Source organism: Variovorax sp. Soil_C_33 (assembly GCF_057656935.1).
Genome location: NZ_JBDGJK010000014.1, coordinates 1 through 110,618, shown reverse-complemented (window position 1 = coordinate 110,618; position 110,618 = coordinate 1). Strand labels below are relative to the sequence as shown.

Sequence of the window (110,618 nt, the reverse complement as noted above, 5' to 3'; positions counted from 1 at the left end):
CGCAGATGGCCGACAACGCCGAAGTGATGCACGGCATCCGGCGCAAGCCCGGCGTGCGCTACTCGGTACTGACGCCGAACATGAAGGGCTTCGAGGCCGCGATGGCGGCGCCTCGCGAGGAATGGCCCGACGAGATCGTGGTCTTCGGCGCCGCCAGCGAGGCCTTCAGCCAGAAGAACATCAACTGCTCGATCGCCGAGAGCATCGAGCGCTTCCGCCCTGTGGTCGAGGCGGCGCGCGAAAAAGGAATCTACGTGCGCGGCGCGATGTCGTGCACGGTGGGCTGCCCCTACGAGGGCGAGATCGCGCCCTCGCGCGTCGACATGCTGGCCGGGCTCATGAAGGGCATCGGCGTGCAGCATGTGGGCGTGGCCGACACCATCGGCGTCGGCACGCCGGTCAAGGTGCAGCGCGCGCTCGAGGCGACGCTCAAGCACTACGGCATCGACGATGTCTCCGGCCACTACCACGACACCTACGGCCAGGCCCTCTCCAACACGCTCGCGAGCCTGGAGATGGGCGTGTGGCAGTTCGACACCTCCTCGGCCGGGCTCGGCGGCTGCCCATATGCCAAGGGCGCGACCGGCAACGTCGCGACCGAGGACGTGGTCTACATGCTGCACGGCATGGGCATCGAGACCGGCATCGATCTGGACTTGCTGATCGACGCCGGCGTCTACATCAGCGAGGCCCTGGGACGCGAGCCGAACTCGCGCGCGTCGAAGGCGCTCCGTATCAAGAGGGCGGCATGAGCGTCGCCGGGCCGCCCCAAGACGCGAAGGCCCCCTCGGGGGCAGCGCAGCACACGAAGTGGCAAGCGTGGGAGCACCATGATGTGCGGTGCTGAACTCAACGGCTTGCCCGATGGCGTCCAGCGCGTCGCGCGCCTGCTGCAGGACAAGGGCCATCCCCATGCGCCGCAGATGCTCGACGATGCCTGCCGCACCGCGCAGCAGGCGGCGGATGCGCTGGGCATCGCGCTGGGGCAGATCGCCAAGAGCATCGTGTTCCGCCGCAAGAGCGACGACACGGCGGTGCTGATCGTGACCTCGGGCGACAAGCGCGTGGACGAGAAGAAGGTGGAGGCGCTGGTCGGCAAGCTGGGCCGTGCCGACGCCGATTTCGTCAAGAGCACGACCGGCTTCTCGATCGGCGGCGTCTCGCCCTTCGCGCATGCGACGCCGCCGGTGATGCTGATCGACCGCGAGCTGTTCCGCTTCGAGGACGTCTGGGCCGCGGCAGGCCATCCGCACGCGGTGGTGCGGCTGCGCCCGCACGATCTCGAAGGACTGACCGGCGCGCCGGTGGCGGACGTGGTGTGAGCACCGTTGCCTCGCCTTGCACCTCGGTGTGCCGCATGAACGCAAGGAGCGGCCTGTGCGAGGGCTGCCTGCGCACGCTCGACGAAATCGCAGGCTGGAGCCGCATGGACGACGCGGCCAAGGAGGCCGTCTGGCTGCGCATCGAGGAACGAAAGGCGGCCCACCCCGACAAGGCGGAATGCCCATGAAGCACATCACCTTCTACCTCGACTTCATCTCGCCCTACGCCTGCCTGGCTTTCGAGCATCTGCCGCGGGCGCTCGAAGGCCTGAGCTACAGCGTGGCCTACCGGCCGGTGCTGCTCGGCGCGCTGCTCAAGCACCATGGCCAGCTCGGGCCGGCCGAGATTCCGGCCAAGCGGGCCTGGACCTACCGCCACGTGCTGTGGCTGGGCCAGGCGAACGGCATCGCGATCGAGATGCCGGCTTCGCATCCCTACAACGCGCTGCCGCATCTGCGCCTCGCGCTGGCCACCACGCCGGACGGCGACATCAACCGCCATGTGGCCGAAACCATCTTCCGCGACATCTGGCAGGGCGGCGGCGAAGCGGGCGATGCCACGCGCCTGGCCGCGCTCGCCGCGCGGCTGAAGCTGGTGCGCGACGGCGGCGGCGACGAGGTCAAGGCCCAGCTCAAGACCAACACCGACGAGGCCGTGGCGAGCGGCGTGTTCGGCGTGCCGGCCTATGCGGTCGACGGGCGCCTGTTCTGGGGCTTCGACGGCCTCGCCATGCTGCGCGCCTACCTCGCCGGCGATGCCTGGTTCTCCGGCTCGCAATGGGACGGCGCCGGCCAGCAACCTTCGCTGCTGCGCAGCAATCGCTGAATTTCTTACAAGCTGAAACGCGCGCCTCGGGTTTCACCTTAAACCGTCAGCATCGATTCAGTTTGGCGAAAGCCCTGGGTCAGTCGCCGCTCCAACAATCGCCGCACGTCCCACGCCGTGGGCCGAACATTCCACAGGAGACGACGAAATGGCAGCCACACTTGATTCGCGGGGAAGGCCGATGCCTGTACCCCGGCCCATGTCCTCGGAGGAGAAGAAAGTCATCTTCGCCTCCTCCCTCGGCACCGTATTCGAGTGGTACGACTTCTATCTCTACGGCTCGCTCGCTGCGATCATCGCCAAGCAGTTCTTCAGCGGCCTGGATGCCGGCGCGGCCTTCATCTTCGCGCTGCTGGCCTTCGCGGCAGGCTTCCTGGTTCGGCCCTTCGGCGCCATCGTGTTCGGCCGCCTCGGCGACATGATCGGGCGCAAGTACACCTTCCTGGTGACCATCCTGATCATGGGCTTGTCGACCTTCATCGTCGGCCTCCTGCCCAGCTACGCGACCATCGGAGTCGCGGCGCCGGTGATCCTGATCGCGCTGCGCATGCTGCAGGGCCTCGCGCTCGGCGGCGAGTACGGCGGTGCCGCCACCTATGTGGCCGAGCACTCGCCGCACGGCAAGCGCGGTGCCTACACCTCGTGGATCCAGACCACGGCCACGCTCGGCCTGTTCCTGAGCCTCTTGGTCATCCTCGGCGTGCGCACCTGGATCGGCGAACAGGCCTTCATGGACTGGGGCTGGCGCATTCCGTTCCTGGTCTCGATCGCGCTGCTCGCCATCTCGGTGTGGATCCGGCTCTCGCTCTCCGAATCGCCGGCCTTCCAGAAGATGAAGGCCGAGGGCAAGACCTCGAAGGCGCCGCTGTCCGAATCCTTCGGCCAGTGGAAGAACCTCAAGATCGTGATCCTGGCGCTTGTCGGCCTCACCGCCGGCCAGGCCGTGGTCTGGTACACGGGCCAGTTCTATGCGCTCTTCTTCCTGACGCAGCAGCTCAAGGTGGACATCACCACCGCCAACCTGATGATTGCCGCATCGCTCCTGATCGGCACGCCCTTCTTCGTGCTGTTCGGCACGCTGTCGGACAAGATCGGCCGCAAGCCGATCATCATGGCCGGCTGCCTGCTGGCCGTGGTCACCTACTTCCCGGTCTTCAAGATGCTGGCCGAAGCGGCCAATCCTGATCTGGCCCGCGCACAGGCGACTGCCGCCGTGACGGTGACGGCCGATCCCGCGACCTGCTCCTTCCAGGGCAATCCGGTGGCGCGCGAAATCGACTTCAGGAGTTCCTGCGACATTGCCAAGCGCTACCTGGCGCAGAACTCGGTGAGCTACGAGAACCTTGCCGGCGCGCCGGGCTCGAAGGCGATCGTGAAGATCGGCGACAAGACCATCGAAGCGCCGACCGGCACGGTGGTGAGCTCGAAGTTCGACGAGGCCTCTTCCAAGTCTATCGCGGCGTTCAAGAAGAGCATCGGCGACGACCTGAAGGCCGCGGGCTATCCCGCCAAGGCCGACCCGGCCAAGATGAACAAGCTGCTGATCGTCGCGATCCTGAGCTACCTCGTGATCCTGGTCACGATGGTGTACGGGCCGATCGCCGCGATGCTGGTGGAACTGTTCCCCACGCGCATCCGCTACACCTCGATGAGCCTGCCGTATCACATCGGCAACGGCTGGTTCGGCGGTCTGCTGCCGCCCATCTCCTTCGCCATCGTGGCCAGCACCGGCAACATGTTCAACGGCTTGTGGTATCCGATCGTGATCGCCGCGATGACGCTGGTCATCGGCACGCTGTTCATCCGCGAGACCAAGGACGTCGACATCTACGCCAACGACTGAACCGGAGGGCTTCGGCCCTCTGTTCAACAAAGGGGCTTCGTGCCGGCACGGCACGAGGCCTTTTTCTTGAACATCTTCTGGAGACTCAACCCATGTGGAAACTTGCCGTCGGCTTCGTCATCTTCGCCGCCATCGCCCTGTTCGTGATCATGCAAGCGGGGGACAAAGTCGACATGTCGGGCGAGACGCACAGCGGCGACGTCACGCACGCCCCCGAACCCGCCAAACAAAAGTAGCCGGCCCAGAAATAGCCAGCCTTCAGGCTGGCTTACCTTTTGAATTTTCCGTCGCTGATGATCGACAGATCGGCGAAATCGATCCCCGAGTGGTCCTGCGGCGAATAGCTCACCTCCAGGCCGCCGCCCAGGTCGAGACTGCGGATGCTTTCGAGCGCGGCCAGCACCTTGGCGCGGGTCGGCTTCGGCCCGGCGCGGCGCAGGGCCTCGACCAGCACCTTGGCCGAGGCGAAGCCTTCCAGCGCGGCCGGCGAGAGCTCGTTCTGCCCCTTGGCGCGCGCCAGTGCCAGCGCTTCCTTGACCATCGGATGGCCGATCGAGCGCTCGTTGGGGAACACCTGCGTCACGATCACGCCGCGGCTCGCGTCGCCCAGCTGCTTGATGAAGCCCGATGAGGCGTTGTTGGACAGCGTGACCACCTGGGCTGCCGAGCCCGCCGCGCGCAGCGCCTTGACGCCTTCGACCACCACGGTGCCCGAGCCGATCCACACCACGGCCTGGGCGTTGGCGGCCGTGATCTTCGGCACGATGGCCGCGTAGTCGGGCTTGTCGCGGTCGGCCGGCACCGTCACTGCGGGCGTCGCCTTGGCCTTGTTGAAGCCGTTCATCGCGCCTTCGAGCGCGTCCTGGCCGAAGGAGTCGGTCACGTGCACCACCGCGATCCGGCTCACGCCGATGGTGAGCAGGTGCGCCACCGCCTTCTCGGCCTCGCGCTGGTAGCTCGAACGCACGTTGAACACGTGCCTCTGCACCGGCTTGTGCAGCACCATGGCGCCGGTAGAGGGGCCGATCAGCGCCACATCGTTCTTGTCGAGCCACGGAATGATGGCCTGCGAATGCGGCGTGCCGCGGCTCATGAACAGGGCCACCACCTTCTTGTCCTCGATCAGCACGCGGGCGTTCTCGCCCGCCCGCTTGACGTCGAAGCCGTCGTCCATGCGCAGCACCTCGATCTTTTCGCCGCCGATGCCGCCCTGGGCATTGGCCGCATCGATCACCAGCTGCGCGCCGGCGATCGTCTCGTTGACGCTGGCGGCCACCGAGCCGGTCATGCCGGCCGTCTGGCCAATCAGGATCTGGGCGCCGGCGCTCATGGTGCCGAGCGCCAGCACGACGGCCGTGCAAAGCACGCGCATCTTGTTCATGGAAGACCTTAGTGAGGAGTGGAAACGGGAAAAGCGTCTATTTGTTACCGACTGACGCTTTGGTCTTATTCGGGAAAACCCCTGGCTTCCGACCGGCCATGTGCAGCTTTGCACGAAGCCCGCGCCGGCTTCCTAGAATGTCTGCCCCACCCCCAAGGCACTCATGACACAGGGCTCCATCCGGATTCGCGGTGCACGTCAGCACAATCTCCAGAACCTCGACCTCGATATCCGCACCGGCGAGATGACGGTGGTCACCGGCCCGAGCGGCTCGGGCAAGTCGAGCCTGGTGTTCGACACGCTCTATGCCGAGGGCCAGCGCCGCTATGTCGAAACCTTCTCGGCCTATGCGCGGCAATTCCTCGACCGCATGGACAAGCCGGCGGTCGACAAGGTGGAGGGCGTGCCGCCCGCCATCGCGATCGACCAGACGAACCCGGTGCGCTCCTCGCGCTCGACCGTCGGCACGATGACCGAGCTCAACGATCACCTGAAGCTGCTGTTCGCACGCGCGGCCCAGCTGTTCGACCGCGAGACCGCGCTGCCGGTGCGCCATGACTCGCCCGACACCATCTACGCCGAACTCGTGTCGCGCGCGGCCGCAGCCGGCGATCCCCGCGTGGTTCTCACCTTTCCGGTCGAACTGCCGGCCAGCGCCACGGCCGAAGAGGTGACGCAATGGCTGTCGGCCAGCGGCTTCACGCGCGTGCAGGCCGAGCGCGAGATCGCCACGCCGACCGGGCCGCGCAAGGTGCTGGACGTGGTGGCCGACCGTTTCCGCATCGCCGGTGCGGAAAGAGCGCGCGTGATCGAGGCGATCGAGGTCGCGCTCAAGCGCGGCAGCGGGCGGCTCACGGTCTACGCGCTGGCGGCGGAGGAGGGGGCGGCGTCGGAGATCTGGAGGTTCTCGACCGGCCTGCATTGCCCCGAAAGCGACATCCGCTACGGCGACCCGATTCCGTCGATGTTCTCCTTCAACTCGGCCGTGGGCGCCTGCGAGACGTGCCGCGGCTTCGGCCGCGTGATCGGCGTCGACCTCGGCCTCGTGATCCCGAACGACAAGCTCACGCTGCGCGCCGGCGCCATCAAGACGATCCAGACGCCGGCCTGGAAGGAAGCGCAGGACGACCTGATGCGCCATGCCGAGGCCGCCGGCATTCCGCGCGACACGCCGTGGAACAAGCTCACGCCCGAGCAGCAGGCCTGGGTGATCGAGGGCTCGCCCAACTGGAAGGGCAAGTGGAACCAGCAGTGGTACGGCGTGCGCCGCTTCTTCGGCTACCTGGAAAGCAAGGCCTACAAGATGCACATCCGCGTGCTCTTGTCCAAGTACCGCAGCTACACGCCGTGCCCCACCTGTGCCGGCGCGCGCCTCAAGCTCGAGAGCCTCTTGTGGCGCATCGGCACGAAGGAAGATGCCGATGCGGTGCTCGAGCCATCCAAGCGCTTCATGCCGGTCGGCGTGAAGTGGTCGCGCGAGCAGCTGGAGGCGCTGCCGGGCTTGTGCCTGCACGACCTGATGCTGCTGCCGATCGAGCGGCTGCGCCGCCTGTTCGATCGCATCGAAAGCCATGGCAACAGCAGCACCGTCAGCGACGGCGACGTGCAGGCGCTCAAGCTGCTCTTCGAAGAAATCACCACGCGCCTGCGCTACCTGCACGACGTCGGCATCGGCTACCTCACGCTCGACCGCCAGAGCCGCACGCTCAGCGGCGGCGAGGTGCAGCGCATCAACCTCACGACTGCGCTCGGCACCTCGCTGGTCAACACGCTGTTCGTGCTCGACGAGCCCAGCATCGGGCTGCATCCGCGCGACATGAACCGCATCACCGAGGCCATGCTGCGCCTGCGCGACGCCGGCAACACGCTGGTGGTGGTGGAGCATGACCCGGCCGTGATGCTGGCCGCCGACCGCGTGATCGACATGGGCCCGGGCCCCGGCGTGCGCGGCGGGCAGATCGTGTTCGACGGCAGCACCGATGCGCTGCGCGACGCCGAGACGCTCACCGGCCAGTACCTCGGCGGGCGCAAGCAGATCGGCATGGGCTTCCGCCGGATGGTGAGCGAGAACACGCCGCGCCTCATCCTCGAAGGCGTGCGCGAGCACAACCTGCGCAACATTACGGTCGAGCTGCCGCTCGCGCGGCTGGTGTGCATCACCGGCGTCAGCGGCTCGGGCAAGTCGACCCTGATCCAGGACGTGCTGGCCCCCGCGCTGATGCGCCATTTCGGCCGCGCGACCGAATCGCCCGGCGCGCACGACCGCATGCTCGGCGCCGATCACCTGAGCGAGGTGGTCTTTGTCGACCAGTCGCCGATCGGCAAGACGGCGCGCTCCAACCCCGCGAGCTACGTCGGCGCCTGGGACGCGATCCGCGAGATCTTCGCGACCGCGGCGCTCTCGCGCCAGCGCGGCTACACCGCATCGAAGTTCAGCTTCAACAGCGGCGACGGGCGTTGCCCGACCTGCGGCGGCTCGGGCTTCGAGCACGTGGAGATGCAGTTCCTCTCGGACGTCTACCTGCGCTGCCCCGACTGCGACGGCAAGCGCTACCGGCCGGAGATCCTCGAGGTGACGATCGAGCGCGCCGAGCGCAGCTTCAACGTCGCCGACGTGCTCGATCTCACCGTGGCCGAGGCCGCCGCAATCTTCGCGAACGACCGCGAGGTGTTGCGCGTGCTGCAGCCGATCGCCGACGTCGGCCTGGACTACGTCAAGCTCGGCCAGCCGGTGCCCACGCTCAGCGGCGGCGAAGCCCAGCGCCTCAAGCTGGCGGGCTTCCTCGCCGAGGCGGCCAAGAACGGCAGCGCGAGCAAGCAGCCGCTGGCACGCAAGGGCACGCTGTTCCTGTTCGACGAGCCGACCACCGGCCTGCACTTCGACGACATCGCGCGCCTGATGCGCGCGCTGCGCAAGCTGCTCGATGCGGGGCATTCGCTGGTCGTCATCGAGCACAACCTCGACGTCATCCGCGCCAGCGACTGGCTGATCGACCTCGGCCCCGAAGGCGGCGAGGGCGGCGGACAGGTGGTGGCGGTCGGCACGCCGGAGCAGGTGCGCGAGAACCGCGCCTCGCTCACCGGCGCCGCGCTGCTCGACTACGACCTCGCCGTCGGCCCCGGCGCCTACAAGGTGGCGGAACGCGCGGCGCGCTCGTATGCGGCGCGCGTGCAGCCGGTCGTGGGACGCGATGCGATCCAGATCGTCAACGCGCGCGAGCACAACCTCAAGAACCTCTCGGTCGATATCCCGCGCGGCAAGTTCAGCGTGGTCACGGGCGTGAGCGGCTCGGGCAAGTCCACGCTGGCCTTCGACATCCTGTTCAACGAAGGGCAGCGGCGCTATCTCGAATCGCTCAACGCCTATGCGCGCAGCATCGTGCAGCCGGCCGGGCGACCGGAGGTCGATGCGGTCTACGGCATTCCGCCGACGGTCGCGATCGAGCAGCGGCTCTCGCGCGGCGGCCGCAAGAGCACCGTCGGCACCACCACCGAGGTCTGGCACTTCCTGCGCCTGCTCTACGTCAAGCTCGGCATCCAGCATTGCGTCCATGACGGCGCCGCGGTGCAGCCGCAGACGCCCGACAGCATCGCGGCGCAGCTGCTCAAGAACTTCAAGGGCCAGCACGTCGGCCTGCTGGCGCCGCTGGTGAGCAACCGCAAGGGCGTCTATACCGAGCTGGCCGACTGGGCGCGCCCGCGCGGCTACACCCACCTGCGGGTGGACGGCGAATTCCTGCCCACCACCGGCTTTCCGCGCATCGACCGCTTCAAGGAGCACAGCATCGAGCTGCCGGTGGCCAGCCTCGACGTGCTGCCTTCGGAAGAGACCGCGCTGCGCCAGGCCCTGGCCAAGGCGCTCGAGCACGGCAAGGGCGTGGTGCACGTGCTGAGCGAACTGACCGGGCTGCGCGGCGCCATGATGGCCAACGCGCCGACCGGCGGCATCGGCCGCACGCATGTGTTCTCCACGCTGCGCGCCTGCCCGGTCTGCAGCACCAGCTACGCGGAGCTCGATCCGCGCCTCTTCTCCTACAACAGCAAGCACGGCTGGTGCCCCGACTGCGTGGGCACCGGCGTCAAGCTCACCAGGGAACAGCGCAAGGTGTTCGACGACTCGGTGATGGCCGACGACCAGAAGGGGCGCGAGCAGACCTTCGCCGAGCCCGAGGCGGAGGACGTGGGCGATGTCGTTTGCCCGACCTGCGAGGGGTCGCGGCTCAATGCGACGGCGCGGGCGGTCTTGTTTGGGGGCGGGCTTGCCCCTCACCCCAACCCTCTCGCCGGCGGGGAGAGGGAGCCGAAGCCCGCATGGCTCCCTCTCCCGCTGGCGGGAGAGGGTTGGGGTGAGGGCGGCATCGGCATCACGCAGCTGGCGCGCATGAGCGTGACCGACATCCGCATCTGGTTCGAGCATCTGGCGCTCAGCGGCCGCGAAGCCGAGATCGCGCGCGATCTGGTGCCGGAGATCAAGAGCCGCCTCGAGTTCCTCGAAGAGGTGGGCCTCGGCTACCTCACGCTCGACCGCGGCGCGCCGACGCTTTCGGGCGGCGAGGCGCAGCGCATCCGCCTCGCGGCGCAGCTCGGCAGCAACCTGCAGGGCGTGTGCTATGTGCTCGACGAGCCCACCATCGGGCTGCACGCGCGCGACAACCAGATCCTGCTCGACGCGCTGCACAAGCTGGGCGACAAGGGCAACACCCTGGTGGTGGTCGAGCACGACGAGGACACCATCCGCCGCGCCGACCACATCATCGACATCGGCCCCAGCGCCGGCAAGCGCGGCGGCCGGCTGGTCGCCGAGGGCTCGGTGGCCGACCTCGAGCGCGCGGGCGATTCGCAGACCGGCCGCTATCTGCGCGACGCGATCAGGCATCCCCTGCAGCCGCGCCGTCCGGTGCCGGCGCCCGAGCCCGGCGCGCCCGACTGGCTCACGGTGCGCGGCGCCGACCTGCACAACCTGCAGGAGGTCACGGTCTCGCTGCCGCTGCACCGGCTGGTCGCGGTGACGGGCGTCAGCGGCTCGGGCAAGTCGACGCTGGCGCGCGACGTGCTGCTGGCCAACGTGTATGCGGTCGTGGTCCAGCGCATGACCAAGGCCGGCCGCGACGCCGACGCCGCGGGCAAGCGCCCCGCCTGGGCGGGCTGCAAGGGTGTCGAGGGCTACGAGACCATCGACCGCGTGCTGGAGGTCGACCAGACCCCGATCGGCAAGACGCCGCGCAGCTGCCCGGCCACCTACATCGGCTTCTGGGACACCATCCGCAAGCTGTTCGCCGACACGCTCGAAGCCAAGGCGCGCGGCTACGGGCCGGCGCGCTTCAGCTTCAACACCGGCGAGGGCCGCTGCCCCGGCTGCGAGGGCGCCGGCGTGCGCACCATCGAGATGAGCTTCCTGCCCGACGTCAAGGTGGCTTGCGAGGTCTGCCACGGCGCGCGCTTCAATCCCGAGACGCTGGCCGTCAGCTGGCGCGGCAAGAGCATCGGCGACGTGCTGCAGATGGAGGTCGATGAGGCGGTCGAATTCTTTGCCACCATGCCCAACATCAGCCATCCGCTGCAACTGCTCAAGGACGTGGGGCTGGGCTATCTCACGCTGGGCCAGCCTTCGCCGACGCTTTCCGGCGGCGAAGCCCAGCGCATCAAGCTCGTGACCGAGCTCAGCAAGGTGCGCGACGACGTCACTCGCCGCGGCAACAAGGCGCCGCACACGCTCTATGTGCTCGACGAGCCGACCGTCGGCCTGCACATGGCCGACGTCGAGAAGCTGATCCATGTGCTGCACCGGCTGGTAAACGGCGGCCACAGCGTGGTGGTGATCGAGCACGACCTCGACGTGATCGCCGAGGCCGACTGGCTGATCGACCTCGGCCCCGAAGGCGGCAACGGCGGCGGGCGCGTGGTCGCGGCGGCGCCGCCCGAGGAGGTGGTGAAGCTGCGCACGCACACCGGCGTGGCGCTGGCGCCGGTGCTGGCGCGCGGGGCCGGCAGGCATGAAGTGCTGCAGCTGCCCGTGCCGGCGCCGGCCCTGCCGGTCCGGGCGCGCAAGGAGGCCTGATGCTCACCGTCTACAACGACCAGCACGTGCTGCACCACGGCAAGGTGGAGATGTTCCGCGGCGAGCTGGTGCCCTGCTTCGAGGTGCCGGCGCGCGCCGACTACGTGCTGCGGGAACTGAAGGAGCGCGGGCTCGGCCCGATCGAAGGCCCCGCCGAGTTCGACGAGGCGGCCATCGCGCGCGTCCATGCGCCGCGCTATCTCGACTTCCTCGCCTGCGCCTGGGACGAATGGGTCGCGCTCGATCCGGCCAATGCGGCCCGCGATGCGCTGCCCTCGTACTGGCCGATCCGTACCTTCCGCTCCGACGTGCTGCCGGCGAGCTTCCCGGCGCGCCTGGGCTTGTTCTCGTACGACTCGGGCTCGCCGCTCACCGCCGGCACCTGGACGGCGGCGCGGGCCGGTGCCGGCTGTGCGCTCTCCGCCGCGGCGCATGTGCTGCGCGGCGAGCGCGCCGCCTTCGCGCTCACGCGTCCGCCGGGCCACCACGCGGGCGCCGATTTCTTCGGCGGCTACTGCTTCCTCAACAACGCGGCGATCGCGGCCCAGGCGCTGCGCGACGCCGGCGTCGAACGGGTCGCGGTGCTGGACATCGACTACCACCACGGCAACGGCACGCAGGCCATCTTCTACGAGCGCGCCGACGTGCAGTTCAGCAGCATCCACGGCGACCCGCACACCGAGTACCCCTACTACCTAGGCTATGCCGACGAAGAGGGCGCCGGCGCAGGGCAGGGTTTCAACCGCAATCTGCCGCTTGCGCGCGGCACCGGCTTCGCGCGCTGGCGCGAAGCGTTGCAGAGCGCGCTGCGCGGCATCGCGGATTTCCGAGCGGGCGCGCTGGTGGTATCGCTCGGGCTCGACACCTTCGAGGGCGATCCGATCGCCGGCTTCAAGCTCGCCACGCCCAACTACCTGCGCATCGGCGAAGACCTGGCGGGCGCCGGCCTGCCGACGGTGTTCGTCTTCGAGGGCGGCTATGCGGTCGCCGAGGTCGGCACCAACGCGGTCAATGTGCTCGACGGCTTCATGCAGCGCGCCGGCTGAGCGGCGGCGCTGACGCCTGCGCGACGCGCCCCGGGGTGAAACCCGATTGCCCTCGCGGCGAGTGCGCTGCCAAATGGCGGCCCCTGCAATCCGGAGCCCTCCTCATGTTTCGTCGTTCCCTCTTGTGCCTTGCCCTGCTCGGCTTCGCGACCACAGCCGCCCATGCGCAGGCCTTCCCGAGCCGGCCCATCAAGCTGGTGATCGCCTTTCCCGCGGGCGGCCCGACCGACATCACGATGCGGCAGCTGGCCGAGAACGCCTCGAAGATCATCGGCCAGCAGGTCGTGGTCGAGAACAAGCCCGGCGCCGGCGGAACGCTGCCCGCGCAGGCGCTGCAGACCGCGCCTGCCGACGGCTACACCATCGCCCAGATCCCGCTCGGCGTGTTCCGGCTGCCCTACACGACCAAGATCAACTGGGATCCGGTCAAGGACATCAGCTACGTGATCAACGTCACCGGCTACGCCTTCGGCATCGTCGTGCCGGCCGACAGTCCGCTCAAGACATGGAAGGACTTCGTCGCCTATGCCAAGGCCAATCCCGGCAAGCTGACCTATGGCTCGACCGGCAACCTGACCAGCCCCCACCTCACCACCGAGCTGATCGCGCAGAAGGCCGGCATCGAGCTGCAGCACGTGCCCTACAAGGGCAGCGCCGACCTGATGCTCGCCGTGCTCAGCGGCCAGCTGATGGCTGCGGCCGACAGCACTGGCTTCGCGCCGCAGGTCGAGGCAGGCAAGCTGCGCGTGCTCAACACCTGGGGCGAGAAGCGGCTGGCCAAGTTCCCCGATGCGCCGACGCTGAAGGAGCTGGGCCTGGACATCGTGCAGAACTCGCCCTTCGGCATCGGCGCGCCCAAGGGCACGCCGCCCGAGGTGGTGAAGAAGCTGCACGATGCCTTCAAGCAGGCGATGGAAGAGCCCAGCTATGTGGCCTCGCTGGGCCGCTACGACATGCTGCCGATCTACATGAGCTCGACCGACTACACGAAGTTCGCGCAGACCACCTTCACGCGCGAGAAGGCGCTGATCGAGAAACTGGGGCTCGCCAAGCCGCAGTGAGCGCCCCGTGACCGAATCGCTGCACGTCGTCTGCCCGCATTGCCACACGACCAACCGTGTGCGCAGCGCGCAGCTGGCCAGCGCGCCCGACTGCGGCAGCTGCCACAAGCCCTTGTTCGTCGGCCATTCGACGGCGCTGGATGACGCTTCCTTCGAGCGCCACGTGGGCCGCAATCAGATCCCGGTGCTGGTCGACTTCTGGGCACCGTGGTGCGGCCCCTGCATCCAGATGGCGCCCGCCTTCGAACAGGCGGCGACCCAGCTCGAACCTCGGTTCCGCCTGGCCAAGGTCGACACCGAGGCCTTGCCGGCGCTGGGCGCGCGCTTCGGCATCCGCAGCATTCCGACCTTGGCGCTGTTCAGCGGCGGACGCGAGATCGCGCGCCAGGCCGGCGCGATGGGCACGGCCGACATCATCCGGTGGACGGAGGCGCAACTGCAGCGCTGATGCAACAATCCGGGCTTCCTTTGGAGGGGAAGCCAGATGCCTGAAGATGCGCGTCCGAATCGCCGGACACGGATTCGCGCGGCCTTGACCGCTCTCGCGCTGTTCGCAGGCAGCGCGGCGGCGCAGACCGCGCAAGCCGCCGAGCAAGGCGAACTCGCCAACCATCCGTGGGTCGTGCCGCCGCCCAACTGGTCGCCCGAGGCCTACTTCACCAACCTCAGGGATGGCGCCAAGCTCGAGTCGCCCTTCGTCGCGCGCTTCGGCCTCTCGATGCGCGGCATCGTGCCGGCCGGCAAGACCGCCGGCCAGGCTGGGCATCACCACTTGCTGATCAACCAGCCGCTGCCGCTCGATTTCAAGAAGCCGCTGCCCTTCACCGACCAGTACATCCATTTCGGCAAGGGCCAGATGGAGACCGTGGTCGACCTGCCGCCTGGCACGTACTCGCTGCGCCTGGTGCTGGCCGACCAGGGGCACATTCCGTACTTCGTCTATAGCAAGCCGCTGAAGCTCACGGTCAGCAAGCAGAACAAGGGCGTGGCGCCGGCCAGCGTTCTGGGCGAACCGCGCATCGAGATCCTGAGCCCGGCCGATCGCAGCACGGTGCAGCTGCCGTTGCGCGTGCAGCTGCATGCGAGCGGCTACAACGTGTCGCATGCCGCGCCGAAGCTGCCGGACACGGGCCACTTCCGCCTGACGCTGGAGCGACCGGGGCAGAAGGCCGAAGTCATCGAGCTCGACCGCGGGCAGACCGAGCTCTGGCTGAATCCGCCCAAGGGCAGCTACAGCGCGCGGCTCGAACTGCTCAACAACGCCGACGGGAAGGCGATGGCGCGCCTCAAGCCGGTCGCTTTCAGCGTGCCTTGAGCACGGCCGCCGCCACTTGCGCGAAGCCGGCGCCGCGTTCGCCGGCGCTGATGTAGCGCGGCAGCGTCGTCAGCCTCGATTCGAAGCGGCGGATGTTGGCCACGCCCACGCTGTGCGGGAAGCGCTCGAACATCAGCACGTCGTTGGTCGAGTCGCCCACGTAGACCCAGCGATCGAGCTCGGCCCCAAGGTCGCGGCCGAAGAGCTCGCGCACGATCCAGCAGGCGCTGACCCACTTGTTGTGGTCGCCGAACCAGCCGTTGATGTGGATCGAACTCACGGTCGCGTTCATGCCTTCGGCACGCATGATCTGCACCGCCTGCGCGATCTGCGCTTCGTCCAGATGGGCGAACTCGCTGTGGTCGATCGCGATGTCGGTTTCGCGACCCGGCGAGTCGGTGGCGCGCCGTGCACCCGGCACTTCGCGCTCGACACGCGCGAGGGCCTGCTGCATGCGCGCGAGGTGGACGGCGCGCGTCGCGGTGTCCTGGCGATAGCGCTTCTCGACTTGGCCCACAGGCGAAGCCACGAGCGCGACCGCGCCGTTCTCGGCAACCATTGCATCGACCGGCCAGACCGGCGCGAAGGGCTCGCACCAGCCCACCGAACGGCCGGTGATCGCGACCACCGCGAGGCCGGCGGCCTTCAGCGCCTCCAGCGCTTGAAGCGCATCGGGCGTGATCGCGCCCTCCGTGGTCAGCGTGTCGTCGATGTCGGTGAGGACGCCTGCGATCCGCCGGCGATCTTCGGTGGGCCATGCGCTCAGTGGGAGCATCAGCCGGCCGTTTGAAGTGCCAGCCCCGCATGCTCGCGCAGCGGATGGAAATGGATCTTCGGAAAACGCTCCTGCGCCAGCCGCACGTCGTAGGGCGAGGTGCAGAGGTAGGCCAGCGTGTCGGCCGCGTCGCGTGCCATGCGGGCCGGGTAGGCGTCGGTGAAGGCGCGCAGCTCGGCCGGCGTGTCGGCCGTGATCCAGCGCGCGCCGGTGTACTGGCAGCCTTCGAGCCGCACGTCGGCGTCGTACTCGGTCTTCAGCCGGTGCTGCACCACCTCGAACTGCAACTGTCCGACGGCACCCAGCAGCATCGGACCGCCGACCTCGGGCCGGAACACCTGGATCGCGCCTTCCTCGCCGAGCTGGGCCAGGCCCTGCTGCAGCTGCTTGGTGCGCAGCGGGTTCTTGAGGATCACGGTCATGAAGAGCTCGGGCGCGAAGAAGGGCAGGCCGGTGAACTGCAGCGAGGCGCCGTCGGTGATGGTGTCGCCCAGCTGCACGCCGCCGTGGGTGGTGAAGCCGACGATGTCGCCCGCATACGCCTCTTCCACCGCCTCGCGGCGCTGGCTCATGAAGGTGACCACGCTGGTCGGCCGCAGCTCCTTCGCGGTGCGCTGCACCTTGAGCTTCATGCCCGGCGTGTACTTGCCCGAAGCCATGCGCACGAAGGCGATGCGGTCGCGGTGGTTGGCGTCCATGTTGGCCTGCACCTTGAACACCACGCCGGCGAAGTCCTTGTCCTCGGGCTGGATCTCGCGCACCACCGGCTGGCGGTTGACCAGCGTGGTGCTGGTGCGGGGCTGCGGCGGCGGCGCGAGATCGACCAGCGCATCGAGCACCTCCATCACGCCGAAGTTGTTGACGCCGGAGCCGAAGAACACCGGCGTCTGCTTGCCGGCGAGGAAGGCCTCGCGGTCCCAGGTGGGCGAGGCGCCGGTGGCGAGCTCCATGCTCTCCATGGCGGTGTCGAACTCGTGGCCGAAGCGCTTCTGCAGCGCTTCGCGCTCGGCCAGCGGCATGGCCTCGAAGTCCTGCGGCAGGCGCTCGCTGCCCGACTCGAACACCGTCATCGCCTGCGTGCGCAGGTTCACGATGCCGCCGAAGCTCTTGCCCTGGCCCACGGGCCAGGTCATCGGCACGCAAGGCATGCCGAGCTCGCGCTCGATCTCGTCGAGCAGTTCCAGCGGCTCGCGCACCTCGCGGTCCATCTTGTTGACGAAGGTGATGATCGGCGTGTCGCGCTGGCGGCAGACCTCGATCAACCGGCGCGTCTGCGCTTCGACGCCGTTGGCCGCGTCGATCACCATCAGGGCCGAATCGACCGCGGTCAGCACGCGGTAGGTGTCTTCGGAGAAGTCCTTGTGGCCGGGCGTGTCGAGCAGGTTGATCACGTGCTCGCGGTAGACCATCTGCATCACCGAGCTGGCCACCGAGATGCCGCGCTGCTTCTCGATCTCCATCCAGTCGGAGGTGGCGTGGCGCGAGGCCTTGCGCGCCTTCACCGAGCCGGCGATCTGGATCGCGCCGGAGAACAGGAGCAGCTTCTCGGTCAGCGTGGTCTTGCCGGCGTCGGGGTGGGAGATGATCGCGAAGGTGCGACGGCGGCGGGTTTGGGAGGCGAAAGACATGGGGGGTGAACGCGGGGCGCGCTCACGGGCGCGGGCGGCTGGGCAAAGGGCGCGATTTTACTCGGCACACAGCTTTGCGCCCGCCAGCAAAAAGGCCGCCGCACAAGGGTGCGCGGCGGCCCTGGAGGACAGCTCGGACTCAGTCGACCAGGTCGATGTGAATCTGACCCTTGCTCAGGTTGTCGCGAGCGCCGACCACCGCAAAGATCTTGCCGCTCCCGATGGCGAAATAGTTGCTCCCTCCATACGTCATGCCGTAGAGCCCGGTCAGGACGGGCGAGGGGGCCAAGGTGCTCGTATGGACCAGCGTCAACCCGTCCGGCGTCGACTCCGTATGCGTGTAGTCATTGCCGTTGACGAGCTCGACGATGCCCCATTGCCCGGTATTGCTGCCGCCGCGTGCGGTGAACGCAGCCGGGAGCGCAAGACTGGGCAGGCCGATACGGAACTGGGATGGCCTGCTGGGGTCGCCGGCAAGACCGGCCGCCAAGTAGACGCTGGTGCCCCCTATCTGGGCGAGCACGAAAGCCCCGGTATTGGCGGCGTTCGCGTCGTCCACGAAGGTCCATCGGCCAGGCTCGTTCGAGTCTGCCGAAATGGTGTAGGTGCGAAGCGAAGCAGCCGGGCAGTTGGCGATCGCGTACAACGTGAAGTCCGAGCACCGCTTGAGCTTGGTTCCGGTGCTGGCGATCTGCATCGCCCCAATGTCGGATTGACCGACACCCTGCACGAATTCGATGCCGAGCCGGTTGAAGTTCCCATCGAGCTGCGCCTGGTCCAGCACGAACGCGCGCGCCGCGACAAAGCTCTGAACGGTGTAGGCGGTCGAGCCGCCAAAGGGCGGCGGGGTCAGTGGGAAGGTGCCCACCACGCCATCGGTGGTGACGCGAAAGCGTGCCATATTTGTCACCGCGGCTGTGCGCGTGTTGGCAAAGACGTAGGTCCCCGCTTCAGTCGCGTCTGGACTGAAACTGCCGGAGGCGTCCGAGTCGCCCGAGGTGCTGCTGCCGAGCGTGTAGGTGCTCGAGTCGAAATCCAGGCTGAGCTTCGCGCGCGAGCCGTTGGTTGCGTAGACCCTGTAGCTGCCGTTGCGCGGATCACCGGCGGGCAGGGTGAAGGTCAGCGTCTTGTTGAGCACGGCATCGGCACCGGCAGATGCCTTCAAGGTCAGCGTGCTGGCAGCGGCAGCGGATTTGACCAGCCCGGCACGCCACTGTGTGGTGGAACTGCTGGCGCCGCGAAGCTGCACGTTGTCGCCGCTGCTGGTCCAAGTGCTTTCTGCGCTCGCCGCGACTTCCACGACATCGCCCGCCCGTATGACATGGCTGTCTGTGCCTGACGGCGAAACGCCGTTGATGCGAACCGTCAAGACAAGCGGTTTTACCTGCTCCGGAGTAGCGACAAAGCTGCTGCCTCCCCCACCGCCACCGCCACCGCCGCAGCCACTTGCCGCAAGAACCACCGCGACCGCCGCTGCGGTTGCTCTCAGACGCAAACCCCTCATCTCATCTCCTCAATGTTGGAAAAGGCGCGCCCATGGCACGCCCCTTGGTTGTCGTTACGTCACAACAGATGCGTAACGAACGGAAACGTAACATAAGCGGAGGGTGTGTGCGCGTGGCCTATCTGCTCCTCCATTTGGGGGAGAAACCCGAAAGCTGCCCCACGAGTCCCCGGATCAAGAAGGTGTTTCGTCTCGCTCATGGAACGGGGTGCCTGTTCGACCTGGTGCTCTGGCTGGCACGCGCCGACCCGAGCAGGGTTGCGTAGAATCTGCCCTTCCGAGGAGCGTTGCAGCGCCGCCAGGCGTGAGGCTCGGACCCCATCGCAACCACGCTCACCCGCTGTTCTCGCGGTGAGTCTCATCCCCCGAAGGCAGCGGCATCATTCAAACTTGTTTTGGAGTCCACATGAGCGCCGTTCTCAAGCCCACCGCCGACCAGGCCATCGCCGATATCTCCCTTGCCGCCTGGGGCCGCAAGGAAATCCGCATCGCGGAAACCGAAATGCCCGGCCTGATGGCCATCCGCGAAGAGTTCGCCAAGAGCCAGCCCCTGAAGGGCGCACGCATCACTGGCTCGCTGCACATGACGATCCAGACCGCGGTGCTGATCGAAACCCTGCAGGCGCTGGGCGCCACCGTGCGCTGGGCCTCGTGCAACATCTTCTCTACCCAAGACCACGCGGCGGCCGCCATCGCAGCCACCAACACGCCGGTGTTCGCGATCAAGGGCGAGTCGCTGGAAGACTACTGGGACTACACGCACCGCATCTTCGACTTCGGCCCCAAAAGCTCGGCCGGCGAAGGCCCGAACATGATCCTGGACGACGGCGGCGACGCCACGCTCTTGATGCACCTGGGCCAACGTGCCGAGAAGGACCAGAGCGTGCTGGCCAATCCGACCAGCGACGAAGAGCGCATCCTCTACGCGGCGATCAAGGCCAAGCTGGCCGTCGACGCCACCTGGTACACGCGCAAGTCGGCCGAGATCATCGGCGTGACCGAAGAGACCACCACCGGCGTGCACCGCCTGAACGAGATGAGCGCCAAGGGCACGCTGCTGTTCCGCGCCATCAACGTCAACGATTCGGTGACCAAGAGCAAGTTCGACAACCTCTACGGCTGCCGCGAGTCGCTGGTGGACGGCATCAAGCGCGCCACCGACGTGATGATCGCCGGCAAGGTCGCCTGCGTGGCCGGCTACGGCGACGTGGGCAAGGGCTCGGCCCAGGCCCTGCGCGCGCTCAGCGCCCAGGTCTGGGTGACCGAGATCGACCCGATCAACGCGCTGCAGGCTGCGATGGAAGGCTACAAGGTCGTCACCATGGAGTACGCCGCCGACAAGGCCGACATCTTCGTGACCACCACCGGCAACAAGGACGTGATCCGCCACGAGCACATGGCCGCCATGAAGGACCAGGCGATCGTCTGCAACATCGGGCACTTCGACAACGAGATCGCCGTCGCCTCGCTCGAGAAGTACGAGTGGGAAGAGATCAAGCCGCAGGTCGACCACATCACCTTCCCGGACGGCAAGAAGATCATCCTGCTGGCCAAGGGCCGTCTGGTGAATCTGGGCTGCGGCACCGGCCACCCCAGCTTCGTGATGTCCTCCTCCTTCGCCAACCAGACCATCGCCCAGATCGAGCTCTTCACCAAGCCCGACGCCTACCAGGCCGGCAAGGTCTACGTGCTGCCCAAGCATCTCGACGAGAAGGTCGCGCGCCTGCACCTGAAGAAGGTCGGCGCGATGCTGACCGAGCTCACCGACGAGCAGGCCGCCTACATCGGCGTGAACAAGAACGGCCCCTACAAGCCGGACACCTACCGCTATTGAGCTGAGCGCGTGCGCGCCGATCAGTTGCTCGTCGAACGCGGCCTCGCCGCCTCGCGCTCGCAGGCCGTGCGGCTGATCGCGGGCGGCCTGCGCTGGCGCGACGGCACGACCTGGCGCTTGGTCGGCAAGAACCGCGACGAGGTGCCGGAGACGGCCGAGCTCGAGCTCGTGGATGCGGCCGAGGCGCGCTACGTCTCGCGCGGCGGGCTCAAGCTCGAAGGCGCGCTCGCCGCGACCGGCATCGATGTGCAGGGCAAGCGCTGCCTCGATGTCGGCCAGTCGACCGGCGGTTTCACCGACTGCCTGCTGCAGCGCGGTGCCGCGCATGTGGTGGGCGTGGACGTGGGCCATGGCCAGCTGCATGCGCGGATACGCGGCGACGCGCGCGTGACGGCGGTCGAAGGCGTCAATGCGCGCACGCTCGACGCGTCCGCCTGGGCCGATGCCTCGCCCGCAGACACGCATTTCGATCTGATCGTCGGCGACTTGTCGTTCATCTCGCTCACGCTGGTACTGCCCGCGCTGATACCGTTGCTTGCACCGGCCGCTGAACTTCTGATGCTCGTCAAGCCTCAATTCGAGCTACAGCCGGGACAGGTCGGCAAGGGCGGCATCGTGCGCGATGCCACTCTCTTCGCGGTGGTCGAACAGCGTTTGCGCACAGCGTGCGCGGAGCTCGGCCTGCGCGTTGCGGCGTGGTTCGACAGCCCGATAGCGGGCGGCGACGGCAACCGCGAATTCTTCATCCATGCCGTTCGTGCGAACGGCGAACCAGGAGCCGGGCGTGCGCCTTCCGCTGAGCTTTGAATTCTTTCCACCGAAGACGCCTGAAGGCGCGGCCAAGCTGCGCACCGTGCGCCAGCAGCTCTACGTGCGGCAGCCCGAGTTCTGCTCGGTGACCTACGGCGCCGGCGGCTCCACGCACGAGGGCACCTTCGGCACGGTGCGCGAGATCCTGAGCGAGGGCGTCGATGCCGCCTGCCATTTCTCCTGCATCGGCGCCACGCGCAGCACGGTGCGCGCGCAGCTGGCGGAGCTCAAGGCCATGGGCGTCAAGCGCCTGGTCGCGCTGCGCGGCGACCTGCCGAGCGGCTACGGCATGGGCGGCGAGTTCCACTATGCGAGCGATCTCGTCGCCTTCATCCGCGAAGAGACCGGCCGCGATTTCCACATCGAGGTCGCCTGCTATCCCGAAGTGCATCCGCAGGCGCGCTCGCCCGAAGCGGACCTGCAGGCCTTCGCGGCGAAGATGCATGCGGGCGCCGATTCGGCGATCACGCAGTACTTCTTCAGCCCCGAGGCCTACTTCCGCTTCGTCGACGAGGCGCGCAAGCTGGGGCTCGCGGCGCCGATCGTGCCGGGCATCATGCCGATCACGAGCTCGACCCAGCTGATGCGCTTCTCGGATGCCTGCGGCGCCGAGATTCCGCGCTGGATCCGGCTGCGGCTGCAGGGCTTCGGCGACGACACGGCCTCGATCAAGGCCTTCGGCCTCGACGTGGTGACCGAGCTCTGCGCGCGCCTCGCCAGCGGCGGCGCGCCGGCGATCCACTTCTACACGATGAACCAGTCGGTGGCGTCGCTTGCGTTGCTGGAGCGGCTGGGTTGGGACGAATGAGTTCGTGCCGCCTCGGCGGCTGGCTTGCGCTCGTCGTCGCGGCCGTCTGGCTGGCGGGTTGCACCACGCAACCTTCGTCTCCGCCGGGCGAGGGCGCGCAAGGATTGCGGCCGCTGGCGCGACAGCCCGCACTGCCGCCTGGCGCACCGCCGCGTTCCCAGGTGCCGTCGGCGCGCTATGAGCTCGCGGGGCCGGGTGCCGACGAATTGCCGGACGACGGCGCGCCGGGCGACGAAGGTCCTCGAGAAATCTATGAGCGCGGCGGCGCTTCCTGGTATGGCATCCAGTTCCACCAGCGCAAGACCGCGAACGGCGAGCGCTTCGACATGACCGCCATGACGGCCGCGCACAAGACGCTGCCCTTCAATACGCGCGTCTGCGTGCGCAGCCTGGTGAACGGGCGCGAAGTGCTGGTCCGCATCAACGACCGCGGGCCCTACGCGTCGGGCCGCATCATCGATTTGAGCCGTTCGGCGGCCGAGGCGATCGGCATGCTGGGGATGGGCATCAAGCAGGTTGCGTTGTCGATCATGGACAAGAACGGCGCGCGCTGTGCCGGCACGGCGGTCGAGACGAATGGGGCGGATGCGGCGCCGGCTGTCACCCCGGCGCCTGCCAGGAAGCCCGCGGGCAGGAAGAGCCGCGAAGTGCCGCCGCGCCTGCGGCGCTGAAGCGCACCGCGGCGGCCGGCTCAGCCGCCGCTCTCGAGCGAGGAGGCCGCGTGGCGATCCTGGCCGAGGCGCTGCGCCATCTGCGGCAACGCGGGCTCGAGCAGCGCCTTCAGCGTGTAGGGCGGATTGATCAGGAACATGCCGCTCGCAGGCAGGCCCGGCCGGTGCGTGGCGCCCGAGGCATCGGTCACGATCTTGCTCGACTTCACCGTCAGCGTCGCGTGCAGCCAGGACTTGCCGGCCTTGGTGGCCAAGGTCTTGAGCCGGCGCGGCAGGTCGTGCGCCTCGGGCCGCGGAATGATCGGGTACCACACGGCATAGGTGCCGGTCGCGAAGCGCTTGAGCGCCGCGCTCACGAAATCGAGCACGCGCGCATAGTCGCTCTTGATCTCGTAGCTCGGATCGCACAGCACCAGCGCACGGCGCGAGGGCGGCGGCAGGAACTTGGTCGCGCTGCCGAAGCCGTCCTCGCGCAGCACGGCGATCTGCCGCCCGGCCTCCAGCTGCGCGATGTTGGCATCGAGGGTGCGCGCATCAGTCGGGTGCAGCTCGAAGAGCTTGAGCTTGTCGTGCTCGCGCAGCAGGTGGTGCGTGATGAAGGGCGAACCGGGGTAGATGCGGGCGCTGCCCTTGGGATTGAAGTCGCGCACCACGTCGAGGTAGCGCGCGAGCGCGTCGGGCAGCGGTGCCGACTTGGCATCCTTCGCCTCCGAGAGAAGCCGCAGCACGCCCTCGGCCGCCTCGCCGCTGGTGCCGGCGTAGTCGCCGTCGAGCCGGTAGAGACCGGCGCCGGCGTGCGTGTCGACCACCGTCAGGGCGGCCTCTTTTTCGAGCAGATGCTCGAGCGTGGCAATCAGCACCGTGTGCTTGAGCACGTCGGCGTGGTTGCCGGCGTGGAAGGCGTGGCGGTAGCTGAACATGGCTCGATGGTAACGGTCTGGCGCGACGGATTGGGGCAGGATTGCCCTGTCGGGGCCATTCTTCGTATAATCGTGGGCTTCGCAGCGCTTTTGTGGCCCCGCGGCGAAGCTTCAAAACCCACCTAAGAGATTCCCGCCAGAGGAACGCCGACCGTGGAAAAGGGCCAAACGCTCGCGGGCTCGCGCAGGGCCCGCCAAACCAGGAAAACTCATGACCAAAACGTTCAGCGCCAAGCCCGCTGACGTGACGCACGAGTGGTTTGTGATTGACGCGACCGACAAGGTCCTCGGACGAGTAGCCAGCGAAGTTGCTCTCCGTTTGCGCGGCAAACACAAGGCCATTTACACGCCTCACGTCGATACCGGTGACTTCATCGTCATCATCAACGCAGCCCAACTGCGTGTCACCGGCGCCAAGCCGCTTGACAAGGTGTACTACCGCCACTCGGGCTACCCGGGCGGCATCACGGCCACCAACTTCCGCGACATGCAAGCCAAGCATCCGGGCCGCGCCCTGGAAAAGGCCGTCAAGGGCATGCTGCCCAAGGGCCCGCTCGGCTACGCGATGATCAAGAAACTCAAGGTGTATGGCGGCGCAGAGCACCCGCATACCGCCCAACAGCCCAAAGTGCTGGAACTGTAAGGAGCCTTGAGAATGATTGGTGAATGGAACAACGGCACCGGCCGTCGCAAATCGAGCGTCGCCCGCGTATTTCTGAAAAAAGGCACCGGCAAGATCACGGTCAACGGCAAGGACATCCAGGATTTCTTTGGCCGCGAAACCTCGATCATGATCGCCAAGCAACCGCTCTTCTTGACCAACAACGTCGAAACCTTCGACATCATGGTCAACGTGGCGGGCGGCGGCGAATCGGGCCAGGCTGGCGCGACGCGCCACGGCATCACCCGTGCGCTGATCGACTACGACGCGACGCTCAAGCCGGTGTTGAGCCAGGCCGGTTTCGTGACGCGCGATGCGCGCGAGGTCGAGCGCAAGAAGGTCGGTCTGCATTCCGCACGCCGCCGCAAGCAGTTCTCGAAGCGCTGATCGCCCTTTGGGCTTATCGCTCGCACTGTCAAAAAGCCGCCTTCGGGCGGCTTTTTGCTGATTGAAGTAGCATCACCTTCATTGGCCGCCCGTTCGGCCCCACAGGAGTCCTCCCACATGAGTGCCGTTGCCGAAAACATCCAGCCCCAAATGCCCGAGCCGATCGTCTTCACCGACAGCGCGGCCGCCAAGGTGGCCGACCTGATCGCCGAAGAGGGCAACCCCGACCTCAAGCTGCGCGTGTTCGTGCAGGGCGGCGGCTGCTCCGGCTTCCAGTACGGGTTCACCTTCGATGAAATCACCAATGAGGACGACACGACCATGACCAAGAACGGCGTGTCGCTCCTGATCGATGCCATGAGCTACCAGTACCTGGTCGGCGCCGAGATCGACTACAAGGAAGATCTGCAGGGCGCCCAGTTCGTGATCAAGAACCCGAACGCCACCAGCACCTGCGGCTGCGGATCGAGCTTCTCGGCCTGATACCGCCCCGCGCTGCCAAAGAGCCGCCTCCGGGCGGCTTTTTGCTGCCTGCCGCTTCTCCCCAGCTTTCAGGCCGGATAGATGGCGCCGAGCACGCGCGCGCCGCGCGCGCCGGTCACGCTGGCGAGGTTGCCGGATTCGCCGCGCATCGTACTGCGCGCCAGCCAGGCGAAGGCCGCCGCCTCGACCTGCTGGGGCGGCAGGCCGCGGTCGGCGGACGAAACCACCTTCACGGCAGGCAGCAGCGCCTGCAGGCGGGCCAGCAGGTGGTGATTGAGCGCGCCGCCGCCGCAGACGATCAGCAACTGGCTGCCGGCGCCGTGGCGCTGCAGATCCGCGGCGCAGACCGCGGCGGTCAGCTCGGCCAGGGTCGCCTGCACGTCGGCCGGAGCGGCCGCCGAGGTGCCCAGATGCGAGGCCAGCCAGGTCGGATTGAACAGATCCCGCCCGGTGCTCTTGGGCGGTGCCTTGGCGAAGTAGGCGTCGGCCCGAAGGCGCGAGAGCAGGTCTGGCAGCACCCGGCCGCTGGCGGCCCACTGGCCGGCATGGTCGAAAGGCTGTCCGAGGTGGCTCTGGCACCAGTGGTCGAGTAGCGCGTTGCCCGGCCCGCAATCGAAGCCGAGCACCGTGCCGCTGCCGGCCGGCAGCAGGCTCAGATTGGAGATTCCGCCGATGTTCAGCACGGCGACGGCCTGGTCGTCGCGCGCGAACAGCGCCCGATGAAAGGCGGGTACCAGCGGCGCGCCCTGGCCTCCGGCCGCGAGGTCGCGGCTGCGGAAATCGGCCACCACCCGGATGCCCGTGAGCTCCGCGATCAGCGAGGGATTGTTGATCTGCAGCGTGTAGCCGACATCGTCGAACTCGCCCGGCCGGTGGCGCACCGTCTGGCCGTGCGCGCCAATGGCCATGACGGCCTCGGCTGCGATGCCGATATCGGCCAGCAGCTGTTGCACCACGCTCGCGTAGATCCTTGCGAGCCCGTTGCCGGCCAGTGCGGCACGGTGCAATTCGTTGTCGCCGCCCGGCGTATTGAGCGCCATCAGCTCGGCACGCAAGGAAACCGGAAAGCTGGCGGTGGCGTGCGCCCGCACGGCGATGCGTCCGTGCGAAAAGTCGGCCAGGACGCCGTCGACGCCGTCGAGCGAAGTGCCGGACATCAGGCCGATGAAGAGTTCAGCCATTTCCGGAGGAAAGGAGAGGCCTAGTCTGCGCTGGCCTGGACGACCGAGAAGGCCGCTGCCAGCTCTGTGCGCGTGGCAAGGGCCAGGCGCTCGAAGGCCGGCCGCGCCGCCGCGGTGATCGGCACGCCGCCGTCCTGCTGCGCGATGGTGGCCGGGTCCTGGTATTCGCCGTTCACCCGGAACTCGAAGTGCAGGTGCGGGCCGGTGGCCCAGCCGGTGGAGCCGACCGCGCCAACGGTCTGGCCCTGGCTCAGGCTCTGGCCGACCTTGACGTCGATGCGGCTCAGATGCGCATAGGCCGTCTGCTGGTGGTTGCGGTGATTCACGATCACGATGTTGCCGTAGCCGCTCTGCGTGCCTGCGAATTCGACGGTGCCATCGCCCACGCTGCGCACGGTCGTGCCGGTGGGCGCGGCATAGTCGATGCCGTTGTGCTGGCGCCAGCTGTTGAGGATGGGGTGCATGCGCATCGCGAAGCCGCTCGACACGCGCGAGAACTCCACCGGCGAGCTCAGGTAGGCGCGACGCAGGCTCTCTCCGTTGGGGCGGTAGTAGCCGCCCTTTTGCCCGGGCTCCTGGAACCACAGTGCCTGGTGCAGTTTGCCGTTGCTCTCGAACTCGGCCGACAGCACGCGGCCGCTGCGCAGGGTCTGCCCGTCGGCATCGAAGGTTTCGTAGACGACGGCGAAGCGGTCACCCTTGCGCAGCGAGCGGAAGTCGACGTCGCCCGAGAAGATATCGGCCAACTGGCTCGCCACCGAATCGGGGATGCGTGCATCGTCGGTGGCCGCAAAGAGGGAGCTGCGAACGATGCCGCTGGCCAGCCGGCTGCCGGGGGTCAGCGCGTCGGTTTCGGTGCGCACGCGGTAGCCGGTGCCGATCTTTTCGACCACCAGGCGCTTGAAGCCGCCGTCGCCGTCGGGAATCCATCGGGCGCTGAGTTTTTGCAAGGTGTTTTCTTGCGTGGCCTCGGCGGTCACGGTGCGGCCGACGCGGCTGAACAGGGCCAAGCGAGCCTCGGCATTGCCGCGCACGTAGGCGGCTGCTGCGGGGTCGTCGATGCCCAGTCGGCGCAGCAGCGCTTCGGCCGTGTCGCTCGAACGGGTGATTTCGGTGCGGAACAGCGTGAAACCGTGGGTATCGAGCGCTTCCACCTGGTCGGCGAAAGAGCGCGGGGTGACGGCTTCGAACACTTGCTTGACCGGCAGTTCGGCCGCATCGGGGCCGAGCGAGGCGACGGCGAAGGCACCGCCGCCGGCGGACAGCAGCAGCGCGGCGATGGCCGCCGTGATCTGCCTCGGATACGTCCGGAACGTATAGGCCACGCGGGAAGCAAGCGCCTCCTCGGCGGCAAGAATGCCGTTGATCAAACTTCGAATTCCAGCTCAGGTTCAGCAAATCCGCGCTGCAAAGGCCGTGTCGGACGGGCGGCAGGACGGTGCGGAAAAAAAGCGCCGCTTAGAATCCGGCGCTTGAAAAGTCGGGCTGAGTATAGCTTCGGCCATAGTCAAATCAGCCAAAAAGTGCCATGAACCCCGATTTTGTTACAACCGCAACCCTGTCCGATGGTGTAGGACGGGCCCTCGAAATTTCACTTCGTGGGGTCGACGAATTGCTGCCCCAGGACGAGTGGGTGAAGAAGCTCCAGCGCGCTGAGGCAACCGGCAAGCCGTTGCGGATCAAGCTGGGCCTGGATCCGACGGCGCCCGACATCCATATCGGTCACACGGTGGTGCTCAACAAGATGCGCCAGTTGCAAGACCTCGGCCACACCGTGATCTTCCTGATCGGCGACTTCACCACCACCATCGGCGACCCTTCGGGCCGCAACAGCACCCGGCCGCCGCTCACGCGCGAGCAGATCGAGGCCAATGCCCAGACCTACTACCGGCAGGCCAGCCTGGTGCTGGACCCCTCGAAGACCGAGATTCGCTACAACTCCGAGTGGAGCGACCCGCTGGGCGCGCGCGGCATGATCCAGCTGGCCGCCAAGTACACCGTGGCCCGCATGATGGAGCGCGACGACTTCAGCAAGCGCTTCAAGGCCGGCCAGTCGATCTCCGTGCATGAGTTCCTCTACCCGCTGATGCAGGGCTATGACTCGGTGGCGCTCAAGTCCGACCTCGAACTGGGCGGGACTGATCAGAAATTCAACCTGCTCATGGGGCGGCATCTCCAGGAAGAGTACGGCCAAGAGCCGCAGTGCATACTCACTATGCCACTGCTGGAGGGGCTCGACGGCGTCGAAAAGATGTCGAAGAGCAAGAACAACTACATCGGCATCAGCGAGGACCCCAACACCATGTTCGCCAAGGTGCTGTCGATCTCGGACACGCTGATGTGGCGCTGGTACACGCTGCTGAGTTTCCGCTCGCTGGCCGAGATCGCGGCGCTCAGGGCCGAGGTCGAGGGCGGCCGCAATCCGAAGGATGCCAAGGTCGCGCTCGCCAAGGAGATCACGGCGCGCTTCCACAGTGCGGCCGCGGCGGAGACGGCCGAGCAGGACTTCATCAACCGCAGCAAGGGCGGCGTGCCGGATGAGATTCCCGAGGTGACGCTCTCGGGCGCGCCGCTGGGCATTGCCCAGTTGCTCAAGCAGGCAGGGCTGGCGGCCTCTACTTCCGAGGGCAACCGGCTTATCGACGGCGGCGGCGTGCGGGTCGACTCGAGCGTGGTCAGCGACAAGGGGCTCAAGCTGGCTGCGGGCAGCTATGTCGTGCAGGTCGGCAAGCGCAAGTTCGCGCGCGTCAACTTGAGCTGAGCCGGAGCCGGCTCTTCAGCGCACTGCGCCCTGGCGCGCGGCCGCGGGCGGCAACATTTCGAAGAGCAACCTGTGTTCGGCCTGCACCCGGGCCGGATCGGCCTGGTCGACCACCGGCGCGCCACGCGTGGCGGTCGTGGCGCGCTGATAGGGTTTTGAGAGCGTTTCTTCGAAGTCATTGTTGCTTCGCACGACCAGGGCCGAAGAGCTGCCGTCGGCTTGCGGCAGCAACACGACCCGCGTGGACGAGGACGAGGGTGGAGTGCCGGCGCAGGCCGCCAGCAGCGTGGCCGACAGGACGGCAACGACACGCCCGGCGAAAAGGCGGAACCTGTTCACTGCTGTGCGCCCGCCTGCACGATGAAATCCGTGCCGCGGATGCCGACGGTGGCGGTCTGCGTCTCGATCCGCACGGCGTCGGGCTGGGTCTTGCCGATAAGGCCGGTCACCATGCGCAGCGATCCGCGAAGCAGCGAGACCAGCAAGCCGCCGTCGCGCGTGGCCGGATCGAAGTGGAACTGCTTGAGGTCGAGCCTCGACGAGGGCCCCACCACCATCCTCGTGCCGTCGCGCAGCACCAGGCTGGCGGCCGAGTCGGCCTCGGTCTCGATGCGGTCGATCGGTGCGATGGCGTCGCCGGCGTGCGCCGGACGCGCGGTGCCATCGGTGTTGAGAAGCTGAACGCTGCCGCGCACCGCCTTCAGGATGCCGGCGTGCTCCGCGGCCGGCGCCGGCGCCTGGGCCAGGGCGCCGGCGCTGGCAAACAGAAGCGGGCCGCACAAGCTCATGGCCAAGCGTTTCTTCATGCGCACTCCTGTCCGGGTTCGTGTTCCTGCACATGGTAAGCGAGCCGAGCACCGCGGTCGTGCCCCGATAATTCGCCACCTTCCTGCGGCGCATGTCTCGTTTGTCCTCGTCTTCCACCGATCGTTCCCCGTCGCCTGGCGCGTTCAGTCCGCGCTTGCTGCTGCGCATTTCGATCGCCGTCGCGCTGCTCACGATCGTGCTCAAGGGCTCGGCCGGCTGGCTGACGAACTCCATGGGCCTGATCTCGGACGCCATGGAATCCTTCGTGAACCTGGCGAGCGCCATGTTCGCGCTCGCGATGGTCACGATCGCCGCACGGCCGGCCGACGAAGACCATCCCTATGGCCATCACAAGGCCGAGTACTTCTCTTCCGGCTTCGAAGGCATCCTGATCATCGGTGCCGCCGCCGCCATTCTGTGGGCGGCCGTGGCACGGCTGCTTTCGCCCGAGCCGCTCGAGCAACTGGGATGGGGCCTGGCGCTGTCGATCATCAGTTCGGGCTTCAATGCCGCACTGGCCTTCGCGCTGTTCCGGGCTGCGCGCACGCATCGCTCGATTGCGCTGGAAGCCGACGCGCGGCATCTGCTCACCGACGTCTGGACTTCGGCCGGGGTCGTGATCGGCATCGTGGCGGTCGGGCTGAGCGGCTGGCTCTGGCTTGATCCCCTGCTCGCGATCGGCGTGGCCCTGAACATCGGGCGCGAGGGGGTGAAGCTGGTGTGGCGTTCGTCGCAGGGGCTGATGGACGAGGCGCTCGACCCCGAGTCGCAGGCGCTGCTGCACGCGACGCTGGAAAGCTTTGCCGCCAGCGTGCCCGAGGGCGCGCAGCTTCGCTTCGACGACATCGCGACGCGCCGTGCCGGCCAGCGCCGCTTTGCCGACCTGCACATGCACGTGCCCGGCGACTGGCCGCTCCAGCGCGCCGCGGCCTTGCGCGATGCCCTCGAGCAGGCGCTGATGGACGCGGTGCCCGGCCTGCGCGTCACCATCCAACTGCTGCCGTTGGGCATGGAAGCGCGCGCCACGCAGATCGAGGACGACGCATGAAGGCGCTGCTCCAGCGCGTGGCCGAAGCGCGCGTCGACATCGGCGGCCGCACCGTCGGCGCCATCCATGCCGGCCTGCTCGTGCTGCTCTGTGCGGAGCGCGGCGACGGCGACCACTTGGCCGATCGCCTGCTCGCGAAGATCCTGAAGCTGCGCGTCTTCTCGGACGAGGCGGGCAAGATGAACCGCAGCGTGCAGGACATCGGCGGCGGCCTGCTGGTGGTGAGCCAGTTCACGCTGGCGGCCGACGTGAGCGGCGGCAACCGCCCCAGCTTCACGCAGGCGGCGCCGCCCGACGAGGGCCGCCGGCTGTACGAGTACTTCGTGGCCCGGGCGCGCGCCGCGCATCCGGTGGTGGCCACCGGCGAGTTCGGCGCCGACATGCAGGTGCGGCTGGTGAACGACGGGCCGGTCACCATTCCGCTGCAGATCTCGCCGTGAGCTTCAGTAAGGGTTCTTGATGCCGAGCCGCGCGAGGATCTCGATCTCGCGCGCCTCCATCGCCTCGGCATCGGCCTCGCCGGTTTCGTGCTCCCAGCCCTGCGCATGCAGCGTGCCGTGCACCAGCAGGTGCGCATAGTGCGCGGCCAGCGTCTTGCGCTGTTCCTTCGCTTCGCGCGCGACCACCGGCGCGCACAGCACCAGGTCCGCCATCACGACCGGGCTTTGCGCATAGTCGAAGGTCAGCACGTTGGTCGCGTAGTCCTTGCCGCGGAATTCGCGGTTGAGCTGCTGGCCTTCCTCGGCGTCGACGATGCGCACGGTGATCTCGCCGTCGGCATCGAGCGCATGGCGGATCCAGCGTGCGACCCGGTGGCGCGGCAGCGCGGCGCGGTGGCGCGCCACCTCGCGAAAGCGCGCGAACTGCAGCGAGAGTGTCAGGTCCGCCAATGCCATCAGCGGGCCGAGGTGCGTTTGCGCGCACCGTCGTAGGCATCGATGATCCGCGCCACCAGTGGATGCCGCACCACGTCGCCGCTGTTGAAGTGCGTGATGGCGATGCCGTTGACGCGCTTGAGCACCCGCTCGGCGTCGATCAGGCCGCTCAGCTGCGCCTTCGGCAGATCGATCTGGCTCACGTCGCCGGTCACCACGGCCTTGGCGCCGAAGCCGATGCGCGTCAAGAACATCTTCATCTGCTCGGGCGTGGTGTTCTGCGCCTCGTCGAGAATCACGAAGGCATTGTTGAGCGTGCGGCCCCGCATGAAGGCGAGCGGGGCGATCTCCAGCGTGTTGCGCTCGAAGGCCTTCTGCACGCGGTCGAAACCCATCAGGTCGTAGAGCGCGTCGTACAGGGGCCGCAGGTAGGGGTCGACCTTCTGCGTCAGGTCGCCGGGCAGGAAGCCGAGCCGTTCGCCGGCCTCCACCGCCGGCCGCGTGAGGACGATGCGCTGCACCGCGCTGCGCTCCAGCGCATCGACCGCGCAAGCCACCGCGAGGTAGGTCTTGCCGGTGCCGGCGGGGCCGATGCCGAGCGTGATGTCGTGGTTCGCGATGTTGTCGAGGTAGACGCTCTGGTTCGGCGTGCGCGCGCGCAGGTCGGCGCGGCGCGTGGCCAGCGTGACTGCGCCGTCCCCGGCCTCGCCCATCGAACTGTCTCCCGCCAGAGTGAGCTGAACCACGGCCGCATCGATCGGCCGCTGGGCAATCTCGTAGAGCGCCTGCAGCACCTCCATCGCGCGCTGCGCGTTGACCTTGGGCCCGTCGATCTTGAACTGCTCGTGCCGGTGCGCGATCTTGACGCTGAGGGCCTCCTCGATGCGCCGCAGGTGCGCGTCGAGCGGCCCGCAAAGGTGCCCCAGGCGCGTGTTGTTGGGCGGGGCGAAGGTGTGTCGCAGAATCACGCGGATTTCATTTTCAAATTCGAGAGGGCACCCATGATAGGCAAACTCACCGGCATCCTGGCCGAGCGCAATCCGCCGCAGGTGGTGGTGGACTGCAACGGCGTCGGCTACGAGGTCGACGTGCCGATGAGCACCTTCTACAACCTGCCGTCTACCGGCGAGCGCGTGTCGCTGCTCACGCACTTCGTGGTGCGCGAGGACGCGCAGGTGCTCTACGGCTTCGGCAGCGCCGACGAGCGCGCCACCTTCCGCCAGCTGATCAAGATTTCGGGCGTCGGGCCGCGCATGGCGTTGGGCGTGCTTTCCGGCCTCAGCGTCGCCGAGCTCGCCCAGGCCATCACGCTGCAGGATGCCGGCCGCCTGGTGAAGATCCCCGGCATCGGCAAGAAGACCGCCGAGCGGCTGCTGCTCGAGCTCAAGGGCAAGCTGGGCGCCGACATCGGAACGCCCACGCATGCGGCGACCGATGCCCAGGCCGACATCCTGCAGGCCCTCGTGGCGCTGGGCTACAGCGACAAGGAAGCCGCGGCCTCTCTCAAGGCTTTGCCGAAGGACGTGGCGGTGGGCGAGGGGATCAAGCTGGCGCTGAAGGCGCTCGCGAAGTAAAGCTACGGCACCCACCAGTAACGGAGGGCGTGGAAGTAAATGGGCGCCGCGAAGATCACCGAGTCGAGCCGGTCGAGCATGCCGCCGTGCCCTTCGATCATCGTGCCCCAGTCCTTCACGCCGCGGTCGCGCTTGATGGCCGACATCACCAGGCCGCCGAAGAAGCCCATCACGCAGATGGTCAGCGCCATCAGCGCCGCCTGCCAGGGATTGAAGGGCGTGGCCCAGTAGAGCGCGGCGCCGAGCGCGGTGGCGCTGGCGACACCGCCGATCAGGCCTTCCCAGGTCTTCGAGGGCGAGAGCTCGGGCGCCACCTTGCGCCGGCCGAAAAGCTTGCCCCAGACGTACTGCAGCACGTCGCTGCCTTGGACCACGATCACGAGGAAGGCGATCAACAGCAGGTTGCGGCCCTCGAAGCCGGGAATCTGCAAGGTCAGCAGCGCCGGCACGTGGCTGATGCAGAACACGCAGACCATCAGTCCCCATTGCACCTTGGACGTGCGCTCGAGGAAGCGCTTGGTGTCGCCGCCCACCGCAGCCAGGATCGGCAGCACCAGGAAAGCGTAGACCGGGATGAAGATCGAGTAGAGCCCGTACCACTCGATCCAGATCAGGAAGTACTGCGCCGGCAGCGCGACGAAGAAGGCGAGCGCGATCGCATGGTGGTCGCCGCGCCGCGTATAGGCCAGGCTCATGAATTCGCGCAGCGCGTAGAACGAGATCAGGTAGAACAGCACGATCACGCCGCCCTTGCCGAAGGCGAAGGCGACGCCGATCACCGCGACCATGATCCACCACGCGTTGACGCGCGAGTTCAGGTTGTCGATCACCGGATGGGGCTGGCCCTGCGCGACGCGCCACTTGAGCAGCGCGCCGACGGCCGAGGCGAGGATCAGCACGCCGGCGACGCCGCCGAAGAGCGCAAGCGTGGTCTGGGTGGAGGCGGAGATGTTCACGATGGCGAGATCTCTTCCGCGCGGTCGTACTCGGGCCGCAGATCGAGCATCGCCGCGCGCGCCCTTGCAATGAAGGTGTTTTTGTCCTCGCCCTCGGCCAGGCTGATCGGCGCTCCGTAGCGCACGCTGCAGGCGAGCGGGATCGGCACCAGCGTGCCCTTGGGCAGCACGCGCTTGAGGTTCTCGATCCACACTGGCACCAGCCGCACCTGCGGGCAGGCGCGTGCCAGGTGGTAGAGCCCGCTCTTGAGCGGCAGCAGCACCTCCTCGCCGATGTTGCGCGTGCCTTCGGGAAACATGATCAGCGAGTCGCCCGCGCGCAGCGCCTCGGTCATCTGGTCGACCGGGTTGGGCGCTTCGCCGCCAGCGGCACTGCCGTCGCGGCGGATCATCAGCGCGTTGAACACGTCGCGGCCGATGAAGCGGCGCAGCGGCGAGGCTTCCCAGTAGTCCTGCCCGGCCACCGGCCGCGTGAGCGCGCGCAGGTCCGGCGGCAGCGTGGCCCACAGCAGCACGAAGTCGCCGTGGCTGGTGTGGTTGGCGAAGTAGAGCGTCTGTTCGGCCTTCGGGCTGGTGCCGGCCCAGACGGCGCGCACGCCGGTCAGGAGCTTGGCGAAGACGACGATCAGCCGGGCCGAGACGACGGCCGTGGCCTTGCGCAGGCCGCTCGGTTCTGACGAAGAACTCATGACAACTCCTCGGGATTCATGCGCGGCCTCAACGCCAGTCCTGCATCGCGAGCGCCATTGCGAAGACGATGGTCTGCGCGATGACCGCGATGCCGTGGCGCTGCATCAGTTGGCGAGTGCCGAGCACCCGGTCGGCCAGCGGGCGCGAGACGTCGGCATCGCGCCGCAGGCCGAGCTGCCCGAGCGCGCGGTCCATCGAGGGCAGCGATGTGATCGTCGTCTTGGCGAGGCCGTCGAACAGGGTGGCGTCCAGCCGCAGCCGCAGCGCGAGATAGCGTTCCGGCAACCCGATGAGCGCGACGGCTGCGTAGGCGATCCAGGCGGCCGAGCCGAGCGAGCGCCCCGTCAGGGCGAGCACCAGGGCCGAGATGAAGGAAAGGGCAAGGCCCCAAAAGGCGAGCGCCTCGCTGGCACGCAGCAATCCGGCCGTGGCCGTGCACAGTGCGCGGTCGTTGTCTTCATTCATGGCGCGTCTTTCCCGAGGTGGCCAATTGATCGAGCGCGGCGAGCCAGGCTGGGCGCAACACGATCTGCGGGCGCGCTCGGCGCACCGCCTCGTGCGCACCGGCCATCGTGCCGGCGGCGCCGTGAACCCCGAGCCAGCCGACCACCGACGCCGCGCTGCGCGAGAAGCCGAGCGCGCAGCAGACCCACACCGCCTGGCGGCTGCGGCGCTGGCCCTCGATCACGGCGACGGCGCGCTTGAGCCGCAGTGCCGTCGGCACCGTGAGGTCGAGCATCGGCACGCAGCGCGCGCCGGGCGCCGGCAGCGTCTGCAGCTCGGCGCATAGGCTCAGGAGCCGCGGCCGGCCCGCGGCCTCCCACTCGGCGCGCGTCGGCAGTCGGCCGAGGCGCAGGCCCGGCGCCACTTCGACCGAGGCGGGCAGCCGCCGTGTCCAGAGCCAGGCGTTGAGGGCAGCACCGAGGCGGTAGGGCGCGAACAGCCAGCGTGCGGCCCAGTGCATGCGGCCCTGGCGGTCCATCTGGAAGCCGCGTGCGTCCAGGCCCGCATAGTTCAGCGCCACCAGCGCGAGCGACAAGGCCGGCCACATCAGCCAGAGCGCGGCACCGCGCAGGCCGAGCGCCACGGCGAAGAAGAGTAGCGCGCCCGCGGCATAGAAGCCGGCCAGCTTCCAGCGCTGCGGATCGCGCGCGAGCCGCCAGGCGCGCGGCATCGCCAGCACGCGCTCGAGCGGCCAGAGCCAGACGCAGGCCAGGCCCAGCAGCGCGCCGGTAGGGATGTCGATGAAGTGGTGCTGCCAGGTGGTGAGCACCGAGGCGCAGATCGCGAAGGCCCAGACATGCAGCAGCGCGCGCGCCCAGCGCGCATGGACCAGGCGCCGGTACCAGTCCCACAGGATCACGGCCAGCGCGATGTGCAGCGACGGCGCCTGGTTGAAGGGCTGGTCGAAGCCGCGCAGTGCATCGAACAGGAAAGCCGGCGCGCCCTCGACCGCCGGCTGGCCGAAGCTGAAGCGCAGCGGCCACAGGATGAAGCAGCTCACTGCGACGGCCTGCGCCGTCAGCAGCCGCGCCGCATGGCGGTCCAGCGTGTGGCGGTCGCGCGCGAGGAAGAGCGAGAGCACGTAGAAGGCGTTGATGGTCCAGTACGGAAAGATGGTCCAGGGCCAGAAGGGCAAGCCCCGCTCCCACTCGAACACCAGCACCGGCACGTGGGCGCGCGTCGCGGCCCACCAGTTGGCGAAGCCGTAGGTGGCATAGAACAGCGGACCGAGGAGCGCCAGCCAGGCGGCGGCGCGCTTCCAGGGCCGTGGTCCGCGCGAGGGTTTCATGGACCGGTGCGTACGGCCAGCGAGACCGTGAAGATGCCCCATTCGTCGATGCGCTGGTCGATCTTGCGAAAGCCCGCCGCCTCGACCAACTGGTCCATCTCGGCCTGCGTGCGCCGCCGCATCACCCAGGCTTCGCCCTGACGGTGACTGGTAAGGGCGCGCGCGATCATCTCCAGTTGCGGATGCCAGGGCTGGCCCGTGTAGACCAGGTAGCCGCCGTCTTCCACCGCATCGCCGACGCCGGCCAGCGAACGGCTCACCATCTCGTTGTCGGGGAAGAGTTCGTAGAGGCCCGACACCACCGCGAGCGTGGGCCGCGGCACCACGCTCGCGAGACTCAGGCGGTCGAAGGCATCGGCCTGCACGAACTGCGCGACGTCTTCCAGGCCCTTCTCGGCGATCAGCGCGCGCCCGTCGCGCACGTTGATGTCGCTGTAGTCGCGCAAGAGGATCGAGCTGGCCTTGACCGGGCTGGCCTGCACCGCGTCGAGCACATAGCGGCCGTGGCCGGCGGCGATGTCCATCAGGCGCACTTCACGGTGCTTCTCGGCCAGCCGTTCCATCGCTTCGCAGAGCAGCTCTTCGACGTGGATCTTGCGCTGCCGGATGCCGCGCCAGCCGATGGAATTCAAGTAGGTCCTGTCGATGGCGCGGCCGATCGGCCAGACGCCCCGGGGCTCGTTGCGGTAGACGTAGTCGAGCGTGCTGCCCGAATCGAAACCCGTCTCATGCCCCAGCTTCACGCCGCGCGACAGCAGGCGGCCGAAGCGCAGGCTGCCACGGGTGATCGCCCAATAGGCCCCGCGCGGAGACAGGGCGGGCAGCGGTTCGGCGAGTGCGCGCGATTCATCGGCGGTCTCGCCGCTCAGGTGTGCCGAACGCAGATCGACGGCTTGCGGCGCCTCGTCGAACAGGCGCAGGATGAATTCGCGGATCGCCTGCACCGCGCTCGCGCGGTCTTTCTCGCCCAGCGTGTCGTGGAAGAAGCCGGGCAGCTCCGTCTTCTTCTTGATCGCGCTGCCGAGCCGATCGAAAAAGGCGTGCTGCGGCTGATGGTGCACCACCCAGTCCGCGCCGGAGATCAGCAGATGCACCGGCAGCGTGATGGCGTTGGCGTCCGCCACCACGCGATCGGCCGCTTCGTAGAGGCCCAGCAGGATGTTGACCGCGATCGGCCGCGAGATCAGCGGATCGTTTTCGTAGCTCGCGATGCGTTCGGGGTCGTGCGTGAGAAACTTCGCCTTCACGTAGCTGTTGACGAAGAACAACCCGCGCAACTTGTGAATGAGGCCCAGCCCGGCACGCGCGAAGGGCACGTAGAGCTTGACCTTGAAGGCCGGCGAGGCGAGCGTCAGTCCGCGCACCCGGGGTGCGTAGTCGTGCGCCCAGGTCGCGACCAGCACCGCGCCCACGCTCTGCGCGATCACGTGGATGTCCTCGGGCGGCACGCCGTGCGCGCTGGCGATGTGCTGGACGAAGGTCTGCACGTCGCGCACCGAGGTCGCGAAGCTCGGGCTGTAGCCGCGCTGGCCGGGCGACTTGCCATGGCCGCGCGCATCCCAGGCGAAGAAATCGAAGTCCGGCAGATCGAGCTCGTCGACCAGGTGCGCCATGCGCGCTCCGTGCTCGTGGCCGCGGTGGAACAGCACGATGGCGCCGCGCCGCGCGCCGCCCGTCGCCGGCCAGTGCCGGTAGAACAGCGACACGTTGTCGTGAGTGCTGAAGTGGTGTTCGTGCGGCAGGCGGGTGTCGGTCATTCGGATTTCTCGTCTCAGGTGCGGGCTTCGGCCAGGGCACGGCGGATGCGGTTGACGATGGTCCAGGCGATCAGCGCCGCGACGATCGGCATGAGCCATGCGCTCCATGCCGGCAGCGGTCCGCCGAGCGCAATGTAGAGACCCAGCGCGCCGAACACGAAGGCCCGGTCGCTCTTGCCGAGCGGGCCGTCGTAGCGGCGCGAGGCGCCCACCGTCGGACCCAGCGCGCCGGTGAACTCGCTCAAGCCCGCCAGCACGATCACGACGCCGACCCAGAAGGGGCTGAAGGGCGCGACGAGCGCGAGGGGCAAGTAGAGCGCGGCGTCGGACAGCACGTCGGTCAGCTCGTTGAGAAAAGCGCCGAGCGCGCTCTGCTGGTTGTGCTCGCGCGCCAGCATGCCGTCGATCGCGTTGAAGGCCATGCGCAGGAACATCCAGAGGGGGATCAGCGCGAAGGCGGCCGGGGAGGGCGCGGCGAAGAAGAGCCACAGGCCGAGCGCGAGCGAGATCGCGCAGGCCGCTACCGTGACCTGGTTGGCCGTGACACCCATGGCATGCAGGCGCACGACCAGCGGCCGCAGCAGGGCCTGGAATCGCGGCTTCAGTTCGTAGATCGACACCCTTCTCGTACCCTCCTCGGTCGCGCATTCTGCACGAGGGGCCCGTGTCGGAGGACGGCAATCTGCCCTCGGATGGCCGTTCGGCCGACTAAACTGTCCCTTCAGCCTACCGCCCATGACCATCCAGACCGACGACTTCGCCCCGGCCCCGCAACGCGTGGTCTCCGCTGCGCCCGCCTCGCCCAACGAAGAGGCGATCGAGCGCGCCTTGCGGCCCAAGCTGCTCGACGAGTACGTCGGCCAGGCCAAGGTGCGCGAGCAGTTGGAGATCTTCATCGGCGCCGCCCGCCACCGCGCCGAGGCGCTGGACCACGTGCTGCTCTTCGGCCCGCCGGGCCTGGGCAAGACCACGCTGTCGCACATCATCGCGGCCGAGCTCGGCGTGAACCTGCGCCAGACCTCGGGGCCGGTGCTCGAGAAGCCCAAGGACCTGGCGGCGCTGCTCACCAACCTCGAGCGCAACGACGTGCTCTTCATCGACGAGATCCACCGCCTCTCGCCCGTGGTCGAGGAAATTCTCTATCCCGCGCTGGAGGACTACCAGATCGACATCATGATCGGCGAGGGGCCGGCCGCGCGCAGCATCAAGCTTGACCTGCAGCCCTTCACGCTGGTCGGCGCCACCACGCGGGCCGGCATGCTGACCAACCCGCTGCGCGACCGCTTCGGCATCGTCGCGCGGCTGGAGTTCTACACGGCCGAGGAGCTGGCGCGCATCGTGCGCCGCAGTGCCGGCTTGCTGGCCGTGCCGATGGACGAGGCCGGCGGCCTCGAGATCGCGCGCCGCTCGCGCGGCACGCCGCGCATCGCCAACCGCCTGCTGCGCCGCGTGCGCGACTACGCGCAGGTCAAGGGCGATGGCCGCATCACCGAAGACCTGGCCCACAAGGCGCTGGCCATGCTCGATGTCGACCCGCAGGGGTTCGACCTGATGGACCGGAAGCTCCTGGAAGCCGTCATCCACCGCTTCGACGGCGGCCCGGTCGGGCTGGACAACATCGCGGCCAGCATCGGCGAGGAGGCCGGCACCATCGAGGACGTGATCGAGCCCTACCTGATCCAGCAGGGCTACCTGCAGCGCACGCCGCGCGGGCGCATCGCCACGCTGGCGGCGTACCGGCACCTGGGCGTCGCGGTGCCGCAGCGCGACGGCGACATGTTCGGCAACTGAGGAGTCTTTTTTCATGCACACGCACGATCTCAGCGGGTGGCAGCACGAACACCGGTTCCAGGGCGACAACCATGCCGCCGAACGCAGCACGCGGCTCGTGATGTGGATCACGGCCGCCGCCATGCTGCTGGAAATCGGTGCCGGCTGGTGGTTCAACTCGATGGCGCTCCTGGCGGACGGCTGGCACATGAGTTCGCACGCCGTGGCCATCGGACTCAGCGCTTTCGCCTACGCGGCCGCGAGGCGCTATGCCGGCGACCGGCGCTTCGCCTTCGGGACCTGGAAGATCGAAGTGCTGGGCGGCTTTGCGAGCGCGCTGTTCCTGCTCGGCGTCGCGGCGCTGATGGTGGTGGGTTCGCTGGAACGGCTGTGGACGCCGACCGCGATCCACTACAAGGAAGCGATCGTCGTGGCCGCGCTCGGGCTGCTGGTCAATCTGCTGTGCGCACGGCTGCTCGGCGGGGCGCATCAGCACCACGGGCATGCCCATCACGACCACGCGCACGGCCATGACCACGACCAAGGCCACGACCTGAACCTGCGCTCCGCCTACCTGCACGTCGTGGCCGACGCCGCGACCTCGGTGCTGGCCATCGTCGCGCTCGCCGGCGGTTGGCTCTACGGCTGGGCCTGGCTCGATCCGCTGATGGGCATCGTCGGCGCCGTGCTGGTTGCGAGCTGGGCGCGCGGCCTGCTGATCGACACCGGCAAGGTGCTTCTCGACCGCGAGATGGACCATCCGGTCGTCGAAGAGATTCGCGAAGGCGTAGAGCAGGGGCTCGCGGATTCGGAAACGCGCGTGGCCGATCTGCATGTGTGGCGCGTCGGCCAGGGCGCTTACGCCTGCGCCCTCAGCGTTGTCACGCATTCGTCAACGCTGACCCCCGATGACGTGCGTGCGACCTTCTCCATGCACGAAGAGATCCGGCACTCGACCATCGAGATCCATCGCTGCCAGGCCGGATGACAGCGCCGCCACGGCTTTTTTCGCTGTCATTGAAGCTTCACCGCGCCGCCACGGCGCCGTCATCCGCCTTGGCGACGATGACGACCCATGCAACGCGATGACGCTTTTCTTCGTGCATGGCGCAATACGGCCGACCTGTCCTCCCCCGCGGAAGACGAGGAAAGCTCGCGTCCTTCCCAGCGCTATCGCACCCTCTGGATCTCCGACTTGCACCTGGGCACGCCCGGCTGCCAGGCGAAGGCGCTGCTCGACTTCCTGAAGCACACCGAGTGCGAGACCCTGTTCCTGGTCGGCGACATCATCGACGGCTGGCAGCTGCGCCGTAACTGGTACTGGCCGCAGCCGCACAACGACGTGATCCAGAAGCTGCTGCGCAAGGCGCGCAAGGGCACGCGCGTGATCTTCATCCCCGGCAATCACGACGAGTTCGCGCGCAAGTACCTGCATCACAACTTCGGCGGCATCGATGTGGCCGACGAATGGATCCACGAGACCGCCGACGGCCGCAAGCTCTGGATCATGCACGGCGACCTGTTCGACGGCGTGATCCAGTGCGCGAAGTGGCTGGCCCACGTGGGCGACTCGCTCTACGAGTTCACGCTCAAGCTGAACCGGTACCTCAACTCGCTGCGCGCGCGCCTGGGGCTTCCCTACTGGTCGCTGTCCAAGTACCTGAAGCAGAAGGTCAAGCGTGCGGTCAGCTATGTCGGCGATTTCGAGAACGCGGTGGCGCGCGAGGCCCGCAAACGCGGCGTGCAGGGCGTGGTCTGCGGCCACATCCACCACGCCGAGCTGCGCGACATCGACGGCATCCTCTACGCCAACGACGGCGACTGGGTCGAGAGCCTCACGGCGCTGGCCGAGCATCCCGACGGCAGGCTCGAGATCCTGCACTGGACGGAGCACATGCCGGTCGCGACACGCGCCGGGCGGGCTGCCTCCCGGCGCGAGCCGGCGCACGCATGACGCGCGCGCCGTCGCCGTCCCCGCGCCTTCCGGCCCAGCGAACCGTCGATCTCGTCTACTTCGACGCCGGCGGCGGCCACCGTGCCTCCGCGCTGGCGCTCGAAGCGGCGATCCAGCGCGAGGGCTTGCCGTGGACCGTGCGGCTGGTCAATCTGCGCGCAGTGCTCGATCCGAAGGACAGCTTCCGCAAGCTGACCGGCATGGATCCCGAGGACGTCTACAACAGGCGGCTGGCCCGCGGCTGGACCCTGGGGCTCACGCACGAGCTCAAGGTGCTGCAGGCCGTGATCCGCTGGGCCAAGCCGAAGCTTTTGCGGCCGCTGCAGCAGCACTGGCTGGCGACCGAGCCCGACATGGTGGTGTCACTGATTCCGAACTTCAACCGAGCGCTCTACGAGTCGGTCGCCTCGGCACTGCCAGGCGTGCCCTACGTGACGGTGCTGACCGACCTGGCCGATCACCCGCCGCACTTCTGGATCGAGAAGGGGCAGGACCAGCATTTCGTCTGCGGTTCGGAACGCGCCGTGCAGCAGGCGCGCCAAGCAGGCTATGCGGACGATCGTATCCATGCGACCTCTGGAATGATGATCCGCTCGGCCTTCTACGAGACGCAGTCCATCGATCAGGCGGCTGAACGGGACCGCCTGGGACTCGATCCGAAACGGCCGACCGGCCTGGTGCTGTTCGGCGGGCAAGGCTCCAAGGCCATGCTCGGCATCGCGAAGCGGCTGCCCGACACCCAGCTCATCCTGGCCTGCGGCCACAACGAGGCGCTCGCCAAGGCCTTGCGCGCGCAACCGGCGCGGGCGCCGCGGCTGGTGCTGGGCTTCACGCCCGACGTCGCCCGCTACATGCAGCTGGCCGATTTCTTCATCGGCAAGCCCGGCCCGGGCAGTGTCAGCGAGGCGGTGCACCTGCACCTGCCGGTGATCGTCGTGTGCAACAGCTGGACGCTTCCGCAGGAGCGCTACAACGCCGAATGGGTGCGCGAGCAGGGCGTCGGCCTGGTGTGCGCGAGCTATGCCAAGGTGCCCGGCGCGGTGGATGAACTGGTCCGCGACCTGGAACGCTACCGCGCCGCGACCTGCAAGGTACGGAACCGGGCGGTGTTCGAGCTGCCGGGAATCTTGCAGGGCATCCTGGCACGTGCCGAAGCGCCTGCCGGCGGTGAAGAACCGATCCCGGGACTGGCGTTCGGCGCTCAGTGACCGATCAGGCGCCGACGCGCCTCGACCACCGCCGTGCCCAGTGCGACAGCGGCTGCGAAGCGCGACGCACAGTGAAAAAAGTAGTACTCGGTGCTGACTTTTCAGATGGAAACTAAAGCTTTGGTTTTCAAAAACAGATAGGATCACGGTCGTCGAAACCAGCCATCAGGCGGGTCGGCGAACCGGGGGAATCGACTGTGAAGACATCGCGGGTTGCGCTCGCCGGCCTGGCGACGCTGGTGCTGTGCATGGCGGGCTGCAAGGGCAGCGGGGCGCCCGCTGCGCAGCCTCAGGGCAGCAATGCTTCGGCTTCGCCGTCTTCGTCCGCTCCGGCCGCTGCCGCGCGGCAGCACAACGACAAGACGACTGAATTCCTCAGCGCCTGGCGCCCGAAGAACTAGGGGCGCTCACTCGCGCGACGCCAGCCGATCGCGCACTGCGGTCACGTGGTCGCCGACCTTGGAGAGCGCATCCTGCAGTTCGGCCTCGCTGCAGCGTAGCTGCTGGCACCAGTACTGCAGCTCGACGGGGTCGAGGGCATTGACCCGGCCGGGGTCCAACGGCTTGAAATGGCTCAGATCTTCGGGCATTGCGACTCCTCGGTAGGCAGTGTGCGGGCCTGACTTTTTAGGCTCGCGCGCGGCACTTGGCAAGGCAACGAAAAAAGCCCGCTATCGTTTTGATAGCGGGCTTTCCTTGCTGTACTTGGTGGCTCTTCACGGACTCGAACCGCGGACCTGTGGATTATGATTCCATCGCTCTAACCGACTGAGCTAAAGAGCCGAGCCCGAGATTATAGCCGGCTCCGCGGCGTTCAGCCGGCCTTCGGGAGTTTGGCCAGCTCCTCCGTCACGAGCCGCACGATCAGCCGGTCCAGCGTCTGCACCGAATAGTTGTTCACGTCGTGCACCGTCTCGCGGCCGGGTCCGCTGGCGGGGTTGCTTGCCTCCCTGTAGGTCAGGAACACGAAGCGCCCGCCGGTGTACTGCGCGATCTGGCGCTGCACGTATTCCCCCTGCTTGTCGAGCCCGCTCGCGCCCACGCTGAACACCTTGATGCCCTTGCCGAGCGCGGCCATCATGTCGTCGTCGTATTGCGGACCGCCGTAGTCCAGGTGCGGCGGCGCGTCGGCCAGGAGCACCACCAGGCGGGTCGCGTCGGTGCCGCGCCAACTCAGCCGGTGCACGGTCTCGTGCAGCGCCTCGTTCATCGCCTCGGGGTAGTCGCCGCCGGCGGCGGCCTGCAGCGCATCGAGCACCGCTTGGAAACTGCCGAGGTCGTTGGTGAAGTCGTGCCGGCGCACGAGGAAGGCGTCGCCGCGGTCGCGGTAGGCCACCAGCCCGAAACAGGTGTCGGGCCGGCTCGGCAGTTGCGCCACCTCGTTGGCGATGGTGCGCAGCGTGCTCTTGAGCTTGCCGATCTCGTCGCCCATCGAACCCGTGGCATCGATCAGGAAGACCAGGTCCAGGCGCGCGCGCGGCGGGACTGCGGCCGTGTTCAGCACCAGCTCGACCGCGCTTTTCTGCCCGCGGCGCAGGAAGGTCGTGCCCTGCTGGCCGTACTTGCGCACCGCCACTTCGTACACCTGGCTGCCCGAGGGATCGAAGGCGTTGGGATGCAGCCAGGCGCGGCCTGCCGCGTCGGTGCGGGCCCACATGGCAGCGCCGTTCGCGGCCTGCACCGCGACCTCGGCATCGGGCACGGCCATGCCGCGCGCGTTGCGCACCTGCAGCAGGTAGCGCTCGCTCACGTCGCGTGCGCGGTGCGTCACCTGCGTGCGCTGGCGGAATTGAAGGTAGGCCGAGAAGTCGGCGTTGTCGTCGACCATGCCGGCGGTGACCACCTGCTGCTGCGGCCGGGGACGCTGAATGGGTGGCATGCCGGGCGCCGGCGGCGCGAAGCGCGGGGCCTCGGCTTCGGCGACCAGTGCTTCCCTGGCAGCGCCCGCAGCGGGGGCCGCAGGCGCCGGCATGGCGACGGCGGCATCGGATAAGGCCTCAGCCGGAGCTGCGCGCCGCGACTTGGCTTCGCGGCCGAGGGGCGCGTGACCCTCCCCGTGCCCTGTGTATGCTTCATCGCGCTGGGCGATGCGGCCCGGCGTTTCGTAGCTTTGCACCGGCCGCGCGCAATGGGTGGCCGAGGGCGCCTCGAAATTCGGGACGGTGCGCGCGACCACGTGCGCCGGCCGTTGCGGCGAAGGGAAGTTTGCGGGTTCGGGCTGCGGCGCCGGGGCCGGCCAGCGCGCGGCGCCGGGTGCGATCTCGGTGGCGCTGCAGGCGCTCAGCAGAAGCTGCGCGCACAGCAGTGCGACGAGCGGGCGTTGAAAGAGGGAAGGGCGGATGGTCATCTCAGCAGCTCCGGGTTGTGGATGCAGGCTGATACGGCGGGCCGGCCCCGGCCGGGTTAAGTTCCGACGATATTTTTTGAGGGGGTGCTAACCCCGAACGGCGGCGCAGTCCGTAGAACGTGAGGTGAAAATCTGCCGATGCTTGCGCCCGCTGCTGCGAACCCCGCCCTTCACGACACCATGCCGGACGACCAGCTGATGCTCGCCTATGCCGGCGGCGACGCGGCCGCCTTCGACACGCTCTACACCCGCCACGAGAGCGCGCTGTTCCGCTTCGTCCGGCGCCTGCTCGGCCTGCGCCTCGCGGCCGAGGTCGACGAGGTGTTCCAGGACACCTGGGTGCGCATCATCGCGGCGCGCGAGAGCTTCTCGCCGCAGGGCGCGAGCTGGCGCACCTGGGCCTTCACGATCGCGCACAACCTGGCGATGGACCGGCTGCGCCTGAGCGGCCGCGAGGTGGCCTTCTATGCGCACGACGAAGACGGCGACGGGCTGGAGGCCGCGCAACTGTTCAGCCGCGGCCTGCTGAGCGACGGCGGCACGGCATCCGATGCCGCGCATCCTTCGGCCGAAGAGCTCGCGTTCTGGCGCGCGGCCGGCCGCCGCCTGCTGGCCTGCCTCGACGAGTTGCCGGACGAACAGCGCGCCGCCTTCCTGCTGCACCACGAAGACGGCTTCACCGTGGAAGCGCTGGCCGACACGCTCGGCGTCGGCTTCGAGACCGTTCGCAGCCGCCTGCGCTACGGCTTGAAGAAGCTGCGCGGCTGCATGGAGCGTTATCTTTCCGTGCTGGAGCTTCGTTCATGAGCCGCCGGGCCGCTCCCAAGGCGAGTACCGGAGCGCGCAGCGCGGAGGTTGCTCGATGAGCATGGAAGACGATCTTCAGGACGACGCCCTGCGGCGTGCGCTGGCGCATGCGCCGGACCACACGGCGACGCCTCACTGGCGCCTGCGCAAGGCGATCCTGGAACGTGCGCACGACGCGGTGGCGCCGTTTCCCGCCGCGCGCATGCAGGAGCCGGAGACGCGGCCGTGGTGGCAACGCCTCGTCGGCCTGGGCGGCGGCTCGCGCATGCCGTGGAACGCGGCCTTCGCCACCGTGCTGGTTGCGACGCTGGTGACGGTGCTCTGGCAGCGAGAGCCGGTGCCCGGCGCGCGGCCCGACGGCGAGGCCAGGGTCGCCGCGCCGGCGCCTGCCGTGTCCGCTCCGCAGGCGCCGACCGAACCTGCGCCGTCGCCCGAATCGGCGCCCGTTCCGTCATCGGCGCCGCCTGTACCGATGCTGGAGGCACCGGCAGCCGCGGCGGTGCCCCCGGCATTGGCACGCCCTCAGGCCGATGAAGCCGAATCCAGGAAGAAGGAAACACGCCAGGCGCCTGCTACGCAGTCCGCACCGCTTGTCCCGGCCGCGCCCGTCGTGCCGGCCGAACCTTCGGCCGACGCGGCGGCAGGTCCCGCGCCGCGGGATTCCCTCGCCGCCCGAGCCCGTCGCGAAGAAGAGGCCGCGGCCAAGCAAGGCTTTGCGCCTTCTGCGAGCCCGCCCGCCACGCCGGCCGCACCGGGCGATGCGGCGGGCGCCGCACGCGCGGCACGCCCTGCGTCTCCGAACGTGCGCACCGAGGCGACGGAGCCGCCCACTTTCGCGGCGCTTTCGCAATGGAATCGCATCACGATCGCACAGCGCGGCGGCGCAAGCCGCAGCCTGTCGCGCGCCGAAGCGCTCGATCTCAATGCGCTGCTGGGATCGGCCGCCATCACGGCGGTCGGCGGGCAGCCGTTGGCGTCCACGCCCGAATGGCGCATCTCGCTCGAACGCAACAACGAGGTGCTGGCGGTGTTCGAAGTCGCGCGCAGCCAGGTGCGCTGGCGCGAAGGCCGTGCGCCGCCGGCCACCGGCGCGCCGTCGGCGCCCGCGCTGGCCGCCTTGAACGAGGCGCTGCGCAATGCGGTGCAGGCGCCAGAGGCCGGGCCGCCGCCGGCCGCGCCGCGCTAAGGCCGCGTCACTGGTGCTTGAACGCGGCCTTGCGCTTGTTGACGAAGGCGTCCATGCCTTCCTTCTGGTCGGCGGTGGCGAAGAGCGCGTGGAACAGGCGGCGCTCGAACATCACGCCGTCCGCAAGCCCGCTCTCGAAGGCGCGATTGACCGATTCCTTGGCCGCCATCACCGCCACCTGCGAGAAGTCAGCGATCACCAGCGCGGCGCCCAGCGCCTCGTCCATGAGCTTGTCGAAGGGCACGACGCGGCTCACCAGCCCGGCGCGCTCGGCCTCGGTGGCGTCCATCATGCGGCCGGTCAGGGCCATGTCCATCGCCTTGGCCTTGCCCACGGCGCGCGGCAGGCGCTGCGTGCCGCCGGCGCCCGGGATCACGCCGAGCTTGATTTCGGGCTGGCCGAACTTCGCGTTGTCGGCCGCGATGATGAAGTCGCACATCATTGCGAGCTCGCAGCCGCCGCCGAGCGCGAAGCCGCTCACGGCCGCGATCACCGGCTTGCGCACGCTGCGGATGGTTTCCCAGTTGCGCGTGATGTAGTCGCCCTTGTAGACGTCGGTGAAGCTGTAAGTGGCCATGGCGCCGATGTCGGCGCCCGCGGCGAAGGCGCGCTCGCTGCCGGTGACGATGATGCAGCCGATCGCCTCGTCGGCGTCGAAGGCCTTGAGCGCATGGCCGAGCTCGGTCATCAGCGCATCGTTGAGCGCGTTCAGCGCCTTGGGCCGGTTCAGCGTCACGATGCCGATCTTGCCGGCTTCGGTGCGGACTTCGATGTTCTCGTAGCTCATGCGTGTCTCCTTGAAATGGGTTGGAACAGTACGCGGGCGGACGCCGCCGGGCCGCCCCAAGGCGGACGCGCCTCCCCCTCGGGGGGTGGCGAAGCACACGAAGTGGCAAGCCGGGGGATAGACATCATTGCGGATCGAGCCAGCGCGTCAATTTGGCCGGGTCCTGGGCGGCGAGGCGCCAGGTCGTCACGCCGCTGGGCAGCGTGAGCGGCAGGCGCAGCAGCCGGCGGTCGCGCGCGACGAGTGCCGTGATCTTCTTCAGCGGGCCGAGGTAGAGCGCCAGATCGTCGAGCTTGGCGAGCCGCCAGCCTTGCGCCTTGTGGCCCTTGGAAGCGCCGAGCTCGATGCCGATCCATTCGTCGTTGGCCGAAAAGCCGGCCTGCTCGGCCGCGCCGCCTCGCAGCACCATCTTGACCTGCACGCTGCCGCTCGCTTCCGCGACGCGCAGGCCGAGCTCCTGTGCGCGCTGCGCCGGATCATCGAGCGCGGCGACGCCGTGGCTGCGCAGCAGATCGGCCAAGGGCAGTTCGTCGGTCGAGTGGACCCAGCTCGCGATCTCCCCGGCAAAGGACCGCCCGCCAATGGCTTCGAGCGCGGCCGCGAAGGCAGCTTCGTCGATCGGGCCGCCGCCGCTCTTCTTCCACAAGAGCCGCATCACCTCGTCGAGCGAGCCCTTGCCTTCGGCGCGCAGCGTGAGGTCGAAGCACAGTGCGACCAGCGCGCCCTTGGTGTAGTAGCTGATCGTGGTGTTGGGCGTCTGCTCGTCCTGCCGGTAGTACTTGACCCAGGCATCGAAGCTCGCGTCGGCCACCGACTGCACCAGCCGGCCCGGCGCCTGCAGCACCTGGTTGATGGTCTTGTTGACGAGGCGCAGGTAGCCGGTGTCGTCGATGCGGCCGGCGCGGCGCAGCAGCAGGTCGTCGTAGTAGCTGGTGAAGCCTTCGAACAGCCACAACAGGCGGGTGTAGTTCTCCTGCCCGTAGTCGTAGCGCGCGAACTCGGCGGGCCGCAGGCGCTTCACGTTCCAGGTGTGGAAGTACTCGTGGCTGATCAGGCCGAGCAGCGTGGTGTAGCCCTCGGGCTGCTTCTTCGCGGCGAGCTGGGGCAGGTCGCGGCGGGTACAGATCAGCGCGGTCGAGTGCTGGTGCTCGAGCCCGCCGTAGCCGTCGTCCACCGCGTTGAGCATGAAGACGTAGCGGTCGTGCGGCGGCTTGGGCCCGCCGCGCTTGCCGACCTTGTCGCCGTGCCAGAAGCGCATCTGCGCCTCGCAGATGGCGCGCGTGTCGGCGATCAGCCGCTCGCCGTCGAAGGAGGCGGGGGCGCCCGCGACCACGAAGCGATGCGGCACGCCGCAGGCCTCGAACTCGGCGCTCCAGAACATGCCCATCTCGACCGGGCTGTCGGCCAGTTCGTCATAGTCGGCCGCGAGGTAGCTGCCGAATCCCTGGCGGTCGACCTTGGCGGGTTTCAGTGCCGTCGCGCACGACCAGCGTTCGCCGGGCGCCAGGAGCGGCGGCGCCACCACCTCGAGTGTGTGCGGCCCGTCGGTCTGCCCCTCGACACGAAGGCACAGGCTGGTGCCGTTGAAGAAGCCGCGGTCGCGATCGAGCCAGGCGGTGCGCACCGAGTTGTCGTAGGCGCAGACCTGGTAGCGCAGCACCAGGGGCTTGCCCGGCGCGCAGTCGATCTGCCAGCTGTGCTTGTCGAGCTGCTGCGCGGCCAGCTTGCGCCGGCCCTGCACGGCCTGCAGCTTCTGCAGGTTCTTCGCGAACTCGCGCACCAGGTAGCTGCCCGGAATCCACACCGGCAAGGCCACGCGCTGCTGCGCGGCGGGCCGCTCGATGGTCAGCGTGACGGCGAACAGGTGTGCGTTGCGGTCCGCGCATTCGACGCGGTAGTGGATGGCCGGCGAGGCCATCAGTTGGCAGCGGCGAGTTGTTTTTCGACCTGCTCGGCCGGGATCGCGCCCGGCGTGCGCGTGCCGTTGCCGAAGATCAGCGTCGGCGTGCCGGTGATGTTGTACTTCTGGCCGAACTCGCGATTGCGGGTGAGTGCGCTGGTGTCGCACTCGGCGGCCTCGGGCGCGACGCCGCGCACCATCCAGTCGGTCCAGGCCTTGGCCTTGTCCTTGGCGCACCAGATGTTGCGCGACTTCACGACCGAGTCCGGCCCCAGCACCGGATAGAGAAAGAGATGGATGGTCACGTTGTCGACCTTGGTCAGGTCGCGCTCGAACTGCTTGCAGTAGCCGCAGTTCGGATCTTCGAACACCGCCAGCTTGCGCTTGCCGTTGCCGCGCACGATCTTGAAGGCATCTTTCACGGGCAATTTGTCGAAGGCGACCTCGCTCAGTTTCTCGACCCGTTCTTCGGTGAGGTTGCGGCGCGCCTTGACGTCGATCAGGTTGCCCTGCAGGAGGTAGTTGCCCTGCTCGTCGGTGTAGTAGATCTCGAAGCCGTTGATGCGTACTTCGTAGAGGCCGGGCATTGGCGACTTGGTGATCTCGTCGATCTTTGCGAACTGCGGAATGCGCGCGGCCAGGTTCTGGCGGATCTCGGCCTCGCCGGCCGCGGCGCTCAAGGTGGAGCCGAGGGTCAACGCGGCAAGAAGGGCAGGGGCGAATTTCATGATGTTGTTGCTTCCGGCGGAATTCACTGCAGGCCCATGGCCTGCTTCGCGATCCAGTTCTTGACGAGCCGCGTGCGGTCGAAGCCGCGCATGCCCCAGTTGCGAAGCGCCGGCAGCGGATCGGCGCTGTGCGCAAAGAGTTGCTGCAGGCCGTCGGTGGCCAGGCTCATGGAGAGCACGTCGGTGCGGCGGGCCCGCTCGTAGCGGCGCAGCAGCCGGGCGTCGCCCACGCTGCGCCAGTAGTCGCGATCCTTGATCACGTTGGCCAGCGCTGCGGCATCGCCCAGGCCCAGGTTCAAGCCCTGGCCTGCGAGCGGATGCACCGTGTGCGCCGCGTCGCCGGCGAGCGCCCAGGAGCCCCCGTCGGCGAACTGGCCAGTCCAGCGGTCGGCGATCGCGCGCTGCAACGGCCAGGCCGCGCGCTCGCTGATGAGCCGGAGGGCACCGAGCGCGCCATGGCTGGCATCGTGCAGCGCGGTGTTGAATTCGTCCGCCGTCTGCGCGAGCAGGGCCGGTGCGCGCAACTGGTCGACCGACCACACGAGCGCGAGCTGCCTGTCGCCGAGCGGCAGCAGCGCGAACACTTCGCCCTTGTCGTTGAACCATTGCCGCGCCACGCAGTCATGCGGCTCCTCGGCCTGCAGCCGCGCCGCAATGGCGTGCTGCGGATAGCGCGTGACCTCGTAGCGCACGCCCAATGTCTCGCGCGTGGCGCTGATGCGGCCTTCGCAGACCACCGTCAGCGGCGCCGGAACGGGCTCGGCGACGATCTCGATGCGCGGCTGGAAGCGCACCGCATCGCTCAGCTGCTGCTCGAGCGCGGGCACGTCGACGATCCAGGCCAGCGCCTCGACCTTCTGCCGCGCGGCATGGAACTGCACGCGGGCGCCTTCGTCGCCGTAGACCAGCATCTCGCGCACCGGCGTGGCATGGGCCGCATCGGGCCAGCCGCGCAGCGATTCGAGCAGCGCCTTCGATGCCGCATTGAGCGCATAGGCGCGCACGTCCTGCCCCGTGGGGGCCGCGGCGGCCGGCGCCACCAGCGCCACGCGCACGCGTTCGCGCGCCAAAAGCAGCGCGAGCGTGCGGCCGACGATGCCGGCGCCGCGAATGCAAACCTCGGGTGGAAGAGCCATCGGGGCATTGTAGGAGCCTGCCTTTGCCGACGGCGCCGTGCGGGACAATCACCGCCTTCAGCCCAAGGACCTTCCACGTGACTGCCTCCGACTTCGACCTCCATGCCACCATCGCCCGCCTGTTCGTCTACCCGATCAAGTCCTGCGCCGGCGTCGAACTGCCCGAGGCGCTGCTGACCGAAACCGGCCTGGAGTTCGACCGCGCCTGGATGGTGGTCGACGCGAAGGGCGAGTTCGTCACCCAGCGCCAGCTGCCGCGCATGGCGCTGATCCAGCCGCAGATGAAGCATTCCGAGATGGTGCTGCGCGCGCCCGGCATGCTGGCGCTGCACATCGCCTTCGATCGCGTCGAGCAGCCCGTGCGCGTGCGGGTGTGGAAGGACGAGGTGCCGGCCTACGACATGGGCGACATCGCGGCCCAGTGGTTCAGCGACTTCCTCTCGCAGCCGGGCCAGCCGCAGAAGCTGCGCCTGGTGCGCTTCGATCCCGAGCACCAGCGGCTGTCGAACCTCCAATGGACCGGCGGCGTCGAGGCCTCCAACCAGTTTGCCGACGGCTATCCGCTGCTGGTGGCCAGCGAGGGCTCGCTGGCCGAACTCAACGCCAGGCTGGCTGCGGCCGGCCACGGGGCCGTCGGGATCGAGCGCTTCCGCCCCAACATCGTGCTCGCGGGCATCGAGGCGCACGACGAAGACCGCGTCGATACGCTGCACATCACGACCGGCGAAGGCGAAGCGCAACTGCGGCCGGTCAAGCCCTGCTCGCGCTGCCCGATCCCCGACATCGACCCGGCCACGGCCGAGAGCAGCCCCGAAGTGGGCGACATGCTGCGGACCTACCGCGCCGATGCGCGGGTCGACGGCGCCATCACCTTCGGCATGAATGCGATCGTGCTGCAGGGCGTGGAGCACATGCTCAAATGCGGGCAACCGGTCGGTGCAAACCTGCGCTTCGAGTAGCCGCAAATAGCCCCCACGCCCATCACTTCGTGTATCGCTGCCCCCCGAGGGGGCGTCCAGTGACCTTCGGGCGGCCGGGCGGGCACTGGCCCGGGGCCCTAAAATCCCCGGTTCCCCAAAGCATTCTGAAAGCCCCGCCATGAGTCTCCAGTGCGGCATCGTCGGCCTGCCCAACGTCGGCAAGTCCACCCTTTTCAACGCGCTGACCAAGGCAGGCATCGCGGCCGAGAACTATCCCTTCTGCACCATCGAGCCGAACGTCGGCGTGGTCGAGGTGCCCGATCCGCGGCTGGCCCAGCTGAGCGAGATCGTGAAGCCCGAGCGCGTGGTGCCGGCGATCGTCGAGTTCGTCGACATTGCGGGCCTGGTGGCAGGCGCCAGCAAGGGCGAGGGCCTGGGCAACCAGTTCCTCGCGCACATCCGCGAAACCGACGCCATCGTCAACGTGGTGCGCTGCTTCGAGGACGACAACGTGATCCACGTGGCAGGCAAGGTCGATCCCATCTCCGACATCGAGGTGATCCAGACCGAGCTGTGCCTGGCCGACCTGGCCACGGTCGAGAAGGCGCTGCATCGCCACACCAAGACCGCGCGCTCTGGCGACAAGGAAGCGATCAAGCTGGTGGCGCTGCTGGAGAAATGCCAGGCTGCGCTGAACGAGAACAAGCCCGTGCGCGCGCTCGAGTTCAGCAAGGAAGACAGGCCCTTGATCAAACAGTTCTCGCTGATCACTGCCAAGCCCGCGATGTTCGTCGGCAACGTGGCCGAGGACGGCTTCGAGAACAACCCCTTCCTCGACCGGCTGCGCGAGTACGCCGCCGCGCAGAACGCGCCCGTGGTCGCCATCTGCGCCAAGATCGAAGCCGAGCTGGCCGACATGGACGAGGAAGACAAGAAGATGTTCCTGGCCGAGATCGGACAGGAAGAGCCGGGCCTCAACCGCCTGATCCGCGCGGCGTACACGCTGCTGGGCCTGCAGACCTATTTCACCGCCGGCGTGAAGGAAGTGCGCGCCTGGACCATCCACGTCGGCGACACCGGCCCGCAGGCGGCCGGCGTGATCCACACCGATTTCGAGAAGGGCTACATCCGCGCCCAGACCATCGCCTTCAACGACTTCATCGCCTTCAAGGGCGAGCAGGGCGCGAAGGATGCCGGGAAGATGCGCGCGGAAGGCAAGGAGTACGTGGTCAAGGACGGGGATGTGATGAACTTCCTGTTCAGCTCCTGAGCCCTTCGCATTGCAGCCGTCCATGATCACCGTCCACCACCTCAACAACTCCCGCTCGCAACGTGTACTCTGGCTGCTCGAAGAACTCGAGCTGCCTTACGAGATCGTTCACTACCAGCGCGATCCCAAGACCATGCTCGCGCCGCCCACCTTGCGCGCGGTGCATCCGCTGGGCAAATCGCCGGTGGTGACGACCGACGAAGGCCTCGCACTCGCGGAGTCGGGCGCGGTCGTCGAGACGCTGATCGAGCGCTACGGCAACGGCCGCCTTGCGCCGGCGGCGGGCACGCCCGAGGCGCTGCGCTACCGCTACTGGCTGCACTACGCCGAAGGCTCGGCGATGCCGCCTCTGCTGCTCAAGCTGATGTTCGACCAGATCGAGAAGGCGAAGATGCCCTTCTTCGCCAAGCCGATCGCCAAGGCGATCGCGAGCAAGGCCAAGGCCGCCTTCATCATGCCGAACATCAAGAGCCATCTGGACTTCATGGAAGGCGAACTCGGCAAGAGCAAATGGTTTGCCGGCAATGCGTTTTCGGGTGCCGACATCCAGATGAGCTTTCCGGTGGAAGCCGCGGTGGCGCGCGGCGGGCTCGATGCGTCGCGGCCCAAGCTCATGGCGTATCTGGAGCGCATCCACGCACGGCCGGCGTACATGCGCGCGCTCGAGCGCGGCGGGCCTTACGGGCTCCTGAGCTGATGGCGCTGCTGGCTCAGTTCGGCCATATATAGAGAAGTGCGATCGTCATCGTGACATAGCGCGCGAACTTGCCGATCGCCATGTAGATCACGCAAGGCCAGAACGAGAGCCGCAGCCATCCCGCGACGGCGCAAAGCGGATCGCCGACGATCGGCAGCCAGGCCAGCAGGCAAGCCTTGGGGCCCAGGCGTTCCAGCCAGCCGAGCACGCGCAGGTGGTGCTTGGAGTGCGAATACTTGTCGGCCACCTTGTGTGCGCCGTAGCCGATCCACCAGTCCACGATGCCGCCCAAGGTGTTGCCGAGCGTTGCGACGCCGACTGCGGGCCAGAACATTTCGGGATTGAGCTTGAGCAGTCCGAACAGCACCGGCTCGGAGCCGACCGGCAGCAATGTCGCCGACACGAAGGCGGCAACGAAGAGGGTGCTGAGCCCGAATTGCGGCAGCGCAAGAAGCGCAAAGAGTGAGTCGAGCCAAGCTTGCATGTGCGCCGCAGTATAGAAAGACCCGGCCTTATGCAGCGTCGGCGTATACGCTGTGCGTGCGCGCGATGAAACTCTATGAAATCGCAAATGGTTTCAGCCGCTCTCGCTTCGCGCCGCTACAATCGTGCCTCATTTTTCAGCAGCCCGGCGCGCGCCAACTTCCCTCCATGACCCTGCAGATCGGCAACATCGCGCTGGAAAACCGGCTGTTCGTTGCGCCCATGGCGGGCGTCACCGACCGGCCCTTCCGCATGCTGTGCCGCGAGCTCGGTGCCGGTTACGCGGTGAGCGAGATGGTCACATCGCGCAAGGAGTTGTGGGGCTCGCTCAAGACGTCGCGCCGCGCCAACCACGACGGCGAGCCGGGCCCCATTGCGGTGCAGATCGCCGGCACCGATGCGGCGATGATGGCCGAGGCGGCGCAATACAACATCGAGCGCGGCGCGCAGATCATCGACATCAACATGGGTTGCCCGGCCAAGAAGGTGTGCAACAAGTGGGCCGGCTCGGCGCTGATGCGCGACGAGCCGCTGGCGCTCGAGATCGTCGAGGCGGTGGTTCGTGCTGCAGCGCCGCACAACGTTCCGGTCACGCTCAAGATGCGCACTGGCTGGAGCGAAGACCATCGCAACGCGGTGACGCTGGCGCGCCGCTTCGAAGCGGCCGGCGTGCAGATGCTCACGGTGCACGGCCGCACGCGCGAGCAGGGCTACAAGGGCCTGGCCGAGTACGACACCATTGCGGCCGTCAAGGCGGCCGTGCGGGTGCCGGTGGTTGCCAACGGCGATGTCGACTCGCCCGAGAAAGCGCGCGCAGTGTTCGCGCTCACTGGCGCCGACGCCGTGATGGTGGGCCGCGCCGCGCAGGGACGGCCGTGGATCTTTCGCGAGATCGCGCATTTCCTGGCGACCGGCATGCAGCTCGCGCCGCCGCTCGTGGCCGAGGTGCGCCGCCTCATGCTCGACCATCTGCAGGAGCATTACGCGCTCTATGGCGACTACAGCGGTGTCCGCACCGCGCGCAAACACATCGGCTGGTACGTCCGCACGCTGCCCGGCGGCGAGGAATTCAGAGGCCGGATGAACACCATCGAGGACTGCGACGCGCAACTCGCCGCAGTGGCCGATTTTTTCGACACGCTGGCCGCACGGATGGACCGCATTCCGGTCTCCGACGACGCGCAAGCGCAAAGGGATGAGCAGGCAGCCGAAGTGCCTGCATGAATTGAAGAACAGAAGAAGAGAAGAGGGCCATGAGCAAGAAACATATCGAAGACTGCGTGCGCAACAGTCTGGACAGTTATTTCCGTGACCTGCGCGGCACCGAACCCGACGGCATGTACGAAATGCTGGTGCGCGTGGTCGAGAAGCCCTTGCTCGACGTCGTGATGACGCGCGCCGAGGGCAACCAGTCCAAGGCCGCGCAATGGCTGGGCCTGAATCGCAACACGCTTCGAAAAAAGCTGGTCGAACACAAACTCCTGAAGTAGCCCTTGATGAACGCACTGATTTCCGTTTCCGACAAGACCGGCATCCTCGAATTCGCGCAAGCGCTCCATGCGCTGGACGTCCGCCTGTTCTCCACCGGCGGCACTGCCAAGCTGTTGGCCGATGCCGGCCTGCCGGTAACCGAAGTGGCCGAGCTCACCGGCTTTCCCGAGATGCTCGACGGCCGCGTGAAGACGCTGCATCCCAAGGTGCATGGCGGCCTGCTGGCGCGGCGCGATGTGCGGGCGCACATGGCGGCCTTGAAGGAGCACGGCATCGACACCATCGATCTGCTGGTGGTCAACCTCTATCCCTTCGAAGCCACTGTCGCCAAGCCCGGCTGCACGCTGGAAGACGCGATCGAGAACATCGACATCGGCGGCCCGGCTATGGTGCGCAGCGCGGCCAAGAATTGGAAGGACGTCGGCGTGCTGACCGACGCAGCGCAATACCCGCAAGCATTGGCCGAACTCAGGGCCGACGGCAAGCTCAGCGACAAGACCAAGTTCGCCTTCTCCGTCGCCGCCTTCAACCGAATCAGCCAGTACGACGGCGCGATCAGCGATTACCTGTCGCGCATCCAGGACGGCGGCACGCATGCGCTCTTCCCGGCGCAGAGCAACGGCCGCTTCATCAAGCTGCAGGACCTGCGCTACGGCGAGAACCCGCACCAGCAGGCCGCGTTCTATCGCGACCTGTACCCCGCGCCCGGCTCGTTGGTCACGGCGAAGCAGCTGCAGGGCAAGGAACTCAGCTACAACAACATCGCCGATGCCGATGCGGCCTGGGAGTGCGTGAAGAGCTTCGACACGCCCGCGTGCGTGATCGTCAAGCATGCCAACCCCTGCGGCGTCGCGGTCGGCAAGGATGCGCACGAGGCCTACGCCAAGGCTTTCAAGACCGATCCGACTTCGGCCTTCGGCGGCATCATCGCCTTCAACCGGACGGTGGACCGCGCCGCGGCCGAAGCCGTGGGCAAGCAGTTCGTCGAAGTCCTGATGGCGCCCGGCTATGCGCCGGAGGCGCTCGAAGTGTTCAAGAGCAAGGTCAATGTGCGCATCCTCGAGATCGCGCTGCCGCCGGGCGGCACCAGCGACTGGGACAACGGCCGCAATGCGGTGGACGTGAAGCGCATCGGTTCGGGCCTCCTGATGCAGACCGCCGACAACCGCGAGCTCTCGATCGACGAGCTCAAGGTGGTGAGCAAGAAACAACCGTCGCCGCAGCAGCTGCAGGATCTTCTGTTCGCATGGAAGGTCGCGAAGTTCGTCAAGAGCAACGCGATCGTGTTCTGCGCCGACGGCATGACGATGGGTGTGGGTGCCGGCCAGATGAGCCGGCTCGATTCGGCGCGCATCGCGAGCATCAAGGCGCAGCACGCGGGCCTGTCGCTGCAAGGCACGGCGGTCGCGAGCGACGCCTTCTTCCCGTTCCGCGACGGGCTCGACGTGGTGGTCGATGCCGGCGCGAGCTGCGTGATCCAGCCCGGCGGCTCGATGCGCGATCAGGAGGTGATCGATGCCGCGGACGAGCGCGGCGTGGTCATGGTGCTGTCAGGCGTGCGCCACTTCCGGCACTAGCCGCCGAAGCGGTACTTGAGCTGGAAACTCACCGCCCCGTAGAGGCGGTTCCTGATGTTGGGAACGATGGCGATGTTGAGCCCCCAGTTCTTGCCTTCGATGGCCGCGGTCGGGATCAGCGCCGGAAACCAGCCGCCGTTGTTGGATCGCGGATAGCCGTCGAAGGCGCCGACCACGGCGCCGAACTTCACGCCGTGGAATTCGAAGGGCATCACGTACAGGCCGACGTAGTGCGAGCGCTCGCGGTCGCTGTTGCGGAACAGGCCGGCGGTGAGCGAATAGGTTTCGTCGAGCGGCCATTCGATCCCGAGGCCGGGATTGCCGTCCACCAGCCCCTTGTCGCGGTCGAAGTGGTGGGAGTAGAAGCCGGCGTTGAACCAGGCCTTTCCGATATCGGCCTGCGCGAAGGCGAGGCCCGGCGCAAAGGCCAGCCAGGCCAGCCAGCTGCGCAGCTTCATGCGCGCAGCGTCTTGAAGATCTGGCGTGCCGCTTCGATCGTTGCGGCGATGTCTTCGTCGCTGTGGGCTGCGCTCACGAAGCCGGCCTCGTACAGCGCCGGCGCGATGTAGACGCCGCGCTCGAGCAGGCCGTGAAACAGGCCATTGAATCTGGTGTTGTCGGTGGTCATGACCGTGCTGTAGTTCTGCGGCAGCGCATCGAGCAGGAAGAAGCCGAACATGCCGCCTTCGCTGTCGGCGCTGAAGGCGATGCCTTCCGCTGCCGCGGCCGACTTCAGCCCGTCGACCAGCGTACGCGTCTTGTGTGACAGCCCGTCGAAGAAGCCGGGCTTGGCCACTTCCTTCAATGTCGCGAGGCCGCAGGCCGTGGCCACCGGGTTGCCCGAGAGCGTACCGGCCTGATACACCGGTCCGAGCGGCGCGAGCTGTTCCATGATCGCGCGCGGCCCGCCGAAGGCCGCGAGCGGCATGCCGCCGCCGATCACCTTGCCCAGCACCGTGAGGTCTGGCCGGATGCCCAGCACGCCCTGTGCGCCCTGCAGGCCGACGCGGAAGCCCGTCATGACCTCGTCGAACACCAGCAGCGCGCCGTGCTTCGTGCAGAGCTCGCGACACCGCTGCGCAAAGGCGGCGCTCGCGCGCACGAAGTTCATGTTGCCGGCGATGGCCTCGATCATCAGGCAGGCGATCTCGTGTCCATGCAGCGTGAAGGCTTCCTCGAGCTGCGCCAGGTTGTTGTATTCGAGGACCAGCGTGTGCTGCACCACCTCGGGCGGCACGCCGGCCGAGGTCGGATTGCCGAAGGTCGCGAGGCCCGAGCCAGCCTTGACCAGCAACGCATCGGCGTGACCGTGGTAGCAGCCTTCGAACTTGATGATGTACTTGCGCCCGGTCGCGCCGCGCGCCAGGCGCAGCGCGCTCATCGCGGCTTCGGTGCCGGAGCTCACGAGGCGCACCATCTCCATCGACGGCACGAGTGCCAGGATGGCTTCGGCGAGCTCGATCTCGCGCTCGGTCGGTGCGCCGAAGGAGAAGCCTTCCGTCACCGCACGCTGCACCGCATCAACCACGGCGGGATGGCCGTGGCCCAGGATCATCGGCCCCCAGGAGCCGATGTAGTCGATGTAGCGCTGGTCCGCGGCATCCCAGAAGTAGGCGCCCTGCGCGCGCCTGACGAAGCGCGGCGTGCCGCCGACGGCCCTGAAGGCGCGCACGGGCGAGTTGACCCCGCCGGGAATCACGGCGCGGGCGCGCTCGAAGAGGATGTCGTTCTTGTCGGTGGCGTGTGGCATCAATGTCGGGTGTCGTGGGGTGGCAGGGCAAAGTCGGAGGGAGAGGCGGGATCGTCGTCGTTGTCTTCGTCGTCCTCGGGCTGGGCCCAGAACAGGCGGTCGGGCAGCACGTGGCCCATGCCGGGGCGGAAACCGGCATCCAGACAGCGGTCCATGTAGCTCAGCGCTTCGGTGGTGGCCGCGACCAGGTCGGTGCCGCTGGCGAGCAGCGCAGCCAGCGCGGCCGAGAGCGTGTCGCCCGCGCCGGCGAACACGGCGTCGAGGCGCTCGTACTTCTCGCTCGCGAGCACCGACTGCGGCGACGCCAGCACGTTGTCGATGAACTGGTCGGGCAGCACCAGCCCGGTCACCAGCGTGTAGGGCACGCCGAACTCGCCGGCCGCCTTGGCGATGTCGCGCGCGGTGGGCGGACGCTCGCCGGCCCAGTCCGGCAGGAGCCATCGCCACAGCGTGCTGTGGTTGCCCACCAGCACGGTGGTCTGGGGCAGCACGAGCTCGCGAAACGCATCGAGATAGGCCTCGATCTGCGTGTCTTCCCACCACGACAGGTTGGGCATGTAGGCGACCACCGGCACTTCGGGATAGTCGGTCGCGGTCTCGGCCACGGTGCTGAGGTTTTCGGGCGAGCCGACGAAGCCCACCTTGATAAGCTGCACCTCCACGTCTTCGAGAATGGCGCGCGCCTGCTCGGCCACGGCCTCCTCGTCGAAAGTGAAGTGATCGAAAATTTCGGCGGTGTCGCGCGCGTAGGCACCGGTCACGACCGGCAGCATGTGGGCGCCGACCGAGGCCATGGCCAAGGCGTCGCTGCCCAGGCCTCCGGCTCCGCTCGGATCGCTCGCGTTGAAGACCAGCACGCACGGCGGATTCAACTCGCTCTCGGCGGTTTCATCGTTCTGGGGGTCGGTAAGATCGCTCACTTTGCGGTCGTGCTCTGGTGGTAGTAGGAAAGTTTTCATACGCCACAGGGCTCACCAGATGGTGGCATATCTGAGACGCTTGTCACGGGTTTTGTTGATACGTTTGGATACGATCGTTGCATTCTATGAACAGGGACTTTAAGCTGCGATGAATACGAAAACCTGGATGTGCCTGATTTGCGGGTGGATCTACGACGAAGCGGTGGGAGTGCCAGAAGATGGTATTGCGCCCGGCACGGCATGGGCAGATGTTCCGATGAACTGGACCTGTCCCGAATGCGGGGCGCGCAAGGAAGACTTCGAAATGGTTGAAATCTGAAGCATGGCATAGGCGTGCTTCCTTGCGTCCCTCGTCGAGGGCGTTGCGGTCATCGAGGTATTAATAGAGGAGCGTGCGAATGAGCGCGAATGGATCGGGTTACAAGGTGCTTGTCATCGACGACAGCAACACCATTCGGCGCAGCGCCGAGATCTTCCTCAAGCAGGGGGGGCACGAGGTCCTGCTGGCCGAAGACGGGTTCGACGCATTGTCGAAAGTCAATGATCACAAGCCGCACCTCATCTTCTGCGACATCCTCATGCCGCGCCTCGACGGTTATCAGACCTGCGCCATCATCAAGCGCAACGCCCATTTTTCCAATGTCCCGGTCGTGATGCTCTCCTCCAAGGATGGCGTGTTCGACAAGGCCCGCGGCCGCATGGTCGGTTCCCAGGACTATCTCACCAAACCCTTCACCAAAGACCAACTGCTCCAGGCTGTGCAGCAGTTCGGCATCGTTTCGCAGGAAGTGCAGTAATGGCTATTCGCAAGGTACTCGTGGTCGACGATTCCAAGACGGAATTGATCTTTCTCACTGAACTTCTTCAAAAGAACGGCTTTTCGGTGAAAACCGCCGAGAATGCCGAGGACGCGATGCGCCGGCTCGAGGAAGAGCAGCCCGACCTGATTCTCATGGACATCGTGATGCCCGGCCAGAACGGCTTCCAGCTCACGCGCGCGATCGCCCGCAATCCGAAGTACGAATCGGTGCCGATCATCATGTGCACGAGCAAGAACCAGGAAACCGATCGCCTCTGGGGCATGCGCCAGGGTGCCCGTGACTACATCGTGAAGCCGGTCAATGCCGCCGAGCTGATGGCAAAGATCAGCGCGCTCGCCTGAATCCGACAGTTTTTCGTACATGGCCAACCGCGACGCTCTCCGCGCATTCCAGTCCCGGCTTGCCAGCCGCCTGCAGGCGGCACGCACCTCGGGCGTTTCCGCTTCGTGGCTCGCCGTGGAAGCGGGCGAGTCGAAGTACCTGTTCCCGCTCGGGCACGCCGGCGAGATCTTTCCTTGGACGGCGCCTCAGGCCGTGCCGTACACGGCGCCGTGGTTCCTGGGCGTCGCCAACCTGCGCGGCGGGCTGTACGGCATCGTGCAGCTTTCCACTTTTGCCTCGGGCTCAGCCGCTGCGCCCGTGCAGAGCGAAGCGGCGCGCGCCCAGTCTCGTCTCGTCGCACTCAACGAGATGCTCGAAGTCAATTGCGCCTTGCTGATCGACCGGCTGGTCGGTCTGCGCGGCGTCGAAGCCTTCACCGAATCGCAGGCCCCGGATGGCGACGCCCCGGCCTGGCTGGGACATTCGTACACCGACGCCGCCGGCGGGCGCTGGCAGGAAATCAACCTGCAGGCGCTATCCCAGCAACCCCAATTTTTGAGCATCGGCGCCTGAGCGGAACGCTTGGCACCGACTACTACCTGAAGGACCGACCGTGAGCTCGATCGCCGACAAGTTCAAGAAATTCCTGCCCGCCGGTGGCGACAACGTCAACATGCGTGTCGACAGCGGCTCGACCCTGTCGCTCGACAACATGGAAACCGTGCAGCCGCCCGAAGAGAAAACGGTGCGCATCCGGCGCGACGCGATGCCCGAGTCGGCGCCCGAGCCGGTTCTCGCTATGGACGCCGCCAACGACCAGGCGCCGGCCGGCAGCCTCGATGAACCGGCGCAGGCCGAAACCCGGGGCGCGGTTCCGCCGGGGCCCGCGGGCGCGGTGCGCTCGCTGCGCTCGAACCCGGCGCGCCAGCAGCGCGTACTCGCGATCGTGCTCGCGACCGTGGTGCTGTTGCTGTTGCTCGTCGCCGGCTCCGCCATCCTGCGCGCCGAACGGCTGGCGCAACAGGTTGCGGCCACCGGCCAGTCGCTGATGCAGTCGCAGCGTCTCGCCAAGTCGGTCTCGCAGGCGCTGGTGGGCAACGTTCCCGCTTTCGCGGAAGTCAAGGACAGCTCGGACGACCTCACGCGGCGCGTGCAGGGCCTGGCAAACGGCGACGATTCGCTCAAGCTGGAACGCGTGGGCGGCCAGTACGACGCCGAACTCGGCAAGATCACGCCGCTGGTCGAGCGCGCCGACAAGAGCGCCAAGGCCGTGCTGGCCCAGCAGCAGATCCTGACGCAGGTGGGTACCGCGCTGCGCGACATCAATCGCCAGTCTTCCGACCTGCTCGAAATGACCGAGACCGTGGCTTCGCTCAAGATGCAGCAGAACGCCACCCTGCCCGAGATCTCGGCCGCCGGCCAACTCGTGATGTTGACGCAGCGCATCGGCAAGTCGGCCAATGAATTCCTTACCGTCGAAGGCGTGAGCCCCGACGCGGTGTTCCTGCTCGGCAAAGACCTGAACACCTTCCAGGAAGTCACGCGCGGCCTGCTCGAGGGCAATGCCCAGCAGCGCCTGCCCGGCTCGCGCGATGCGCAGACGCGCCAGCAGCTCGAAGCCATTCTCAAGACCTACGAGCAGACGCGCACGCAAGCCGGCGCCATTCTGGGCAACCTCCAGGGCCTGGTCGCTGCGCGCGAAGCGCAGGCCGCCATCCTGGCCGACAGCGAACCGCTGCGTACCTCGCTCGGCGACCTGCAGGACAAGCTCTCCGCCCGCACCGGCCTCGGCGCCGGCACGGTGGTGATGCTGTTCGTGCTGTCGCTGGCCGCGCTGGCGCTGGCCGGTGCCATCGGCTTCGTGCAGGTGCGCGAAGGCCGCGAACGCGCCCTGGCCGCCGAACGCGAGCGTCTCGCCGCCGAGCGCGCGAGCGAAGACGCGGGCCGCGTCAATGCCGCCAACCAGGCGGCGATCTTGCGGCTGATGAACGAACTGCAGACCGTTGCCGAAGGCGATCTGACGCAGGAAGCGACGGTGACCGAAGACATCACCGGCGCCATCGCCGACTCGGTGAACTACACGGTGGAAGAACTTCGCCTGCTGGTGGGCAACGTGCAGAACACGGCCACGCGCGTGGCGCAGACCACCTCGCAGGTGGAAAGCACCTCGACCGAACTGCTCGCCGCCTCCACCGAGCAGCTGCGCGAGATCCGCGAAACCGGCCAGTCGGTGCTCACGATGGCCGAGCGAATCAACGGCGTGTCCTCACAGGCGCAGGAGTCGGCCACGGTGGCGCGCCAGTCGCTGGAAGCCGCTTCCTCCGGCCTGCAGGCCGTGCAGAACGCGATCGGCGGCATGAACTCGATCCGCGACCAGATCCAGGAAACCTCCAAGCGCATCAAGCGCCTCGGCGAATCCTCGCAGGAGATCGGCGAAATCACGGAGCTGATTTCGGACATTACCGAACAGACCAACGTGCTGGCGCTCAACGCCGCCATCCAGGCCGCGTCGGCCGGCGAGGCCGGCCGCGGCTTCTCGGTGGTGGCGGAAGAAGTGCAGCGACTGGCCGAACGCTCCGCAGACGCCACGCGCCAGATCTCGGCGCTGGTGAAGGCGATTCAGACCGACACGCAGGATGCGGTGGGCGCCATGGAGCGCTCCACGCAGGGTGTGGTGGAAGGGGCCAAGCTCTCCGACAACGCCGGTACCGCGCTGTCCGAGATCGACCGCGTGTCGCGCCGCCTTGCCGAGCTGATCGAGCAGATCTCGCAATCCGCTTCCCGCGAGGCCGACTCGGCCAACGTCGTGGCCGCCAACATCCAGCACATTTTCGCCGTGACCGAGCAGACCGGCGAAGGCACGCGCACCACCGCACAGCAGGTCCGCGAGCTCTCGCACATGGCCGAGGAACTGCGCCAGTCGGTGTCTCGTTTCAAGATTGTCTGAACGCCGAGCGCAGAACGTGTCGATCCAAAGCCCTGCCACCGCCCCAGTAGCTGGCAACGCGCCAGCCACCGAAGATCTCGGGCCGCTGGCCTGGGTGCTCGGAGAAATCCAGAAGTCGCTCGACAACGCCAGCAAGACGCTGCGGCGCTTCGCCCGCGAGGCCGGCAGCGCCCCGGAGACCGACACCACGCCGCTGCGCATGGCGCGGCAGCAGCTGCACCAGGCCGTCGGTGCGCTGCAGATGGTGGGCCATTCGGCGCCGGCGCTGGTGCTGGGCGCGATGGAATTCGCGGTCCAGAGCTTCATCACGGAGCCCGCGCGCTGCACCGAAGCCGCCGTCCACAAGATCGACCGCGCGGGCTTCGCCGCCACCGATTTCCTCAATGCGCTGCTGGCGGGCAAGACCGTGTCCTCGGTCGCGCTGTTCCCCCAGTACCGCGACGTGCTGGAACTGGTCGGCAACGAACGCGTCCACCCGGCCGACCTGTGGAGCATGAGCTGGCGCTGGGTCGAGATCAAGCCGGCGCCGACGCAGACCGCGCTGGTGTACGACCCGGCGGTCCGCTCCAAGCTCGACCGCGAAGTGCTCAAGATCGTCAAGAGCGGCGATGAGCATGCCGCGCGGCGCCTTCAGGCCCTGTGTCTGGGCTTGGGACGCGGCGCCTCGGTGCCGCGCGTCGCCAGTTTCTGGACCCTCGCAGCCGGCTTCTTCGAGGCCCTGGCGCTGTCGCTGATTCCGACCGATTCCCATGTGAAGCGGGCCGCTTCGCGCGTGCTGCTGCAATACGCCACCCTGGCGCGCGGCGACAACACGGTGTCGGATCGCCTGGGCCAGGACCTGCTCTTCTTCTGCGCGCAGGCCGTGCCCGGCCCGCGCGACGAAGCCGCCACGCTGCGCGCGGTGCGCGTCGCCTGGGGCGTGGCCAACGAGCAGAAGGTCGACTACGCGATCGAGCAGTTCGGCCGCTTCGACCCGCTGGTGCTCGCGCAGGCGCGCAAGCGCATCGAGGCCGCCAAGGAAATGTGGTCGGCGCTCTCGGGCGGCGACGTCTCGCGCACGCGGCAGGTGGCCGACACCTTCGCCCAGCTCGGCGAGTCGCTGCAGAAGCTGCATCCGCCGAGCCTGCCGATGGTGCAGGCCATGAACAACGCGGTCGACGCTTCGCTGCGTTCGGCCAAGCCGCCGGCCACCGAGCTGGCGATGGAAGTCGCGACCTCGGTTCTCTATCTCGAAGCCGCCTTCGAGGACCTCGATCCGCACGACCGGCAATTGACGGCGCGCACGGTGCAACTGGCCGGCCGCATCGAACGCGTGCGCGAAGGCGGCCGTTCGGAGCCGCTCGAGCCGTGGATGGAAGAGCTCTACCGCCGCGTGAGCGACCGCCAGACCATGGGCACCGTGGTCGGCGAACTGCGCGCCCACCTGAGCGAACTCGAAAAATCGCTCGATCAGTTCTTCCGTCGCCCGGCCGACAAGAGTGTGCTGCGCACCGTACCGACCCAGCTGCTGCAGATGCGCGGCGTGTTCTCGGTGCTCGGCCTCGACCAGGCTGCGCAGACCGTGCAGCGCATGCGCGACAACGTCGACCAGCTGCTGGCCGAGGAAGCCGCTGCCACCGAAGCCAGCGATTTCGACGCGCTCGGCAACAACCTCGGCGCGCTGGGTTTCCTGATCGACATGCTCGGCTACCAGCCGGCGCTGGCCAAGCGCCTGTTCGTGTTCGACAGCGAAGCCGGCGAGCTCAAGCCGCTGATGGGCCGCCAGGCCAACGACACCGCCGTGCCCGAAGCGACGGCACCGGTTTCCTTTGCCTCCGCTTCCGGACCTGTCGCGGTCACCGACACCGTGCTGAGCGTCGAAGAAGTCGATGCCCAGATTGCAGCCAAGCTTGCCGCGCTGGCTGTCCCGACGCGCAAGGCGCCTTCGCCGATCGAGGAATTCAGCAAAGCCACCGCGAGCTGGACTGCCAAGATCACCGGCCCCGCGCCGTTGGAGGCCCTGCCCGACACCGAAGTGACGGAGCTCGAGGAAGACGATCTCCAGAACATCTTCCTCGACGAGGCGCGCGAGGTGCTGCACAACGGCCTGGCCGCCGTGTCGGCGCTCGGCGCGCAGCCGGACGACAACGGCGAGCTGACCGTGCTGCGGCGCGCCTTCCACACCCTCAAGGGCAGCTCGCGCATGGTCGGGCTGATGGATTTCGGCGAAGCCGCCTGGTCCTTCGAGCAGGTGCTCAACACCTGGCTCGCCGACCAGCGTCCGGCCACGCCCGAACTGCTGGCCGGCACCAAGCGCGCACTGACGGATTTCGCGAAGTGGGTCGAGGCCATCGCCGCCAGCGAACCGCACGGTTGGCAGTCCGCACCCTTCCGCAGCATGGCCGAAGCGCTGCGCACCGGCGAACCGCTCGCGCCGTCGGCGCGCGTGGCCGACGCTGAGGCCCTCGTGGCCGCGGCACGCCATATCGCGGCGGAAGAAACCATCGCCGAGGCCAAGGCTGCGCCCGACGCCCAGCCCGAGCCCCTTCCCCTGCCGGAATTGCCCGAGATCGAATTCGATCTGGGGCCGGTCGCGGACGAGACGCCGAGCGAGGGCGCGCCGGAACCCGTGCCTCATTCCGCCAGCGTCGACGTCGACGAATTCGCCTCGACCGATTTCCTCGATTTCGAAGCCAAGCCGACCTCTGCGCTGGAAGAGCCCGTGCCGCCGGCCGAGCTCGAAGAAATCGACTTCCTCGAAACCGCGCACGTCTCGATCGAGCCCGCGCTGGCGCTGCCGGCCGAGCCCGCCCTCGAGGCTCCTGCTCCGGTCCCGGCTCCTGCTGCAGAACCCGAGCCCGCGCCGGAGCCTGCTTGGGCACTGCACGTCGAGCCTGAAGCCACACCGGAGCCCGAGGCTCCGGCGGTCGCCGAGCAGGCGGTTGAAGAACTGTCGCAGGCGCTGGAAGAACCCGAGCCCGAAGCGATTGCCGCAAGCGCAGAACCCGAAGCCGAGCCCGAGCGTCCGGCCGTACCGAGCGCCGACGACCAGGTCAAGGTGATCGGCCCGTTGCGCATCGGCATCGCGCTCTACAACGTCTATCTCAACGAAGCCGACGAATGGTCGCGCCAGCTGGCCACCGAGGTCGGCGAGTGGGCGCTCGAAACGCATGAACGCGTGTCGGATTCGACCATCGGGCTCGCCCATTCCCTCGCCGGCAGTTCCGCGACCGTAGGCTTCCAGGGCCTGTCGGACATGGCGCGCTCGATCGAGGCCGCGCTGCAGCATCTGCACATGCAGGGCCGCGGCACGCCGGCGCAGGGTGCCGTGCTGCTGGCGGCGGCCGAAGAGTTGCGGCGCCTGCTGCACCAGTTCGCCGCCGGCTTCCTGCACGAGCCCGCCGAAGAAACCATGCGCGCGCTGCGCGATGTCGCAGCCTCGCCGATGCCGATCGACATGGGCGAAGCCGCGATCGGATCCGTGGCCTCGTTGCGCTTTGCCGTGCCCGATGTGGCGCTCGACGACTCCGAGGACGCGATCGACGTCACCGACGTGATCGACGTCGACCTGTTCCCGATCTTCGAGGAAGAGGCGGCCGAACTGCTGCCCCAGCTCGGCAGCGCCTTGCGCGAGTGGTCGCAGCATCCCGAGGATCCGGCGCCCCGCGCCTCCACGCTGCGCACCCTGCACACGCTCAAGGGCAGCGCCCGCCTGGCCGGTGCCATGCGACTGGGCGAACGTGCCCACCGCATGGAATCCGAGATCGAGGCGATCAGCGCCGAGGGCGCCGACCGCCAGGCGATCGAGCACCTGCTGACCCGCTTCGACACGCTGCAGGCCACCTTCGACGGGCTGCGCGCCGCCGACGACGCGATCCAGACCGAGCTGGTGCAGCGGGTGGTCGCTGCCGCGCCGGCGGCTCCCGCCGTGTCGGCCGCGGCAGAAGCAGCAGCCGACGCTGCCGAGCCGGAGACCGGCACGGCAGAGCCGGCGCCCATTGCCGAGGCCGATGCGGCGCGCCGCGCGGTCGCACTGCCTTCGCCGTCCGCATTGACGCCGCTGCGCACCATCTCGAGCCAGGCGGTGCGCATTCGCACCCACCTGCTCGACCGCTTGGTGGCGCAGGCCGGCGAGGTCATCATCACGCGCTCGCGGCTCGAGGCCGAACTGGGCCAGCTGCGCAGCTCGCTCGGCGACCTCACCGGCAACCTCGACCGGTTGCGCCAGCAGCTGCGCGACATCGAGGTCCAGGCCGAAAGCCAGATGCAATCGCGCCTGGCCCAGGCCAAGGACTCGCAGCAGGGCTTCGACCCGCTCGAGTTCGACCGCTTCACGCGCGTGCAGGAACTCACCCGCATGATGGCCGAGTCGGTCAACGACGTGGCCACCGTCCAGCGCACGCTCCAGAAGACCGTGCAGGCGACCGAAGACGACCTGAGCGCACAGGCGCGCCAGACGCGCGAACTCCAGCGCGGGCTCCTGCGCACCCGCATGGTGGAATTCGAAGGCATTTCCGAGCGCCTCTACCGCGTGGTGCGGCAGGCCTCCAAGGACACCGGCAAGCAGGTGCGCCTCGACATCATCGGCGGCTCGATCGAGATGGACCGGGGCGTACTGGACCGCATGACGCCCGCCTTCGAGCACCTGCTGCGCAACTGCGTCGCACACGGCATCGAAGACGTGGCGGCGCGCGAGAAGGCCGGCAAGGATGCCAGCGGCCTGATCGTCATCGAGCTGCACCACGAAGGCAACGACGTCTCGGTGAGCTTCCGCGACGACGGCGCGGGCCTCAACCACAAGCGCATCCTCGAGCGCGCGCAGTCCCTGGGCCTGATCGCCCAAGGCCAGAAGCTCAGCGAAGACGAGGCCGCCGAACTGATCTTCCAGCCCGGCTTCTCGACCGCCGAGCAAGTCTCCGAACTGGCCGGCCGCGGCATCGGCATGGACGTGGTGCGCGCGCAGGTCGCGGCGCTCGGCGGCCGCATCGAAACCCAGAGCAGGCCGGGCGAGGGCACCAGCTTCAAGCTCGTGCTGCCGCTGACCACCGCCGTGACCCACGTGGTCATGCTGCGCACCGGCGCCACCTCGATCGGCGTGCCGTCCAACCTGGTGGAGCTGGTGCAGCGCGCCAGCGGCTCCGAGCTCGAAACCGCCTACCTCAACCAGCGCTATGCCTTCGCCGGCGAGCAGGTGCCCTTCTTCTGGGCCGGCGCATTGCTGCAGTCTTCGGCGCGCAGCGAGCGCGCAACCGGCAAGACCAACACCATCGTCATGGTCCGCAGCGCGCAGCAGCGCGTGGCGCTGCACGTGGACGAAGTGCTGGGCAACCAGGAAGTCGTGGTCAAGAACCTCGGGCCGCAGCTCTCGCGGCTGCCGGGCATGGCTGGCATCTCGGTGCTGGCTTCCGGCGCGGTGGCGATGATCTACAACCCCGTCGCGCTGGCCGCGGTGCATGGCGAGAAAGCGCGCCAGCTTCAGGCCAAGGGCGCAGCGGCAGCGGCCGCGGCGCTGCAGCAGGGTGCGCGCGGCGCCGATGCCGTGGTGGCCCCGCAGGCGGCGCCGCAGATTCCGCTGGTGCTGGTGGTCGACGACTCGATCACGGTGCGGCGGGTCACGCAGCGTCTGCTGCAGCGCGAAGGCTACCGCGTGTCGCTGGCGGCCGATGGCCTGCAGGCGCTCGAACGCCTGCAGCAGGAACGGCCGGCCGTGGTGCTGTCCGACATCGAGATGCCGCGCATGGACGGCTTCGACCTTGCGCGCAACATCCGCGCCGACGAGTCGCTGGCCGGCCTGCCGATCATCATGATCACCTCGCGCATCGCCGAGAAGCACCGCGATCACGCGCGTGCACTGGGCGTCAACCACTACCTCGGCAAGCCCTATTCCGAAGAAGAGCTGCTGCGGCTGGTTCGCAGCTACACCAGTGCCGAGGTGCCGGTGGCGATGGCGGCTTGAGCGGGCAGGGCAGCGGCCTCAGGCGCTGCCCTTTCTCTTGTCGAGCGCCTGGCGCACCACCCCATAACGCTGCAGCGTCCGCTCTCGCGCCTCGGCGTGGTCCACGATCGGCTTCGGATAGTTCTCGCCCAGCTTCACTCCGGCCGCTTCCAGTTCCAGCGGCTTGGCGGTCCATGGCGCGTGGATCGCCGCGTTGGGCAGCCTGGCGAGCTGCGGCAGGTAGCGGCGGATGAATTTGCCGTCGGGGTCGAAGCGCTCGCTTTGCGTTACCGGGTTGAAGATCCGGAAGTAGGGCTGCGCGTCGCAGCCGCTGGAGCTCGCCCACTGCCAGCCGCCGTTGTTCGACGACAGCTCGAAGTCGTTGAGATGCAGCGCGAAGTAGCGCTCGCCGCGCCGCCAGTCCAGCCCCAGGTCCTTGCAGAGAAAGCTGGCCGCCACCATGCGCAGCCGATTGTGCATGTAGCCGCTCTGGTTGATCTGCGCCATGGCGGCGTCGACCAGCGGGTAGCCGGTTCGGCCCGTGCACCAGGCGTCGAACAGCAGGTCGGCGTGCTTGCCATGGTGCCACTGGATCCTGTCGTACTCGGGCCTGAAGCTGCGCGATTCGCCGCCCTCGGCCACGTGCGGATGGTGGGCGAGGATCTGGAAATAGAAGTCGCGCCAGATCAGCTCGCCGAGCCAGGTCGCTGCGCCCGCGTCGCCCTGCAGCGAGAGCTGGTGCGCCATGCCCGCGAGCTGCCGGATCGAGACCGTGCCGAATCGCAGGTGGACGCCCAAGTAGCTGGGGCCCCGCACCGCGGGGTAGTCGCGCGTCGCGTCGTAGCGGTCGACGCGCTGGAAGAAGTCGCCGAGCAGTGCGGCGGCGCCCTGGCTGCCGGTCGGGATGTCGAGCTCGGCCAGGTTGCTCCTTTCGAAGCCGATTTCGGCCAGTGTCGGTACCGGCGCGCTGAATTTCTCCGGCGCTGGCGCAAGCGCATCGGCGTAGCCGCGCACGGGATAGGGCTTCAGATAGAAGGCATCGACCTTGGCCAGCCACGCGCGCTTGTAGGGCGTGAACACCGTGTAAGGCTGGCCGGTCCGGGTCAGCAGCTCGTCGCGTTCGAAGACAGCCTGGTCCTTATGGGTGTGGAAGGCGATGCCTGCGTTGGCGAGCGCGCCGAAGACCTTGGCGTCGCGCGCGAGAGCGTCGGGCTCGTCGTCGCGGTTCGCGAACACGGCCTGCACATCCAGCGCGCGCGCCAGCGGCGCGATTTCGTCTGCGGCCACCGCGTGGCGCACGATCAGCCCGCCGCCCAGCGCGCGCAGCTCGGCATCCAGCTCGACCAGCGATTCGCGGATGAATTCCACGCGCCGGTCCACGCGCGGCAGCGCATCGAGGATCGCGCGGTCGAAGACGAACACGCAGAGCACCTGCCGGCAATTGCGCAGCGCATGGTAGAGCGCCGCGTTGTCGTCCACCCGGAGGTCCCGGCGGAACCACATCAGGCCCTTGGGATAGCTTTTGTCGACGGCCAGTAAAATCGGCGGCATGGCTTCCGATTCTGCCCCGATGAACCTCACGCATCACTTCCTGATTGCGATGCCGGGGCTGACAGACAAGGCCTTCAGCCGCAGCGTGGTCTACCTCTGCGAGCACAGCGAGCGCGGTGCGCTCGGCCTGGTGATCAACAAGCCCAGCGACATCAACCTCAAGGTGCTGTTCGAGAAGATCGAGCTCCACCTCTCGCGCCCCGAGCTCGGCAGCGCGCCCGTGTTCCAGGGCGGGCCGGTGCAGACCGAGCGCGGCTTCGTGCTGCACGAGCCGGTGTTCTCGGATGCCGAGAAACCCAACGAATCCGTCTACGCCTCGACCATGACCATTCCGGGCGGGTTGGAAATGACCACTTCCAAGGACGTGCTGGAAGCCCTGGCCACCGGCGCCGGACCGCGCAAGGTGCTGGTGTCGCTCGGCTACGCGGCCTGGGGCGAGGGCCAGCTCGAATCCGAACTGGCCGAGAACAGCTGGCTCACGGTGGTTGCCGACCCGGCGGTGATCTTCGACACGCCGATCGAGCAGCGCTACGACAAGGCCCTGTCGCTGCTGGGCCTGGAGGCCTGGACCCTGTCGCCGGATGCGGGACATGCATGAAGGCTTCGGCGATGCCTGACAGCGCTGCTCCTTCCGTCCTTGTCCCTTCCCATTTCCAAAGCTTTCTGGCCTTCGACTACGGGCAGAAACGCACCGGTGTCGCCAGCGGCAACCGGCTGTTGAAGAGCGCCACGCCGCAAGCCACCATCAAGGCCGAGGGCGACGCACGCTTTGCGCAGGTCGAGGCCCGCATCCGCGAATGGCAGCCCGACGCGCTGGTGGTCGGCGTTCCCTACCACCCCGACGGCGCGCCGCACGACAACACCCGGGCCGCCCAGCGCTTCGCCCGGCAACTGAAGGGCCGCTTCGGCCTGCCTGTCTACGAGGTCGACGAGCGCTACAGCACGACCGAGGCGCTGGCCTCGGGCGCGCGCGACGCCGACGCCGCATCGGCCTGCATCATTCTTGAACAGTTCCTGAGGAGCCTTCCGTGAACTCCATCCCAGACGCCGAAGCGCTCTACGTCGAGCTGCTGCGCGGCGTGCAATCCCTGATGCGCGCCGACACGCGCCTCGTCGGCATCACCTCCGGCGGCGCCTGGCTGGTCGAACGGCTGCAGAAAGACCTGGGGCTGCCGGGCGCGCCCGGCACCATCTCCTCGGCCATGCACCGCGACGACTTCGCGCGCCGCGGCCTGGCCGCGAGCGCGCAGACCCATTTGCCCTTCGACGTCAACGGCGCCGACGTGCTCCTGCTCGACGACGTGCTCTACACCGGGCGCACCCTGCGCGCGGTGCTCAACGAACTGTTCGACTTCGGCCGGCCGGCCTGCGTGCGGCTCGCGGTGCTGGTCGACCGCGGCGGGCGCGAGCTGCCGGTGGCGGCCGACTTTGCGGCGGCCAAGCTCGAGCTGCCCGCCGTGCAATCGCTCGCATTGGCACGCGATGACAAGGGCGCCTTCAGCTTCCAGGTGGAGAAAGCCTGATGCTTTACAAACGCAACCCCCAACTCAACAAGAACGGCGAGCTCATCCACCTGCTCTCGATCGAGGGCCTGCCCAAGGACATCGTCACCCACATCCTCGACACCGCCGCCAACTTCACCAGCGTGAGCGACCGCGAAGTGAAGAAGGTGCCGCTGCTGCGCGGCAAGAGCGTATTCAACCTCTTCTTCGAGAACTCGACCCGCACCCGCACCACCTTCGAGATCGCGGCCAAGCGGCTGTCGGCCGACGTCATCAATCTCGACATCGCGCGCTCGTCGGCGACCAAGGGAGAGTCGCTGCTCGACACCATCGCCAACCTGAGCGCGATGGCGGCCGACCTGTTCGTGGTGCGCCACAGCGAATCGGGCGCGCCCTACCTGATCGCGCAGCACGTCGCGCCGCACGTGCACGTGGTGAATGCCGGCGACGGCCGCCACGCGCATCCGACGCAGGGGCTGCTCGACATGTACACGATCCGCCACTACAAGAAGGATTTCGCGAACCTCACGGTGGCGATCGTCGGCGACGTGCTGCACTCGCGCGTGGCGCGCTCCGACATCCACGGCCTCACCACGCTGGGCTGCGCCGAGGTGCGCGTCGTCGGCCCCAAGACGCTGGTGCCGGGCGACATGGCGCAGATGGGCGTGCGCGTGTGCCACTCGCTCGAGGAAGGCATCAAGGACTGCGACGTGATCATCATGCTGCGGCTGCAGAACGAGCGCATGAGCGGCGCGCTGCTGCCTTCGTCGCAGGAATTCTTCAAGACCTACGGCCTCACGCCCGAGAAGCTGCAGCTCGCCAAGCCCGATGCGATCGTGATGCATCCGGGGCCGATCAACCGCGGCGTCGAGATCGACTCGGCCGTGGTCGACGGCCGGCAGAGCGTGATCCTGCCGCAGGTCACATTCGGCATCGCGGTCCGCATGGCCGTGATGAGCATCGTCGCCGGAAACGAAGCATGAAAATCCTGATCACCCATGGGCGCGTCATCGATCCTGCGTCGGGCTTCGACAAGCAGGCCGAGGTCGCACTGGCCGACGGCAAGGTGCTCACCATCGGCAGCACGCCCGCCGACTTTCGCGCCGACCGCACTCTCGATGCCCAGGGCTGCCTCGTCGTGCCCGGCCTGGTGGACCTGGCCGCGCGCCTGCGCGAGCCCGGCTACGAACACGAAGGCATGCTCGAAAGCGAGATGGCCGCGGCGGTCGCCGGCGGCGTCACCAGCCTGGTATGCCCGCCCGACACCGACCCCGTGCTCGACGAGCCCGGCCTGGTCGAGATGCTCAAGTTCCGCGCCGAGAAGATGCAGAGCGCGCGCCTGTTCCCGCTGGGCGCGCTTACGCGCGGCCTCGCCGGTGAAGTGCTCACCGAGATGGCCGAGCTCACCGAGGCCGGCTGCATCGGCTTCGGCCAGGCCGACATCCCGCTGGGCAACACGCAGGTGCTGCAGCGCGCGCTGCTCTACGCCAGCACCTTCGGCTACACCGTGTGGCTGCGCCCGCAGGACCGCGACCTGGGAAAGGGCGTGGCCGCCAGCGGCCCGCTCGCGACGCGGCTCGGCCTGGCCGGCGTGCCGGTCGCCGCCGAGACGATTGCAATCTTCACCATCGTCGAACTGATGCGCGGCACCGGCGCGCGCGTGCACCTGTGCCGGCTGTCGAGCGCGGCCGGCGTCGACCTGGTGCGCGCCGCCAAAGCCGAAGGCCTGCCGCTCACTTGCGATGTCAGCATCAACTCGCTGCATCTGGCCGACACCGATATCGGCTTCTTCGACAGCCGGGCGCGGCTCAATCCGCCGCTGCGGCAGCAGCGCGACCGCGACGCGCTCTCGGCCGCACTGGCCGACGGCACCATCGACGCGCTGGTCTCCGACCACACACCGGTGGAGGCCGACGCCAAAACGCTGCCTTTTGCCGAAAGCGAGCCGGGCGCGACCGGACTCGAGCTGCTGCTGCCGCTGGCGCTGCAATGGGGCGAACAGAGCGGCGCCGGGCTGGCGCGTGCCATCGAGGTCGTGAGCGCCGCGCCGGCGAGGCTGATCGGCGCGGCGGAAGCCGGGCGCTCGTTGCCGGGCGTGGCGGCCGACCTCTGCGTCGTCGATCCCGCGCTCGAATGGCAAGTGCGGCCCGAGGCGCTGCGCAGCCAGGGCAAGCACACGCCCTTCGGCGGCTACGCGCTGCGCGGGCAAGCACGCTTCACGCTGGTGGGCGGGCGGCTGGTCCACGGCTGAACCGGGGAAACTCCACGCGATGCAGGCCCTGTCCGCCTTCCTGAAGCTGGTGCGCGCCCTGGCGCATGCGCACGTCGGCTGGTGGACCATCCGCACCCAGTTCCACAAGCTCTCGCCCGCGCAGCGCGAGCAGCGCGTGCAGCAGTGGGCCGAGCGCATGCTGACCCTGATGGGCATCCGTCTGGTGGTTCAGGGGACGCCGCCGGCCCGCGGGCCGGTGCTGATGGTGAGCAACCATCTTTCGTGGCTCGACATCCTCACCATCCATGCGGCGCGCCACGTGCGCTTCGTCTCCAAGGCGAACGTGCAGTATTGGCCGCTGATCGGGACGCTGTCGAACGGTGCGGGCTCGCTCTACATCGAGCGCGAACGCCGCCGCGATGCGCTGCGCGTGGTGCACCACATGACCGAGGCGCTGTGCAACGGCGACCTGATCGCGGTGTTTCCCGAGGGCACTACCAGCGACGGCAGCAGCGTGCTGCCCTTCCACGCCAACCTGCTGCAGGCCGCCATCTCCTCGGGTGCGCCGGTGCAGCCCATCGCGCTGCGTTTTGCCGATGCCGCCACCGGCGAAACCAGTCAGGCGCCGCGCTACATCGACGACGACAACCTGGCCAGCTCGCTGTGGCAAGTGCTGAAGGCGCCGCCGCTGCTGGCAATCGTGCGCTTCGGCGAGCCCCAGCCCTCCTGGGGCCGCGATCGGCGCGCCTGGGCGCTTTCGCTGCATGCCGACGTGCAGGCTCTGCGCCGCCAGACGCACTGAGCAGGCAGGCAAAAAAACAGCGCCCCGTTGGGCGCTGTGCAACGGCGCGGTAAGCGCCGGGAGGAGGAACTGGATGTGCAAGCACATTAGCCGCCGCACCCCTCCCGCCCTGCCGGAGAAGGCAATGCGCGCACGTGGGCGTTGGCCTACAGGGCGCTACGCCAATGCGTCCGGGCGGGGCAGCAGTCCGAGAAAGTGATCGAGCATCTGGAAGTGGTCGTCCAGGAACTGCTCTTCGCGTGCGCACAACTCGCCGATCGGCACCCACTCGACGGCCTCGGCATCGTCGTCCGCGCGCACCGCAGGCAGCGCGCGATCGCCCAGATCGAAGAAGTGCCCGTGGGTGATGGTGCGGCCGCGCTGGCTGCGATCGGGCCGGTCGAAGACCTCGGTGCTGGCCAGGCAGGCGAGCAGCGTGGCGGCCGGCAGATCGAGGTGCGTTTCTTCCTCGAGTTCGCGCAGCGCGGACTGCAGCGTGGTCTCGCGCTGTTCGAGAAAGCCGCCCGGCACCGCCGTCAGGCCCTTGCCAGGCGCATGGCCGCGGCGGATCAGCAGCGCGTGGTCGCGGCATTTCACGACGCAGTCGACGGTGACGAGCACCACCGGGTAGGGCGATGCGGCCCATGACGCGTCGTGCTGCCGGAGGATCTCCCACTCCTGCGCCAGCTGGTCGAATAGCGGCCCGGCCATCCAGGCGCGCAGAAAGGCGAGGGTGCTTGCCGGCACGGCGCGGGCCAGCGTTTGCGGCGCGTCCATCGCACTGCCGAAGATCGCGGCGCGCACCGCGTTCGTACTCGCGGTGTGAACGCGCTCCGCCGCCTGCAGCGTCCAGCCTTCGAAGCCGTGGAGGTAGTCGCGCGTGGCGTCCTTGACGTGGCCAATCAGCACCGTCGACGTGGAGGAAGGAGCGACGCCTTGCGCGGAGAGAGCCGCATCGATCTCCTGCCGCACCTCGGCGTACCAGCGCTCGTCGTCGAAGTGATCGCGCATCGGCACGCAGAGCACGCGCTGCCGGTCGGCCTCCGGCAGTGCAAGGCGAATCATCTCCGCGCGCTCCTGCCAGCTGAAGGGGTTCTTCGGCGAACGCGCCTGGAAGGCGGAGCCGATCACCACCGCCACGCGCGGTGCCGCATCGAGCGCTCTTTTCAGCAGGGCCTGGTGGGCGTTGTGGAAAGGCTGGAAACGGCCGATGAGGACGGCGAGATCGTGTGCTGCGAGTTGGGCGGTCATGAGCAATTCTGGCAGCCGCTGCATGACAAAGCGCCTATGGAGAAATGAATACTTAAGGGGTACTCTCGAATGCAATAGCCATCGCGCCCTTGTCTGATGAGGCGATACGGCCGAACCGGGGTTGGAAAGGACAAAGCGACATGGGGTCAGCAGAGATGCACAAGAGACTTCAACGGTTATTTGCCTGGATGTTCCTGCTGGCGACGCTCTCGCTGTCCAGCTTGGTCGGGGTCGAGGTTTTCTTTCCGCCTCCGCCCATATCCCCTCCGCCAGAGCGTTCGCTCCTGGATCTCCTGGAGTTCGATCTGCCCGACCCAAAGCTGCTGGCTGTCGTGGTGGCGCTGGTCGTGGAAGTTGCGTCCTTCGCCGGCCTGGCCATCACGGCTCTGCTGGATTGGCTGGACGTTCGCCACCATCGCTCTGCCTAGTCGGCAAGTGCCCTCGACAGGAATCGTGGACAGCGCCTCGTCAAGAACGGGCTCCTGAGGAGTCGTGTTCGGGCCGCAAGCACTGCAGTCTTGTGCGCGGCCCCCGGCAAGGTGCGTCGTTCAAATAGTCGCCGATCAAGGCTTCGGCGGCAGGTCGCTACTCAAGAAAGCTGGCGCGTATCTGGTCCCCTGCGGTCCCATCTTCGGTGCCAAAGCCATCGCCGAGCGCAGCGCACTCGGTGACCACACATTCAGCAAAGGTCCGCACAGCGGCCGGCACCGGTTCGCCAGCCTTCAGGAGGCCAGCCATCACAGCCAGCTCTTCGAAAACCTCGGCGGGGTTTCGATTTGGTTCCATGATCGAATATTAGGTCGCAGCCCCGATGGCTTCCACGGGTGAATGACCTTAAAAGGTAAGTTCGTGTGCTCCCCAATCTGCCAGCTAAATGCACGCTGGCGTGAGTATGCGAAAAGTTCACATTTGTTTGGCATTTCCCTTACTATTTGCTTACGGCAAGACGGCTCTTCTAAGCCGCTGCCTCAAGGACGAGGAGGAACCATGACCAAGCAACAGAAATCGCCGTTCGACGTGCTCGGCACGCATCCCTACCCGCAGCAGGAGTGGCGATGCGCCTTTGTGTCGGAGTGGGCACGGTTGGCAGAAGGTTGCGCCGATGTGGCGCAGACAGTCGAGGCCGCCGAGGAGCTGTATGCCAGGCATGGCGCCCGAAACCCTACTGAGGTCGCACGGGAAGAGTGGGGCGGCTCCACGTAAGTGCCTAGCCGATAGAGGCCGCTGCCGGAGGATGCCCGCCGGTTTGTCCAGCGCTAGTTCGGATGCAGGTGGTGCCCTCGACAGGAATCGAACCTGTATCTGAGTCTTAGGAGGACCCCGTTCTATCCATTGAACTACGAGGACGAAGGCGGTGGCGACTTTACCAGTTCAGTCGTACTTCACCGTGTAGATCAGGTCAATCCCGCTCTGCTGGCCGGCCTGGCCGCGCAAGGTCAGGCGGCGGGTCAGGTCGTAGAAGATGAACAGCGAGCCGAGGGTGCCCGAGAGGCTGCGTTCGTAGGTGAGGTAGAAATCCTGGGAGATGCGCTTGCCCACGGTGACGGCCGATTCGCGCAGGTCGCCGCCGCTGCCCGGGCCCTTGAAGCCGATCTCGTCGAGGCCGAAGCGGCTCGCGAGCCCGCCGCCGGTGCCGCCCTTGCCGAGCCCGCCCAGCAAGGCCAGCGCGGCCTGCTGCAGCAGCACCGATTCGCCGCCGCTGGTGGCCGAAGCGCGGCCCAGCACCACCCACGACAGCGTCTCCGCGTCCGAGAGCGTCGGCTCGGAATACAGGCGCACGCGCGGCGTCTGCGCGGTGCCGCTGATCTGGACGCCGGCGCGCTGCGAGATGTTGGGCCGGATCGCGAGGATGTCGAGCGCCGGGTTGTCGTAGGGGCCGTTGAAGCGTGCGATGCCGGTTTCCACGTCCAGCCGCTGGCCGTAGGCGCGGTACTGGCCCTTGACGGTCCTGACCTCGCCCGTGATGCGCGGCGGCGCGTTCAACGCGGCGCCGCGGATGTCGAGCTTGCCCTCCAGCCGCGTGGTGAGGCCGCGCCCCTGCACCGCGAAGTCGTTGCCGAGATCGAAGGTGACCGCGATGTCGGGCGGCTTGGCGGTCTGCGCCTTGGCCACCCGCGCCTCGTCGCGCCCCAGCTGGCGCTGGGCGGCTTCGGCCGCCTCGCGGTCCTTCGCGGCCGAGCGCACCACCACGTCGCTGCCCAGGCCGGGCGCGGTCTCGTCGGGCAGGATGACGACGGCGCGATCGGTCTTCAGGTTGCCGCGCACGCTGAACTGGCCGCTGTCGAGCCGCGTCTGCAGATCGCCCGAGAGCGTGACCTGGCGGTCGCTGCGCACCAGCATGCGCAGCGACCGCAGCTGGGCCTGCACGGCCATGCGGATGCCGGTGCCGGCGGCCGGCGCCGCACCCCAGCTGAGTTCGCCGCGCGCCGAGAGCGTGCCGCCGTCGCTTGCGGCCTCGCTGGCCGCGGTGCTGATGTTGCCGCTCTGGCCCGGGATGCGCGCCGTGCTGCCGGTGCCGCCCTTGAGCGTGAACTCGGTGATCTCGAGGCGCTCGCCCGTGAGCGTCGCGCGCAGGCGCCCGTCGCGCAGGTCCAGCCCTTCGACCAGCGCGCGCAGGGCGAGCTTGTCGGCGGCGAGCGTGCCGTTCCAGCGCGGCGCTGCGCGGTTGCCGGACAGCGCGGCGTCGGCCTCCAGTGTGCCGGCCACGCGCCAGCCCGGCGGTGCCAGGATCGACCAGACGCCAAGATTGGGCAGGCGTGCCGTCACGCGGCCGCTCAGCGGCGCATCCGGCGCCCATTGCCAGCCGCCCGCGCGCTGCAGCACGCGCGTGCTGGCTTCGGCATTGATCTGGCCGGCGCGCTCGCTGTCCCAGGCCAGGCCGGCGCGCACGGTATCGCCCTCGGCGTCGAGCCTGAGCTCGGCCTGGCGCAGGCCGGCCGGCGTGCTCTGGCCGTCGCCCGCCGCGTTCATGCTGCGTTCGCTCGCGCTGCCGGTGCCGCGGCTCGTGATGCGCGTGACCAGCGCGGCCTCGCCGGCCTGCACGCGGATGTCGCCGCTTTCGCGCGTGAGGCGGACACGCGCGCGCAGCACATCGACGGCGTCGATGTCCCATTCGCCATTGAAGAGCAGGTCGCCGCTGATGCCGGCCTCGGCCAGCGCGGCGCCACCGCCCAGCGCCTCGGCCCAGGCCATCGGCAGGCCCTGCAGGCGGCCCTTCGATTGCAGGCGGAACGCGCGGTTGGAGGCGCCGCCGCTGTGGCTGTAGCGCAGGGGTTCCCACTCGATGCGCACGGTGCCGGGCGCCGGCCCGCGCAGCGTGGCGGCCGCGGCGGAGGCCTCGACGTCGAGGCGGTCGGCCGTGCTGCTGCGCAGGGTGGCGCTGACTGCGCGGCTCAGCTCCACGGTCCAGGGCCCACTGCTGGCGGCGGCGCTGTCCTGCATCTGCGCGCGCAAGCCGGCGATCGCGACGCGCCACTGTTTCGCCCGCTCCAGGCCGCCGCTGGCGCGCGTGTCGAGCGTGAACTTCTGCGTGCCGCTGCGGGCCTCGCCCTTCAGGTCCAGCGTGGCCTGGGCCAGGCTGCCGGCGAGTTCGGCGCGCAGCTCGCGCAGCAGCACGGTAGTCGCGGGCCCGTTGGCGGGCGGCGCCAGGCGCAGGTCCAGGCGCGGCACGGACAGGCTGGCTTTCAGGGTGGGCTCGCTCGTGCCGCGCGGCGCCGGCTCGCTGGCGTTCTGCAGGCGCCGCTGCACGGCCTGCCAGCCGCCTTGCCAGCTGGCATCGAGCCGCGCGCTGCCCTGTGCGGTCGTGCCCGCGAACGCCGCCGAGAGCCCGGGAAGACGCTCCATCCAGGCCTGCAGCGCGGCCGCATCGTCGACCTGGGCCTTGATCTCCCCGCCGCCGCTGGCCGGCGCAATGCGGCCCTGCACTTGCGCGCCGCCGCCCGGCATCGCGAGCTTCAGCTCGCCGCTCGCGGCCTGCTCGGCGACGCGCACCTGCAGCTTGCCTTCGACGCTGGCATTCGATGCCTCGATGCGCAGCGTGCGCAGGTCCAGCACCTGCGCCTGCCATTGGCCGCGCGCCAGCGCGCGGTCCAGGCGCAGGCCCTCCAGCGCCTTGCTGCCGGCGCCGCCCTCGGCCTGCAGTGCCACGTCGAATAGCAACGCTTCGCCGCGCTGCTCGGCATTGACGCTGCCGCTCACGGGTGCGCCGGCAAGCTCGGTATGCAGTGCACCGGGACGCACGCTGCGCACCCTGGCTCGCGCCTGCCACTGCGCGGGCGCGGGGCTCCAGCGGCCCTCGGCCTCGATGCGGCCGCCGCCGGCGCGCACGCTCGCCTGGGGCAGGGTCCAGGTCGTGCCGTCGAAGCTGGCGCGCGCCTCGATCCGCTCGATGGGCAGCCTGCCGGTGTCCCAAGGGCCGGGCTGCGCGTTGCGGATGTCGGCGCTGGCCTGCCAGACCGTGGCGGCGCCCGCGCTGCCCGCCTCGGGGCCGGCCTCGACCTGGCCGCTCAGCAGCGTGGTGGGCGCTTCGGGCCACAGGAGTGCCAGGTCGACGTTCTGCAGATCGGCCTTGGCGTCGATCACCGGCTGCGACAGCCAGGGCGCGATGTGGGCGTCGAGCTGCGCCTGCATCCGCGCCGCCGTGCTGTCTTCGGCCGGCTTCAACTGCGCCGCTATTGCCAGCCGAGCCTCGGCGCCGGCAAGCGTGCCTTTCACGGTCGCCTGGGCCAGCACGTCGATGCCGCGGTCCTCGGCCAGCGGGGCACGCACCCGGCCGTCGAGCACGGCATCGATCGCCATCGGTGCCGGGCCTTGCAGTTTGACGCGTGCGCTGTAGTGGCCGTCGGCGATGTCCACGCCGGTCACCTCGAGCTGGTGTTCGGCGCCGGCGTAGCGGTAGCTGCCGGCCAGCTGGGCGGCCTGCAGCGCGGGCGGGCCGGCCCAGCGCAGTTCGTCGATGCGGAAGGGCAACTCGACCTCGACCGGCAGCACGATCTGCTCCAGGGGTTCGAGCGGCTTGTCCTCGACCGGGCCGCGGCGCTCGATGAGCAACTGCGCCGCATGCACTTCGCCGAGCTGCACCTTGCGCTTCAAGAGCGGCGCCAGCTGCCAGCCGATCTTGGCGTCATGCACCTCCACCGCGAGGCTCTCGCTCTGCCAGCGCAGCCAGCCGATGCGCCCTCCCACGCGCAGCGAGCCCGTGACCTCGCTGCTTTCCAGCGTCTGGCCGGCGGGCAGGTAGCGCGCGGCGCGTGCGAGCGCGAAGGCCAACGATTCGTTCGAGCCCAGCCACCACCAGGCGCCGGCCGTGAGCACGCCCACCAGCAGGACCAGGCCGAGGAGGCTCCAGGCCAGCGCACGCAACGCGCGGCGGCCGAGCGAACGCTTCGGCAGCGGGGCGGGAGACTGCGCCTGTTGCTGCATCTTAAAAAGTGAAGCCGAGCCGCAGGTGCAGCCGGAATCTCTTGGTGTCCACGCCGTAGGCCAGGTCGGCCTGGACCGGCCCTACCGGGCTGCGCCAGCGCGCGCCCACGCCGACGCCGACCTTGGCCTTGAGTTCGCCGGGCTTGTCGGCCACCGCGCCGGCATCGACGAACACCGTGCTCTCCCATTCGGTCATCTTTCCGCGGTAGACGAAAGGGCGCTGCCATTCGACGCTGGCCACGCCGAGGTAGCGGCCGGCGACGATCTGGCCGTCGCTGCGGACGGTGCCGATCTGGCGGTAGCTGTAGCCGCGCACCGTGGTGTCGCCGCCGGTCAGGTACATCAGCGTGGAGGGGATTTGCGCGCTGTCCTTGGCCACCACGGCGCCGGCCTCGGCGCGCAGCTGGATGCGGCCGCTGCGCGCTTGCGTACCGTCGTCGCTCTTCACGGTGCCGAGCGGCACGATGCCGAGCCAGCGTCCGTAGATGCGCGTGAAGGGCAGATGCTCGCCGGTCAGCGTGTAGCCGAGGCCGAGCTCCAGCGCCAGGCCGTGGCCGCGCGTCGGTGCGCCCGCGTCGTCGAAGTAGCGACCGGTCCAGCCCCAGTTGACGCTCAGCGCCGAGGCCGACGGCGGCGCGGCGACGCCGCGGTTCTGCGCATAGTCGTACTGCAGGAAGTAGTTGAAGTCGATGTGGTCGCCGGCTTTGCTGCGTCCGCCGCGCAGCCGGCCGCTGTCGACCTCGTAGCTGCCCGAGGTTTCGCTCTTCAGCAGACCCGAGGCGAACAGGCGCCAGCCCTTGTCGTCGGGAATCGCGTTCCACTCGGTGCCCAGCGACTTGGTTTCTCGGTCTACCGAGAGCTTGGAGACGGCGCGCCAGCCGAGCAGCGGCATGCGGTTGTGGATGTGGTCGACCGACAGCCGCGGCCCGCTGTCGGTGGTGAAGCCCGCGCCCAGCACCACCTTCTGCAGCGGCGCCTCGCGCACCTGGGCGATGACCGGCGCCCATAGCGGATTGGTGCCGTTGGTGTCGAGGGTGAGGAAGACGGAGTCGAAGTAGCCGCTGCTCGCGAGGCGCTGCTGCGCATCGAGCAGCTTCTGCTGGTCGTAGTCGGTGCCGGTGGGCACGCGCGCGATCCGGCGCGTGCCGTCTGGGTCGTAGCGCTCGTTGCCACGCACCTCGATCGGACCGAAGCGGTAGGCCGGGCCGGACTGGTAGTTGACGCTGAGCTTGGCCTCGCTGCGGTCGGCGTCGATTTCGGCGCGGCTCGCGCTGATGCTGCCGGTGGGGAAGCGCTTGGCCGTCAGGCTGCGCAGCGTGGCGGCCTTGGCGTTGTCCCAGGCCTGCTGGGTGAAGGGCTGTCCGGCGCGCAGCGGCCAGTCGGTGCGGATCGTGTCGCGTTGGGCCTCGGCCGTGGCGTCGCTCTCGATCGGCCCGCTGAAGCCGATCTGCACGTTGGCGATGCGCGCGAGTTCGCCGGGCTCAACCGTGATCGTCACCTCGCGCGGCGCGCGGGCTTCAGGCGTCTCGCGCAGTTCCAGCGTGAGCGTGGGCGTGAAGTAGCCGAGGGTGCCGAGCAGCTCGCGCGCGTTCCCTTCGGCGGCCACCATCAGGCGCGAGAGTTCGGCCGCGCCGAGGTCGTCGAGCTGGCGATAGCGCTGGATTTCGAGATGGCGCACGAGGTAGTCGCGCACCGTGTCCGGCGCCTTCACCTCCACCGTGAATGCATCGCGTTGCGATGCCGGCTTGTCGCTGCTCGTTACCGGGCGCGCGGCAGTCTCCGTTTCGTCCGGCCCGCTCTTCGGCAGCAGGCTGCACCCTTGCAACAGAAGGGTGCCTGCACAAAAGAACGCCGGCATCCACGCCGGCGCGAGAGAGCGAACCACCCTGAGCATGCGGGCATTTTGACAGCATGCTCAGGGCGCCCCCCGGTTGGCGGGGCGCACAGGGCCTGTTTTTCAGGCGCGGCCGCTGACCTTTCGCGCCAGCAGCCAGACCACAGGCGGCGTCAGCATGCGGGCAAGCGCCTTGGCGCGGTCGACTCGGCGCGTCTTCATGAAGACCGAGGCCGATTCGTCCCCGTGCTGCTTGCCGGCGAGCGGGCTGGTGTAGTAGTAGGCGGCGACCGAGCGGCGCGGCCGGCCGTCCGGCGCCTGCAGCGGCATGGTGTGGCCGTGGTAGCTCCTGGGGCCGTGCGGCAGCAGGATGGTGCGGCCGAATTCGGGCTGCACGGTGGTCACGCAGCGGTCCTGCTTCTTGTCCCAGAGTTCGAGCCCGGAACCCCAGGCCGGGTCCCATCCCTTGTTGAGGTAGGTGATGAAGACCATTTCGTTCTTCAGCCCGAGATGCCGGTGGCGATTGAAGTCGCGGTGCACGGCGAAGGTTGCGCCGGTCCTGCTTTCGTGCAGCCCGCCGCCGAACAGCTTGGGATCGGGCAGCAGGTAGTCGACGCCGCTGAGCGACGACAGCCAGTTGATGAACCAGCCGGAATGGATGATGTCGAAGTACAGCTGCGAGGCCGGGCCCAGCGCCACGCCGAGCACCGAGCGGCGCGTCGATTCGTACTCGGTCTTGATGTCGGCCCAGTCGTCGCTGGGAAGCATGTCGAACTCTTCGGCCACCAGCTCCAGCAGGGTCGGGTGGAAGATGTTCTCGAGAACCAGGTGCGGAAACGGCGAGGCGGCCAGCAACTTCTGGTGCAGGCGTTCCCGCTGATCGGGCGCGAAGAGCGAGCGGTCGACGAGTTCGGCACGCGGCAGGCGCACGCCGCGGATGCTGATGAAGTCCGTCGGTGGCTGAAATCGCGCTTGCAGCAGCGCGCCGGCCAAAGGCTGCTCGCGTACCGGGGAGTCCAGCGGAAAAGAAAGCACGGCAGACATGGCACACCTCCTGCGGACGCAAGCGTCAACAAAACGCCTTATTTGAATCCTTAGGTGTTAAATGTAACCTCAGGTCTCAGCGTTGTGACAACTTTTTTACGCGTTTGATGCCCTGCAAATGGCCTATCCCGCCGCGTGTGTGCTGCGTGCTGGAGCTATTTGGAGAGCAGGCGCATGGCCTCTTCGAGGCCCTTGAGAGTAAGCGGATACATGCGATGCGACACGAGTTGTTGCATCACGGCGATACTTTGCCGGTACTGCCACACGCCCTGGGGCTCCGGGTTGATCCATGCGAACTTCGGGAAAGCATGGGTCAGGCGCTGAATCCATTCGGCGCCGGCTTCCTCGTTGTTGTATTCGACGCTGCCGCCCGGCTGCAGGATCTCGTAGGGGCTCATGGTCGCGTCGCCGACGAACACCAGCTTGTAGTCCTTGTTGTACTTGCGAATGATGTCCCAGGTCGCGAACTTCTCGGAGAAGCGGCGCCGGTTGTTCTTCCACATGAAGTCGTAGACGCAGTTGTGGAAGTAATAGAACTCGAGGTGCTTGAACTCGGTCTTGACCGCCGAGAACAGCTCTTCGACGCGCTGGATGTGCTCGTCCATCGTGCCGCCCACGTCCATCAGCAGCAGCACCTTGACGTTGTTGTGGCGCTCGGGCCGCATCTTGATGTCGAGGTAGCCGGCATTGGCCGCGGTCGAGCGGATCGTGTCGTCGAGATCCAGCTCGTCCTCGTGGCCCTCGCGCGCGAACTTGCGCAGCCGCCTGAGCGCGATCTTGATGTTGCGCGTGCCGAGCTCCTGGCTGTCGTCGTAGTCCTTGTAGGCGCGCTGGTCCCACACCTTGACTGCGCTCTTGTTCTTGCCCGCGCCGCCGATGCGGATGCCTTGCGGGTTGTAGCCGCCGTGACCGAAGGGCGAGGTGCCGCCCGTGCCGATCCACTTGCTGCCGCCTTCGTGGCGCTCCTTCTGCTCCTCGAAGCGCTTCTTGAGCGTTTCCATGAGCTCGTCCCAGCCCATCTTCTCGATCTTGGCTTTCTCCTCCGCCGTGAACTCGCGCTCCAGCGTCTTGCGCAGCCAGTCGAGCGGCACTTCCTTGGTGAAGTCGGTCACCAGGTCGACGCCCTTGAAGTAGGCGGCGAAGGCGCGGTCGAACTTGTCGTAGTGCTTCTCGTCCTTCACCAGCGCGGTGCGCGAGAGGTAATAGAAGTCGTCGAGGCCGAAGGCATCGTCGGAGTTCGGGCCGACCACGTCGGCCTGCAGCGCTTCGAGCAGCGTCAGGTACTCCTTGACCGATACCGGCAGCTTGGCCGAGCGCAGGGTGTAGAAGAAGTCGATCAGCATGGCGCATCACTCCTTGGGTTCGGGACGCGGCTTGTCCAGCAGATAAAGCAGCTGCGCCCGCACTTCGGGCCACTCGCCCGATCGCAGGCTGTACATCACCGTATCGCGGATCGTGCCGTCGCGGCGTAGGGCATGGCCGCGGATCACGCCGTCCTTCCTGGCGCCGAGGCGTTCGATGGCGCGCTGCGACGCGTGATTGAAATTGTCAGTGCGCCAGCCGACCACGTGGCAGCCGAGGGCTTCGAAGGCGTGCGTCATCATCAGCAGCTTGCAGGTGGTGTTGACGTGCGTGCGCTGGCAGCGCGCGGCGTACCAGGTGTAGCCGATCTCGACGCGCTTCACCGCGGGCAGGATGTCGTGAAAGCTGGTGGAGCCGAGCACGGTGCCGCTGGATTCGTCGGTCACCGCGAAGGCGAAGCGATTGCCGGCCTCCCGCATCTGCAGCGCGGCCTCGATGTAGCTGCGCGTGTCCTGCGGCTCGGGGACCGAGGTCACGCGGATCTTCCACAGCTCGCCATCGGCCGCGGCTGCACGCAGGCCTTCTTCGTGGTCCAGCGCGAGCGGCACCAGCGCGATGCCGCGCGAGCGGAGCGTGACGGGCTCTACAAAAGCCATGGTCAGTGCCTCGTGGGGCCGTACTTGCGGGTGTACCAGGCGCGCGCGAGCTGAACGCCGCCACCGCCGCCGAGGCCGATCAGGAGGATGCCGAAGATCACGCTGTTGCTGTAGCCGCCGGCACCGAAGGCGTCGAAGCCCAGCAGGAGGCCGAGCCAGCGGCCCAGGAGCGCGCCCACCACGAACAGCACTGCCTGTGCCAGGCCAAGCAGGAGCAACTGGCGAGTGGGATGCCGGCCGCCTTCGCTCATCGGTTGTGGCGCTGCATGAAGACGAGCTTCTCGAACAGCGTCACGTCCTGTTCGTTCTTGAGCAGCGCGCCGACCAGCGGCGGCACCGCGACCTTGTCGTCCTTGCTCTGCAGCGCCTCGAGCGGAATGTCCTCGGCCACCAGCAGCTTGAGCCAGTCGAGCAGTTCGGAGGTCGAAGGCTTCTTCTTCAGGCCCGGCAGGTTGCGCACGTCGTAGAAGGTCTTCATGGCCGAGGCCAGCAGTTGCTGCTTGAGATCGGGGAAGTGCACTGCGACGATGCTCTTCATCGTGTCCGCATCGGGGAACTTGATGTAGTGGAAGAAGCAGCGGCGCAGGAACGCGTCGGGCAGCTCCTTCTCGTTGTTGGATGTGATGAAGACCACCGGCCGGTGCTTGGCGCGGATCAGCTCGCGCGTCTCGTAGCAGTAGAACTCCATGCGGTCGATCTCGCGCAGCAGGTCGTTCGGGAATTCGATGTCGGCCTTGTCGATCTCGTCGATCAGCAGCGCCACCGGCTCGTCGGCGGTGAAGGCCTGCCACAGCACGCCCTTGACGATGTAGTTGTGGATGTCCTTCACGCGTTCGTCGCCCAGCTGCGAATCGCGCAGCCGGCTCACCGCGTCGTATTCGTAAAGGCCCTGCTGGGCCTTGGTGGTCGACTTGATGTGCCACTGGAGCAGCGGCAGGTCGAGCGCCTGCGCCACTTCTTCCGCGAGCATCGTCTTGCCGGTGCCGGGTTCGCCCTTGACGAGCAGCGGGCGCTTGAGCGTGATGGCGGCGTTGACCGCGAGCATCAGATCCTGTGTGGCGACGTAGTTGTCGGAACCCTTGAATTTCATGAGTGGCGTGGAGCAGGGTGGATGAAAGGACACATCATTCATCTGCGTTGCGCAGCGCCCGAGGCTTCACGCTCAGGGCTGTGAAGGCCCCCGCATATAATCAAAAGTTGATCTGAAATCTGTATCTCCACGAGATTGTGCGCGCAAAATGAACAAGTTGTTGACCACGATGTTTGCCCTTGCTGTCGCTTGCGTGACGGTCTCGGCCCAGGCCCAGAAGATCACCGGCAATGCCGAAAACGGCTCGAAGAAGGTCGCGATGTGCGTGGGCTGCCACGGCATCATCGGCTACCAGGCCAGCTTCCCTGAAATCCACAAGGTCCCGATGATCGCGGGCCAGAGCGCCACCTACATCGCCTCGGCGCTCACCGCGTACAAGGGCGGCGACCGCAAACACCCGACCATGCGCGCCATCGCCGACACGCTGAGCGAGCAGGACATTGCCGACCTCTCCGCCTACTACAGCCAACTCGGCGTGCAGGAAGGCGACGCTCCCCCGGCCACCGCCGCCAAGCAGCCGAGCGAGCGCGTGCAGGCCCTGATCTCGCGCGACAAGGACAACGCCTGCACCAAGTGCCACGGCGTTAACTTCAACACGCCGAACGACGGTACGGTCGCCAAGCTCGCGGGCCAGCATGCCGACTACCTCTACGTGGCGCTCAAGTCGTACAAGACCGACAAGAACCAGCAGATCGGCCGCTCCAACGGCGTGATGAGCGGCCAGGCCAAGAAGTTCAGCAATGCCGAGCTCAAGGAACTGGCCAGCTACATCAGTTCGCTGCCCGGCGAATTGAAGACGGTGCCGGAGTCGCGCATCCACCGCGCCAAATAACCGGCGAAAGGCGAAGCCTCACAGGTACAAAGCCCGCTTTCAGCGGGCTTTGTTTTGTCCTTTCAAATATCGAAGAAGACGGTCTCTTGCGGGCCCTGCATGTGGATGTCGAAGCGATAGGTCACGGCCCCGCCCGTCTCGCTGCGCTCGGCGACGAGCGTCTTCCTGCGCTCTACCGGCACGCTCGCAAGCACCTTGTCCCCGGCATTGGCCTTGGCTTCATCGCTGAAGTAGATGCGCGTGAACGCATGCAGCAGCATGCCGCGCATCAGCACGATCACATTGATGTGCGGCGCTTCGCCCGCCGTCTCAGCGCCGGGCTTGACGGTGTGGAAGACGAAGCGGTTCTGCGCATCGGTGCCGGTGCCCGCGCGCCCGAAGGCACGGAAGCCGATGGCCTGCGCGTCCTCCACCGACTGGGGATAGGCACCGTTGCCGTCGACCTGGCTGATCTCGACCAGCGCGTCGTTGATCGGCTTGCCGTCGCCGTCGATCACGCGGCCCTCGATCCGGATGCGCTCGCCGCGCGCGCCGTCGAGCGCGAGCACTGCGTCGAAGGGCTGATCGAAGTCGTAGCCGTACTGGGTGGCCGTGAGGCCGTAGGCGAAGTAGGGGCCGACCGTCTGCGAAGGGGTCTGGCCGAAATTGGTTTCGAGTGCGCTCATCATGCGGGTGGCTCCTGGCTCAGCGATGTTCAAAGGGCGTTTCGTCGGCGCCGCGCAGCACGATGTCGAACACGTAGCCGAGCGCGTAGCCTTCTTCCGTGACGTCGAGGCTGAAGTCCGAGACCAGCCGGTTGCGCACCTTCTCCGGCGTGCCGGTGATCATCGGGTCGTACTGCATCAGCGGATCGCCGGGGAAGTACATCTGCGTCACCAGGCGGCTCGCGAAGTGCTCGCCGAACAGCGACAGGTGGATGTGCTGCGGCCGCCATGCATTGGGATGGTTGCCCCACGGATAGGCGCCCGGCTTGATGGTGAGGAAGCGGTAGCGGCCCTCGCTGTCGGTCAGGCAGCGGCCGGCGCCGAGAAAGTTCGGGTCCAGCGGCGCGTCGTGCTGGTCGACCTTGTGCACGTAGCGGCCGGCCGCGTTGGCCTGCCACAGCTCGACCAGTGTGTTGCGTACCGGTCGCCGGCGCTCGTCGAGCACCTGGCCGGTGAGGATCATGCGTTCGCCCAGCGGCTCGCCGTTCCTGCGTGCGTTGCGCGTGAGGTCGTGGTCGAGCTCGCCGATGCTGCTGTGGCCGTACACCGGCTGCCGCAGTTCGCCGAGCGAGGCTTTCAGCGGAATCAGCGGCTGCAGCGGCCCGCGCTTGGCTGTCGACTTGTAGCCGGAATAAACGTAGGAGGGATGGCTGGGCCAGTCGCGCGGCGTGAGTGTGGTCATGGGCTTATCTCCGGGATCGAGGGGATGAATGAACTCTATTCATGCGCATTGCTGATGTAAATTGACGTCTCGGCGATTTTTCATAACCAACAGTAATTCAATGGCGGCCAGCTCCGAAGCTTTCGTCCGCGGCGTCCAGCTGCGGCACCTGCGCTGCCTGGTGGCGGTGGCGCAGGAGCGCCACTTGGCGCGGGCGGCCGAGCGCCTGGCCTTGAGCCAACCGGCGGTTTCGAAGACCCTGGCCGAGCTCGAAACCCTGGCCGGCGCCCGGCTGGTCGAGCGCGGCAGCGCCGGCCGGCGCGGCATCCAGGGCTTCACCGTGGCCGGGGAGCAATTGCTGGCGCATGCGCTGCGCGTGCTGGAAGCGCTCGATGCCAGCGCCGAAGCGGTGATGCCGGCCTCGGGCACGCGCCCGCAGCGCCTGCGCATCGGCGCGCTGCCGAGCGTCGCGCCGTCCTTGCTGCCCGCGGCGCTGGCGGCGCTGCGCGAGCGGCTGCCCACGCTGCTGGTGCAGGTGCAGACCGGCGCCAACGGCCCGCTGCTCGATGCCCTGCGCGCCGGAGACCTCGACCTGGTGGCCGGCCGCATGAGCGACCCGCAGCTGATGGCCGGGCTCACCTTCGAGCTGCTCTACACCGAGCCGCTGGCGCTGGTGGCACGGCCCGGCCATCCGCTGGCAAGCGGCGCGCCCTCGGTGCAGGAGGTGCTGCGCCATCCGCTCGTGGTCTACGGCGAAGGCACCATCCCGCGCCACCACACCGAGAGCTTTCTCTCCGGCCTGGGCCTGCGCCTGCCCGCGCATGTGACGCAGACGCTGGATCTCTCGGTGGCGCGCGCGCTGCTGATCCGTTCCGACGCCGTCTGGTTCACGCCCATCGGCGCCGCGCGTGACGATCTGGCAAGCGGGCAGCTCGTGCAGTTGCCGATCGATACCGCCGGCACCGACGAGCCCGTGGGTCTGCTGCTGCGCAGCGACGCCGAGCCTTCGGCCGCGCGGCAACTGCTGGTCGCGCTGCTGCGCGAGAGCGGCAAGACGCAGCCGACTCAGTCGCGCGTGGCGCGCCGCTGAACGCAGGCCACGTAGGCCTCGCCGTCGGGCGGCCGGCCGGCGCGCTGGCTCTCCCACATCATCCGGCCCAGACATTCCATCGCCTCGTGGTGCGCATCGAGCAGCGAGTCGCGGCGCGCGGCCAGCAGCTCGACCGCCTGGCGGATGCCGCGCGGCTGGTCGATCGAGCACTGCTCGCTGATCGACAGATGCATCGAGAGATGGAGAAAAGGGTTCTCGCGCCCGTCCTTGCCGTCGTAGACCCGTGCCACCGCGGCATCGGCATCGGCCAGGTCGGCGTGGTACTCGGGGTGTTCGTCGATCCAGCGGCTGGCGATGATCTCCAGCGCTTCCATCGGCAGGCCTTGGCGGCTCTTGGCGAAGACGTCGCAGAAGAAACGACGCACTTCCTCTGGAGAGGGATTGAACATGCGTCGAGGTTAGCAGCAAGAGGACTTGCCAGTGGCGCAAGGGCCCGAAGTGGCGCAGCATCGGGCTCCGATGGACACGACTTGTCTTTGCCCGGCGTGCGGTTGCGTCAGCGACTCGGATTTCGCCTTCTGTCCGCGCTGCGGCGCGGCGCGCCGTCCGGCGCCGAACAACTCTGACCAAGAGGGCGACAGGCGCCAGGTCACCGTGCTGTTCGCCGATCTGACGGGCTTCACCTCGCTGGCCGAAGGGCTCGATCCCGAAACGCTGCGCAGCTTCCAGAACGCGCTGTTCGCGACCATGGCGCAGGCCATCGCGCACTACGACGGCTTCGTCGAGAAGTTCGTCGGCGATGCCGTGATGGCCGTGTTCGGCGCGCCGCGTGCGCACGAGGACGACCCGTTGCGCGCCGTCGAGGCCGCGCAGGAAATGATGCAGCGCGTGGACCGCCTGAGCCGGCAGTGGGCGGCGCGCCTCGGGCGGCCGGTGACGCTGCACATCGGTGTCCACACCGGCGCGGTGGTGGCCGGCAGCCTGGGGCACGGCGCCGGCAGCGCCTACGCGGTCACCGGCGATACGGTGAACACCGCCTCGCGGCTGCTCGCGGCCGCCGAGCCGGGCACGGTGCTGGTGTCGGAGGCGACGCATGCCATGGTGCGGCACCGCTTCGCCTTCGAGCCCGCCGTCGAGCTGGCGCTGCGCGGCAAGGCGCAGCCGATGCGGGTTCATCGCCTGGCCGGCGTGCGCACCGACATCGCCTCCGCGCGCGGCCTCGCTGAACTCGGGCTGGCCGCGCCGCTGGTCGGGCGCGACGCGGCGATCGAGTCCCTGCTGGCCGCGTTCGACCGCATGCAGCGAGGCCAGGCCCAGCTCGTCAGCGTGATCGGGGAGGCCGGCGCGGGCAAGTCGCGTCTTCTCGCCGAGTTGTTCGCTCGGCTCGAAAGCGACGGCCGGTTCGCTGCGACGGTCGTGCGCAGCACGACCTGCTCTTCGCTCGGCGAGCCGACCTACGGCACCTTCGGCGCGCTGTTCCGCGAGGCCTACCGCGTCGAGGAGGCCGACACGCTGGAGGCGGCCCGGCGCAAGCTGCAGCAGGGCCTGCAGGCCCTGGGCGCCGATGCGGACGAGGCCGATGCCGTGGCGCAGGTGCTGAACTACCTGCTCGGGATCGAGGAGGCCCGGCCCCGCGACATCGAACCCGAGCAGCTGCAGCGCCAGATCACGCTGGCGGCGCGCGCGCTGCTCGAGCGGCGGCTGGCGCGGCAGCCGGTCATGGTCGTCATCGACGACCTGCAATGGGCCGATGCGGCCTCCGTCGACCTGCTGCGCGAGGTCGTCGACCAGCTGGCGGACCGGCCCCTGATGCTGCTGGTGTCGCAACGCCCCGACGCGCGCGAGCTGCACACCCTGTGCGCCGAGCACTCGATGATCGAGCTGGGTCCGCTCGGCGACGAGGACGCCCGCTCGCTGGTGAGCCACCTGCTGGGCGCTCCTGCGGCCGACGACGGTCTCGCCCCGATGCGCGATTTCGTCGCGGCCCGCGCCGGCGGCAACCCGCTGTTCGTCGAGGAGGTCGTGCGCAGCCTGGCCGGCCGCGGCCTGCTGGTACGCAAGCAAGGGCACTGGGTGTGCGCGGCGGATTGCGACGCGCCGAATGTTCCGCCCACGCTGTATGGCCTGCTGCTGTCGCGCATCGACCGGCTGGCCGCCGAGGACCGCAAGGCGCTGCAGGAAGCGGCGGTGCTGGGCGCCGAGTTCGACCGCGCGCTGCTGCAGCGCATCGCGAGCGAGCCGGGCTCGACCGAGGCGGCGCTCCGGCGGCTGGCCGGGGCCGACCTGATCCGCGCCGACGACGCTGGCGGACAACGCTGGCGCTTCATGCATGCATTGCTGCACGAGGTCGCCTATCAGAACCTGCTGCTGGCACGCCGCACCGAACTGCACCTGCGTGCGGGCCGCGCGCTGGAAGCGGAGCTCGGCGCGGATGCGCACGCCCCGGCCGATGGCGAAGGCCGCGGCCCGCGCCGCCTGGCCGAGCTGGAGGCGCTGGGCCATCACTGGAGCCTGTCGCCGGACAAGGCGCGGGGCGCGCACTACCTGCTGGCCGCCGGCGACTGGGCGCGCGCGGTCTACGCGAACGACGACGCGATCCGCCACTACGAGCGCGCGCTGCGCACTTTGGCCGAGGCATCGGTGGACGCGGCTGCCGCAGCAGCCGAGGTCGAGGCGGCGGAGCTCGACGCGCGCGAGCGGCTCGCTGACCTGTTCGGGTTGCAGGGCCGGCGCGCCGAGGCGCTGGCGCACTACGAGCTCGTGCAGCGGGCGGTCGAAGGGCAACGCGATCCGGTGCGGGCCGCGCGCCTGCTGCGCAAGATCGGCGGCCTGCACTGGGAGGCCGGCGAGCGCGAGCGCGCGGGCGCCTGCTTCAACGCCGGCCTGGCTCGCCTCGGCGAAGACGGCGATGCGATCGAACGCGCCCATCTGTTCCAGGAGATGGGCCGGCTCGCCTTCCGTGCCGGCGACAACACCACCGCCCTGGCGCTGGCGCAGCGCGCGCTGGCCGAGGTGCCCGCCGATGCCGCCGGGCGCACGCGCGAAGCCACCGTCGTGCGCGCCGAGGCCTTTAACACGCTCGGCATCGCGCTGGCGCGCCTGGGCCGGCCGTCCGAGGCGGTGGCGCAGATCGAAAGCAGCGTCGCCCAGGCCGAAGCCAGCAACCTGCTGCAGGCGGCCTGCCGCGGCTACACCAACCTGGGCGTGCTGTACGCGTCGCTCGATCCGCAGCGCAGCATCGAGACCTGCCTGCGTGGGCTCGAAACCGCCAAGAAGGTCGGCGACCTGGGCTTCCAGTCGCGGCTGTATGCCAACCTGGCGGTGGCGTACTGCGCGCTGACCAACCGGTGCGAGGCCGAGGGCATCGCCGCGGCGCACGCTGCAGCGAACCTGGACCGCCGGCTCGGCCTGCTCGATCACCTCGCGGTGCCGCTGATCGTGCTGGCCCAGATCCACCAATGCCATGGCGATCATGCGCGCGCCTTCGCGTGGTACCGGGAAGCGTTGCAATTGGCCGAGCAGGCCGACGAGCCTCAACTGCTCTTTCCCTGCTACGATGGTTTGGCAACGCTGTATCTCGACACCGGGCGCCCGGCTGAAGCCGAGACCTATCTCGCGAAGGCGCAGGCGATTTGTGAACGCGCCGGCCTCGAGCCCGACGCCCTGATGGTGCTTCCGTTCCTTTGTTGAACTTGCCGGAAGGAGCCTCGATATGACACTCGCGACGAGTCAACCTGTCATGCCGGGCGAACCCGCCCCCGATTTCGCGCTGCCGGCCGTGGCCGGGCCCGAAACCGTTTCGCTCGCCGACTACCGCGGGCGCAGCCCCTTGTTCCTCTCGCTGATGCTTGGCCTGTGGTGCCCCTTCTGCCGGCGAGCGCTGGTCCAGCTCGGCACCCTCGAGGGCAAGCTCAAGGCGCTGGGCGTCGAGAGCCTGGCCGTGGTGGCGACGGAGCCGGAGAACGCGCGGCTGTACTTCAAGTTCAGGCCGACGCGGCTGCGGATGGCGTCCGACCCCGAGCTGACGACGCACCGCGCGTTCAGGGTGCCGAAGCCCGAGCCGACGCCGGCGATGATGCAGGAGATGGAGACCACCCGGATCAACCCCACCGGCGAACTCCCGGAGCCGCTGCCGATCCCCGAGGCCGGCAAGGTGCTGCAGGAGATGGACGGCTACGTCTACACGCCGGCCGACCTGGCCGACATCGACCGGCAATGGCCGCAGCTGAAGGCGATGTTCATGATCGATCGCGACGGCATCGTGCGCTGGATGGACATCGAATGCGCCGCCGAGGGCATGGCCGGCATCGGCAAGCTTCCGTCCGAAGAGGTGATCCTCAACGCGGCGCGCGCCTGTGCGGCCTGAGGGCGCCCGGCTTACGCCGGTGATGCCTTGATGCCGCGAACGCTGAAGCACTCGACGGGGCGCTGGAATCCCTTGAGGCTGAGCGCCAGCGGCGGCTCCACGTCGAGCAAGGGTTCCAGCTGGGCGTAGACGCGCCGTGAGATGAGGATCTGATCGCCCGCGGCCTCGCCGCACAGCCGCGCCGCCAGGTTGGTCACGGTGCCGATCGCGCCATAGTCCCAGCGCCCTTCGAATCCGATGGCGCCGATGGTGGCGAAACCCTGCGCGATGCCGATGCCCAGGCCCAGCGAATAGCCGCGCCTGCGCCATGCATCGGCGATCGACCCGACACGTTCGCGGATCGCAATCGACATCCGCACGGCGCGCTCGGCGGCGTCGGCGACCGGCACCGGATCGTTGAAGAAGATCATCATGCCGTCGCCGGTGAAGTGCTCGAGGGTTCCCTCGTGCGCCAGGATCAGCTCGCCGGTGGCCGCGTGGTACTGGCGCAGCACGCCCATCACTTCCTCGGGCTCGGCAATCTCCGCGAAGGCGGTGAAGCCGCGCAGGTCGAGAAAGACCACGGTGATCTCGCGCCGATGGCTCTGCAGCGGGTCTTCGGCGCCGCCGCTGACGATCAGCTCCGCGAGCTGCGGCGAGAAGAAGCGCCGCAGCCGGCCGATGCGCTCGAGCTCGGCGACCTGGGTGGCGACGCGCTGCTCGAGCGACGCGTTCCACTCCTTCATCTGCGCTGCCAGCGCTTCCACCTGGTCATGCAGGCGCTTGATCCGCAGCATCGAGCGCACGCGCGCAGCGAGCGCGGCATGGTCCACGGGTTTGGTGAGGTACTCGTCGCCGCCCGCCTCGAGGCCGGCCACGACGTCCTTCAGGTCGGCCATCGCGGTCACCATGATGATGGGCGTGAAGGGGAAATCAGGGTCGGCCCGAAGGCGCCGGCAAACCTCGATGCCGCCGAGCTTGGGCATCATCAGGTCGAGCAAGATCAGGTCCGGCAGGAACTGCCGTGCAGCGGACAGACCTTCTTCGCCGTCGGCCGCAGAGACCACCTCGTAGCCCTCGCTGGCCAGCCGGACCTGCAGAATCTTGACGTTGGTCGCGTTGTCGTCGACGATGAGGATGCGCGGGGGGGTTCTCACCGTCAATTCTCCCGATCGAAAAACTGTACTGGCTTCGCAGCGGTTCTACAAGGCGGTGAGGTGCGTAAGGAGCGGTTCTTAAACGCTTCTTTTTGTACTGACGGAGCCCTGGCAAATCAAACTCGAGCGGCTTGTCACGCAGGTCTTGAATCGGTCACCCGTCGGCCGGCTGGTGCTGTGGGTGGCGCGCGTTCGCGCCTCGGTCCACACCAAGCTCCTGCTGGCCTTTCTGGTCATCACGCTGCTGTTCATCGCGATGGCAATCGCGAACCTGTTGATCCTCGTGAACACGACCGAGCAAAGTCGGATGCTCGATCAGGCGCACGAGCGGGTCGGCTGGTCGCAGCAGAGCCAGCACGCCCTAGCCAGGCAGATGCACTTCACGGCACTGGCGCTGCTTTCGAAGGACGAGGCTGCCATCAGACGGATTCTGCGCGAGAACAACCGCTTCAATGAGACGCTGGCCAAGCTGGACATCGCCGGCGCCGGCGGCGAGAAGGGCTTGATCGATCAGATCCGTTCCTTGCAGGACGAGGCCATGAGCGTGATCGCCGACATCGCCAATGCGATCCGCGATGGCAAGCTCGACGACATCACGGGCGAGCTGCTCCGGCGCGAGGAGCGCCTGGATGCCGAGATCGCCTCGCGCATGGGCCGGCTCGTGGATGCGGAGCAGAGCCGCATGGCCCAACTGCGCGACAACGTGGAGGCCGCCAACCGCCGATCGCTGATCCTGACCTCGGTCTTCGCCGTCAGCGCCGTGCTGCTCGCCTGGCTTTGCGGTTTCGTGATCTCATGGTCCTTCATCCTGCCGGTGCGCGAGGCGGAAACTTTCCTGGGCGATGTCGCGGCAGGAAACTTCGAGCGCAAAATCTCGGTGCCCAATCGTGACGAATTCGGTGCGCTCGCCGACCGGATGAACCACATGAGCCAGCAACTTCATCGTCTCGACGAATCACAGCGGCAGGCCGCCGCCGAGCTCGTGGACCTCAACGAGCAGCTGGCGCGCGCGAGCAAGGCCAAGTCCGAGTTCCTGGCCAACATGAGCCACGAGCTGCGCACGCCGATGAACGCGATTCTCGGATTCAGCGAGATGATGATCGACGGAATCTACGGCGACATACCCGCCGAGCTGAAGGAGCCGCTCGCGGACATCCAGGTGAACGGCCGTAACCTGCTTCGCCTGATCAACGATGTGCTCGATCTGTCCAAGATCGAGGCCGGGCGCATGGAGCTGGCGCTCGACGAGTATTCCGTCAGCGATGTCGTCAACACCGTGCGCACGTCCCTGCGTTCGATTGCTGCCGAGAAGGGCCTTGAATTCACCGCCCATGTTCCGCAGGATCTGCCGGTTGCCTATGGCGACAGTGGCCGGCTCGCCCAGTGCCTGACCAACCTGGCCGGCAATGCATTGAAATTCACGCGGCAGGGCCGGGTCGACATCGCGGTCGAGCTGGTGGACGGCGAGCTCATCTACCGCGTCTCCGACACCGGCATCGGCATCGCCCAGGAGGAACTCGATCACATCTTCACCGAGTTCCGCCAGATCGACACGACCATCACGCGCGAATTCGGCGGCACGGGCCTCGGCCTCAGCATCTCGAAGAAGTTCGTGGAACGGCTGGGCGGCCGCATCTGGGTCGAGAGCGAGCTGGGCAAGGGCTCCACGTTCATGTTCTCCGTGCCGTTGCGCGCGGGCGAAGGAAGCCGGGTTGTCCAATGAGCGATCGCACCATCCTGTATGTCGAGGACAACGAGTACAACCGCAAGATCGTGCGGCAGCTGCTCAAGCGTTCGTCCTGCCGCCTGATCGAAGCGGGGGATGGAGAGACCGGCGTCGCGCTCGCGCAGCAGGACTTGCCCGATCTCATCCTGATGGACGTGCAGCTGCCCAAGATGTCCGGGCTCGACGCCACGAAGCGATTGACGACCGACGCCCGCACGCGCCACATCCCGATCATCGTGATCACCTCGTATGCGCTGAGCGGCGACCGCGAGAAGGCGATGCAGGCCGGCGCGTCCAGCTATCTCGCCAAGCCCTACAGTCCGAGCGAGCTGCTTGCCATGGTCAAGCAGTTTCTTCCGGACCTCTGACTGCAAGCCGAAAAGGAGGTGCCATGCCGAAGACAGTTCGAAGCGCCGCGTGCGCGGCGATCGCAGGGCTGCTGACGATGAGCCTCGGCGCGCCCACCGCGCACGCCGAGGAGGATCAGGCTCAGCAGTTCACGCCGGAGTTCCGGCAGGTTCACAAGAGCATCGATCCGAAGCACACGCCAAAGATCACCGCACCGGACAGCGTACGCCGAGGGGCTTGGTTCAACGTGACGGTCAGCGTCGGAGCGGGATCGCTGCATCCCTCCCTCTCGGAGCACTTCGTACGCTACGTCGCGCTGTACAAGGACACGGTGGAAATCGCACGCGCCTACCTGCATCCGGTGTATTCGTCGCCGACGGTGACCTTCACGGTGGCGCTCGATGAAGGAGGTTCGCTCACGGCGATTGCCGAACCGACGCATTCCGCCGCCTGGGAGGCGTCGAAAAAGATCACCGTGACTCCTTGAGGCGGAGCGCCCCCGTTGCTGCCGTGCTGCTGCCTCAGCGTGCCTTCATCTCGACCGTGAGCTGCGCAGGCTGCTGCTCGCCGACAGTGACGCTCGCGGGCACCGTGCCCAGCCGTTCGTGCCAGATCTGGAGCTTGTATTCGCCCGGCGGCAGATTGTCGAAGGCAAAGCGCCCGTCGGCGCCGGTGACCGCGTAGAAGGCGTGTGCCGCAACCACCACCCATGCGGTCATCCACGAATGAAGGTCGCATTCGATGCGCACGATTTCCGGCTTGGCGAACGTGATCGGAATCGTCCGGCCCATCGGCTGCGTCCGATTGAAGGACACGTTGTGCTTCGGGGTCGCATGAATGTTGTGGAGCAGGCGATCGCTGTTCAGAAAATCCACCGTTCCGCCGGCAGGGATGACAACGACCCTCGGCACGAACGAGCATCCCTTCTGATCGAGTTCCACCTTCTCGGTTCGCGCCGGCACTGCTGCACCGGGCGGCGGATTCTCGATCCATACGACCGCATTGCGGATCTCGCGATTGGCAGACACCTGCAGGTCGTCAGCGAGCTTTTCGTTGCCGCAGAGATACTGGTCGATCGTGACCGGCACTGTTTGCCGCGCCGGAGGGGCATCGGCGAAGACGACTTTGCCCTTCACCTCGCCCGCGAGGCAGTGCGCAGTCAGTCCGCAAGACAGGAGCAGCAGCGCCAAGACCCTCGGGAACCGAGTTCCATGCAATGGAAAGTCTTTCATGTGTAGCCTGCCTTGGCGTTCCAGGCGATATATTGCACCCTTCGCGTGAAGCATGGAAGCCTGAGCATCTTCGCGAAGTCCAGAAGCCGATGCTCATATGGATGTCGCCCTGATCAGATGGACCGCCTGGAAAACATTGAGACATTCGTCCGCGTCGCGCAGACCCAGAGCTTCGCCGAGGCCGCCAGGCAGATGCGCGTCGCCAAGTCGGTGGTCACCAGCCGCGTGAAACAGCTCGAAGACCATGTCGGCGCGCCGCTCTTCCATCGCAGCACGCGGGTCGTGCGGCTCAGCGACGTCGGGCAGGCCTTCCTGCGCGACTGCACCGAGCTGGTCGGGCGGGCCAACGACATCATGGACCAGATGCGCGGCGCGCGGGCCGGGCCGACCGGCACGCTGCGCGTCCACGCGCTCACTGGCTTCGTGCTCGGCCACTTCGCATCGCTGCTGCGGGCCTTCCAGGTCAGCTATCCCGACATCCGTCTCGAACTGATCGTGAGCGACGCGGTGGTGGACCCGGTCAAGACCGGCGTCGATTGCGCGCTGCAGATCTTTCCGGCCGCCTCGACCGAGTTGGTCTCGCGCCCGCTCTTCCCGGTGCGCCGCGTGTTCTGCGCCACGCCCGAGTACCTCCGCACACACGGCGCGCCGCAGAGTCCGCGCGACCTGCACAAGCACACGCTCGGCCTCTACTCCGGCTACCCGACCCGCGACCGCTGGACCTTCCATCACGAAGGCGAGCAGGTGACGATCTACATGAGCGCCGCGCTCCTGACCAACAGCGTGCACCTGCTGCGCGAATACGCGCTCGAGCATGCGGGCATCGTCTGCCTGCCGACGCTGGTGGCGGGCGATGCGATCCTGCGCGGCGAGCTGCAGGTGGTGCTGCCCGACCACCAGCTGTCGTCGTTCTCGCTCAGCGCGGTCTATGCGGGCACCTCGCGCAATGCCTTCAAGCTGCGCCTCTTCATCGAGCACATCACCGCGGCCTTTTCGCGCGTGCCGCCGTGGGATGCGGCGATGATCGAGCGCGGCTTGCTGCCGGCCGAGCTGATTGCCGACGCTTAGGAGTGAATCGCTTCGGGTGCGGAGGCGGGCGGTATGCCCTGTGCCGGCCGACGTCACCGGCCCTTCGGGCTTCCCTGCGCTGCTCGGCGGTGCCTCAACGGCCGCCCCAGGGCACACCGCCCGTCTCCGTGGGCACGCTGCTGTCTTGCTCCCTCTCCCTCCGGGAGAGGGCTGGGGTGAGGGCACCGGGCCTTCGCTGACCCCGGGGTTAACCCTGCGGATTGAGCGGATCTGCCGAACAATGCGGCCCGCATTTGGGCCCTACCCGAGGGGGCTTTCGTTTCCTAGAGTTCAGCCATCGCGGCGAGAGCGCTGCTTCGACGACCCAGGAGACAAAGCCCATGACCGCCACCGGTTACCAGACCCGCTTCGGGTCCCTCAAGCATTTCGACAAAGGCCATGTCGAGCCGATTGCCGACGACGTGCGCCACTACGCCTTCTCGAACTGTTTCGAAATCGCGAGCAAGAGCAGGCCCTACGAGAAGGTCGTGTTCGGCCAGAACCAGATCTACGTGCTCGAGACCCTGCGCGCCGAAGGCAGCTCGCCCTGGTACACCTGCGCGCACGATGAGTTCGCGCTGGTGATGGACGGCGAGCTCGAGGTTCACCTCGTCAAGCTCGACGCTTCCCAGGCGGTCGCCGACGAAGAGAAGAACGGCGCGGTACTGGTGAAGGGCGAGCCCAAGGGTCAGAAGATGGGCTGGATGAAGCTCACGCGCGGACATCAGGGCCTGCTGCCGAAGAACACCGCCTACCAGTTCCGCGCGCCCGGCGAGCCCAGCGTGATCGTGCTGCAGACCTGCAAGGGCGAACTCTCGGTCGAGAAGTGGGCCGAGATCTGCCAGACGCACTGAACCCACGGAGGAATCACGCCATGAACGCACCCGCAGAACTCGCCAAGGTCATCGCCTCGCAGCCCGACGCCACGCTCGGCTATAAGGACTTCTCGCTCGGCAGCTTCGGCTTCCGGCGCGACGAGTACTTCGTCCACATCACCTGGAAGACCAAGGACAGCCGGCCCATGAGCCACACCATGGACGCCGGCAATTACCTGCGCGCGTTGATGCGCGACGTGGCCTGGGGCTTCTTCTACGGCTGGGTCAATTTCGACGACGTGGTCGGCACCGTCAACCACTACCAGTCGGTCGACCTCTACGCCGGCAGCTACAACGGCACGATGAAGGAAGCCGGCATCGACCTGCTCGAGAACTTCCCGACCGCGCAGATCCGCGCCACCTTCGAAGCCATGCTCGACGACTGGACCAACGAGAGCTTCGACCCCTTCAGTGCGCCGCAGGAAACCGGCTCGCCCTACGGCCGCAAGAAGGGCAACAACACCGCCAAGATCACCCGCGCGCGCGAGCTCGCCAAGCGCTGCGTCGGCCTGAAGGACGACCTGCGGCTGCGCAGCGACGACACCGGCGCGCCGGTCAACCGCGCATTCGCCGACGTGCCGCAGGGCCAGCCCGAACTGCACCCGGAGCCCGGCTTCGAGAACGAGGTGCATGCCTTCAACCTCTTCGGTTTTTTGAGCCGCTCGCAGGTGACGTGGAACCCGAGCTTCACCTCGGTGGTGAAGCACAGCTTCATGTGCCCGACCACCGAGGAGCACATCCTGCCGATCATCCACGGCAACGACCGCGTCGAGTGGTTCTTCCAGATGACCGACGAGATTCACTGGGACTGCGGCGACAAGAACACCGGCAAGCCGATGGCCCGCGTGATCATGAAGGCCGGCGACATGGCCGCCATGCCCGCCTACTGCCGCCACCAGGGCTACAGCCCCAAGCGCTCGATGCTGCTGGTGTGGGAGAACGGCTCGCCGAGCCTGGTCTACGAGATCCAGAAGGGCGAGAGTCCCGAGATCCCGGTTTCGTTCTAGGCGATAACGCGCCGCTTGCGCGGCGCGTACTTCTGTGTGTTTGAGGAGACAAAGATGGCAGACCGCATCCGGTCCGGTGCCGGCGCAGCGTCGCGTCGGCGATTCATCCGGCAGGCAGGCGCAGGATCGGCAGCCGTCGCGGCGGCGACGCTGGGCCTTTCGACGCAGGAAGCCGAAGCAGCTCAGGCCTTTGACGCGAGCTACGACGTCGTGGTCTGCGGCAGCGGCTGCGGCGGACTGGCCTCGGCGCTGTTCGCGCGCTGGCAGGGCAACAGCGCGGTGATCCTCGAGAAGGCCGGCAGCATCGGCGGCACCACCGCCAAGGCCGCCTTCTGGTACTGGGTGCCGAACAACGAAGCGATGAAGAAGGCCGGCATCGCCGACCCCAAGCCCGACTTCCTGAAGTACGTGGCACGCCTGTCGAGCCCGCAGACCTACGACCCGGCGCATCCCCGCCTGGGCCTCACGCCATGGGAGTACGACATGTGCTCCGCTTTCTACGACAGCGCCTCGCCGGCGGCCGAGCTGCTGGCGGCCAAGGGCGCGCTGCCGTACCGCCACGTGGCAGACGTGCCCGACTACTTCGCCGAGCTGCCGGAAGACAAGGCGCCCAAGGGCCGCGTGCTGGTGCCGAAGGACGCGATCCCGAGCATGTCCGACGGCGGTCTGGTGGCGGTGCGCACCCTGTCGACCAAGGCACGGCAGGAGGGCGTTCCGATCCGCACCGGCATGCGCGTGACCAAGGTGCTGCAGGACAGGTCGGGCCGCGTGATCGGCGTCGAAGCGAAGGACGAGCTCGATGCCACGGTGCGCCTGCGCGCGAGGAAGGCGGTGATCTTCGCCACCGGCGGCTTCACGCACAACGCCGAGCTGCGCAAGAACTTCTTGAACGGCCCGATCTACGGCGGCTGCGCGGCGCCCAGCAACGAGGGCGACTTCGTGCAGATCGCCGGCCCGCTCGGCGCCCAGCTGCGCAACATGAACTACGCCTGGACCTGCCCGATCCCGCTGGAGAAGGCGATCGCCAAGGATGGCTCGATCTCGGGCATGTTCTCGGTGGCCGGCGACTCGATGCTCTTCGTCAACAAGTACGGACAGCGCAACGTCAACGAGAAGCTGCAGTACAACGAGCTGGCCCAGACCTTCTTCGAGTGGGACGGCGCCAAGGCCGAGTACCCGAACCTGGTGCGCATTGCGGTCTGGGACCAGCGCTCGCAGCAGCATTCGGCCAGCGCCGAATACGGCCGGCTGATCGTGCCGCCCGGCACCGACGACCGCCACGTGATCAAGGGCGCGACGCTTACGGAGCTGGCGCGCGCCATCGACGAGCGCCTGGCCAAGTACGCCAGCGCCACCGGAGGTGCGAAGCTCGCGCCCGATTTCCTGCCCAACCTGCAGGCCGCCATCGCGCGCTTCAACCAGTTCGCAAAGACCGGCAAGGACCTCGATTTCCAGCGCGGCGATCGCATCGTCGAGCAGCTCTTCAACGGCGACGTGAAGACCGAGCCGGGCCGCACCAATCCGACGATGTGGCCGCTGGCCGATGCCGGGCCGTACTACGCGGCGCTGGTCGTCGCCGGCACCCTCGACACCAAGGGCGGGCCGAAGACCGACACCCATGGCCGTGTGCTCGACGGCGCCGATCGGCCGATCCCCGGCCTCTACGGCGTCGGCAACTGCGTCGCCTCGGCCTCCGGCCGCGCCTACTGGGCCGGCGGCGCGACGCTGGGGCCGATCATCGCCTTCGCCTACCGCGCCGCGAACGCCGCGCATGCCGAAGGCAGGAGCGCCGCATGAAGACCTGGCTTCTCATGTCGGGTCTGGCGCTCGCCGCGAACCTGGCCCACGCGCAATCGCCCGGCCAGCGCCTCGCGCAGACCGCGTGCACCCAGTGCCACAGCTTCGGCAAAGGCGAGCCGCACGGCGTCGGGCCCAACCTGTTCGGCCTGCTCGGAAAGCCGGCGGCATCCAACGCCGGTTTCACCTACTCGAAACAGTACCTCGACGCGATGAAAGGCAAGACCTGGGATCGCGCGCTGCTCGACAAGTGGCTCACCGACACGCAGGCCGTCGCACCCGGCAACACGATGGTCTATTTCCAGGACGACCCGAAGAAGCGCGCCGCGCTCATCGAGTACATGCAATCGCAGAAGTGAAAGAAGGAGACATACCATGGCTCTCACACGTCAAACCATGACCGACGAGCAACGCAAGTCGGTGGCACTCGAATATCTCAAGGCTTACGACAACGGCGGCGTCACTTCCACCGGCGGCTCGATCCTCGACCTGTTCGCGAGCGATGCGCAGGTCTACTTTCCGAAATGGGGCCTGGCCACCGGCAAGGACGAGATCGGCAAGCTCTTCGGCGAAGTCGGCAGCCGCGGCAAATCCATCCGCCACGACTACGCCGGCTTCAACTGGATCTTCACCGGCACCGACCTGTTCGCCTGCGAAGGCACGAGCTACGGCGAGCATGCCGACGGCCCCTGGCGCGCCGGCGTGCCCGAGTGGGGCGCGGGCCGCTGGTGCGACGTGTTCGAAGTGCGCGACTGGCTGATCCAGCGCTGCTTCATCTACCTCGATCCCGACTACGCGGGCAAGGACACCGCGCGCTATCCGTGGTTGGCCGGAAAGACGACCTGACATGAAACTCGAAGACATCCAGCAGGCCGCCGGCCTCAAGACGCCCATCCGTCACCAGCTCTTCATCGACGGCCGCTTCGTCGATGCCGAGTCGGGCGAGACGCTGGCCACGCTGAACCCGCACGACAACTCGACCATCGCGGAAGTGGCGCTGGCCGGCCGGGCCGACGTCGACCGTGCCGTTGCCGCGGCGAAGCGCGCCTTCCCGGCCTGGAGCCGGATGGCGGCGGCCGACCGCGGGCGCGTCCTGCTCAGGCTCGCGGACCTGATCGAGGCCAATGCCGAAGAGCTCGCGCGCCTCGAATCGCTGGACACCGGCCATCCGGTGCGCGACTCGCGCAAGCTCGACGTGCCGCGAACGGCAGCCTGCTTCCGCTACTTCGGCGGCATGGCCGACAAGTTTCAGGGCGAGACCATTCCGGTGGAGCAGGGCTTCCTCAACTACACGCTGCGCGAGCCGGTCGGCATCGTGGGCCAGGTGGTGCCGTGGAACTTCCCGCTCATGTTCACCAGCTGGAAGATGGCGCCCGCGCTCGCGGCCGGCAACTGCATCGTGATGAAGCCGGCCGAGATCACGCCGCTCAGTTCGCTCAAGATCGTCGAGCTCATGGCCGAGGCCGGCATGCCCGATGGCGTGGTCAACATGCTGCCCGGCCTGGGCAGCGTCGCGGGCCAGTACATCGCCGAGCATCCCGAGATCGCGAAGATCGCCTTCACCGGCAGCACCGCCACCGGCCGGCGCATCGTGCAGGCCAGTGCCGGCAACCTCAAGAAGGTGCAGCTCGAGCTCGGCGGCAAGGGCCCCAACATCGTGTTCGAGGATGCCAACCTGCAAGCCGCGGTCAACGGCAGCGCCTGGGCCATCTTCCACAACCAGGGGCAGGCCTGCATCGCGGGCTCGCGCCTGATGCTGCACGAGAAGATCGCCGACGCCTTTCTCGACCAGTTCATCCCGCTCGCCAAGTCGATCCGGCTCGGCAACCCGCTCGACGATGCCACCGAGATGGGTCCGCTCACCAGTGCGCAGCACCGCGAGCGCGTGCTGAGCTATGTCGAGGTCGCGAAGGGCGAGGGCGGCGAAGTGCTGGCCGGCGGCAGCTCGCCCGGCGGCGAACTCGCGCGCGGCTGCTACGTGGAGCCGACGGTAGTGCGCGCGAAATCGTGGCGCGACCGCGTGGCGCAGGAGGAGGTCTTCGGCCCCTTCGTCACCGTGCTCACCTTCAAGGACGAGGCCGAGGCGATGCAGATCGCCAACGGCACCGATTACGGCCTCGGCAGCGGCCTGTGGACCAGCAATCTGCAGCGCGCCCACCGGGTCGCGCGCGACCTGCATGCGGGCATGGTCTGGATCAACAGCTACAAGCGCGTGAACCCGGGCTCGCCTTTCGGCGGCGTCGGCCAGAGCGGCTACGGCCGCGAGATGGGCTTCGACGCGATGCGCGAGTACACGCAGGTCAAGAGCATCTGGGTCAACGTCGACGCGCAGATTCCTCCCCACTTCGTGCGCTGAGCACGCCAACGAGAAAGCATCGAATGATCGTTCCCTTCGCCAAGGTCCTCGCCGCCTGCGCCGTCCTGCTCGGCGCCGCTGGGCCGCTGCATGCCCAGCCCGCCTGGCCGAGCAAGCCCGTGCGCGTGGTCGTCGCGTTCCCGCCCGGTGGCATCGTCGACACAGTGGCGCGCCAGCTGCAGCCACGGCTGCAGGCGGCGCTGGGGCAGCCGGTCCTCATCGACAACCGCGGCGGCGCCGGCGGCACCGTGGGCTCTGCCGAGGTGGCCCGGGCCGCGCCTGACGGCCACACGCTGCTGATGGTGTTCGACAGCTACGCGACCTATCCGCTGGTCTACCCCAAGCTCACGTTCGACATCGCGAAGGACTTGCAGCCGGTGACGCAGATCGCGAGCAACCCGCTGGTGCTGGTGGTGAACCCGAAGGTGCCGGCCGCCGACTTCAAGAGCTTCGTCGGCCTGCTCAAGTCGCAGCCGGGGCAGTACAACTACGCGAGCGTCGGGCCCGGTTCGAGCAACCACCTGACGGCCGAGCTCTTCAAGGCCCAGACCGGCACCTTCGTCACCCACATCCCCTATCGCGGCGGCGGCCCGGCCCAGCAGGACCTGCTGGGCGGCCAGGTCGAGATGATGTTCCTCTCGGCCGTGCTGGCGCAGCCGCACGTGAAGGCCGGCAAGCTGCGTGCGCTGGCGCAGACCGGCGCACGGCGCGTTCCCGCCTATGCAGAGACGCCGACCGTGGCCGAGGGGGGCTATCGCGGCTTCGAAGTCAACTCCTGGGTCGGCCTGCTGGCGCCGGCCGGCACGCCGCGCGCCGTGATCGACCGGCTGCAGTCCGAGGTGCGCAAGATCGTGACCGATCCCGCCTTCGACCAGCGGCTGCGCGAGCAGGGCCTGACCGGCATCGCGAGCACGCCCGAGCAGTTCGCTGCCGCGCTCAAGACCGAGCAGGACAGGTGGACGCGATTGGTGCGCGAGCGCAACCTGAGCCTCGAATAGGGCACATCGCCATGCGCGCCTTCGTCCACACGAGCCAGCCGCAGCGCGTGGTCTTCGGCGCCGGAACGCTTGCCCACCTGGCGCGCGAGATCGATGCGCTCGGCGCGCG

General features: G+C 67.9%; 105 protein-coding genes, 2 tRNA genes and 1 riboswitch (1 of these 108 running past the window's edge). Of the genes, 64 read left to right on the top strand and 43 right to left on the bottom strand.

What is annotated here, in order from left to right; translation table 11 throughout:
- The 6 genes from AC3A6B_RS21230 to AC3A6B_RS21205 all read left to right on the top strand — a co-directional run.
- Positions 1 to 752 carry the 3' portion of a hydroxymethylglutaryl-CoA lyase gene (locus AC3A6B_RS21230; RefSeq protein ID WP_487838629.1) on the top strand. It extends 169 nt beyond the left edge of the window, so 752 of the gene's 921 nt are visible here — the last part of the coding sequence; the start codon falls outside the window, past its left edge; its stop codon occupies positions 750 to 752.
- Between the two features lie 81 nt (positions 753 to 833).
- Positions 834 to 1,322 (top strand): YbaK/EbsC family protein, encoded by a 489-nt coding sequence (locus tag AC3A6B_RS21225; RefSeq protein ID WP_487838686.1) that lies wholly within the window; start codon positions 834 to 836, stop codon positions 1,320 to 1,322.
- Positions 1,319 to 1,510, top strand: coding sequence for a DUF1289 domain-containing protein (locus AC3A6B_RS21220; RefSeq protein WP_487838628.1), 192 nt, complete (start codon positions 1,319 to 1,321; stop codon positions 1,508 to 1,510). Before AC3A6B_RS21225 ends, AC3A6B_RS21220 begins: the two co-directional genes overlap by 4 nt.
- Positions 1,507 to 2,148: a 2-hydroxychromene-2-carboxylate isomerase gene (locus AC3A6B_RS21215; RefSeq protein ID WP_487838627.1), complete on the top strand. Its 642-nt coding sequence runs from the start codon at positions 1,507 to 1,509 to the stop codon at positions 2,146 to 2,148. The genes AC3A6B_RS21220 and AC3A6B_RS21215 overlap by 4 nt, the downstream gene beginning before the upstream one ends.
- Positions 2,149 to 2,296: 148 nt before the next feature.
- Entirely contained in the window at positions 2,297 to 3,991 is a 1,695-nt protein-coding gene (locus AC3A6B_RS21210; RefSeq protein WP_487838626.1) for an MFS transporter, read from the top strand.
- A gap of 92 nt (positions 3,992 to 4,083) precedes the next feature.
- Complete coding sequence (locus tag AC3A6B_RS21205) at positions 4,084 to 4,227, top strand: hypothetical protein (protein ID WP_487838625.1); 144 nt, start codon at positions 4,084 to 4,086, stop codon at positions 4,225 to 4,227.
- 32 nt (positions 4,228 to 4,259) lie between these two features.
- On the opposite strand, the gene AC3A6B_RS21200 is transcribed toward AC3A6B_RS21205, so the two are convergent.
- Entirely contained in the window at positions 4,260 to 5,372 is a 1,113-nt protein-coding gene (locus tag AC3A6B_RS21200) for an ABC transporter substrate-binding protein (RefSeq protein ID WP_487838624.1), read from the bottom strand.
- A 163-nt stretch (positions 5,373 to 5,535) separates the two neighbouring features.
- On the opposite strand from AC3A6B_RS21200, the gene uvrA reads away from it, so the two are divergent.
- From uvrA to AC3A6B_RS21175, 5 genes are all read left to right on the top strand, one after another.
- A complete protein-coding gene (gene uvrA / locus AC3A6B_RS21195) occupies positions 5,536 to 11,430 on the top strand; it encodes an excinuclease ABC subunit UvrA (protein WP_487838623.1) in 5,895 nt (1,964 codons plus the stop codon).
- A complete protein-coding gene (locus AC3A6B_RS21190) occupies positions 11,430 to 12,476 on the top strand; it encodes a histone deacetylase family protein (protein ID WP_487838622.1) in 1,047 nt (348 codons plus the stop codon). The genes uvrA and AC3A6B_RS21190 overlap by 1 nt, the downstream gene beginning before the upstream one ends.
- A gap of 104 nt (positions 12,477 to 12,580) precedes the next feature.
- Positions 12,581 to 13,537, top strand: coding sequence for a Bug family tripartite tricarboxylate transporter substrate binding protein (locus tag AC3A6B_RS21185; RefSeq protein ID WP_487838621.1), 957 nt, complete (start codon positions 12,581 to 12,583; stop codon positions 13,535 to 13,537).
- 7 nt (positions 13,538 to 13,544) lie between these two features.
- The gene (trxC, locus tag AC3A6B_RS21180; RefSeq protein WP_487838620.1) at positions 13,545 to 13,985 is read left to right on the top strand and encodes a thioredoxin TrxC; all 441 of its coding nucleotides are present in this window, start codon (positions 13,545 to 13,547) and stop codon (positions 13,983 to 13,985) included.
- 84 nt (positions 13,986 to 14,069) lie between these two features.
- Complete coding sequence (locus AC3A6B_RS21175) at positions 14,070 to 14,852, top strand: DUF4399 domain-containing protein (protein WP_487838619.1); 783 nt, start codon at positions 14,070 to 14,072, stop codon at positions 14,850 to 14,852.
- Here AC3A6B_RS21175 and AC3A6B_RS21170 read toward each other — a convergent pair.
- The 3 genes from AC3A6B_RS21170 to AC3A6B_RS21160 form a co-directional block, all read right to left on the bottom strand.
- Positions 14,839 to 15,627, bottom strand: a complete 789-nt coding sequence (locus AC3A6B_RS21170; RefSeq protein ID WP_487838618.1) for an HAD-IIB family hydrolase — start codon at positions 15,625 to 15,627, stop codon at positions 14,839 to 14,841. The genes AC3A6B_RS21175 and AC3A6B_RS21170 overlap by 14 nt on opposite strands.
- Positions 15,627 to 17,255 (bottom strand): peptide chain release factor 3, encoded by a 1,629-nt coding sequence (locus AC3A6B_RS21165; protein WP_487838617.1) that lies wholly within the window; start codon positions 17,253 to 17,255, stop codon positions 15,627 to 15,629. Before AC3A6B_RS21165 ends, AC3A6B_RS21170 begins: the two co-directional genes overlap by 1 nt.
- 139 nt (positions 17,256 to 17,394) lie before the next feature.
- Positions 17,395 to 18,624 carry a hypothetical protein gene (locus AC3A6B_RS21160; RefSeq protein ID WP_487838616.1) on the bottom strand — a complete coding sequence of 410 codons (1,230 nt, stop codon included), beginning with the start codon at positions 18,622 to 18,624 and terminating at the stop codon, positions 17,395 to 17,397.
- A 408-nt stretch (positions 18,625 to 19,032) separates the two neighbouring features.
- Positions 19,033 to 19,101, top strand: a riboswitch (S-adenosyl-L-homocysteine riboswitch).
- Positions 19,102 to 19,165: 64 nt separating this feature from the next.
- On the opposite strand from AC3A6B_RS21160, the gene ahcY reads away from it, so the two are divergent.
- Genes ahcY through AC3A6B_RS21140 form a run of 4 tightly spaced genes read left to right on the top strand, consistent with a single transcriptional unit; the run spans position 19,166 to position 22,882 of the window.
- The gene (gene ahcY, locus AC3A6B_RS21155; RefSeq protein ID WP_487838615.1) at positions 19,166 to 20,593 is read left to right on the top strand and encodes an adenosylhomocysteinase; all 1,428 of its coding nucleotides are present in this window, start codon (positions 19,166 to 19,168) and stop codon (positions 20,591 to 20,593) included.
- Between the two features lie 9 nt (positions 20,594 to 20,602).
- Positions 20,603 to 21,400 (top strand): TlyA family RNA methyltransferase, encoded by a 798-nt coding sequence (locus tag AC3A6B_RS21150; protein WP_487838614.1) that lies wholly within the window; start codon positions 20,603 to 20,605, stop codon positions 21,398 to 21,400.
- Positions 21,378 to 22,211 (top strand): methylenetetrahydrofolate reductase [NAD(P)H], encoded by an 834-nt coding sequence (gene metF, locus AC3A6B_RS21145; protein ID WP_487838613.1) that lies wholly within the window; start codon positions 21,378 to 21,380, stop codon positions 22,209 to 22,211. Before AC3A6B_RS21150 ends, metF begins: the two co-directional genes overlap by 23 nt.
- On the top strand, positions 22,208 to 22,882 hold the full coding sequence (locus AC3A6B_RS21140) for a septal ring lytic transglycosylase RlpA family protein (RefSeq protein ID WP_487838612.1): 675 nt from the start codon (positions 22,208 to 22,210) through the stop codon (positions 22,880 to 22,882). Before metF ends, AC3A6B_RS21140 begins: the two co-directional genes overlap by 4 nt.
- 20 nt (positions 22,883 to 22,902) lie before the next feature.
- Here the strand turns inward: AC3A6B_RS21140 and AC3A6B_RS21135 are convergent, their stop codons facing one another.
- Positions 22,903 to 23,802: a 23S rRNA (adenine(2030)-N(6))-methyltransferase RlmJ gene (locus tag AC3A6B_RS21135; protein ID WP_487838611.1), complete on the bottom strand. Its 900-nt coding sequence runs from the start codon at positions 23,800 to 23,802 to the stop codon at positions 22,903 to 22,905.
- A 211-nt stretch (positions 23,803 to 24,013) separates the two neighbouring features.
- On the opposite strand from AC3A6B_RS21135, the gene rplM reads away from it, so the two are divergent.
- From rplM to erpA, 3 genes are all read left to right on the top strand, one after another.
- On the top strand, positions 24,014 to 24,445 hold the full coding sequence (gene rplM / locus AC3A6B_RS21130) for a 50S ribosomal protein L13 (RefSeq protein WP_028249522.1): 432 nt from the start codon (positions 24,014 to 24,016) through the stop codon (positions 24,443 to 24,445).
- 12 nt (positions 24,446 to 24,457) lie between these two features.
- Positions 24,458 to 24,850 carry a 30S ribosomal protein S9 gene (gene rpsI / locus AC3A6B_RS21125; protein WP_093109516.1) on the top strand — a complete coding sequence of 131 codons (393 nt, stop codon included), beginning with the start codon at positions 24,458 to 24,460 and terminating at the stop codon, positions 24,848 to 24,850.
- A 117-nt stretch (positions 24,851 to 24,967) separates the two neighbouring features.
- Positions 24,968 to 25,333, top strand: a complete 366-nt coding sequence (erpA, locus tag AC3A6B_RS21120; RefSeq protein ID WP_126838649.1) for an iron-sulfur cluster insertion protein ErpA — start codon at positions 24,968 to 24,970, stop codon at positions 25,331 to 25,333.
- Positions 25,334 to 25,401: 68 nt separating this feature from the next.
- Here erpA and AC3A6B_RS21115 read toward each other — a convergent pair whose 3' ends face one another.
- Together AC3A6B_RS21115 and AC3A6B_RS21110 are read right to left on the bottom strand one after the other, a co-directional pair.
- Entirely contained in the window at positions 25,402 to 26,514 is a 1,113-nt protein-coding gene (locus tag AC3A6B_RS21115) for an anhydro-N-acetylmuramic acid kinase (protein WP_487838610.1), read from the bottom strand.
- Positions 26,515 to 26,534: 20 nt separating this feature from the next.
- Complete coding sequence (locus AC3A6B_RS21110; protein ID WP_487838609.1) at positions 26,535 to 27,884, bottom strand: peptidoglycan DD-metalloendopeptidase family protein; 1,350 nt, start codon at positions 27,882 to 27,884, stop codon at positions 26,535 to 26,537.
- A 158-nt stretch (positions 27,885 to 28,042) separates the two neighbouring features.
- On the opposite strand from AC3A6B_RS21110, the gene tyrS reads away from it, so the two are divergent.
- Entirely contained in the window at positions 28,043 to 29,275 is a 1,233-nt protein-coding gene (tyrS, locus tag AC3A6B_RS21105; RefSeq protein ID WP_487838608.1) for a tyrosine--tRNA ligase, read from the top strand.
- Between the two features lie 15 nt (positions 29,276 to 29,290).
- Here the strand turns inward: tyrS and AC3A6B_RS21100 are convergent, their stop codons facing one another.
- Entirely contained in the window at positions 29,291 to 29,614 is a 324-nt protein-coding gene (locus AC3A6B_RS21100) for a hypothetical protein (RefSeq protein ID WP_487838607.1), read from the bottom strand.
- On the bottom strand, positions 29,611 to 30,081 hold the full coding sequence (locus tag AC3A6B_RS21095; protein ID WP_487838606.1) for a FecR family protein: 471 nt from the start codon (positions 30,079 to 30,081) through the stop codon (positions 29,611 to 29,613). The genes AC3A6B_RS21100 and AC3A6B_RS21095 overlap by 4 nt, the downstream gene beginning before the upstream one ends.
- 92 nt (positions 30,082 to 30,173) lie before the next feature.
- Between AC3A6B_RS21095 and AC3A6B_RS21090 the strand changes: the two genes are divergently transcribed.
- Entirely contained in the window at positions 30,174 to 31,130 is a 957-nt protein-coding gene (locus AC3A6B_RS21090) for a cation diffusion facilitator family transporter (protein WP_487838605.1), read from the top strand.
- Positions 31,127 to 31,570 carry a D-aminoacyl-tRNA deacylase gene (dtd, locus tag AC3A6B_RS21085; protein WP_487838604.1) on the top strand — a complete coding sequence of 148 codons (444 nt, stop codon included), beginning with the start codon at positions 31,127 to 31,129 and terminating at the stop codon, positions 31,568 to 31,570. Before AC3A6B_RS21090 ends, dtd begins: the two co-directional genes overlap by 4 nt.
- A gap of 3 nt (positions 31,571 to 31,573) precedes the next feature.
- On the opposite strand, the gene ybeY is transcribed toward dtd, so the two are convergent.
- Both ybeY and AC3A6B_RS21075 read right to left on the bottom strand, forming a co-directional pair.
- Complete coding sequence (gene ybeY / locus AC3A6B_RS21080; RefSeq protein WP_487838603.1) at positions 31,574 to 32,026, bottom strand: rRNA maturation RNase YbeY; 453 nt, start codon at positions 32,024 to 32,026, stop codon at positions 31,574 to 31,576.
- The gene (locus AC3A6B_RS21075; protein ID WP_487838602.1) at positions 32,026 to 32,973 is read right to left on the bottom strand and encodes a PhoH family protein; all 948 of its coding nucleotides are present in this window, start codon (positions 32,971 to 32,973) and stop codon (positions 32,026 to 32,028) included. The genes ybeY and AC3A6B_RS21075 overlap by 1 nt, the downstream gene beginning before the upstream one ends.
- 33 nt (positions 32,974 to 33,006) lie before the next feature.
- Here AC3A6B_RS21075 and ruvA point away from each other — a divergent pair, with 33 nt between their 5' ends.
- Positions 33,007 to 33,579 carry a Holliday junction branch migration protein RuvA gene (ruvA, locus tag AC3A6B_RS21070; RefSeq protein WP_487838601.1) on the top strand — a complete coding sequence of 191 codons (573 nt, stop codon included), beginning with the start codon at positions 33,007 to 33,009 and terminating at the stop codon, positions 33,577 to 33,579.
- A gap of 2 nt (positions 33,580 to 33,581) precedes the next feature.
- Here the strand turns inward: ruvA and AC3A6B_RS21065 are convergent, their stop codons facing one another.
- Genes AC3A6B_RS21065 through AC3A6B_RS21040 form a run of 6 tightly spaced genes read right to left on the bottom strand, consistent with a single transcriptional unit; the run spans position 33,582 to position 39,394 of the window.
- Positions 33,582 to 34,535, bottom strand: coding sequence for a phosphatidate cytidylyltransferase (locus AC3A6B_RS21065; protein WP_487838600.1), 954 nt, complete (start codon positions 34,533 to 34,535; stop codon positions 33,582 to 33,584).
- Entirely contained in the window at positions 34,532 to 35,224 is a 693-nt protein-coding gene (locus AC3A6B_RS21060; RefSeq protein WP_487838599.1) for a lysophospholipid acyltransferase family protein, read from the bottom strand. Before AC3A6B_RS21060 ends, AC3A6B_RS21065 begins: the two co-directional genes overlap by 4 nt.
- Positions 35,225 to 35,252: 28 nt before the next feature.
- The gene (locus AC3A6B_RS21055) at positions 35,253 to 35,690 is read right to left on the bottom strand and encodes a hypothetical protein (protein WP_487838598.1); all 438 of its coding nucleotides are present in this window, start codon (positions 35,688 to 35,690) and stop codon (positions 35,253 to 35,255) included.
- Positions 35,683 to 37,017 (bottom strand): phosphatase PAP2/dual specificity phosphatase family protein, encoded by a 1,335-nt coding sequence (locus AC3A6B_RS21050; protein WP_487838597.1) that lies wholly within the window; start codon positions 37,015 to 37,017, stop codon positions 35,683 to 35,685. The genes AC3A6B_RS21055 and AC3A6B_RS21050 overlap by 8 nt, the downstream gene beginning before the upstream one ends.
- On the bottom strand, positions 37,014 to 38,774 hold the full coding sequence (locus tag AC3A6B_RS21045; protein ID WP_487838596.1) for a bifunctional alpha/beta hydrolase/class I SAM-dependent methyltransferase: 1,761 nt from the start codon (positions 38,772 to 38,774) through the stop codon (positions 37,014 to 37,016). The genes AC3A6B_RS21050 and AC3A6B_RS21045 overlap by 4 nt, the downstream gene beginning before the upstream one ends.
- Before the next feature lie 14 nt (positions 38,775 to 38,788).
- Positions 38,789 to 39,394, bottom strand: a complete 606-nt coding sequence (locus AC3A6B_RS21040; RefSeq protein ID WP_487838595.1) for a CDP-alcohol phosphatidyltransferase family protein — start codon at positions 39,392 to 39,394, stop codon at positions 38,789 to 38,791.
- 115 nt (positions 39,395 to 39,509) lie between these two features.
- Between AC3A6B_RS21040 and ruvB the strand changes: the two genes are divergently transcribed.
- From ruvB to AC3A6B_RS21015, 5 genes are all read left to right on the top strand, one after another.
- On the top strand, positions 39,510 to 40,565 hold the full coding sequence (ruvB, locus tag AC3A6B_RS21035) for a Holliday junction branch migration DNA helicase RuvB (protein WP_214696171.1): 1,056 nt from the start codon (positions 39,510 to 39,512) through the stop codon (positions 40,563 to 40,565).
- 13 nt (positions 40,566 to 40,578) lie between these two features.
- Positions 40,579 to 41,532 (top strand): CDF family Co(II)/Ni(II) efflux transporter DmeF, encoded by a 954-nt coding sequence (gene dmeF, locus AC3A6B_RS21030; RefSeq protein WP_487838594.1) that lies wholly within the window; start codon positions 40,579 to 40,581, stop codon positions 41,530 to 41,532.
- A gap of 87 nt (positions 41,533 to 41,619) precedes the next feature.
- A complete protein-coding gene (locus tag AC3A6B_RS21025; protein ID WP_487838593.1) occupies positions 41,620 to 42,498 on the top strand; it encodes a UDP-2,3-diacylglucosamine diphosphatase in 879 nt (292 codons plus the stop codon).
- A complete protein-coding gene (locus AC3A6B_RS21020; protein WP_487838592.1) occupies positions 42,495 to 43,706 on the top strand; it encodes a glycosyltransferase in 1,212 nt (403 codons plus the stop codon). The genes AC3A6B_RS21025 and AC3A6B_RS21020 overlap by 4 nt, the downstream gene beginning before the upstream one ends.
- Positions 43,707 to 43,903: 197 nt before the next feature.
- Positions 43,904 to 44,107: a hypothetical protein gene (locus AC3A6B_RS21015; RefSeq protein ID WP_487838591.1), complete on the top strand. Its 204-nt coding sequence runs from the start codon at positions 43,904 to 43,906 to the stop codon at positions 44,105 to 44,107.
- A gap of 6 nt (positions 44,108 to 44,113) precedes the next feature.
- On the opposite strand, the gene AC3A6B_RS21010 is transcribed toward AC3A6B_RS21015, so the two are convergent.
- From AC3A6B_RS21010 to AC3A6B_RS21000, 3 genes are all read right to left on the bottom strand, one after another.
- Entirely contained in the window at positions 44,114 to 44,296 is a 183-nt protein-coding gene (locus AC3A6B_RS21010) for a DUF3606 domain-containing protein (protein WP_214696162.1), read from the bottom strand.
- 116 nt (positions 44,297 to 44,412) lie between these two features.
- Positions 44,413 to 44,489 (bottom strand) — tRNA-Met (locus AC3A6B_RS21005).
- Positions 44,490 to 44,520: 31 nt separating this feature from the next.
- Positions 44,521 to 46,053 (bottom strand): vWA domain-containing protein, encoded by a 1,533-nt coding sequence (locus AC3A6B_RS21000; RefSeq protein WP_487838590.1) that lies wholly within the window; start codon positions 46,051 to 46,053, stop codon positions 44,521 to 44,523.
- 180 nt (positions 46,054 to 46,233) lie between these two features.
- Here AC3A6B_RS21000 and AC3A6B_RS20995 point away from each other — a divergent pair, with 180 nt between their 5' ends.
- Together AC3A6B_RS20995 and AC3A6B_RS20990 are read left to right on the top strand one after the other, a co-directional pair.
- A complete protein-coding gene (locus AC3A6B_RS20995) occupies positions 46,234 to 46,860 on the top strand; it encodes a sigma-70 family RNA polymerase sigma factor (RefSeq protein ID WP_487838589.1) in 627 nt (208 codons plus the stop codon).
- A gap of 55 nt (positions 46,861 to 46,915) precedes the next feature.
- On the top strand, positions 46,916 to 48,046 hold the full coding sequence (locus AC3A6B_RS20990) for a hypothetical protein (RefSeq protein ID WP_487838588.1): 1,131 nt from the start codon (positions 46,916 to 46,918) through the stop codon (positions 48,044 to 48,046).
- Positions 48,047 to 48,053: 7 nt separating this feature from the next.
- Here the strand turns inward: AC3A6B_RS20990 and AC3A6B_RS20985 are convergent, their stop codons facing one another.
- The 4 genes from AC3A6B_RS20985 to AC3A6B_RS20970 all read right to left on the bottom strand — a co-directional run bounded on the left by AC3A6B_RS20985 (position 48,054) and on the right by AC3A6B_RS20970 (position 52,597).
- Positions 48,054 to 48,833, bottom strand: a complete 780-nt coding sequence (locus AC3A6B_RS20985) for an enoyl-CoA hydratase (protein ID WP_487838587.1) — start codon at positions 48,831 to 48,833, stop codon at positions 48,054 to 48,056.
- Positions 48,834 to 48,957: 124 nt separating this feature from the next.
- On the bottom strand, positions 48,958 to 50,751 hold the full coding sequence (locus tag AC3A6B_RS20980) for a M61 family metallopeptidase (RefSeq protein ID WP_487838586.1): 1,794 nt from the start codon (positions 50,749 to 50,751) through the stop codon (positions 48,958 to 48,960).
- Entirely contained in the window at positions 50,751 to 51,461 is a 711-nt protein-coding gene (locus AC3A6B_RS20975; protein ID WP_487838585.1) for a DsbC family protein, read from the bottom strand. The genes AC3A6B_RS20980 and AC3A6B_RS20975 overlap by 1 nt, the downstream gene beginning before the upstream one ends.
- Positions 51,462 to 51,484: 23 nt before the next feature.
- On the bottom strand, positions 51,485 to 52,597 hold the full coding sequence (locus AC3A6B_RS20970) for an FAD-dependent monooxygenase (RefSeq protein ID WP_487838584.1): 1,113 nt from the start codon (positions 52,595 to 52,597) through the stop codon (positions 51,485 to 51,487).
- 77 nt (positions 52,598 to 52,674) lie between these two features.
- Here AC3A6B_RS20970 and AC3A6B_RS20965 point away from each other — a divergent pair, with 77 nt between their 5' ends.
- The 3 genes from AC3A6B_RS20965 to AC3A6B_RS20955 all read left to right on the top strand — a co-directional run bounded on the left by AC3A6B_RS20965 (position 52,675) and on the right by AC3A6B_RS20955 (position 55,484).
- Entirely contained in the window at positions 52,675 to 53,556 is an 882-nt protein-coding gene (locus tag AC3A6B_RS20965) for an MOSC domain-containing protein (RefSeq protein WP_487838583.1), read from the top strand.
- Between the two features lie 139 nt (positions 53,557 to 53,695).
- Complete coding sequence (ychF, locus tag AC3A6B_RS20960; protein ID WP_487838582.1) at positions 53,696 to 54,787, top strand: redox-regulated ATPase YchF; 1,092 nt, start codon at positions 53,696 to 53,698, stop codon at positions 54,785 to 54,787.
- A gap of 22 nt (positions 54,788 to 54,809) precedes the next feature.
- Positions 54,810 to 55,484 (top strand): glutathione S-transferase, encoded by a 675-nt coding sequence (locus AC3A6B_RS20955; protein WP_487838581.1) that lies wholly within the window; start codon positions 54,810 to 54,812, stop codon positions 55,482 to 55,484.
- A gap of 13 nt (positions 55,485 to 55,497) precedes the next feature.
- On the opposite strand, the gene AC3A6B_RS20950 is transcribed toward AC3A6B_RS20955, so the two are convergent.
- Positions 55,498 to 55,968, bottom strand: a complete 471-nt coding sequence (locus AC3A6B_RS20950; protein WP_487838580.1) for a YqaA family protein — start codon at positions 55,966 to 55,968, stop codon at positions 55,498 to 55,500.
- 167 nt (positions 55,969 to 56,135) lie between these two features.
- Between AC3A6B_RS20950 and dusB the strand changes: the two genes are divergently transcribed.
- Genes dusB through purH form a run of 3 tightly spaced genes read left to right on the top strand, consistent with a single transcriptional unit; the run spans position 56,136 to position 59,035 of the window.
- Positions 56,136 to 57,191 carry a tRNA dihydrouridine synthase DusB gene (gene dusB / locus AC3A6B_RS20945; RefSeq protein ID WP_487838579.1) on the top strand — a complete coding sequence of 352 codons (1,056 nt, stop codon included), beginning with the start codon at positions 56,136 to 56,138 and terminating at the stop codon, positions 57,189 to 57,191.
- Positions 57,192 to 57,220: 29 nt separating this feature from the next.
- Positions 57,221 to 57,457, top strand: coding sequence for a Fis family transcriptional regulator (locus tag AC3A6B_RS20940; protein ID WP_028259705.1), 237 nt, complete (start codon positions 57,221 to 57,223; stop codon positions 57,455 to 57,457).
- Between the two features lie 6 nt (positions 57,458 to 57,463).
- Positions 57,464 to 59,035: a bifunctional phosphoribosylaminoimidazolecarboxamide formyltransferase/IMP cyclohydrolase gene (gene purH, locus AC3A6B_RS20935; RefSeq protein ID WP_487838578.1), complete on the top strand. Its 1,572-nt coding sequence runs from the start codon at positions 57,464 to 57,466 to the stop codon at positions 59,033 to 59,035.
- Here the strand turns inward: purH and AC3A6B_RS20930 are convergent.
- Genes AC3A6B_RS20930 through thiD form a run of 3 tightly spaced genes read right to left on the bottom strand, consistent with a single transcriptional unit; the run spans position 59,032 to position 61,744 of the window.
- The gene (locus AC3A6B_RS20930; protein WP_487838577.1) at positions 59,032 to 59,493 is read right to left on the bottom strand and encodes a hypothetical protein; all 462 of its coding nucleotides are present in this window, start codon (positions 59,491 to 59,493) and stop codon (positions 59,032 to 59,034) included. The two genes, purH and AC3A6B_RS20930, sit on opposite strands and share 4 nt — an antisense overlap.
- Positions 59,490 to 60,785 (bottom strand): glutamate-1-semialdehyde 2,1-aminomutase, encoded by a 1,296-nt coding sequence (gene hemL, locus AC3A6B_RS20925; RefSeq protein WP_487838576.1) that lies wholly within the window; start codon positions 60,783 to 60,785, stop codon positions 59,490 to 59,492. The genes AC3A6B_RS20930 and hemL overlap by 4 nt, the downstream gene beginning before the upstream one ends.
- Positions 60,785 to 61,744 carry a bifunctional hydroxymethylpyrimidine kinase/phosphomethylpyrimidine kinase gene (thiD, locus tag AC3A6B_RS20920; RefSeq protein ID WP_487838575.1) on the bottom strand — a complete coding sequence of 320 codons (960 nt, stop codon included), beginning with the start codon at positions 61,742 to 61,744 and terminating at the stop codon, positions 60,785 to 60,787. The genes hemL and thiD overlap by 1 nt, the downstream gene beginning before the upstream one ends.
- 109 nt (positions 61,745 to 61,853) lie before the next feature.
- On the opposite strand from thiD, the gene AC3A6B_RS20915 reads away from it, so the two are divergent.
- The 6 genes from AC3A6B_RS20915 to AC3A6B_RS20890 all read left to right on the top strand — a co-directional run bounded on the left by AC3A6B_RS20915 (position 61,854) and on the right by AC3A6B_RS20890 (position 71,729).
- Complete coding sequence (locus tag AC3A6B_RS20915) at positions 61,854 to 62,024, top strand: rubredoxin (RefSeq protein WP_093109554.1); 171 nt, start codon at positions 61,854 to 61,856, stop codon at positions 62,022 to 62,024.
- 79 nt (positions 62,025 to 62,103) lie between these two features.
- A complete protein-coding gene (locus tag AC3A6B_RS20910; RefSeq protein ID WP_093109555.1) occupies positions 62,104 to 62,502 on the top strand; it encodes a response regulator in 399 nt (132 codons plus the stop codon).
- Positions 62,502 to 62,867, top strand: coding sequence for a response regulator (locus AC3A6B_RS20905; protein WP_126838609.1), 366 nt, complete (start codon positions 62,502 to 62,504; stop codon positions 62,865 to 62,867). Before AC3A6B_RS20910 ends, AC3A6B_RS20905 begins: the two co-directional genes overlap by 1 nt.
- Before the next feature lie 19 nt (positions 62,868 to 62,886).
- Positions 62,887 to 63,420, top strand: coding sequence for a chemotaxis protein CheW (locus AC3A6B_RS20900; protein WP_487838574.1), 534 nt, complete (start codon positions 62,887 to 62,889; stop codon positions 63,418 to 63,420).
- Positions 63,421 to 63,646: 226 nt separating this feature from the next.
- Positions 63,647 to 65,794, top strand: a complete 2,148-nt coding sequence (locus AC3A6B_RS20895) for a methyl-accepting chemotaxis protein (RefSeq protein ID WP_487838685.1) — start codon at positions 63,647 to 63,649, stop codon at positions 65,792 to 65,794.
- Between the two features lie 16 nt (positions 65,795 to 65,810).
- Entirely contained in the window at positions 65,811 to 71,729 is a 5,919-nt protein-coding gene (locus tag AC3A6B_RS20890) for a hybrid sensor histidine kinase/response regulator (protein ID WP_487838573.1), read from the top strand.
- A gap of 18 nt (positions 71,730 to 71,747) precedes the next feature.
- Here AC3A6B_RS20890 and AC3A6B_RS20885 read toward each other — a convergent pair whose 3' ends face one another.
- Positions 71,748 to 73,259 (bottom strand): cryptochrome/photolyase family protein, encoded by a 1,512-nt coding sequence (locus tag AC3A6B_RS20885; RefSeq protein WP_487838572.1) that lies wholly within the window; start codon positions 73,257 to 73,259, stop codon positions 71,748 to 71,750.
- Here AC3A6B_RS20885 and AC3A6B_RS20880 point away from each other — a divergent pair.
- The 6 genes from AC3A6B_RS20880 to AC3A6B_RS20855 are packed head-to-tail and all read left to right on the top strand — an operon-like array spanning position 73,258 to position 77,775.
- The gene (locus AC3A6B_RS20880; protein WP_487838571.1) at positions 73,258 to 73,857 is read left to right on the top strand and encodes a YqgE/AlgH family protein; all 600 of its coding nucleotides are present in this window, start codon (positions 73,258 to 73,260) and stop codon (positions 73,855 to 73,857) included. The two genes, AC3A6B_RS20885 and AC3A6B_RS20880, sit on opposite strands and share 2 nt — an antisense overlap.
- 11 nt (positions 73,858 to 73,868) lie before the next feature.
- On the top strand, positions 73,869 to 74,291 hold the full coding sequence (gene ruvX, locus AC3A6B_RS20875) for a Holliday junction resolvase RuvX (protein ID WP_487838570.1): 423 nt from the start codon (positions 73,869 to 73,871) through the stop codon (positions 74,289 to 74,291).
- A complete protein-coding gene (gene pyrR, locus AC3A6B_RS20870) occupies positions 74,288 to 74,782 on the top strand; it encodes a bifunctional pyr operon transcriptional regulator/uracil phosphoribosyltransferase PyrR (RefSeq protein ID WP_487838569.1) in 495 nt (164 codons plus the stop codon). Before ruvX ends, pyrR begins: the two co-directional genes overlap by 4 nt.
- The gene (locus AC3A6B_RS20865; protein WP_487838568.1) at positions 74,782 to 75,744 is read left to right on the top strand and encodes an aspartate carbamoyltransferase catalytic subunit; all 963 of its coding nucleotides are present in this window, start codon (positions 74,782 to 74,784) and stop codon (positions 75,742 to 75,744) included. Before pyrR ends, AC3A6B_RS20865 begins: the two co-directional genes overlap by 1 nt.
- Complete coding sequence (locus AC3A6B_RS20860; protein WP_487838567.1) at positions 75,741 to 77,012, top strand: dihydroorotase; 1,272 nt, start codon at positions 75,741 to 75,743, stop codon at positions 77,010 to 77,012. Before AC3A6B_RS20865 ends, AC3A6B_RS20860 begins: the two co-directional genes overlap by 4 nt.
- Before the next feature lie 19 nt (positions 77,013 to 77,031).
- Positions 77,032 to 77,775 (top strand): lysophospholipid acyltransferase family protein, encoded by a 744-nt coding sequence (locus AC3A6B_RS20855; RefSeq protein WP_487838566.1) that lies wholly within the window; start codon positions 77,032 to 77,034, stop codon positions 77,773 to 77,775.
- Positions 77,776 to 77,931: 156 nt separating this feature from the next.
- Here the strand turns inward: AC3A6B_RS20855 and AC3A6B_RS20850 are convergent, their stop codons facing one another.
- Positions 77,932 to 79,005, bottom strand: a complete 1,074-nt coding sequence (locus tag AC3A6B_RS20850; RefSeq protein WP_487838565.1) for an NUDIX domain-containing protein — start codon at positions 79,003 to 79,005, stop codon at positions 77,932 to 77,934.
- Between the two features lie 140 nt (positions 79,006 to 79,145).
- Between AC3A6B_RS20850 and AC3A6B_RS20845 the strand changes: the two genes are divergently transcribed.
- A complete protein-coding gene (locus AC3A6B_RS20845) occupies positions 79,146 to 79,433 on the top strand; it encodes a hypothetical protein (protein WP_487838564.1) in 288 nt (95 codons plus the stop codon).
- Between the two features lie 559 nt (positions 79,434 to 79,992).
- Positions 79,993 to 80,208 carry a hypothetical protein gene (locus AC3A6B_RS20840; protein WP_487838563.1) on the top strand — a complete coding sequence of 72 codons (216 nt, stop codon included), beginning with the start codon at positions 79,993 to 79,995 and terminating at the stop codon, positions 80,206 to 80,208.
- Positions 80,209 to 80,277: 69 nt separating this feature from the next.
- On the opposite strand, the gene AC3A6B_RS20835 is transcribed toward AC3A6B_RS20840, so the two are convergent.
- The 8 genes from AC3A6B_RS20835 to AC3A6B_RS20800 form a co-directional block, all read right to left on the bottom strand.
- Positions 80,278 to 80,352: transfer RNA gene (locus AC3A6B_RS20835), tRNA-Arg, on the bottom strand.
- Positions 80,353 to 80,376: 24 nt separating this feature from the next.
- Entirely contained in the window at positions 80,377 to 84,426 is a 4,050-nt protein-coding gene (locus AC3A6B_RS20830; RefSeq protein ID WP_487838562.1) for a translocation/assembly module TamB domain-containing protein, read from the bottom strand.
- A gap of 1 nt (position 84,427) precedes the next feature.
- Positions 84,428 to 86,320, bottom strand: a complete 1,893-nt coding sequence (locus AC3A6B_RS20825) for an autotransporter assembly complex protein TamA (protein WP_487838561.1) — start codon at positions 86,318 to 86,320, stop codon at positions 84,428 to 84,430.
- A gap of 63 nt (positions 86,321 to 86,383) precedes the next feature.
- On the bottom strand, positions 86,384 to 87,304 hold the full coding sequence (locus AC3A6B_RS20820; RefSeq protein WP_487838560.1) for a 2OG-Fe(II) oxygenase: 921 nt from the start codon (positions 87,302 to 87,304) through the stop codon (positions 86,384 to 86,386).
- Positions 87,305 to 87,459: 155 nt separating this feature from the next.
- Positions 87,460 to 88,647: a vWA domain-containing protein gene (locus tag AC3A6B_RS20815; RefSeq protein ID WP_487838559.1), complete on the bottom strand. Its 1,188-nt coding sequence runs from the start codon at positions 88,645 to 88,647 to the stop codon at positions 87,460 to 87,462.
- A 6-nt stretch (positions 88,648 to 88,653) separates the two neighbouring features.
- Positions 88,654 to 89,262, bottom strand: coding sequence for a GNAT family N-acetyltransferase (locus AC3A6B_RS20810; RefSeq protein WP_487838558.1), 609 nt, complete (start codon positions 89,260 to 89,262; stop codon positions 88,654 to 88,656).
- Positions 89,263 to 89,264: 2 nt separating this feature from the next.
- Positions 89,265 to 89,513: a hypothetical protein gene (locus AC3A6B_RS20805; RefSeq protein ID WP_487838557.1), complete on the bottom strand. Its 249-nt coding sequence runs from the start codon at positions 89,511 to 89,513 to the stop codon at positions 89,265 to 89,267.
- Complete coding sequence (locus AC3A6B_RS20800; protein WP_487838556.1) at positions 89,510 to 90,352, bottom strand: AAA family ATPase; 843 nt, start codon at positions 90,350 to 90,352, stop codon at positions 89,510 to 89,512. Before AC3A6B_RS20800 ends, AC3A6B_RS20805 begins: the two co-directional genes overlap by 4 nt.
- Positions 90,353 to 90,500: 148 nt before the next feature.
- Between AC3A6B_RS20800 and AC3A6B_RS20795 the strand changes: the two genes are divergently transcribed.
- Positions 90,501 to 91,184, top strand: coding sequence for a c-type cytochrome (locus AC3A6B_RS20795; RefSeq protein ID WP_487838555.1), 684 nt, complete (start codon positions 90,501 to 90,503; stop codon positions 91,182 to 91,184).
- Positions 91,185 to 91,246: 62 nt separating this feature from the next.
- Here the strand turns inward: AC3A6B_RS20795 and pcaG are convergent, their stop codons facing one another.
- Complete coding sequence (pcaG, locus tag AC3A6B_RS20790) at positions 91,247 to 91,852, bottom strand: protocatechuate 3,4-dioxygenase subunit alpha (protein ID WP_487838554.1); 606 nt, start codon at positions 91,850 to 91,852, stop codon at positions 91,247 to 91,249.
- 16 nt (positions 91,853 to 91,868) lie between these two features.
- The gene (pcaH, locus tag AC3A6B_RS20785; RefSeq protein ID WP_487838553.1) at positions 91,869 to 92,570 is read right to left on the bottom strand and encodes a protocatechuate 3,4-dioxygenase subunit beta; all 702 of its coding nucleotides are present in this window, start codon (positions 92,568 to 92,570) and stop codon (positions 91,869 to 91,871) included.
- 100 nt (positions 92,571 to 92,670) lie between these two features.
- Between pcaH and AC3A6B_RS20780 the strand changes: the two genes are divergently transcribed.
- Positions 92,671 to 93,639 (top strand): LysR substrate-binding domain-containing protein, encoded by a 969-nt coding sequence (locus AC3A6B_RS20780; RefSeq protein ID WP_487838552.1) that lies wholly within the window; start codon positions 92,671 to 92,673, stop codon positions 93,637 to 93,639.
- On the opposite strand, the gene AC3A6B_RS20775 is transcribed toward AC3A6B_RS20780, so the two are convergent.
- Positions 93,615 to 94,049 (bottom strand): DUF1841 family protein, encoded by a 435-nt coding sequence (locus tag AC3A6B_RS20775; protein WP_487838551.1) that lies wholly within the window; start codon positions 94,047 to 94,049, stop codon positions 93,615 to 93,617. The two genes, AC3A6B_RS20780 and AC3A6B_RS20775, sit on opposite strands and share 25 nt — an antisense overlap.
- A gap of 205 nt (positions 94,050 to 94,254) precedes the next feature.
- Between AC3A6B_RS20775 and AC3A6B_RS20770 the strand changes: the two genes are divergently transcribed.
- Positions 94,255 to 97,290, top strand: a complete 3,036-nt coding sequence (locus AC3A6B_RS20770) for an adenylate/guanylate cyclase domain-containing protein (RefSeq protein ID WP_487838550.1) — start codon at positions 94,255 to 94,257, stop codon at positions 97,288 to 97,290.
- A gap of 22 nt (positions 97,291 to 97,312) precedes the next feature.
- Positions 97,313 to 97,966, top strand: coding sequence for a redoxin domain-containing protein (locus tag AC3A6B_RS20765; protein WP_487838549.1), 654 nt, complete (start codon positions 97,313 to 97,315; stop codon positions 97,964 to 97,966).
- 11 nt (positions 97,967 to 97,977) lie between these two features.
- Here AC3A6B_RS20765 and AC3A6B_RS20760 read toward each other — a convergent pair whose 3' ends face one another.
- Entirely contained in the window at positions 97,978 to 99,102 is a 1,125-nt protein-coding gene (locus AC3A6B_RS20760; protein ID WP_487838548.1) for an adenylate/guanylate cyclase domain-containing protein, read from the bottom strand.
- A gap of 145 nt (positions 99,103 to 99,247) precedes the next feature.
- Here AC3A6B_RS20760 and AC3A6B_RS20755 point away from each other — a divergent pair, with 145 nt between their 5' ends.
- Genes AC3A6B_RS20755 through AC3A6B_RS20745 form a run of 3 tightly spaced genes read left to right on the top strand, consistent with a single transcriptional unit; the run spans position 99,248 to position 101,663 of the window.
- The gene (locus AC3A6B_RS20755; protein WP_487838547.1) at positions 99,248 to 100,825 is read left to right on the top strand and encodes a sensor histidine kinase; all 1,578 of its coding nucleotides are present in this window, start codon (positions 99,248 to 99,250) and stop codon (positions 100,823 to 100,825) included.
- Complete coding sequence (locus AC3A6B_RS20750; protein WP_487838546.1) at positions 100,822 to 101,196, top strand: response regulator; 375 nt, start codon at positions 100,822 to 100,824, stop codon at positions 101,194 to 101,196. The genes AC3A6B_RS20755 and AC3A6B_RS20750 overlap by 4 nt, the downstream gene beginning before the upstream one ends.
- A gap of 23 nt (positions 101,197 to 101,219) precedes the next feature.
- Positions 101,220 to 101,663, top strand: a complete 444-nt coding sequence (locus AC3A6B_RS20745) for a desulfoferrodoxin family protein (RefSeq protein ID WP_487838545.1) — start codon at positions 101,220 to 101,222, stop codon at positions 101,661 to 101,663.
- 34 nt (positions 101,664 to 101,697) lie between these two features.
- On the opposite strand, the gene AC3A6B_RS20740 is transcribed toward AC3A6B_RS20745, so the two are convergent.
- Positions 101,698 to 102,366 carry a carboxypeptidase regulatory-like domain-containing protein gene (locus AC3A6B_RS20740; RefSeq protein WP_487838544.1) on the bottom strand — a complete coding sequence of 223 codons (669 nt, stop codon included), beginning with the start codon at positions 102,364 to 102,366 and terminating at the stop codon, positions 101,698 to 101,700.
- 159 nt (positions 102,367 to 102,525) lie between these two features.
- Between AC3A6B_RS20740 and AC3A6B_RS20735 the strand changes: the two genes are divergently transcribed.
- The 8 genes from AC3A6B_RS20735 (at position 102,526) to AC3A6B_RS20700 (ending at position 110,509) form a co-directional block, all read left to right on the top strand.
- Entirely contained in the window at positions 102,526 to 103,476 is a 951-nt protein-coding gene (locus AC3A6B_RS20735; RefSeq protein ID WP_487838543.1) for a LysR family transcriptional regulator, read from the top strand.
- Between the two features lie 341 nt (positions 103,477 to 103,817).
- Positions 103,818 to 104,330: a cupin domain-containing protein gene (locus AC3A6B_RS20730; protein WP_487838542.1), complete on the top strand. Its 513-nt coding sequence runs from the start codon at positions 103,818 to 103,820 to the stop codon at positions 104,328 to 104,330.
- 20 nt (positions 104,331 to 104,350) lie between these two features.
- On the top strand, positions 104,351 to 105,358 hold the full coding sequence (locus AC3A6B_RS20725; protein WP_487838541.1) for a hydroxyquinol 1,2-dioxygenase: 1,008 nt from the start codon (positions 104,351 to 104,353) through the stop codon (positions 105,356 to 105,358).
- 54 nt (positions 105,359 to 105,412) lie between these two features.
- Positions 105,413 to 107,155 carry an FAD-dependent oxidoreductase gene (locus AC3A6B_RS20720; protein ID WP_487838540.1) on the top strand — a complete coding sequence of 581 codons (1,743 nt, stop codon included), beginning with the start codon at positions 105,413 to 105,415 and terminating at the stop codon, positions 107,153 to 107,155.
- On the top strand, positions 107,152 to 107,514 hold the full coding sequence (locus AC3A6B_RS20715) for a c-type cytochrome (RefSeq protein ID WP_487838539.1): 363 nt from the start codon (positions 107,152 to 107,154) through the stop codon (positions 107,512 to 107,514). The genes AC3A6B_RS20720 and AC3A6B_RS20715 overlap by 4 nt, the downstream gene beginning before the upstream one ends.
- Positions 107,515 to 107,530: 16 nt before the next feature.
- A complete protein-coding gene (locus AC3A6B_RS20710) occupies positions 107,531 to 108,001 on the top strand; it encodes a nuclear transport factor 2 family protein (RefSeq protein WP_487838538.1) in 471 nt (156 codons plus the stop codon).
- A 46-nt stretch (positions 108,002 to 108,047) separates the two neighbouring features.
- Positions 108,048 to 109,511 (top strand): aldehyde dehydrogenase family protein, encoded by a 1,464-nt coding sequence (locus tag AC3A6B_RS20705; protein WP_487838684.1) that lies wholly within the window; start codon positions 108,048 to 108,050, stop codon positions 109,509 to 109,511.
- A 23-nt stretch (positions 109,512 to 109,534) separates the two neighbouring features.
- Positions 109,535 to 110,509 (top strand): Bug family tripartite tricarboxylate transporter substrate binding protein, encoded by a 975-nt coding sequence (locus AC3A6B_RS20700; protein ID WP_487838537.1) that lies wholly within the window; start codon positions 109,535 to 109,537, stop codon positions 110,507 to 110,509.
- Positions 110,510 to 110,618: the final 109 nt, after the last annotated feature.

Excerpts from the sequence above, each read along its gene's own strand:
- ruvA (WP_487838601.1), top strand. The coding sequence starts at position 33,007 with ATGATAGGCAAACTCACCGGCATCCTGGCCGAGCGCAATCCGCCGCAG.
- AC3A6B_RS20730 (WP_487838542.1), top strand. The coding sequence starts at position 103,818 with ATGACCGCCACCGGTTACCAGACCCGCTTCGGGTCCCTCAAGCATTTC.
- AC3A6B_RS20865 (WP_487838568.1), top strand. The coding sequence starts at position 74,782 with ATGCTTTACAAACGCAACCCCCAACTCAACAAGAACGGCGAGCTCATC.
- pcaG (WP_487838554.1), bottom strand. The coding sequence starts at position 91,852 with ATGATGAGCGCACTCGAAACCAATTTCGGCCAGACCCCTTCGCAGACG.
- AC3A6B_RS20955 (WP_487838581.1), top strand. The coding sequence starts at position 54,810 with ATGATCACCGTCCACCACCTCAACAACTCCCGCTCGCAACGTGTACTC.
- AC3A6B_RS20905 (WP_126838609.1), top strand. The coding sequence starts at position 62,502 with ATGGCTATTCGCAAGGTACTCGTGGTCGACGATTCCAAGACGGAATTG.
- AC3A6B_RS20750 (WP_487838546.1), top strand. The coding sequence starts at position 100,822 with ATGAGCGATCGCACCATCCTGTATGTCGAGGACAACGAGTACAACCGC.
- AC3A6B_RS21185 (WP_487838621.1), top strand. The coding sequence starts at position 12,581 with ATGTTTCGTCGTTCCCTCTTGTGCCTTGCCCTGCTCGGCTTCGCGACC.
- AC3A6B_RS20775 (WP_487838551.1), bottom strand. The coding sequence starts at position 94,049 with ATGTTCAATCCCTCTCCAGAGGAAGTGCGTCGTTTCTTCTGCGACGTC.
- AC3A6B_RS20880 (WP_487838571.1), top strand. The coding sequence starts at position 73,258 with ATGGCTTCCGATTCTGCCCCGATGAACCTCACGCATCACTTCCTGATT.
- AC3A6B_RS21225 (WP_487838686.1), top strand. The coding sequence starts at position 834 with ATGTGCGGTGCTGAACTCAACGGCTTGCCCGATGGCGTCCAGCGCGTC.
- AC3A6B_RS21170 (WP_487838618.1), bottom strand. The coding sequence starts at position 15,627 with ATGCTCCCACTGAGCGCATGGCCCACCGAAGATCGCCGGCGGATCGCA.
- AC3A6B_RS20735 (WP_487838543.1), top strand. The coding sequence starts at position 102,526 with ATGGACCGCCTGGAAAACATTGAGACATTCGTCCGCGTCGCGCAGACC.
- AC3A6B_RS20980 (WP_487838586.1), bottom strand. The coding sequence starts at position 50,751 with ATGGCCTCGCCGGCCATCCACTACCGCGTCGAATGCGCGGACCGCAAC.
- AC3A6B_RS21190 (WP_487838622.1), top strand. The coding sequence starts at position 11,430 with ATGCTCACCGTCTACAACGACCAGCACGTGCTGCACCACGGCAAGGTG.
- rplM (WP_028249522.1), top strand. The coding sequence starts at position 24,014 with ATGACCAAAACGTTCAGCGCCAAGCCCGCTGACGTGACGCACGAGTGG.
- ybeY (WP_487838603.1), bottom strand. The coding sequence starts at position 32,026 with ATGGCATTGGCGGACCTGACACTCTCGCTGCAGTTCGCGCGCTTTCGC.
- AC3A6B_RS21215 (WP_487838627.1), top strand. The coding sequence starts at position 1,507 with ATGAAGCACATCACCTTCTACCTCGACTTCATCTCGCCCTACGCCTGC.
- AC3A6B_RS21200 (WP_487838624.1), bottom strand. The coding sequence starts at position 5,372 with ATGAACAAGATGCGCGTGCTTTGCACGGCCGTCGTGCTGGCGCTCGGC.
- AC3A6B_RS20900 (WP_487838574.1), top strand. The coding sequence starts at position 62,887 with ATGGCCAACCGCGACGCTCTCCGCGCATTCCAGTCCCGGCTTGCCAGC.
- AC3A6B_RS20910 (WP_093109555.1), top strand. The coding sequence starts at position 62,104 with ATGAGCGCGAATGGATCGGGTTACAAGGTGCTTGTCATCGACGACAGC.
- AC3A6B_RS20765 (WP_487838549.1), top strand. The coding sequence starts at position 97,313 with ATGACACTCGCGACGAGTCAACCTGTCATGCCGGGCGAACCCGCCCCC.
- AC3A6B_RS21020 (WP_487838592.1), top strand. The coding sequence starts at position 42,495 with ATGACGCGCGCGCCGTCGCCGTCCCCGCGCCTTCCGGCCCAGCGAACC.
- dmeF (WP_487838594.1), top strand. The coding sequence starts at position 40,579 with ATGCACACGCACGATCTCAGCGGGTGGCAGCACGAACACCGGTTCCAG.
- AC3A6B_RS21045 (WP_487838596.1), bottom strand. The coding sequence starts at position 38,774 with ATGACCGACACCCGCCTGCCGCACGAACACCACTTCAGCACTCACGAC.
- AC3A6B_RS20990 (WP_487838588.1), top strand. The coding sequence starts at position 46,916 with ATGAGCATGGAAGACGATCTTCAGGACGACGCCCTGCGGCGTGCGCTG.
- AC3A6B_RS21135 (WP_487838611.1), bottom strand. The coding sequence starts at position 23,802 with ATGTTCAGCTACCGCCACGCCTTCCACGCCGGCAACCACGCCGACGTG.
- AC3A6B_RS21115 (WP_487838610.1), bottom strand. The coding sequence starts at position 26,514 with ATGGCTGAACTCTTCATCGGCCTGATGTCCGGCACTTCGCTCGACGGC.
- AC3A6B_RS20940 (WP_028259705.1), top strand. The coding sequence starts at position 57,221 with ATGAGCAAGAAACATATCGAAGACTGCGTGCGCAACAGTCTGGACAGT.
- ahcY (WP_487838615.1), top strand. The coding sequence starts at position 19,166 with ATGAGCGCCGTTCTCAAGCCCACCGCCGACCAGGCCATCGCCGATATC.
- ruvB (WP_214696171.1), top strand. The coding sequence starts at position 39,510 with ATGACCATCCAGACCGACGACTTCGCCCCGGCCCCGCAACGCGTGGTC.
- AC3A6B_RS21000 (WP_487838590.1), bottom strand. The coding sequence starts at position 46,053 with ATGACCATCCGCCCTTCCCTCTTTCAACGCCCGCTCGTCGCACTGCTG.
- pcaH (WP_487838553.1), bottom strand. The coding sequence starts at position 92,570 with ATGACCACACTCACGCCGCGCGACTGGCCCAGCCATCCCTCCTACGTT.
- AC3A6B_RS20710 (WP_487838538.1), top strand. The coding sequence starts at position 107,531 with ATGGCTCTCACACGTCAAACCATGACCGACGAGCAACGCAAGTCGGTG.
- AC3A6B_RS21010 (WP_214696162.1), bottom strand. The coding sequence starts at position 44,296 with ATGCCCGAAGATCTGAGCCATTTCAAGCCGTTGGACCCCGGCCGGGTC.
- AC3A6B_RS20825 (WP_487838561.1), bottom strand. The coding sequence starts at position 86,320 with ATGCTCAGGGTGGTTCGCTCTCTCGCGCCGGCGTGGATGCCGGCGTTC.
- AC3A6B_RS20930 (WP_487838577.1), bottom strand. The coding sequence starts at position 59,493 with ATGAAGCTGCGCAGCTGGCTGGCCTGGCTGGCCTTTGCGCCGGGCCTC.
- AC3A6B_RS20855 (WP_487838566.1), top strand. The coding sequence starts at position 77,032 with ATGCAGGCCCTGTCCGCCTTCCTGAAGCTGGTGCGCGCCCTGGCGCAT.
- uvrA (WP_487838623.1), top strand. The coding sequence starts at position 5,536 with ATGACACAGGGCTCCATCCGGATTCGCGGTGCACGTCAGCACAATCTC.
- AC3A6B_RS21205 (WP_487838625.1), top strand. The coding sequence starts at position 4,084 with ATGTGGAAACTTGCCGTCGGCTTCGTCATCTTCGCCGCCATCGCCCTG.
- ychF (WP_487838582.1), top strand. The coding sequence starts at position 53,696 with ATGAGTCTCCAGTGCGGCATCGTCGGCCTGCCCAACGTCGGCAAGTCC.
- AC3A6B_RS21090 (WP_487838605.1), top strand. The coding sequence starts at position 30,174 with ATGTCTCGTTTGTCCTCGTCTTCCACCGATCGTTCCCCGTCGCCTGGC.
- purH (WP_487838578.1), top strand. The coding sequence starts at position 57,464 with ATGAACGCACTGATTTCCGTTTCCGACAAGACCGGCATCCTCGAATTC.
- AC3A6B_RS20810 (WP_487838558.1), bottom strand. The coding sequence starts at position 89,262 with ATGGCTTTTGTAGAGCCCGTCACGCTCCGCTCGCGCGGCATCGCGCTG.
- AC3A6B_RS20975 (WP_487838585.1), bottom strand. The coding sequence starts at position 51,461 with ATGAAATTCGCCCCTGCCCTTCTTGCCGCGTTGACCCTCGGCTCCACC.
- hemL (WP_487838576.1), bottom strand. The coding sequence starts at position 60,785 with ATGCCACACGCCACCGACAAGAACGACATCCTCTTCGAGCGCGCCCGC.
- AC3A6B_RS20805 (WP_487838557.1), bottom strand. The coding sequence starts at position 89,513 with ATGAGCGAAGGCGGCCGGCATCCCACTCGCCAGTTGCTCCTGCTTGGC.
- AC3A6B_RS20895 (WP_487838685.1), top strand. The coding sequence starts at position 63,647 with ATGGACGCCGCCAACGACCAGGCGCCGGCCGGCAGCCTCGATGAACCG.
- AC3A6B_RS20745 (WP_487838545.1), top strand. The coding sequence starts at position 101,220 with ATGCCGAAGACAGTTCGAAGCGCCGCGTGCGCGGCGATCGCAGGGCTG.
- AC3A6B_RS20815 (WP_487838559.1), bottom strand. The coding sequence starts at position 88,647 with ATGCTGATCGACTTCTTCTACACCCTGCGCTCGGCCAAGCTGCCGGTA.
- AC3A6B_RS20995 (WP_487838589.1), top strand. The coding sequence starts at position 46,234 with ATGCCGGACGACCAGCTGATGCTCGCCTATGCCGGCGGCGACGCGGCC.
- AC3A6B_RS20850 (WP_487838565.1), bottom strand. The coding sequence starts at position 79,005 with ATGACCGCCCAACTCGCAGCACACGATCTCGCCGTCCTCATCGGCCGT.
- AC3A6B_RS20725 (WP_487838541.1), top strand. The coding sequence starts at position 104,351 with ATGAACGCACCCGCAGAACTCGCCAAGGTCATCGCCTCGCAGCCCGAC.
- AC3A6B_RS20795 (WP_487838555.1), top strand. The coding sequence starts at position 90,501 with ATGAACAAGTTGTTGACCACGATGTTTGCCCTTGCTGTCGCTTGCGTG.
- AC3A6B_RS20720 (WP_487838540.1), top strand. The coding sequence starts at position 105,413 with ATGGCAGACCGCATCCGGTCCGGTGCCGGCGCAGCGTCGCGTCGGCGA.
- AC3A6B_RS20915 (WP_093109554.1), top strand. The coding sequence starts at position 61,854 with ATGAATACGAAAACCTGGATGTGCCTGATTTGCGGGTGGATCTACGAC.
- AC3A6B_RS20820 (WP_487838560.1), bottom strand. The coding sequence starts at position 87,304 with ATGTCTGCCGTGCTTTCTTTTCCGCTGGACTCCCCGGTACGCGAGCAG.
- AC3A6B_RS20950 (WP_487838580.1), bottom strand. The coding sequence starts at position 55,968 with ATGCAAGCTTGGCTCGACTCACTCTTTGCGCTTCTTGCGCTGCCGCAA.
- AC3A6B_RS20970 (WP_487838584.1), bottom strand. The coding sequence starts at position 52,597 with ATGGCTCTTCCACCCGAGGTTTGCATTCGCGGCGCCGGCATCGTCGGC.
- dusB (WP_487838579.1), top strand. The coding sequence starts at position 56,136 with ATGACCCTGCAGATCGGCAACATCGCGCTGGAAAACCGGCTGTTCGTT.
- AC3A6B_RS20885 (WP_487838572.1), bottom strand. The coding sequence starts at position 73,259 with ATGCCGCCGATTTTACTGGCCGTCGACAAAAGCTATCCCAAGGGCCTG.
- AC3A6B_RS21210 (WP_487838626.1), top strand. The coding sequence starts at position 2,297 with ATGGCAGCCACACTTGATTCGCGGGGAAGGCCGATGCCTGTACCCCGG.
- AC3A6B_RS21095 (WP_487838606.1), bottom strand. The coding sequence starts at position 30,081 with ATGAAGAAACGCTTGGCCATGAGCTTGTGCGGCCCGCTTCTGTTTGCC.
- AC3A6B_RS20845 (WP_487838564.1), top strand. The coding sequence starts at position 79,146 with ATGGGGTCAGCAGAGATGCACAAGAGACTTCAACGGTTATTTGCCTGG.
- AC3A6B_RS21050 (WP_487838597.1), bottom strand. The coding sequence starts at position 37,017 with ATGAAACCCTCGCGCGGACCACGGCCCTGGAAGCGCGCCGCCGCCTGG.
- rpsI (WP_093109516.1), top strand. The coding sequence starts at position 24,458 with ATGATTGGTGAATGGAACAACGGCACCGGCCGTCGCAAATCGAGCGTC.
- AC3A6B_RS20800 (WP_487838556.1), bottom strand. The coding sequence starts at position 90,352 with ATGAAATTCAAGGGTTCCGACAACTACGTCGCCACACAGGATCTGATG.
- erpA (WP_126838649.1), top strand. The coding sequence starts at position 24,968 with ATGAGTGCCGTTGCCGAAAACATCCAGCCCCAAATGCCCGAGCCGATC.
- AC3A6B_RS21060 (WP_487838599.1), bottom strand. The coding sequence starts at position 35,224 with ATGAGTTCTTCGTCAGAACCGAGCGGCCTGCGCAAGGCCACGGCCGTC.
- AC3A6B_RS20840 (WP_487838563.1), top strand. The coding sequence starts at position 79,993 with ATGACCAAGCAACAGAAATCGCCGTTCGACGTGCTCGGCACGCATCCC.
- ruvX (WP_487838570.1), top strand. The coding sequence starts at position 73,869 with ATGCCTGACAGCGCTGCTCCTTCCGTCCTTGTCCCTTCCCATTTCCAA.
- AC3A6B_RS20860 (WP_487838567.1), top strand. The coding sequence starts at position 75,741 with ATGAAAATCCTGATCACCCATGGGCGCGTCATCGATCCTGCGTCGGGC.
- AC3A6B_RS21140 (WP_487838612.1), top strand. The coding sequence starts at position 22,208 with ATGAGTTCGTGCCGCCTCGGCGGCTGGCTTGCGCTCGTCGTCGCGGCC.
- AC3A6B_RS20700 (WP_487838537.1), top strand. The coding sequence starts at position 109,535 with ATGATCGTTCCCTTCGCCAAGGTCCTCGCCGCCTGCGCCGTCCTGCTC.
- AC3A6B_RS21055 (WP_487838598.1), bottom strand. The coding sequence starts at position 35,690 with ATGAATGAAGACAACGACCGCGCACTGTGCACGGCCACGGCCGGATTG.
- AC3A6B_RS21025 (WP_487838593.1), top strand. The coding sequence starts at position 41,620 with ATGCAACGCGATGACGCTTTTCTTCGTGCATGGCGCAATACGGCCGAC.
- AC3A6B_RS21165 (WP_487838617.1), bottom strand. The coding sequence starts at position 17,255 with ATGTCTTTCGCCTCCCAAACCCGCCGCCGTCGCACCTTCGCGATCATC.
- thiD (WP_487838575.1), bottom strand. The coding sequence starts at position 61,744 with ATGAAAACTTTCCTACTACCACCAGAGCACGACCGCAAAGTGAGCGAT.
- tyrS (WP_487838608.1), top strand. The coding sequence starts at position 28,043 with ATGAACCCCGATTTTGTTACAACCGCAACCCTGTCCGATGGTGTAGGA.
- AC3A6B_RS20780 (WP_487838552.1), top strand. The coding sequence starts at position 92,671 with ATGGCGGCCAGCTCCGAAGCTTTCGTCCGCGGCGTCCAGCTGCGGCAC.
- AC3A6B_RS20830 (WP_487838562.1), bottom strand. The coding sequence starts at position 84,426 with ATGCAGCAACAGGCGCAGTCTCCCGCCCCGCTGCCGAAGCGTTCGCTC.
- AC3A6B_RS20715 (WP_487838539.1), top strand. The coding sequence starts at position 107,152 with ATGAAGACCTGGCTTCTCATGTCGGGTCTGGCGCTCGCCGCGAACCTG.
- dtd (WP_487838604.1), top strand. The coding sequence starts at position 31,127 with ATGAAGGCGCTGCTCCAGCGCGTGGCCGAAGCGCGCGTCGACATCGGC.
- AC3A6B_RS20985 (WP_487838587.1), bottom strand. The coding sequence starts at position 48,833 with ATGAGCTACGAGAACATCGAAGTCCGCACCGAAGCCGGCAAGATCGGC.